We start from the raw sequence: 115,343 nt of genomic DNA, 5'->3' as shown, positions 1-115,343 counted from the left end.
GGTGACGGACGGGGACGTGCTCGTGGACATGCCGCTCCTGACATCGGGGACCTGGGTGGACCGTCTACGAGTTTAGGCGATGGCGCAGCACCCGGTCCCGACCGGCGTGCGCGGCCCGGCCGACGGCCCGTTCGAGGGGCCCCTGGCCCCGGGACCGGCGCCAGAGGACGGCGAAGCCGGTGCCCACCAGGACGTGCACGAGGAACCACAGCACCGGCTGCCCGTGGTGCAGCTCCAGGAAGAGGCCGAGCAGGTGTGCCGAGTACAGGGTGAGGGTCATGGAGCCGGCCGCGACCAGCGGCAGCAGCACGCGCTCGGCCCGGCGGGCCACGAGGAGGCACAGGCCCAGGGCGAGGGCCCCGGCGCCCACCCCGCTCAGCAGGGCGAGCGGGGTGTTGGTGTGCGGCCCGGTCACGGCCAGCCACCACCAGGTGGACGAGGGCAGGACGGGGTCCGGTCCGTACACGAGAACGTCCTGGACGTCCTCGCGGCCCAGGAACGGGCTCGCGGCGAGCAGCCGCTCGATCCCGCCCAGGGGGTGCAGCAGCAGCCAGGAGGTGACGGCGGACGCCGCCGCGAGCGCGGCCCCGCCGATCGCCAGGCCGGCCTGCGTGCGGACGGCCGAGAGGTCCAGCCGCCCCAGGGCCAGGCCGGTGAGGAGGTAGACGAGATAGGTGACCCCGGGGTAGGACCCGGTCACGAGCAGCTGGGCGAGGGTGGTGCCGGGCTCGGTGAGGGCCTCGGCGACGCCGGGGTTGTGGACGCCGAAGCCGGGCAGGACGGGGCCGAGCGAGTGCACCAGCACGGGTCCGAGCACGGCGAGGCCCGCGGCCCAGGCGAGCAGGGCGCGCGCCGGCAGGTGCAGGAAGGGCAGGGCGAGCAGGAAGAACACGCCGTAGTAGACGAGGATGTTGTACGCGGGCGGGTCGCCCGGCGACAGCTGGTTGATCAGCAGCCCCAGCACGGTGATCAGCACCGCGCGCACGAGCAGCCCGGCCCGGTCGGCGCTCCTCCGGGGTCCCTCGTGCACGCGGGTCCCGCCCGAGCCGAGGGCCAGCCCCACGCCGGCGAGGAGGGCGAACAGGGCCGCGGCGCGGCCGGAGAACAGCGTCCACTGGGCGGTGGCCTCGAAGGTCTCCGGGTCCCAGGCCGGCAGGATGTGCACGGAGACCATGCCGAGCAGGGCGAGGCCGCGGGCCGCGTCGATCCCGACCAGGCGCCGGCGGGCGCGCGGTGCGGCGGACGGCTCGGCGGACCGGGCCTCCCCGACCGGGTGGTGGGTGTGCAGCATGACGGTGGTTCCCCTCTCGTGGTGCTCCGGCGGGCCCCGGGCCCGACGGGTCCGGGCCCGGGGCCCGGTCGTGCTGCCACTCCAGCAGGCGGGGATGTGGCGCCCTTATCGGCTTCCTGTGCCGAGGCTGTGAAGCACGTCCGCGAACGGTCCGCGCGGGACCAGGGAGCGGGTCCGGCGCTACGCTGAGGACGGTCCGGGACGCCGGCGCCGCCGGCGCGGACCAGGAGGGAGCCCGTCGTGACCGAGCCCGTGCAGCGGCCGACCGCCGTGGACCTCCCGCGCCTGCGGCACCCCGGCGGCGCACCGGTGCGCGCCCTCGTCGTCGACGACGAGCCGCTGCTGGCCCAGATGGTGACCATGGGACTGTCGATGCTGGGCTGGCAGGTGCGCTCCGCCCACGACGGGGACGCCGCGGTGGCCGAGGCCCGCGCCTTCCGGCCGGACGTCCTGGTGCTGGACGTGATGCTCCCGGGGTGCTCGGGGGTGCAGGTGCTCGAACGGGTCCGCTCCTTCTCCCCGTCCGTCCCGGCCCTGTTCCTCACCGCGAAGGACAGCACCGAGGACCGCATCACCGGCCTCGCGGCCGGCGGGGACGACTACGTGACGAAGCCGTTCGACATGGAGGAGCTGCTGCTGCGGCTGCACCGCCTGGTGCAGCGCGCGGGCATCGCCCACCCGGACACCGCGGAGCTGGTCGTGGGGGACCTCGTGCTCAACGCGGACACCCGGGAGGTCCGCCGCGGCGACGACGAGATCGCGCTGACGGCCACCCAGTTCGACCTGCTGCGCTGCCTCATGGAGAACGCGCGCCGGGTGCTCAGCAAGCCGCAGCTCCTCGAGCGGGTCTGGGGCTACGACTTCGGCGGCCAGACCAACGTCGTGGAGCTCTACATCTCCTACCTGCGCAAGAAGATCGACGCCGGCCGCCCGCCCATGATCCACACCGTGCGCGGGGCCGGCTACGTGCTCAAACCCGCCGAGTGAGCGCCCGCCGAGGAAGTGTCGTCCCATGAGCAACCGTCCGACGAGCAACCGTCCGACGAGCACCCGTCCGACGAGCACCCGTCCGACGAGCACCGTGCGATGAGCGCGGGAGGAACCGCCCCGCGGCTCCTCCCGCGGGGCGCGGGGCGGGCGCTGCAGCTGCGCACGAAGCTGCTGCTGCTGGTCCTGGCGCTGCTGACCGTCGCGTGCGCCGCGGTGGGCGCCCTGGGCCTGGCGGTCCTCGACATGTCCCTGGGCGAGCAGCTGGACGGCCGGGTCCGGGACGCCTCCTTCCGCACCATCGAGTACGGGGTCCGGGCCGCCGCCGGTCCCTCGGAGGAGCTCGAGGCCATGATGGACGTGCCCGCGCAGGGCGCCGGCACCCTCAACGCCCGGATCGTCGACGGCGAGGTGGTCCGCGCCGGGCTCTTCGCGGCCGACGGGACGCGGCAGGAGCTGACCGACGCGGACCGGCAGCGGATCGGGGAGCTCGTGGCCGCGCTCGGCGCGGAGTCGGCCGAGGTCGGGGGCCGGCAGTGGGGCCCCGTGGACGTGGAACTGGACGTGGGCGGTTACCGCGTGCTGGTCGTCGACGACCCGTGGGACTGGGGGCTCGTGCTGACCGGCCTGCCGCTGGCGGACAAGGAGGACACCCTGCGCACCTTCGGGGTGAGCACCGCGGCGATCTCGACCGGCGCCATCGCCGCCACGGGGCTGGTCGGGCTCGTCGTCGTCCGGCGCACCCTGCGTCCCGTGGAGCGGCTCTCCGACGTGGCGACCCGCGTCTCGGAGCTGGACCTCGACCACGGGGAGGTGGTCCTGCCGGTGGGGGCCGTGGCGCCGGCCGCGCACCCGGACACGGAGGTGGGCCGGCTCGGCCACGCCTTCGGGCGGATGCTGGACAACGTCGCCCACGCCTTGACCGCCCGCCAGCGCAGCGAGACGCGCGTGCGCCGGTTCGTGGCCGACGCCAGCCACGAGCTGCGCACTCCCCTGGCCAGCATCCGCGGCTACGCGGAGCTGATCCGGCTCACGGAGCCGATGAGCGCGCAGGGCCGCAGCTCCTTGTCCCGGGTGGAGTCCGAGGCGGCGCGGATGACCGCGCTCGTCGAGGACCTGCTGCTGCTGGCGCGCCTGGACGAAGGCCGGGCGGTGGTCAGCGAGGACGTCGACCTGCTCGAGCTGGTGGTCGAGACCGCCAGCGACCTGCGGGTCGCGGCGCCCGGCCACGTCTGGCGCCTCGAGCTGCCCGAGGAGCCCGTGCTGGTGCGGGGCGATCCGGCCCAGCTGCGCCAGGTGCTCATCAACCTGCTCGCCAACGCCCACCAGCACACCCCCGCCGGGACGACGGTCACGGCGTCGCTCGCGACGGACGCCGGCGGCGAGGCCGTGCTGGCCGTGGCCGACGACGGCCCGGGCATCGGCGCCGACTTCCTCGAGCACATCTTCTCCCGCTTCGCCCGGGAGGACCTCTCCCGGGCCGGAGGCTCCCGCGGCGCGGGCCTGGGGCTCTCGATCGTGCAGGCCATCGTGCACGCCCACCACGGCCGGATCGACGTCGGCAGCGCCCCCGGCTGCACCCGGTTCACCGTCCGCCTCCCCCTGGCGGACCACTGAGCGGACGCGGCTTGCCCCCGCGGCTCCGGGGCCGTTTAATGAACTGGTCAGGAACCGTCGGCACGGACGGCCGTCCCCGCTCCAGTGCCAAACCGCAACGCCGCGTCCGGGGTCCGTCGCGTGCCGTGTGCTTGGGGGTTTCTCCGTGCGGTCGCGAGGGGCCGCGGAAGCCGCACCCACCTTCCGGAGGAACTCTCGTGAACGCACTGCCCACCGCCCCGTTCACTGCGTCCCTGCCCCGCATCCAGGGCGCCGACGCACCTCCGCAGACGGTCGACCAGCTGCGCATCCCCCACGACGCCGTGATCTTCGACATGGACGGCGTCGTCACCGACACCGCCGCCGTGCACGCGGCGGCCTGGAAGACCCTCTTCGACGCGATCCTGGCCGACGACCGGCTCGAACCGGCCGAGCCGGGCACCACGGTGGACCGGCGCCCCTTCGACGCCGACGCCGACTACCGCCACTACGTGGACGGGAGGCGGCGCGAGGACGGGATCCGCTCCCTGCTGGCCGCCCGGGGCGCGTGCCTGCCGGAGGGCGACGGGACCCCGGGGGCGTGGACCGTGCAGGGGCAGGCCGTGCTGAAGAACGCCTACTTCCAGGACGCCCTGCAGGTCCAGGGCGTGCGGGTCTTCGAGAAGACCGTGGCGCTCATCGAGCGGTTGCGCGCGGCCGGGGTGCCGGTGGGCCTCGTGACCGCGAGCCGCAACAGCGTCCCCGTGCTGGCGGCGGCCGGGCTGCAGGACTCCTTCGACATCATCGTGGACGGCCACTTCGCCGCCGAGCACGGGCTGCCCGGCAAGCCGGCGCCCGACACCTTCCTGACCTGCGCGAAGATGCTCGGGGTGGACCCGGTCCGGTCCGTGGTGGTGGAGGACGCCGTGTCCGGGGTGCAGGCCGCGGCCGCCGGGGGCTTCGGCATGGTGGTGGGGATCCGCCGCCACGGCGAGCGCAAGGACCTGTACCGGGCAGGGGCCACGATCGTGCTCAACGACGTCGGCGAGCTCGACCTCGGCGCCCGCCGCGACGACTCCTGGAAGCTGGTCTTCGAGGGCTTCGACCCGGCCACGGAGGCCCGGCGGGAGACCCTGCTGACGCTGGCGAACGGCTACATGGGCGTGCGCGGGTCCGCGTGCGAGTTCCCCGACAACGGCGTGCACTACCCCGGCAACTACCTGGCCGGCATCTTCAACCGGGTCGTGAGCCACCTCAACGGACGTGACATCGAGCACGAGTCCATGGTCAACGCCCCCAACTGGACCCACCTGGACCTGCGGATCTCCGGCGGCGACTGGTGGTCGGAGGGCGGGCTGCGCCCGTCCGCCGAGCGGGTCGAGCTCGACCTGCGCCGCGGCCTGCTCATCCGTTCCCTGACTCTCACCGACCTCAACGGGGACCGGGGCGAGGACGGGGCCCGGGCCCGGCTGGACATCGTCCAGCGCCGCCTCGTGTCGCTGCGCTACCGGCACCTGGGGGCGCAGGAGACCACGGTGACGGCCCGGGGGTTCTCCGGACGGCTGCACCTGCGCACGGGCATCGACCCCAGCGTGCGCAACAACGGGGTCGCGGAGTACCAGGACCTCAACGACCACCACCTCGTGGACCTCGAGTCGACGTCCCTGCCGGACGACCACGAGACCCTGCTCTCCCACGTGCGCACCACCCAGTCGAAGATCGAGATCACCACGGCCCAGCGCACCACCATCGAGGGCGGCCAGAACGTCCGGGAGCGCCGCGAGATCCGCCCCGGCGGCACCGAGTTCCGCCGCCACCAGGTCAACATCGCCGACGGCCGCCCGGTGATCATCGACTCGACCACGGCGGTGGTCACGAGCCGCGACGCGGCGATCGGCTCGCCCCGCGAGGGCGCCCTCGCGGAGCTGGACCGCAACCCCAGCGGCGTCCGGGGCCTGCTGCCCTCGCACGAGATCGAGTGGTCCCTGCTGTGGGACCGCTTCGACGTGGACGTGCGTCCGAGCCCGGAGGAGCGCACCGGGGAGCTGTCCCTGACCCAGCTGGCGCTGCGGGTGCACCTGTTCCACGTGGCCCAGACCCTGGCGCCGCACATGTCCCTGCGCGACGCCGGCGTCCCGGCGCGCGGCCTGCACGGCGAGGGCTACCGCGGGCACATCTTCTGGGACGAGCTCTACATCCTCCCGGTCGTCAACCTGCACCAGCCGCAGGTGACGCGCGCGCTGCTCTCCTACCGGTGGCGGCGGCTGGCCATGGCGAAGCACCGGGCCGCCGAGTTCGGGCTCGAGGGCGCGGCGTTCCCGTGGCAGTCCGGCTCGGACGGCCGGGAGGAGACCCCGCCGGAGCTGTTCAACCACCACTCCAACCGGTGGCTGCCGGACAACTCGTGGCGGCAGTTCCACGTGGGCCTCGCGATCGCCTACAACGCCTGGATCTACTACGAGACCACCGGCGACCTCGACTGGCTGGCGGGTCAGGGCTCGGAGCTGATCATCGGGATCACCCGCCTGTTCGCGTCCCTCACCGACTACGACCCCGCGGACGGCCGCTACCACATCGCCGGCGTGATGGGCCCGGACGAGTACCACGACGGCCCCCGGGGCCAGCACGGCGGCGGGCTGAAGGACAACGCCTACACGAACGTGCTCGCGGCCTGGTTGTTCCGGCACAGCGCCCACATCTTCCACGACATGGTGGAGCACCAGCGCGAGGAGCTCTCCGCCCGCTTCGACCTCTCGGCCGAGGAGGTCGGGACCTGGCAGCAGATGGCCGAGCGGATGTTCGTGCCGTTCAACACGGACGGCACCATCAGCCAGTTCCACGGCTACGACGACCTCGACGAGCTGGACTGGGAGTACTACCGGACCAAGTACCGCAACATCGGCCGCCTCGACCTCCTGCTGGAGAACGAGGGCGACATGACCAACAACTACAAGCTGGCCAAGCAGGCCGACACGATCATGCTGGTCTATCTCTTCGGCCCCGAAGGCCTCGTCGAGGAGCTCGGCCGGATGGGCTACGAGGTGGACCACGCCGCCATCGAGCGCACCGTCGACTTCTACATCGCGCGGTCCTCGCACGGCTCCTCGCTGTCCCGCGTGGTCAACGCCTCGGTGCTCGCCTGGCTGAACCCGGACCGTTCGTGGTCCTCGTTCCAGGACTCCCTGCTCGTGGACCTCGACGACACCCAGGGCGGGACCACGGGCGAGGGCATCCACCTGGGCGCCATGGCCGGCTCCGTCGACGTCGTGACCCGCGCCTACGCGGGGCTGCGGGTGCGCGGCGGATGGCTCGAGTTCGACCCGGCGCTGCCGAGCCAGCTGGAGACGGTCTCGTTCACCGTGCTGTACCGCGGGCAGGTGATCCGGGTCTGCATCGACCACCACGTGCTGGAGCTCCAGGGCGCCTCCCGCCGCGCGAACGACGTCACGATCCACGTGCACGGCGCGGAGTACGTGCTCAAGGGCGGCCAGACGATCCGCGTGGCCATCCAGCACCGGCACCAGCGCGCCCCGCGGCCGGCCGTCACGACGCAGGGCGCCTGAGCCCCGGGCCCACCGACGGGCCGCGGGCCCGTCGCTAGGCTGGGCGCATGACGCACTCCAGCACGCCCGGCCTCGTCCTCCCGCACGCGGGGCACGCGCCCCAGATCGACTCCTCCGCCTTCGTGGCCCCGACGGCCACGGTCGTGGGCGATGTCGAACTGGGACCGGAGTCCGGGGTCTTCTACGGCGCCGTGGTGCGCGGGGACCGCTCCCCCGTCCGGCTGGGCGCGCGGTCCAACCTGCAGGACAACGTGGTGGTCCACTCCGATCCCGGGCACTCCTGCACGATCGGGGCGGACGTGAGCGTCGGCCACGGCGCCGTAGTGCACGGGTGCACCGTGGAGGACGAGGTCCTGGTCGGGATGAACGCGACCGTCCTCAACGGCGCCGTGATCGGCACGGGCTCGCTGGTGGCCGCGGGCGCCGTCGTCCTCGAGGGCACCGTGGTGCCGCCCCGGTCCCTGGTGGCCGGGGTGCCGGCCAAGGTCCGGCGCGAGCTCACGGAGGAGGAGCAGGAGAAGGTCCGTGCCAACGCGCGGACCTACGTGCAGCTCTCCGCCGAGCACCGCCGGCTCAACGCCTGACCCACCCCCGGGGCCGTCCCCCGGGCCCAGCGACCGGTCACTGCGCCGCGAGGGTGCGCGCGTAGTCCAGGTAGGCGCCGTGGTCGAAGCCCGGCAGCAGGCACGACTGCACCACCCAGCCCTGCAGCACCGAGAGGATGGCCTGGGCGAACATCCCGGCCCACTCGCGGGCCGCGCCGGCGTCGAGTCCCAGCTCGTCGACCGCCCACCGCCCGTAGCGCTCCTCGACCCGGTCCCGCACGCGTCCCAGGTGCTCCCCGGCCAGCGCGGCCAGACCGGGATCGCTCACCGCCCCGCCCCAGGTGATGAGCAGCAGCCGGGTGCTGGCGGGGTCCGCGGCCAGCCGCTCCAGCAGGCCCACGACCCACGCCGCGGGATCGGCGCCGGGCTCGTCCTCCGCCGCCGCCAGCACCCGGTCCAGGGCCGCGCGGGCGGCCGCCGCCACGAGCTCCTGCTTGCTCGGGAAGTGGTTGTACAGCGCTCCCGCGGACAGCCCCGTGGCGGCGATGATGCGGTGCATCGAGGCCCCCTCGTAGCCGTGCTCGAGGAAGCACTCGCTGGCGGCGGCCACGATCTCGCGGCGGCGCTCGTCCTTGTACTGCTGGCTCACCCGGGGCACCGCCCCAGCCTACGCCACGAACGGTCGTTCGATCTGGGCCCGGGGCGGGCCCCCGGGCGGCGTGGCAGAATGCGCCCATGCCTGCGCAGACCCTCAGCCCGTTCGTCGCCGCATCCCTCGACGCCGCCCACCTGGACGACCCCGGCACCGCCACCGGCCGCACGCTCGGATGGGGCGTGGTCAGCACCGCCGACATCGCGGAGAAGGTGGTCCCGGACATCGCGGCGCTGCCCGACGCCCGGCTCGTGGCCCTGAGCTCGCGGGACCAGGGCCGCGCCGAGGACTTCGCCCGCCGGCACGGGGTGGAGCGGGCCTACGGCAGCACCGCCACGAGCACGGGCCTGGACCGCCTCGCGGCCGACCCGGACGTGGAGATCGTCTACGTGGCCACGCCGCACGGCTACCACCACCGGGACGTCTCCGCGCTGCTGCGGGCCGGCAAGCACGTGGTGTGCGAGAAGGCCCTCGCCATGACCGCGGCGGAGGTCCGGGACCTGCTCCGCCTCGCGCGCGAGCACGGCGTCTTCCTCATGGAGGCCGTCTGGACCCGCATGACCCCCGGGTTCCGCACCGCGATGCGCTGGATCCGGGAGGGCCGGCTCGGCCGGGTGCGCTCGGTGGAGGGATCCATCGGCACGCACCGGCCCCTGGACCCGTCCCACCGGCTGTTCCGCAGGGCCGACGGCGGCGGAGTGCTGCTCGACATGATGGTCTATCCCCTGACCTGGACCTCCGCGGTGCTGGGGGCCCCGGAGCGCTGGAGCGCCCGCGCCGAGCTCGGCGCCACGGACGTGGACCTGGACACCGCCCTGACCCTCGACTTCGGGCACGGCCGGGCCCACGTGAGCGGCACCCTGGCCTCCACGGTCCCGCACCAGGTGACGATCAGCGGCACGGACGGCTGGCTGCGCGTGGACGGGCGGATCAACTGCCCGACCACCCTGGTGCTGCAGAGCGCCGAGGGTGCCCGCACGGGCGCCGCCCCCGTCGTGGAGCACGTGGACGTGGCGGGCGCCGGGTACGTCTTCGAGATGCGGGAGGCCACGCGCTGCGTGCAGCGCGGACTGCTCGAGTCCCCGGTGATGCCGTGGGCCGACTCCCTCGAGCTCGTGGAGCTCTTCGACCGGGTGCGGGAGCGGATCGGCGTGCGCTATCCCCACGACGCCCGCTGACGCGCGGTTCGCCTTGGGCGATAAGCCTCGGACCCGTTGAAGACCACGGGACACGGGATTATCATGGTCAACAGTTGAGTTGGTTCGACTCAACTAAATGTCGAAGACATTGCTCATATGGTTGAGGAGATGATTGACGTGGCCACGATGTTCACCCCGTTCAACGATTTCGACCGACTCGCCGCCTCGCTCTTTGCCCGGCAGGGCCTGCGCGAGATGCCCATGGACCTGTACCGGGACGGCGACCAGTACATCCTCCGGGCGGACCTGCCCGGCATCGACCCCGAGAGCGTCGACGTCGACGTCGACGGCCAGCTGTTGACCATCCGGGCGGAGCGGAAGCTGCCCGAGGTGCAGGACGTCCAGTGGATCACCCGGGAGCGGCAGAGCTCCTCGTTCGTGCGCCAGCTGAACCTGGGCCAGGGCATCGACATCCAGAACATCGCCGCGAACTACGACAACGGCGTGCTCACGGTGACGATCCCCGTCTCGGCGCAGGCGAAGCCGCGCAAGATCCAGGTGGTCTCCGGCCAGGGCGAGCAGCAGGCCCTGGGCGAGGGCCGGGACGAGTCCGGTGACCGCGTGATCGGCGAGGGCGAACTCGTCAACGGCACCGGGGCCACCCAGTCCACCGAGGGCTGAGCCCGGCCCCCCGGCCCCGGGCGGGGCACCACGGTCACGGGCCCGTTCCCCGCAGGGGAACGGGCCCGCCGCTGTGCCCGGGCCGTCCGCGCCCGCCGGGCGGACAGCGGGCCGGGCACCGCCTCGGGTATCTTGGCACCAGGAAGCAACACCGCCGATCCGACGACATCCTGGGAGACAGCCCGCACATGGCCAAGATCATCTACACCCGCACCGACGAGGCGCCCCTGCTCGCCACCTACTCGTTCAAGCCGATCATCGAGGCCTACGCCTCGACCGCCGGCGTCGAGGTGGAGACCCGCGACATCTCCCTGGCCGGACGCATCGTCGCCGCCTTCAGCGACCGCCTGCCCGAGGACCAGCGGGTGGACGACGCCCTCGCCGAGCTCGGCGAGCTGGCCAAGAAGCCCGAGGCCAACATCATCAAGCTGCCCAACATCTCCGCCTCCGTCCCGCAGCTCAAGGCCGCGGTCAAGGAGCTGCAGGAGCAGGGCGTCGACCTCCCGGACTACCCGGACGAGCCGCGCTCCGAGGAGGAGCGGGAGACCCGGGCCCGCTACGACAAGATCAAGGGCTCCGCGGTCAACCCGGTGCTGCGCGAGGGCAACTCGGACCGCCGCGCCCCCGCCTCCGTGAAGAACTACGTCCGCAAGAACCCGCACCGCATGGGCGAGTGGTCCGCGGAGTCGAGGACGAACGTCGCCACGATGGGCACCGACGACTTCCGGGACAACGAGAAGTCCGTGGTCATCGCGGAGGACGACACCCTGACGATCCGGCTGGTCGGCGAGGACGGCAGCACCACGGTGCTCAAGGCGTCCGTCCCCGTGCTGGCCGGCGAGGTCGTCGACGGCACCGTGATGCGGGCCGCCGCCCTGGACGCGTTCCTCGCGGAGCAGATCGAGCGCGCCAAGCGGGAGGACGTCCTGCTCTCGGTGCACCTGAAGGCCACCATGATGAAGGTCTCCGACCCCATCATCTTCGGCCACGTCATCGAGGCCTTCTTCCCGGAGCTCTTCGCCGCCCACGGCGCAGCCCTCGAGGAGGCGGGCCTCTCCCCCGCCAACGGGCTCGCCGCCATCCTCAGTGGCCTCGACGCCTTGCCGGCCGAGGTGCGCGACGACGTGCGGGCCGCGATCGACAAGGGCCTCGCCGAGGGCCCGAAGCTCGCCATGGTGAACTCCGACAAGGGCATCACGAACCTGCACGTGCCCTCCGACGTCATCGTCGACGCGTCCATGCCGGCCATGATCCGCACCTCCGGGCACATGTGGGGCCCCGACGGCGAGGAGGCCGACACCCTCGCGGTGCTGCCGGACAGCTCCTACGCCGGGGTCTACCAGGTGGTCATCGACGACTGCCGCGCCAACGGCGCGTTCGACCCGACCACCATGGGCTCGGTGCCGAACGTGGGCCTGATGGCGATGAAGGCGGAGGAGTACGGCTCCCACGACAAGACCTTCGAGATCCCCGCCGAGGGCACCGTCCAGGTCGTCGACTCCTCCGGCGCCGTGCTGATCGAGCACGAGGTCTCTCCCGGCGACATCTGGCGCGCCTGCCAGACGAAGGACGTCGCGATCCGGGACTGGGTCAAGCTCGCCGTCACCCGCGCCCGGGCCTCCGCGACGCCGGCCGTGTTCTGGCTGGACCGCACCCGTGCCCACGACACCAACCTCATCGCCAAGGTCGAGCAGTACCTGACCGAGCACGACACCGAGGGCCTGCAGATCGAGATCATGTCTCCCGAGGAGGCCACCGCGTTCTCGATCGAGCGGATCCGCCGTGGCGAGGACACCATCTCGGTCACCGGCAACGTGCTGCGCGACTACCTCACGGACCTGTTCCCGATCCTCGAGCTGGGCACCTCCGCCAAGATGCTCTCGGTGGTCCCGCTGATCAACGGCGGCGGGCTGTTCGAGACCGGGGCGGGCGGGTCCGCGCCGAAGCACGTCCAGCAGCTGGTCGAGGAGAACCACCTGCGCTGGGACAGCCTCGGCGAGTTCCTCGCGCTGGCCGCGAGCCTCGACCACCTGGCGACCACGACCGACAACGCCCGCGCCCGGATCCTCGGCGAGACCCTCGACCGGGCCACGGGCACGTTCCTCGAGGAGAACAAGTCCCCGAGCCGGAAGGTCGGCGAGATCGACAACCGCGGCAGCCACTTCTACCTGGCCCTGTACTGGGCCCAGGAGCTGGCGCGGCAGGACCAGGACACCGAGCTGGCCCAGGCCTTCGCCTCCGTGGCGGAGCAGTTGGCCGCCCACGAGGACGGGATCAACGAGGAGCTGCTCTCCGTGCAGGGCCGGCCCGCCGACATCGGCGGCTACTACCGCCCGGACGACGCCAGGACGTCCGCGGTGATGCGGCCCTCGGAGACCTTCAACCGGGTCCTCTCCTCGCTGAGCGCCTGAGCTGAGCGCGCGGAACGGCGCGAGCACCCACGGCAGCGGCCGCACCCCCTTCCGGGAGTGCGCCCGCTGCCGTGTGCCGGGGTGGCGGATCAGTGGAAGAAGTGCCGCGCCCCGGTGAAGTACATCGTCACGCCGGCGGCCTCGGCCGCGGCCACGACCTCCTCGTCCCGGATCGACCCGCCGGGCTGGACCACGGCACGCACACCGGCGTCGAGGAGCACCTGGAGGCCGTCGGCGAACGGGAAGAACGCGTCGGAGGCCGCGACGGCGCCGCGCGCGCGCTGGGCACCGTCCTCGCCCAGGGCGTTGGCCCGCTCCACCGAGAGCTTGCAGGAGTCCACCCGGTTGACCTGTCCCATGCCGATGCCCACGGCTGCGCCCTGGTCGGCGAGCAGGATCGCGTTGGACTTCACGGCCCGCAGTGCCTTCCACCCGAAGGCGAGGTCGGCGAGCGTCCGCTCGTCCGCCGGCTCCCCCGCGGCCAGCGTCCAGCCGGCGGGGTCGTCGCCCGGTGCGTCGAGCCGGTCGGCGACCTGCAGCAGCGCGCCGCCGGAGACCTGCCGGTACTCCAGGACGTCCCGCTCGAAGCCCTCCGGCAGCTCGAGCAGGCGGATGTTCTTCTTGGCCTGCAGGATCTCCAGGGCCGCGGGCTCGAAGCCGGGGGCCACGACGACCTCGGTGAAGATGTCCTGCACGGTCTCGGCCATCGCCCGGGTCACGGTCCGGTTGGCGGCGATGACCCCTCCGTAGGCGGAGAGCGGGTCGCACGCGTGGGCCTTGCGGTGGGCGTCGGCGATCGGGTCCTCGGCACCGGGGGTGGCCACGGCGAGCCCGCACGGGTTGTTGTGCTTGACCACGGCCACGGCGGGCTCGTCGAAGTCGTAGGCGGCGCGCAGGGCGGCATCGGCGTCCACGTAGTTGTTGTAGGACATCTCCTTGCCGTGCAGCTGGTCGGCCTGGGCGATGCCGGGGGACGCGGCCTCGTCGACGTACAGGGCGCCCTTCTGGTGCGGGTTCTCGCCGTAGCGCAGGGAGGCCGAGCGCTGGAGGGCGAGCCCGGCGTAGGGCGGCCAGAAGTTGGCGTCCTCGTCGTGCTCGAACTGCTGGGCCGTCCAGGTCGCCACAGCGGTGTCGTAGGCGGCGGTGTGCGCGAACGCCGCGGCGGCCAGCCGGCGGCGCGCCCGCAGGTCGAAACCTCCGGAGGCCGCCGCCTCGACGACCGCGTCGTAGGAGGACGGGTCCACGACCACGGACACGGCCGCGTGGTTCTTCGCGGCGGCCCGGACCATGGAGGGACCGCCGATGTCGATCTGCTCGACCACCTCGTCCTGGCCCGCGCCGGAGCGCACGGTGTCCACGAACGGGTAGAGGTTCACGACCACGAGGTCGAACGGTTCGATCCCCAGCTCCCCGAGCTGGTCCATGTGGTCCTGCTTCCGGCGGTCCGCGAGGATGCCCGCGTGCACCCGCGGGTGCAGGGTCTTGACCCTGCCCTCCAGGCACTCCTGGAACCCGGTGACCTCCGCGACCTCCGTCACCGGGACACCGAGGTCGGCGATGCGCCGTGCGGTCGAGCCGGTGGACACGATCGCGACGCCGGCCCGGTGCAGCCCTGTGGCGAGGCCCTCCAGCCCGGTCTTGTCGTAGACGGACACCAGCGCCCTCTTGATGGGCACGCGGTCAAGCTGGGTGGGGCTCACGGGTTCTCCAAGCGTTCGGGTTCGTGGTTGCCGGCGGGATCCGCCGCGGACCATTTTACGGACCCTCGCCCGGGCTGCTCACCGGGCGTCGTGCAGAGCTCCGCGCCGGGCCGTCGCGCCGAGCGTGCGCACGAGCAGCTCCCGCTCGGCGGCCTTGATCCGCTCGTGGAGCTCGTCCTCGGTGTCCCCGTCCTCCACGGGCACCGCCGCCTGCGCCAGGATCGGTCCGGCATCGACGTCGGCGACGACCTCGTGGACGGTCACGCCCGTGACCTTCACCCCGTGCGCGAGGGCGTCCCGGACCGCGTGCGCCCCCGGGAAGGACGGCAGCAGCGACGGGTGGGTGTTGACGATCCGCCCCGCGAACGCCTCGACGAACTCGGCATCCACGATCCGCATGAACCCCGCGAACACGATCCGGTCGGGCTGCCGGGCAGCGACCGCCTCCTGCAGGGCACGGTTCCACCGCGTCCGGTCCGGATGGTCGCCCGGCCGGACGAGGAACGTCTCGACGCCGGCCTGCCGGGCCCGCTCCAGCCCGGTGCAGGGCTTGTCCGCGCCCACGGCGGCGATCTCGACGTCGATCCGGCCCTCCCGGACGGCGTCGAGGACCGCCTGCAGATTGGTGCCGGAGCCGGAGACCATGACCACGATGCGCATGCCTCCGAGTCTAGTCGGGCGGGCCCGGACCACTTCCCGGGGTGCCCTAGAGTGAAGGGCATGACCCCTCCCCGCCCCAGCCCCGAGGCAGCCCCCGCGGACGCACGACGCGCCGCCGCGACCCGCACGGCGGGAGGTGGGCTGGTGTGCGCGGCGGTCGCCCTGGTGCTCGTCGGTTCGGCCCTGTGGCCGACCGTGGCGGGGGTCGTGCTCGCGGCGCTCGGGATCGGGCTGGGGATCGCGGCCCTCGTGCGCTCCCGCGGGACGGGCGGGCGCCGCCTGCTGGTGGTGAGCTCGGTCGCCGCGATCGTGCTGGGCACGCTGGGCCTTCTCACCGGCGGGGCCCGTCTGGCCCTGTGGCCGGTGGCCGAGGCCTACCAGGAGTGCGTCGCCGGCACCCTCACGCTCTCCGGGGCGGCGCAGTGCCAGCAGGAGCTCGAGGACGGCGTCTGGAGCTATCTCTCCGGCAGCCCGGGAGCGTCGGCGGACGACGCCGCGGGGGCCGCGTCCACGTCGAACGCGTCGCCGTCGAACGCGTCCCCGGGCCCGGGGGCCGCCCCGGTCCGCGGCTGAGCCGCCCACGGGGCCGCGCCCTGGTGACCCTCCGTCGCGCTCGGCTCGGCCGGGTGCCGGTCGGTGCCGCTCCGGCCCGCCCCGTTCCGGTCCGCTCCGCCCGGGTCGGCTGCCTGCGGGTCGGCGGCGTTGCGGTTCCGCCCGTGCCGGCGTGCCGACCTCGGGCTCCGCCGGCCGGCCGAGCGCATCGCGCGCCGCGCCGCGGCCTCCTCCCGGCGCCGCCGGCGGGCCGCACGGCGACCGGCCGGCGTCCCGTCCTCCCCGTCCTCCGGGCCGCGGGCCGGCGCGAACGGCGGCTCGTGCTCGAGCCACGGTCCCACGACGCAGCCGACCGCGGCCCCCACGGCCACCTCGGCGCCGAACAGCAGCAGCACCGCGGGGCCGTCCGGCCCCACGTCCGTGAGCCGGCCGAGGGCCAGCGAGCCGTGCGCCAGCCAGCTCAGCAGCATGACCAGCACGCCGGCGACGGCGCCCACGAAGAGCCCGGTCAGCAGCGTGGACAGCGGGTACGTGATCCAGCGGGCGGGCAGCCGCAGCGCCATCCAGTCGTCCAGGTGGTTCTCCCCCTCCCGCAGGAACCACCAGCCGGCGAGGACGCCGGCCAGGACGGGCAGCACGACCACCACGAGCGCCCACGCGGGCAGCTCGGCGGGCGGCAGCGCGGCGAGGGCCGGCAGCAGCGGCACGGGCCCGGCCTCGGTGCCCAGCGGAGAGGCGTGCGTGCCGGAACCGATGTCGAAGCCCGCCCCCGTGGCCCAGGCCAGGGCGTAGACCGCGAGGTTGGGCAGGTAGCCGAGCTGGAGCCCGGTCAGCGCGGTGTCCCCCGGCACGCCGGTGCCGAGCCGCTGGTAGACGCCCACCACGTCGTTCCAGTTCCAGAACAGGGCGGCGGCGAGCAGCGCCGCCCCGGCCCCGACCCCCGCGACGGCCGCGACGAAGCCGGCGCGCAGCACCGCCCACACGTAGGACCCGGCCCAGCGGGAGTACTGGCTGGTGCGCTCCACCCACGCGGCGGCGTTGACGCCGATCAGCCCCGGCAGCGACCGTGAGACCCGGTACGCGCCGACGAACCCGCCCAGGGCCACGGGGACGAGCGGGAAGACGGCGGCCGCGGCCGGGCTCGCCGAGACCTCCCCGCGGCTGAACAGCATCGCTGCGCCGGCGCCGAAGGCGGAGTAGGCGGCCAGGCCGCTGAGGTACGGCTGCCAGAACTGGCCCTCCCAGCAGGCGCGCGCCAGCCGTCGCCCGGCGTGCCAGGCGAGCGCGAACGGGACGAGGGTCAGCCCGAGCGGGACGAGGTTGAGCGTCCCCGTGGTCGCGGGCAGCCCGGCACCCGGGTCCAGGGCCACCTGGAGAGGGGTGAGGTGGGCGAGCAGCCACACGTGGCCGGAGAGCACGAACCCGCCGGCCAGGCCGAGGGTGTCGAAGCCGTCGGCGAGCCACACCATGAGGACGGTCAGCAGGACCACCAGGTAGGACACCACGGCCACGGAGCCGAGTTCCAGCACGCCCTGCAGCCACAGCGGCATCGGCACGCCCTGGCGGTCGGGGCGTGCTGCGGGGGAAGAAGAGCCATGGGAGTTCATCACCGCCCATCCTCCCACGCCCGCGCGGCGCCCCGGCAGAGGCTTCACGACGGCTTCACCGGCGGGCCACGCCCTGCTTGCCGCTCGGTCGCCGGGCCCGGCCAGGCTCGGGTCCATGAGAGTCGCCGTGGTCGCCGAGCAGTTCCTCCCCCACCTCAACGGAGTCACCCACTCGGTGCTGCGGGTCGTCGAGGAGCTGGCCGCCGAGGGCCACGACGTCGTCGTCGTGGCCCCCTCCTACGACCCCGCTCCGCTCGGGCGCCTCGCGGAGGAGGTCGTCGAGGACCTCGCCGGGGTGCCGGTGCACCGGCTGCCCGCCGTTCCGCTGACCGGCTACCCCGCCGTGCGGGTGGCGGGCGGGACCGTGGCGCGGGTGCGCCGGCAGCTGGAGCACTTCCGGCCCGACGTGGTCCACGTGGCCTCCCCGTTCGTGCTGGGCCGCCGGGCGATCGTGGCGGCCCGGCAGCTCGGGGTGGCCTGCGTGGCGGTCTACCAGACGGACGTCCCCGGCTACGCGGCCAAGTACGGGGCGCCGTTCCTCGAGCAGCTCCTCTGGGGGCACGTGCGCTCCATGCACAACCTCGCGACGCTCACGCTGGCGCCGTCCACCTCGGCGGTCCGGCAGCTCACCGAGCACGGCGTGCGGGACGTGCACCTGTGGCGGCGCGGGGTGGACACCACCCGCTTCTCCCCGCGGCACCGGGACGAGCGGTGGCGGGAGGAGGTCGGCGGCGGCCGGCGGATCGTCGGCTACGTGGGCCGGATCGCGCCGGAGAAGCAGGTGGAGGACCTCTCGGCGGTCGCGGACCTGCCCGGCACGCGGCTGGTGGTCGTGGGCTCGGGGCCGGAGGAGGACGCCCTGCGCCGCCGGCTCCCGCAGGCGCACTTCACCGGCCGCCGCAGCGGCGCCGACCTGGCGCGCATCATGGCGTCCTTGGACGTGTTCGTCCATCCCGGCGAGTTCGAGACGTTCTGCCAGACGATCCAGGAGGCCATGGCCTCCGGTGTGCCGGTGGTCGCGACCGGCCGGGGCGGGCCGCTCGACCTCGTGGACCGGTCCCGCACCGGCTGGCTCTATCCCCCGGGGGACCTCGGGGCGCTGCGCGGGCACGTGGTCGATCTGCTCGGCGACGAGGCGAAACGGGCCGCGTTCGGGGCCGCGGCGCACGCGGCGGTCCAGGGCCGGACGTGGGACGTGCTCGTCGGCCAGCTGCTCGAGCACTACGAGCGGGCCGTGGCGCTCTCGGCGCCGGGCCGTCGCGACCGCCGGGCCGCCTGAGGGCTACCGCCGGGCGGGGGACGCGTCCAGCACGGACGCCCCGGTGCCGGCGTACCGCCCGGGCTCCGCGGTCAGCACGGTCAGCCCGTGCACCCTGGCCGTGGCCGCGGTGAGACCGGCGAGTGGGTCGGCCGCCGCGCTCTCGCCCAGCGCACCCCAGACCCGCGCCACGGCGGCGTCCACCGGCAGCACCCGGCCCGGGAAGCGCAGCTCGAGCTGCTCGGCCCACAGCGTCTCGTCGGGACGCTCGGCGAGCAGCTCGCCGAGCACCGTGGCCGGGAGGAACAGCCGCCGGTGACCGTGCCGGCGCAGGACCTCGGCCAGTTCGGGGCAGCGCTCCGGGGTGCGCACCCCCAGCAGCACGGAACGGTCCAGGAGGAGGTCCACGGGAAGGGGCCTCAGGCTGCCGCGGCGAGCTCCCCGCGGGCCGGAGCCAGCAGGAAGTCCACGAACTCGGTGCGGACCTGCACCACACGGGCGTAGTCCTCGATGCTCATGGCGGAGGCACTGATCGCCGGGACGTCCGGCGCCGGGTCGCTCCGGGCGGCGTCCCCGCTGGCCGGGACGCTCCGGGAGGTCTCGGGGAACGTTGCCGCTCGGGCGGCGGGGTGGCGGGGGTCGGTCATGACCGGGGTCCTTCGTGCGCTCTTGCTCGCACCGGGTACCGCTGCTGCGGCGATGCGAGCCGCTTCGTCATCCGAACCACCCGTGAACATGGGGTTGGTGCCCGGTCAAGTCGGAGCTTGCCGACCGGGTCTCTTGAAGCTCCCTCCATTCAACCACATCACCTGGCCCGCAGCGGTGCAGCACCCGGTGCCACCCTCCTGTGCGCCGGTCTTCCCCGGGGTGTCATCGCCCCGACACCTCGACGACACATCATTGCGCTGAAATGGGTCCCGATGAACCGGGAACGGCGCCGGCGACCACCCCGCGCATTACGTTTCGGTGACACAACTCACGGCCGGCTTGTCGTGGTGTCGGAGCCTCGGGGTAGCCTGAGTCTGCTTCTCGAGATGCGGCGTCCGCGTGCTCGGCCGGAGATCGACGATCCCCGGCGGGTGAGCGGAGAGGCTCCGACCCGCTGCGCGCCAACCCGATGTTCCCGGGTGGATCGGATGACGAAGCGGCGGGCAACGCCATCGGATGCCTGCAAGAACGTCAGGAGAAAACATGACCATGTCCGAAGAAAGAACGACCAGCACCACCGACCAGCACGAGGAGTGGATCGACGTGACCGTCACCACCCTCCCCGATCTGCACCTCGTCCGGCTCACGTCGACCGACGGGGACGTGCAGGAGTACCTGAGCGCCGAGGCCGACGACCTCGCCGCCGCGGCGGAGCACACGGAGGGACCCGCGCAATGGTGCGCCAAGTACCGCCAGCTCCTCGTTCCCGGAGCCCTCGCGGCGACCGGGCGGCACCCGTTCTTCAAGCTCCACCCCTCGTCCCTCCCGCTGTCGGCGTAGCCGGCGGGCAGGACACGACGGAGGGCGCAGCCCACCGGGCTGCGGCCTCCGTCGTGCGGGGCGGGAACAGCCCGAGACGCCGCACCGGAGCCGGATCGCTGCAGGGCAGGAGCACAGCAGGGCCGGAGCACGCTGGGAGGCGGTACGACGGCGGGGGTCCGGCGGTCCGGGAGCACGGGCGGATCCGCGGGACGCTCACTCGAGACCGTAGTCCCCCGCGGAGCCCCAGCCGCCGCCGGCCTCGTCGGCCGAGCCGTCGAACTCCCACTCGGAGGCCTCCACCTCGAAGGGCACGGAGACGTCCAGCTGGGCGTCGGAGATCCGGTTCACCACGAAGGGGTCCTCCGGCTCCTCCGCGGCGGGGCACGGATCGGGGACGGTCACGGTGCTTCCTCCCGGTGGTTCTGGCGGTGCTCGTCCCCGGTGCTCCGGGACCGGTAGTTCAGGACCGGCGCTTCAGGACCGGCGCGGCACGACGACAGAACCGCCGCCGGGCAGAGCCCGGCGGCGGTTCTGGAGGATCAACGGGCCGTGGCCCGCGGGGATCCTTAGGAGATGACGTTGATGTTCGCGGCCTGGGGGCCCTTGGGGCCGTCCTGGGTCTCGAACTCGACGCGGTCGTTCTCGTTCAGCGAGCGGAAGCCGTTCGAGTTGATCGCGGAGAAGTGGGCGAAGACGTCCTTGGAGCCGTCCTCGGGGGTGATGAAGCCGAAGCCCTTGTCAGCGTTGAACCACTTGACGATACCGGTAGTCATGGGAGACCTGATCCTTCATGAGATGAACGTTTCCCGACGTTCGAGAAACCAAACAGTTGTGATGCATGGAAAACGTCTTCTCAGAAAAACTGCTGCACCCGAGTGGGCCGAACTGCTTGAAAGACAAAAACGAACCTCAACAACTGCAGACCACTCTACACGAGATCCGGCACCGCACCACCCGGGCGCCGCCGGCCTCCTGCGAGGAGCCGCTCAGGCCGGCAGGGCGCCCAGCTCGATCAGCAGCACCCCGCCGACGATGAGGGCCACGCCGACCGCCGTCACCCAGGTGAAGGGCTCGCGGAACAGCAGCCGGCCGGCCAGCGCCGTCAGCGCCACCCCGCTGGCCGACCAGATGCCGTAGGCGACCCCCAGCGCCATGCCCTCGGCCAGGGCCAGACTCAGGCAGGTGAACGCGACCAGGTAGCCGGCGGCCACCGCCGCGTACCAGCGGGGGCGGCCCCGGGCGGCCATCCGCAGGGACAGGGTCCCTGCGACCTCGGTGAGGATCGCGACGGTGAGGAAGAGCCACGCCATCAGCCGGCCTCCTCCGGTCGCTGGGCAGGGCGGTGGGAGCCGATCTCCACGCAGAGCACACCGGCCACGACCAGGACGATCCCGGCCAGCACGGCCGGGCTCAGCTGCTCACCGAAGAGCACGGCCGCACCGAGCGCCGTGAGCATCACCCCCAGGGCGGCCCACACGCCGTAGGCGACCCCCACGGGCGTGCCGCGGCGCAGCACGGCGGCCAGGAGCGTGAAGGCGGCGCCGTAGCCGGTGACGACGAGCACGTACCAGGCGGGCTCGTCCAGTGCGGCCTTCAGCGACAGCGTGGCCGCCACCTCGCTGAGCACGGCGGCGAGCAGCAGCAGCCATCGGGTCACCGCTCAGTCCGCCAGCAGGGCGTCGGCCACCGCCCGGACCCGCGCCCGCTCCGCGGGGTCCGGGGCGAAGACTCCCGCGGCGTCGGCGAACCACACGCCGTCGGCGATCAGCCGCACGGCCAGCAGCCGGCTGCGGCGCTCGACGGGCAGGTCCTCGGGCAGGGTCAGCCACGGCGCCACGCGCGCGCTCCAGCGCTCCTTGAGCGTCGCCCGCAGCCGCTGGTCGGTGAGCATCACGAGATCCGTCTCGTCGACCTCGCCCGAGAGGCACCAGTCCAGGTAGGCGCGCAGGCGTTCCGCGACGGGCACCTGCTCCGGCGGGGCACAGAGGCGGGCGGCCATCTGCGCGTCCCAGCCGTCCATCACCCGGTCCACCAGGGCGAGCATCAGCGCTTCCTTCGTGGGGAAGTGGTACATCACTCCCGGCTTGGTCAGGCCCACCTGCCGTGCGGTCGACGCGAGGGAGATCGTGCCACCGCTCCGGATCAGCTCGAGGGCCCCGTCGAGAATCCGCTCACGGGATGGGGTGCTCATAAAAAAATACTTTACCAACCGGAAGGAAGGTGTCACGATGTTGCGCATGGCCGGTGTGGCGGACATCACCACACCGGCCCGACACGGGACGACGACGTCCCGCCCCGCCCGGTCTGCGCAGACCCGGGCCCAGGGGCATCCCACCCCGGATCACTCTCCACAGGAGGACCCGTCCCATGACCACTGCCGTGCACGACAGCACGTCCAAGAGTGAGGCCCTCACCGGCGCCCAACGCCCACGACCGACCGTGAACCGGATGGTGTTCGCCGGCTCGGGCGTGACCATCATCCTGTTCTCGCTGTGGGCGATCCTCGCCCCTGAGCAGGCCTCCACCGCGATCAGCACCGTGGTCGGATGGATCGCCACCAACATGGGCTGGTTCTACGTCCTGACCGCCACCGTGGTGACGGTCTTCGTGCTCGTCGTGGCGTTCTCCCGCGAGGGGACCATCAAGATGGGCCCCGACCACTCGAAGCCGCAGTACAACCTGTTCACCTGGACCGCGATGCTCTTCGCCGCCGGCATCGGCATCGACCTGCTGTTCTTCTCCGTGGCCGAGCCGGTCACCCAGTTCTACGGCCCGCCCGCGGGCGAGGGCGGGACCGCCGAGGCCACCCGTATGGCCGTGGTGTGGACGCTGTTCCACTACGGCGTCACCGGCTGGGCGATGTACGCCCTGATGGGCATGGCCTTCGGCTACTTCGCCTACCGGTGGAACATGCCCCTGAGCATCCGGTCGGCCCTCTACCCGCTGATCGGCAAGCGCGTGCAGGGGCGCATGGGGGACGCCGTGGACATCGCGGCGCTGCTGGGCACGATCTTCGGCGTGGCGACCTCGCTGGGCATCGGCGTGGTGCAGCTCAACTACGGCCTGTACCTGCTGTTCGGGATCGAGGAGGGCGTCGCCGCGCAGATCGGGCTGATCGTCGTGGCCGTGGTGATGGCGACCGCCTCGTGCGTGTCGGGCGTGGACAAGGGCATCCGCCGGCTCTCGGAGCTCAACGTCCTGATGGCCGTGGCGCTCATCATCTGGGTGCTCGCCGCCGGCCGGACCTCGTTCCTGCTCGACGCCACCGTGCAGAACCTCGGCGACTACGTGGCCGCGCTGCCCGGGATGACCCTGGACACGTTCGCCTACACCGGTGCGGCGGAGTGGATGTCGGGGTGGACCCTGTTCTTCTGGGCCTGGTGGATCGCCTGGGCGCCGTTCGTCGGGCTGTTCCTGGCGCGCATCTCCCGCGGCCGCACCCTGCGCGAGTTCGTGATCGCGACCCTGACCGTGCCGTTCCTCTTCATCCTCATCCTCGTCTCGGTCTTCGGCAACAGCGCCCTGGCGATCGTCACGGGCGGCGACGACGCCTTCGGCCAGGCCGCCATGAACACCCCCGAGCGGGCGTTCTACTCGCTGCTCGAGCAGTACCCGGGCGCGCCGCTGCTCATCGCGCTCGCGTCGCTGGCCGGGCTGCTGTTCTACGTCACCAGCGCCGACTCGGGAGCGCTCGTGATGTCGACGTTCACCTCGACCATCCAGGACCCCACCCAGGACGGGCCCAAGTGGCTGCGCATGTTCTGGGCCGCCGCCACCGGGCTGCTGACCCTGGCGATGCTGCTGGTGGGCGGGGTGCCGACCCTGCAGGCCGCCACGCTGATCATCGGCCTGCCCTTCTCGATCGTGATGTACCTGATCATGATCGGGTTCTGGAAGGCCCTGCGGGCCGAGCGCTCCCAGCGCGAGGGGCGCAGCTCCACCCGCCGTTCCGCGGCCGCCTCCCGCATCCCCGGCCCGGACAGCCACTGGCGCCGGCGGCTCTCCCGGACCGGCTCGTTCCCGGGCCCGAGGGCGGTGCGCCGCTACGAGGACGAGGTGCTCGTCCCCGCCCTCACCGAGGTCGTCGAGGAGTTCCGGGCCCACGGACGCGACGCCGAGCTCAGCAGCTCGGTGGTCGGCTACCAGGACCTCTCGGAGCACACCCTGACCGTGCGGATGGGTGAGGACCGGGACTTCTGCTACCAGATCTATCCGGTGGCCACGCCGGTGCCGGCCTTCGGCGGGTTCCGCACGAACCCGGACTCGGACCTCTACTACCGCCTCGAGGTCTTCAACGAGACCGGCTCGCAGGGCACCGACGTCATGGACTGGAGCCACGAACAGGTCATCAACGACGTCCTCGACAGCTGGGAGGCGCACCTGGCCTTCCTGAGCATCCACGCCGGCCCGTCCGTCATCCAGGACGGCGAGCAGGGCCACCCCGACTGGTCCACCGACATCCACGACGTGCCGACGGGGCAGATCCCCGCGGCGAAGGAGGCACAACCGTGAGCACCACCCTCTTCATCGACGGACAGTGGGAGGCCGCCGCCGCCGGCGGCACCCGCACCATCGTCTGCCCCGCCGACGGCACCGAGGTCGGCACCGTCGCCGAGGCCACCGCGCAGGACACCGAGCGGGCGATCGCCGCGGCCCGCCGCGCCTTCGACGACGGCCGCTGGTCGGCGGTGCCCGCCGGGCAGCGCGGGGACCTGCTGCTCGCCGTCGCCGCCCGGCTGGGTGAGCGCAAGGACGAGTTCGCCCGCGCCGAGTCCCTGGACACCGGCAAGCGCCTGGTGGAGTCCGAGATCGACATGGACGACATCGCCGCGTGCTTCACCTACTTCGGCAAGATCGCCGCCGAGCAGGCCGGGCGCATCGTGGACGCCGGGGACCCTGCCGTGGTCTCGAAGGTCGTGGCCGAGCCGGTGGGGGTGTGCGGGCTGATCACGCCCTGGAACTACCCGCTGCTGCAGGCCGCCTGGAAGATCGCCCCGGCGCTGGCGGCCGGGTGCACCTTCGTGCTCAAGCCGGCCGAGCTCACCCCGCACACCGCGATCCTGATGATGCAGGTCCTCCAGGAGGTCGGCCTGCCCGACGGGGTGGCCAACCTCGTGCTCGGCGCCGGGGCCGAGGCCGGCGCGCCGCTGTCGGCCTCCCCGGACGTGGACCTGGTCTCCTTCACCGGCGGGGTGCTGACCGGCCGGCGCATCGCGGCCGCCGCCGCGCCCACCGTGAAGAAGATCGCCCTGGAGCTGGGCGGGAAGAACCCCAACGTGGTCTTCGCCGACGCCGACTTCGACGCCGCGGTGGACAACGCGCTCAACGCCGCGTTCGTGCACTCCGGGCAGGTCTGCTCGGCCGGGGCGCGGCTGGTGGTCGAGGAGCCGATCGCCGAGCGCTTCGTCGACGAGCTCGTCCGCCGGGCCGAGCAGATCCGCCTCGGCGGACCCTTCGACGCCCACGCCGAGACCGGCGCGATCATCTCGGAGGCCCAGCGCGAGAAGGTCCACGCCTACGTGGAGTGCGCCCGCGCCCAGGGCGCGAGGATCCGCACCGGCGGCGCCTACGCCACCGGGCCCTCCGCCGACGGGCAGCTGGACCTGGCGCGGGGCTTCTTCTACCCGCCCACGGTGATCGACCGCTGCACCCGGGAGATGGACTGCGTGCACGACGAGGCCTTCGGCCCCACCGTCACGGTCGAGACGTTCCGCACCGAGGAGGAGGCCGTCGAGATCGGCAACGACACGATCTACGGCCTGGCCGGGGCGGTGTGGACCGCCGACGCCGGCCGTGCCCATCGCGTGGCCTCCCGGCTGCGCCACGGCACGATCTGGATCAACGACTACCACCCCTACCTGCCGCAGGCGGAGTGGGGCGGGATGAAGCAGTCCGGGATCGGCCGCGAGCTCGGCCCCACCGGCCTGGGCGAGTACCAGGAGCTCAAGCACGTCTACCAGAACACCGCCCCCGCCGTCACCGGCTGGTTCGCCCAGCCCTGAGCCGCGCCCGTCGTCGTTCCCGGATCCGCGGGGACGACGACGGCGTGGGCCCACGAACCCTCGTTCCACGATTCCTGCCACGATTTCCAAGGAGAGACCATGACCGTTCCCAGCACCACCCCCGCGCCCGAGACCCCGCAGCGGTTCGACTACCTCGTGGTCGGCGGCGGCTCCGCCGGTGCCGTCGTCGCCGCCCGCCTGTCCGAGGACCCGACGGTGACCGTGGGGCTGATCGAGGCCGGCCCGCACGATCAGGGCATCGACGAGGTGCTCACCCTCAGCCGCTGGATGGAGCTGCTGGAGTCCGGCTACGACTGGGACTACCCGCTCGAGGAACAGGAGAACGGCAACTCGTTCATGCGCATGGCCCGCGCCAAGGTGCTGGGCGGGTGCTCCTCGCACAACTCCTGCATCGCCTTCTGGGCTCCCGCCGAGGACATCGACGAGTGGGAGGAGGTCCACGGCGCCGAGGGCTGGAACGCCGAGACCGCCTTCCGGCTGTACCAGAAGCTCGAGACCAACGACGACGAGGGCGCCCACCACGGCCACGACGGACCCGTGCACCTCATGCAGGTCCCGGACAACGACCCCTGCGGCGTGGCACTGCTGGAGGCCTGCGAGCAGGCGGGCATCCCGCGCACGAAGTTCAACACCGGCAAGACCGTGGTCAACGGCGCCAACTTCTTCCAGATCAACCGCAGGCCCGACGGCACCCGGGCCTCCGCGTCCGTGTCCTACCTGCACCCGGCCGCCGACCGGGCCAATCTCACGATCCTGCACTCCACCCAGGCCACCCGCGTGGTCGTGGAGGACGGCCGGGCCGTGGGCGTCGAGGTCGTCGACAACGCCTTCGGCACCCCGCGCACCGTGCGCGCCCGCCGCGAGGTGGTCGTCTCCGCCGGGGCGATCGACACCCCCAAGCTGCTGATGCTCTCCGGGATCGGTCCCGCCGAGCACCTGCGCGAGGTCGGCGTGGAGGTGCTCGTGGACGCCCCCGGCGTCGGGGAGCACCTGCAGGACCACCCCGAGGGCGTGATCCAGTGGGAGGCCAAGAAGCCCATGGTCACCGAGTCCACCCAGTGGTGGGAGGCCGGGATCTTCACCCAGGTCGACCCGGACACCGACCGGCCGGACCTGATGATGCACTACGGCTCGGTCAACTTCGACATGCACACCTACCGGCAGGGCTACCCGAGCTCGGACAACGCCTTCTGCCTCACCCCCAACGTCACCCACGCCCGCTCCCGCGGCACGGTGCGGCTGCGCTCCAGGGACTTCCGCGACAAGCCGAAGGTCGATCCCCGCTACTTCACCGACCCCGAGGGCTACGACCTGCGCATCATGACCGCCGGGATCCGCAAGGCCCGCGAGATCGTGGCCCAGTCCCCGCTGGCCGAGTGGGCCGGGGAGGAGCTGTTCCCCGGCAAGGACGTGCAGACCGACGCTCAGATCGCCGACTACGTCCGCCGCACCCACAACACCGTCTACCACCCGGCCGGCTCCTGCCGGATGGGCCCGGCCGAGGACCCGATGTCCCCGCTCGACCCGCAGCTGCGGGTCAAGGGCGTGGCCGGGCTGCGCGTGGCCGACGCCTCGGTGATGCCGGAGCTGACCACGGTCAACCCCAACATCACCGTCTACATGATCGGCGAGCGAGCGGCGGAGCTGATCGCCGCCGACGCCGCTGACCGGGCGAACGCCGCTGACCGGGCGGACGCCGGCGACCGGGCAGCGGTGCCGACGGCGTAGCCGCGGACCGGACCGCGCACCGAGCGGCCGACGGCAGCGGGCCCCGGGTCGGACGACCCGGGGCCCGCTGCCGTTCCCGGCCGGGAGCGGCTCAGCTCATCAGCTTGTCGACCAGAGCCTGGGCGAACTCGGGCGTGACGTCCCCGTAGTTGAGCGAGAAGTCCTCGTCCACCTTGGCGGGCAGCAGCCCGGAGCACAGGACGGCGGCACGGGCGTAGAGCCCGGCCAGCTCCGCTCCGATGGGCACGGACAGCAGCTCCAGCTCGGGGTCGTAGGAGACGATCGGCACCCCCGCCTGCCGCGCGGCGAGGTGCTTGCCGATGCCGGAGGCCACGAACCGGGCGTGGCCGGACTCGACGTCGGCCGGGGTGCGGAACGCGTACCGGGTGCGGTGGTGGTGGTTGATCCGGTACAGCCCCGGCCGGTTCCGGTCCTCGGTGGGTTCCCACGTGGCGTCCTCGGGGACGAAGCGCTCGGCCACCCCGTTGTACTGCATCTCCGCGCGGCGCAGCTGCTCCTCGACCTCGGACAGCGGGGGCAGGGTCTCCAGCATCGCGGGCCCGGCGTCGAAGACGACGTCGCACAGCCCCGCCGGCAGCGCCTCCTGCAGCGCGCCGAGGTCCACGTCCTGCAGCAGGGTGGTCCCGTGGTCCTCCGGGGAGAGCACCACCACGGACGCCTCCTGCGCCGCGGCCGCCTCCGCGACCACGGCCTCCTTCTCCGGCGTCCAGCCGCCCGTGAGCAGCACGGAGCCGTCCACGAGCTGGGTGAGGGCGGGACCGCAGACCTGCCAGCGCCGCACGGTCCAGTGCTCGTCGCGGACGACCTCGAGGAAGCCGAGGGCCTGCAGGTGGCCCACGAACCACTCCTCGAACCGCTCGGAGTCCTCGAGCTGGCGGGCCACGATCGACAGGCTCGAGCGCTTGCCGCCGCCCAGGAAGGTGAGGGCGTCCCGGAACGGCGCCCAGGACGTCGGGTACTCCCCCTCGTCCGGGCCGATGAAGCGCAGCGCCTCCACGGACCCGGTGGAGGTCAGCGCGGAGGGCTTCGTGAGCCGGCCCGGATAGCGCTTCTGCAGCCCGCACTGGGCGCACCCCCCGAAGATCCACGGCGCCTTCGCCTTGGGCTCCATGGCCGGCAGCACGATGCGGTGCCGCCCGGTGGCCAGGCAGGAGCGCCCCTCCGGCTCGGGCAGCGCGTTGGTGCGCTCGAGCAGCAGCTGCCCCTCCGAGGAGTGCCAGCCGGGGGCCCCGGGGACCTCGTGGTCCCCGGCGGCCTCGCGCGGGGGCAGGTTGTCGAACGCGCCCTGCACGTACCGCTCGGGCAGCTCCGCCACGATGCCCGCCGTGACGGGCCACAGGGGCTCCTGCTCGACGTGCACCATCTCCCCCTCGTAGCCGAGGGAGCGCTGGGTCAGGTGGAAGGAGCAGTCGCGGAGCTTGAACTCGCGGCGCTGCCGGACCGTGCGGCCCGCCTTGAGGACCAGGGTGTAGTCGTTGGGCTTGAGGGTCCTGTCCGCCCGCGCCATCGGCGTCCCGTGCAGCGAGATCTGGAACGGCGGCACCCGCCCCTCCACGAGCTTGGCCTTCTCGAGCTTGAAGGAGTGCGGATTGCGCCACTCGCACTCCACGGTGAGCGGCGCGTCCGTGTCCGAGGTGATCGTCACCTGCGGAGGGCGCAGCGCGGACCAGCGCACCACGCTGCCGGGGATCCGCAGCCCCCCGGAGAGGGTCACGGCGGGCACCAGGCGGGGCACCAGGCCGGAGAAGTTGTCGTTCGCGGTAAGCTCCGGGTTGCCCGCGCGCAGCACCTGCACGTCGTCGAACATCACCCAGCCCTCGGCGAGGCCCTGGGTCCCGGCCTCGACGAAGCGGTAGTCCGGGGAGGCGGAGTCGTCGAGGATCCGCTTGATCTGGGCGATCCACTCGGGCTCGTCCCGGACCATGATCCGGCACGGCCAGGCCGCGGGGATGTGGTCCACGGAGATGAAGGTGTCCGAGAAGCCGTCCTTCGCGAAGATGACGACGGGGCGCGGGTTGCGCTCGAAGCGCACGTCCCCGGCGCTGAGCTGCAGGGTGCCGCCCAGCAGCGACCCCGGGTCCATCCGCGCGGTGTAGGCGGAGACCCCCAGGAAGGCGTCCCCGATGAAGGACAGGAAGACGGTGCGGGGCCCCGCCGTGGTCTCGAGCTCCACCTCCCGGCCGGAGAGGAAGCGCTTGGGCACCACGAAGCCGAGCTCGAACACGGGGTTGCCCACGTAGTCGGTGCTGTCCGTGAGGGACAGCGAGCACGACTTGACGGCGCTGCGGCCCGGCCCCCGGACGTTCGCGCGGACCTCGGCGCGGGCCTGCTCTCGGGACTGCTCCCAGACCGCGAGCTCCGCCAGGGCGATCTCGAGGCCCGGTTCGCGGGTGAGGGGGTTCGCCCAGACCTGCTTCATGGCCTTGGACGCCTTGGTCTCGGCCATGTCGAGCCAGAAGTCCAGGTAGACCCCGAGCTCGGCGGCGGACAGGCCCTGCGCGGTGGTCATCCCCAGGTCCTCGAACATGCGGTGCAGCTGACGCCGCTCCGCCTCGCCGAACATCGTCTGGGACAGCGCGAGCCCGACCGGCCGCTGGTTCACCGCGTACGCGGTGGGCAGGCCGATCTCGCCGTTGCGCAGCTCGAGCCAGTAGCGCAGCGCGTCCCAGTACGCCTCGGTGTCCTTCTTGAAGGAGGACTCGAGGGCCTTGGCGTTCTCCGGGCCGGCCTGCAGCAGCACGGCCAGCGGCAGGAAGAACGTGGAGACGGACTTGTTGCCCGTCCGTGCGGCCAGCGTCGACATGTGCCGCCCGGCGAGGGCGAACAGTGCCAGCAGGGCGACGACGGGCGGCGGCGGGATCTCCGCGATGGAGTCCAGGCTGCGGCGGGTGGCGCGGTACCACTGGCCGTTGAGCCGGTTGAACACGTCGAACACCGAACGCCGCCCGTCCTCGGTCACCAGCAGGGGCGTCACCGAGTCGGCGAGCGCCCGCAGGGTGGAGGGCCCGTCGAGGCCGCGCTCCTCGCCGATCGCGGCGAGCGTCTTGTCGTCGAGGTCGAGGTAGATCAGCTCCCCCGCCCGCTCCGGGCCGAAGAAGGCCGCGCAGACGGCATCGTTCCAGCGGAGGTAGGCGAGCTCCTCGGCACTGTCGGCAATGGCATGGTCTCCGAGGCGGAGCCCAGCAGTGTCGGGCACGAGTCCTCCGTCCGCGGCCGCACGTGGGGCCGCTGTCGTCGTTCGAGGGGTCGCATCGATTATAGGTAGGCCGCGGGACCGCTCCGCACGTGCGGTGCCCCGGCCCGATACGGTGGGACGATGCACTCCCCTCCCGGTCCCCTCGTGGACTCCCGGCGGCTCGTCGCCGCCTCCGGGCCCGCCGTCTTCCGCCGTGGCCAGGAGTACTTCCGCACCGGGCGCGTGCGCGCCCTGCGGTGGTCCCCGGGCGCCGAGGGGTCCGGCAGCCTCTCCGCCGAGGTCGAGGGCTCCGGGGCGGTCTACTCCGTCTCCGTGCACGTCGGGGCCGACGGCGCCCCGGGCCCCGCGTGGTGCAGCTGCCCGGCCGGGGGGTTCTGCAAGCACGCCGTCGCCACGGTGCTGCGCCACAACTTCGAGACGGCGGTCCGGGCCCACCAGCAGGGCGGGACCGCGGCGCCGTCGCCCCCCGCCGGCGCCGCGTCCCGGCAGGACCCTGCGTCCCCGGCGGGACCCGCGTCCGCGCGGCAGGGCGGGGCCCCCGACTGGAAGGACGCCCTGACCGAGATCCTGGGCGGGCCGGGCCCTGCGGAACCGCCCGCCGAGGAGCCCCAGGGCGTGGCCCTGGAGTTCGACCTGCGCCGGGAGCCGTACCGGTACGTGCACGGCACGGGCCGCGCCGGCTCGCCGTGGCACCTGTACGTCCGCCCGGTCCGCCGGGGGCGGCGGGGCGGGTGGATCAAGGGCGGGCTGGACTGGGAGAGCGTCACCGCCGACGCCGGCCGGTGGTCCCTGAGCCCCGCACAGGTCGACTGGTTCGACGAGCTCCGGGCGCTGAGCGCCACCCGCTCCCCCTACGCGGTGCACGACCGGCACTGGATCCGGCTCGACTCCTACGCCTCCCCCCTGCTGTGGGGCATCCTCGCCCGGGCGGAGGCCGCCGGGATCACCCTGGTCGGCCGGGAGCACGGGCTGCCCGTGCGGGTGGAGGAGCCGGGGCGTTTCCACGTGGACGTGCTGCGCGGCCCCGGCAAGGACCTCGAGCTGCGGCCCACGGTGGACAGCGGCGGCCGCCGGATCGCCCTCGGCACCGCCCGGATCATCGGCGACCCGGGGCACGGGCTGTTCTCCCCGGACGGGGACCCGCAGGACGTCGCCGACACCGAGGACCTCAACGTCTTCCCGCTGCGGCTCGTGCCCCTGGCCACCCGGCTCACCCGCGAGCAGCGGCGTTTCCTGGACACGGCGGGCGGGCTGCGGATCCCCGAGGACGAGGTCGAGGAGTTCTTCGACCGCTACTTCCCGCGGCTGCACCGCAGCATGGACGTGGACACCGGGGACGGGTCCATCGAGCTGCCGCAGGTCGCGGACCCCGAGCTGGTGCTCACCCTGGAGCACCAGGAGCTCACGATCCGCGCCCGCTGGGAGTGGGAGTACCAGAAGGGCCACGACCGGATCCTGCTGCCCTTCCGCCCCGAGGACCCGCTGGCCGACGAGCCAGTGCACCGCGAGTCGTCCTGGGAGACGGCGGTCACCGCCGCCGTCCGGCACCGCGCGCCGGGCGTGGACTTCCGCCGCTCGAGCTACGTGGCGCAGGACGCCCTGGTGCTCGTGCGCGAGTGGCTGCCCGCCCTCGAGAAGATCCCGGACCTGCGGATCGAGCACACCGGCGGCCGCCGGGCCTACCAGCAGATCGCCGACCCGCCCACCATCACCGTCAGCACCGCCGCCACGGAGCGCCGCGACTGGTTCGACCTGGGGGTCACGGTCAAGGTGGGAGAGTTCTACATCTCCTTCACCGACGTCTTCCGCGCCCTCGACCTCGGCCAAGACGTGATGCTGGCCCCGGACGGGTCCTGGTTCTCCCTGGACCGCCCCGAGTTCGACCGGCTGCGCGAGCTCATCGCCGAGGCGCGCTCGCTGCAGGAGACCCCCGAGGGACCGCTGCGCATCCACCGGCACCAGGCCGGGCTGTGGCAGGACCTCGAGGACGTCGCGACGGACACGGACCAGGCCGAGGCCTGGCGGGAGGGGGTGCGCTCCCTGCTCGAGCTCGAGTCCGTCGAGGCGCCGCCCGTCCCGGCGACCCTGCACGCCGAGCTGCGCCCGTACCAGCGCGACGGCTACTCGTGGCTGAGCGTGCTGTGGGACCACGGTCTGGGCGGGATCCTTGCCGACGACATGGGCCTGGGCAAGACCGTGCAGGCGATCGCCCTGATCTGCCGCGCCGTCGAGCGGGACCCCGGCCTCCCGCCGTTCCTGGTGGTCGCCCCGACCTCCGTGGTGCCCAACTGGACGGCGGAGATCCGGCGCTTCGCCCCGTCCCTGCCGGTCGTGGGCGTGACCGACACCCAGGCCAAGGCCGGCACCGAGCTCGCGGACTCCGCCGCGGGCGCCCGCGTGGTGGTGACCTCCTACACCCTGCTGCGCCTGGACGAGCCCGCCTACCGGGCGCTGCCCTGGGCGGGGGTGCTCCTCGACGAGGCGCAGTTCGTGAAGAACCCCCGGACCAAGGCGCACCGGGCAGCGAAGGACCTCGACGCGCCGTTCAAGCTCGCGATCACCGGCACCCCGCTCGAGAACAGCCTCGTGGAGCTGTGGGCGCTGCTGTCCCTGACCGCGCCCGGCCTGTTCCCGTCCCGGCGGAAGTTCACGGAGACCTACCAGCGCCCCATCGAGCGCGGGGAGGACGCCGCCGCCCTGGCTCGGCTGCGCCGCCGCGTCAAGCCCCTCATGCTCCGCCGCACCAAGGAGTCCGTGGACCTCGAGCTGCCCCCCAAGCTCGAGCAGACCATCGAGGTGGAGCTCTCCCCCGCGCACCGCCGCATCTACGACACGCGCCTGCAGCGGGAGCGGCAGAAGGTCCTGGGCCTGCTGCGCGACCTCGACCGCAACCGGTTCACGATCTTCCAGTCCCTGACCACCCTGCGCCTGCTCAGCCTCGACGCGTCGCTCGTGGACCCCGCGGCGGACGTCTCCTCGAGCAAACTGGACCTGCTCTTCGAGCACCTGCCCGAGATCGTGGCGGAGGGCCACCGGCCCCTGGTGTTCAGCCAGTTCACGAGCTTCCTCAAGAAGGCCGCGGCCCGCTTGGACGAGCTGCGGATCCCCTACGCCTACCTCGACGGCTCGACGACGGACCGGGCCCGGGTGCTCGAGCGGTTCACCTCCGGTGAGGTCCCCGTGTTCCTGGTGAGCCTCAAGGCCGGCGGCTTCGGTCTCAACCTCACCCAGGCGGACTACTGCTTCCTCCTGGACCCGTGGTGGAACCCCGCCACCGAGGAGCAGGCCGTGGACCGGACCCACCGCATCGGCCAGCAGAAGAAGGTCATGGTGTACCGGCTCGTGGCCCGCGACACCATCGAGGAGAAGGTGATGGAGCTCAAGGAGCGCAAGGCCAGGCTGTTCACCGCCGTGCTGGACGACGACAGGATGTTCTCGAGCGCCCTCACCGCCGAGGACATCCGGGGCCTGCTCACGCCCTGACCTGCGGCTTCGTTCGCGGCCCACGTCCCGGGCCGTCACATTCCCCCGGACGCGCGGGGACCGGCGAGTAGGCACTAGCATCGGAGGTGCGCGGTGTCGTTCGGCGGCATGGTCCCGTACGACGGCGCGGCCCCCACGACCCGGGCGCCTGCCCCGAGCCGTTCCGCCCATCCGACCGGAGGATCCTCCATGCCGCACGCCGTGGCGGGTCTCGCAGCGTTCGTGCAGCGCTACGGCTCGCTGATCCACGCGATGGCTGACCGCGGGATGACCCGCGGTCAGGTGCGGATGCGCTTCCAGCTGCTGTTCCCGGAGGAGTCCACCGCCCTGCTGGACGCGGCGATCGCGTACCTGGGGCTGAGTTTCCCGGAGGACGCCTCCGCCCCGGACATCAACGACGGCGCGGTCACCGCCGGCGTGTGGCTCGTCATGTGCCAGCACCTCGGGCTGGCCCCGGCCCCCGACTACGCCGCGCTGAACCTGAGCGCGGACCTGGTCCGCGACGTCACCGGGCTGCTCGCGGCGTCCGACGCCGACGGCTCGCTCACCCGGCGGGCCCTGGGCATGATCGGGGCGGCCCAGCAGCACTGCGCCCAGAAGTCCCTCTGCCCCCCGCTCAGCACGCACAGCTACGAGATCGCCCGGCTGGGCCTGTGCACGGAGTCCGACTTCCTGTGCGTGCTGGCCCACCACTGGCCGGTGCCGGAGCGGACCGTCTCCGAGCGCCTGGGCGACGGGCGGTGGGACGTGGCGCTCGAGCGGATCGGACTGCATGCCGGTGCCGAGCCCGCCGCCGAGCACGTCTTCACGGAGGAGGAGTACGCGACCGCCGTGACGGCGTTCCTCTCCCACTGCCGCAGCACCGGCCACCACCCGACCACGGCCCGCTACGGCCGGTGGGTCGTCGAGCAGGAGGCGGGCTGCACTCCCCGGCCCTACTTCGACGGCGTCCGCCGCTTCTTCGGCTCCTGGGAGGAGGCCATGCGCTTCGCCTCCGCCCGCCAGCCGGCCGGGGAGCCCCTGGGGGACGGCTTCGCCGACACGAGGACCTGGTCCGACCTGGCCACGCCGGAGGCCCAGGAGATGCTCGGCCGCGCCGGCATCGGCGTGGTCCAGTCCGACGCGGCCACCCCGGTGGCCGACGAGGACGTGTGGGAGGACCTGCGCCGGCTCATCTCCACGGTGCTCGCCCGGCTGCCCTGGAACGACTTCCTCGTCGTGGAGTACGAGCGCGAGGACGGCCGCTCGGAGGCGCCCGTCGCGTGGGCCGGGGTCGGCCCGCACGGCGTGGAGTGCGCCGTGCTCTCGGGCGGACAGCTCAGGCACGCGGCCTGGCCCGTGGACGCCACCTTCTTCTACGAGGACGAGTGGAACGAGCCCACGGGCTGGGACCAGCCGTGGACCACCGCCCCGCTGGGCTTCCCGGAGGCGGCGCAGAAGCTCGTCGAGGGCCTGCGCTTCGGCTGGGGCTGCGCCGACCCGTACCGCTTCCACTGGGGCGTGGGATCCTTCCCCGCGGAGACCCGTGACGAGGCCTCCGTGATCGCCCCCGACCGCCGGCAGTGGCGTTCCTCGGCGGCGCCGGACATCGTCGACTCCTGACCCACGGCGAATCCATATCCGGGCCCGGGTCAATCATGCAGGATCGATATTTAACCATGGGGAAGTGACGGCCTAGGCTGGCACGGTCCGCTGTTCCGCCACCGGGCACCGTCGCCCGGTGGCGGCACCGCGCCCTGCCGCCCGCTTCCGCCCTCCGACTCCGCCCTCCAGGAGCACTCCATGAGCCGCCACTCGCCGAGCACCGCCGCGCAGGCCGAGCGGCCGGGCCGGGGACTCCGGCGGGACTGGTCGGCCTCGGCGGCCCTCGCGGGGTTCGTGGCCGTGGTCGTCTCCTATTCGGGGCCCGTCCTCGTGGTCCTCGAGGCCGCCCGGGCGAGCGGGCTCAGCGCGGAGCTCACCTCCTCGTGGCTGTGGGCCGTCTCGGTCGGCTCCGGCATCACGTGCGCCCTCATGAGCCTGTGGACCCGCCAGCCCGTCATGGTGGCATGGTCCATCCCCGGGGCGGCGCTGCTCGTCACCTCCCTCGGCGACCACTCCTTCTCCGACGCGGTGGGCGCCTACGTCGTCACCGGCGTCCTGGGCCTGCTCCTGGGCGCGACCGGGCTGATCGGCCGCGTCCTCGCCGCGGTGCCGACACCCATCACGGCCGCCGTCCTGGCCGGTGTGCTGTTCCCCTTCTCCATCAAGGTGGCCGCGGCCGTGGTCGAGAACCCGTGGGTGGTGGGCGCACTGGTCCTCGGCTACCTCCTGGGCCGGCGCTTCCTCCCCCGCTACGCGGTCTTCGCCGCCCTGGGCCTGGCCGTGCTGACGGCCCTCCTCCGGGGGCGGATCGAACCCGTGGCCCTGGACCTGTCGCTCACGCAGCCGGTGCTGACCGCGCCCACGTTCTCGTGGGAGGCGATCGCCGGGATCAGCATCCCGCTGCTGATCGTCACCGCGGCCGGGCAGAACGCCCCGGGCCTGGCCATGATGCACACGGCTGGCTACGCCGCCCGGGACCGCCTCCTGTTCGGCGCCTCCGGCGTCGCGTCGATCGCCTTCGCGCCCTTCGGCAGCCACGCCCTGAACCTCGCCGCCGTGACCGCGGGCATCGCGACCAGCCCCGAGTCCCACCCGGACATCGGCCGGCGCTACGTGGCGGGCGTCTCCTGCGGCGCCTTCTACGTCCTCTTCGGCCTGTTCGCGGACATCGTCGTCACCGCGTTCTCGGCGGTCCCCCCGGGCATGATCACCGCCCTCGCGGGCGTGGCCCTGCTCGGCGCGCTGCAGGGGTCCTTCTCCGAGAGCATGCGGCCCGGCAGGCACCAGCCGGCGGTCATCGAGGCGGCGCTGATCACCCTGGTGGTCACGGTCTCCGGGATCGCCCCCTACGGCGTCGTCTCCCCGTTCTGGGGCATGCTCGCGGGCATCGCGGCGTACGCGATCCTGCGCCGCCCCGCGGGGCCCGGCTCCCGCTGAGCGGCCCGCACGCCTTCGGCGCACCGAACCCCGGGGCCGCCGCCGCGGGTCTACACTCGTCGGGAAACGAAGGGAAGTAGTTCCCGGGTGCCGTGCACCTGTCGGCCTGTCGCCATCCCGGTCTCGACGAGGAGTCCCGGCAGCCCACCCGCACCCGCGGGCGAACGAGACCTCCCGGACGACACCGCACCCCTGGTCGGCCCTCCGCGCGCCCCGTGCGGCCCGGGGCCGCTCCGGCCACGAGGAAGGCCCCATGACGCCCGCACCCGACGCCCCCTCCCCCCGGGGAGGCCCTGCCCGACCGGTCCGGCCGGAGCGCGGGCAGATCCGCCGCTGGCGCAAGTACCTCGCGCAGGAACGCGCCGAGGCGCGGATCTACCGCCTTCTCGCCGCCCGCAGCACCGGCCGGGAGCAGGAGATCCTGCACCAGGTCGCCGAGGCAGAGCAGCGCCACGCCGAGCACTGGGTCCGGCTGCTCGGCCCCCACGCGGAGGCCGAGGCCCGGCCGTCCCTGTACTCCCGGCTGCTGGTCTTCCTCGCCACGCACTTCGGCTCCGTCTTCGTCCTGGCCCTGATCCAGCGCGCAGAGAGCCGCTCCCCCTACGAGCGGGAGGAGGACGCGTCCGACGCCATGGCGGCCGACGAGGCGGTGCACGAGGAGATCATCCGCGCGCTCGCCACCGAGGGCCGGCACAAGCTCTCCGGCAACTTCCGGGCGGCGGTCTTCGGCGCCAACGACGGTCTCGTGTCCAACCTCGCGCTGGTCATGGGCGTGGGCGCCACCGGCACCTCCCCCGGGATGGTGCTCTTCGCGGGGATCGCCGGCCTGCTCGCGGGCGCACTGTCCATGGGGGCCGGGGAGTTCGTGTCCGTGCGCTCGCAGCGCGAACTGCTCGACGCCTCCCAGCCGACCCAGGTGACGCTGCACGTGGCACCGAACCTGGACCTCGACGCCAACGAGCTCGTGCTGATCTACCGGGCGCGGGGCATGAGCGAGGAGGCCGCCGAGCACCGCGCCGCGGAGCGGCTGGGCTTCTTCGAGTGCGACTGCGACCCCTCCCGGTCGTTCCGGGACACCGTCGAGGACGAGCCGGAGCGGCGCTCCACCGTGGCCCTGGGGACGGACCTGGGGGCCGCCGCGTCCAGCTTCTGCTTCTTCGCCTCCGGAGCGGTGATCCCGATCCTGCCGTACCTCGTGGGCCTCACCGGCGTCCCCGCGATGCTCGTCGCCCTCGTGCTGGTCGGGATCGCCCTGCTCGTCACCGGAGGCCTGGTCGGCCTGCTCTCCGGCGCCTCTCCCTGGAAGCGCGGGCTGCGCCAGCTGGCCATCGGCTACGGCGCCGCCCTGGCCACCTATCTCCTCGGCCTGCTGTTCAACACGAGCGTCGCCTGACCGGCCGCTGGGCGTCACGAACGCGAACGCGCACTGTCCTCATTTCCGGGGACAGACAGGGAGACCGAGACCGGGCACGGCGGACGGCCGCGCCGCGAACGGGCTGGTCGGGGCCTGGATCCCCGCGCTCCGGCCGCCCCGGAACCCCGCGGACCGGCCCACAGTTCCCCGGCGGCCGGGCGTCGGCCACCGGCCCCGGGAATTGCCTGGGGAAACCGGGTGCGGACGCAGTACCGGTTCGGATAAGGTTGCCATCGTGGTGAGAACCACAGCAATGGGGGAAATTGCACGGATCGGACCGATTCGGACGCACTGGGGGGTGCACCGTCTGCGGCATCCGTGTTCTGAAAGCCGCTCAGCCCACGGCTCTCCTCCGTTGAGGCGTTCAACGCCTGCCGATGGCCGCGGGTCCTCCATGGGAGGCGCATCTCTCCCCGCGCCGGGCGGACTCCTACCGCCCGTTCCCGCGGCCATCGGTCCACACCACATGCCTTCCGCACCCACCCGCGGCACGACGTCCCGGGCCCCCTCGCGCTGGGGCTAGGATCGTAGGGCCGCGCCCGCCGACACCGGACCGCGCGGCGCACCCGTCACAGCGCCGAGGAGCCCGCCCATGCCCGCCCAGGGGACCGTCGAACACGTCCTGACCGTCCACTGCCCCGAGGCCCACGGGCTCGTGAGCGCCATCACGTCCAACCTCACGCAGCAGGGCTGCGACATCTTCGACGTGAAGCACTTCTCCGACCGTTTCACCGACGAGTTCTTCATCCGCTGCCACACCGTCAGCGAGACCGGCACCGCCACCGTCGAGTCCCTGACCGAGGGCTTCGCCCCGGTCGCGGAGCAGCACGACATGCGGTTCCGGCTGGTCCCCGTGCAGCGCCGGACCCGGGTGCTCGTCATGGTCTCCCGCTTCTCCCACTGCCTCACGGACCTGCTGCACCGCACCCGGATCGGCGAGCTGCCCATCGAGATCGTGGCCGTGGTCTCCAACCACCTCGACCACAAGAGCCTCGTGGAGTGGCACGAGATCCCCTTCCACCACATCCCCGTCACGGCCGGGACCAAGCCGCAGGCCGAGGGCCGGCTGCTCGACCTCGTGGACCGCTACGACGTCGAGCTGGTCGCCCTGGCCCGCTACATGCAGGTGCTCTCCGACGAACTGACCCGCGAACTGTCGGGGCGGTGCATCAACATCCACCACTCGTTCCTGCCCTCGTTCAAGGGCGCCAAGCCCTATCACCAGGCCTACGCCCGGGGCGTGAAGATGGTGGGCGCCACCGCCCACTACGTGACGGCGGACCTCGACGAGGGCCCGATCATCGCCCAGCGCGTCATGCCCGTGGACCACGCCCACACCCCGGCGGACCTCGTGGCAGTGGGCCGGGACGCCGAGATGCAGGCCCTGTCCCGCGCGGTGAAGTGGCACGCCGAGGGGCGCGTGGTGCTCTCCGGCAACCGCACCATCGTCCTGGTCTGACCCGGCCCCCGCACCGCGGGACGGCCGGGCCCCGTCACGCGCGCGCCGGGCGCCGAGCCGTCCGTACCGAGCCGTCGGACATCCCGAGCGGCCCCACCCGCACCGCCGCGCCCGTCTCGAGCGAGCGCTGCGCGGCATCGGCCACCCGGGAGGCGGCCACGGCGTCACGGGCCGTGCAGGGGCTCGGGATCTCCCCGCGCACCACTCGTACGAAGGCCGCCATCTCGCGGCGGTAGGCCTCGGCGAAGCGCTCGTGGAAGGTGGTGTGCGGCGGCCCGGCAGGGAACCCGATCCCGGGTTCGGCGGAGCGCAGGGCCATGTGCTCGTCCATCCCCACGGCCACCGAGCCCTTCGAGCCCTGCAGCTCGAGCCGCACGTCATGGCCCGCGCCGTTGTAGCGGGTCGCGGCCACAGTGGCCACCGTGCCGTCGTCGAGGGTGAGCACGGCCAGCGCGGTGTCGACGTCGCCCACCGCGCCGATCCGCGGGTCCCCGCGGTTGGACCCGCGGGCGTACACCTCGACGACCTCGCGGCCGGTGATCCACCGCAGGACGTCGAAGTCGTGCACGGAGCAGTCCCGGAACAGCCCGCCCGACGTCGCGAGGAACTCGACGGGCGGCGGGGTCATGTCACCGGTCACGGCGCGCACGGTGTGCAGCCAGCCCAGCTCGCCCGCGGCGCAGAGCTCCCGGGCGTGGAGGTACCCGGGGTCGAAACGGCGCTGGTGACCGATCTGCACCACGCCCTGCGCGTGCTCGATCTCGTCGAGCAGGGGCAGGGCCGCCTCGACGGACAGCGCTACCGGCTTCTCGCAGAACACCGGCAGCCCCGCCGCCAGGCCCACCCGGATCAGTTCCGGGTGCGTGGCCGTGCCGGTCGCGACGACGAGGCCGTCCACGCCGTCCTCGAGCAGCGCCTGGACCGTGGGCACCGGTGCCGCACCCGTCCGGGCGGCCACGGCGGCCGCCTGCTCGGGCACGGCATCCGTGAGGCTGAGCCGGACGGCGGGCCCGCCGTCGCGGCCGCGCAGGGCGGCGAGGTGGGCGGCGTGCATGGCGCCGATGCGGCCGGCGCCGATCAGCCCGATCCGGATGGTCATGGCAGGAGCACCTCTCGTTCCGTGAAGTTGCTGCGGGACCGGCTCGGACGCGAGCCGGGGATCGGCTCGCATCCGCCGCGCACGGCCGCGCGGGGGAACTCGTCGAGCGGTTCTGCGCCTTCCCTCCGGTCGCCCGGTGATCCGCTGCTCCTCGCCGTCCGAGCCTTCCGTTCGGTGTCCATTCTCAGTGGCGCAGGTCACCTACGTCAATAGAATGTATGGACATATGTACATCCCTCCGTCCACAATGGGAGGAGATCAGCGTTCCCCCCGGAACGGCACAGCCCCTTGGAGGTCCCCCATGTCCGGCCCACTCCACCTCACGGTCGACAAGACCTCCCCCGTGCCTCTCTACCACCAGGTGGCGCAGGGACTCGAGGACGCGATCCGCAGCGGCGAGCTGCCTCCGGGAACCAAGCTGGACAACGAGATCGACCTCGCCAACCGGCTCAACCTGTCCCGCCCCACCATGCGCAAGGCCATGGACCAGCTCGTCCGCGCCGGTCTGCTGGTGCGCAAGCGCGGTGTGGGCACCCAGGTGGTGGGCCCCCAGGTCCGCCGCTCGCTCGAGCTGACCAGCCTGCACGAGGACCTCCAGCGCAGCGGAGGCAATCCCAGCACCGACGTGCTGGACTTCGCACGGGTCCCCGCCGACAGCGAGGTGGCGCTGCTGCTCGGGATCGCCCCCGGCGACGAGGTCTACCACCTCGTGCGCCTGCGCGGCACGGACGGCGCACCGCTGGCCCTCATGGAGAACTGGATCCCCTGCTCGCTGTGCGAGCTCACGCGCGAGCAGCTCGAGCAGAACGGCCTGTACTCGCTCATGCGGGGCCAGGGCGTCAACTTCCAGCTGGCCCACCAGCGGGTGGGCGCCGTCTCGGCCGACGCGTTCCAGGCTGAGCAGCTGGGCGTCGAGCCCGGTGCCGCGCTGGTCAGCATGCACCGCACGGCCATGGACGACCTCGGCCGCCCGGTGGAGACCGGCCGGCACGTGTACCGGGCCGACAAGTTCACCTTCGAGCTCACCCTCGTCCAGCGCTGAGCGCAGGACAGGCTCCGCCCGAGACCACTGCACGACGACACCGGAAGGCACACCGCCCCATGCGCACCGACAGCTCCCGCCCCGAATGGGTCCACCCCAAGGACTCCGCCGCCCAGGACGGCTGGTTCGTCTCGCTGGGCGGCCACGACTCCGTCACCGTGGTACCCGGCTGGGCCCACACGGGGCTGCGCGTGGCCGACCTCGGCCCGGGCGAGCGGATCACCCTGGACGCCGCCGAGGAGGAGCGCATCGTGGTGCCCCTCGCGGGCGCGTTCACGGCCGGGACGGGCGGCCAGAGCTACGACCTCGCCGGACGGGCGTCCGTCTTCGCCGGCCCCACCGACGTCCTGTACACCGGGATCCGCCGGGACCTGGTCCTGTCCACCGAGACCGGCGGCCGGGTGGCCGTGGCCTCGGCGCCCGCCCGCGCGGAGCACCCGACGCGGCTCGTGACCCGCGAGGAGATCCCGGTGGAGCTGCGCGGCGCGGGCAACTGCTCGCGCCAGGTGCACAACTTCGGCACGCCCGCCGCGCTCGAGGCCGACCGGTTCATCGTGTGCGAGGTGCTCACCCCCGCCGGGAACTGGTCCTCCTATCCGCCGCACAAGCACGACGAGGAGAAGGACGGGGAGACCGCCCTCGAGGAGATCTACTACTTCGAGACGCAGCTCGCCGAGGGCATGCCCGCGCCGGAGGGCGCCGGCACCGACCCCATGGGCTACCAGCGGGTCTACGCCTCGGACGACCGCCCCATCGACGTCAGCGCCGAGGTGCGCTCGGGCGATGTCGTCCTGGTGCCCTACGGCTGGCACGGGCCCGCCATGGCGACCCCCGGCTACGACCTGTACTACCTCAACGTCATGGCCGGCCCGGGCCGGGTGCGGGAGTGGCTGATCAGCGACGACCCCCACCACGGCTGGATCCGCCGGACCTGGGACGAGTCGGCGGTCGACCCGCGGCTGCCCTTCGGCCGCTGAGCGCCCTCGGCGCCGACCGATCGGGCCGGCCCCCCCCTGCGGGGCGGGCCCGGCCCGATCGGTCGAGCGGATCAGCGCAGGACGCCGACGGACGCGGCGGCCTCCTTCAGCACGCCCGCGGCGATCTCCAGGCCCTCGATGCGGCCCAGGGACATGTCCTCGTGCTCGATGTTGACGGCCATGTCCGGGTCGATCCCGTGCAGCACGGCGAGGAACTCGGCCCAGTACGCGGTGTCGTGGCCGCGGCCCAGCGCGACGAAGTCCCAGGCGGAGTCCTTCGGCCACTCGTTGACCCACTCGTCGCCCCCGAGGTGGGTGCGGTCCTCCTCGGCCGAGAGACGGCGGAAGCTGTTGTCCAGGACGCCGTGGAGCGCGGCGTTCTCCTGGTTGATGCGGACGTCCTTGGCGGCCGCCTGCAGCACGAGCGGCCCGAGTTCGCGCGCCACGGCGACCGGGTCCATCTGCTGCCAGAACAGGTGCGACGCGTCGAGCTCCACGCCCACGTGGGTGGCACCGGTCAGCTCGATGAGCCTGCGGACGTCGGCGGTGTTGAACACGACGTTCTGCGGGTGCAGCTCCAGGGCCACCTTCACCCCGTGGTCGGCGGCCAGACGGTCGGTCTCCTTCCAGAACTCGGCGACGACACCCCACTGGTAGTCGAGCACGTCGAGCGCACCGGAGTTCCAGGCGTTGACGACCCAGTTGGGCACGGTGGCTCCCGGCTCGCCGCCGGGCAGCCCGGACATGGTGACCACGCGGTCCTGGCCCAGGCGGTGGGCCAGCCGGATGGAGCGGCGGATGTCCTCGGCGTGCTTCTCGCCGATGGCACGCTTCGGGTGCAGCGGATTGCCGTTGCAGTTGAGGCCGGCGATCGAGACCCCGGTGCCGTCGAAGACGGCCAGGTAGTCGTCGCGGGCGGCGTCGCTGACGAGGATCTGGTCCATGTCGGGGACGTGGACGGCCGGCAGGAACCCTCCGGTGTTGATCTCGATGCCGGTCAGGCCGAGGTCCGCGACGACCTTCAGGGCCTCCGGGAGCGGCCGGTCGTGCAGGATCGCGTTGTAGACGCCGAGCTTCACAGGACGACCTTCTTTCCGTAGTTGGTGGCCGACTCCACAGCGGCCGCCAGGATCTCCATGTTGTGCACACCGTCGGTGAAGGAGGCGTTGCGGGGCAGCGAGGCGGACTCGTCCAGTCCGGCGACCTCCTCGAGGAAGGCCCGGGCCTGATAGCCGAAGGCGTCGTTCTGGCCGAAGCCGACGCCGGGGGCGTCCATGGCCAGGCCGCCGCCGAGGTAGGCGTGGCCGGGGCCGAGGTTGACAGTGCGGTAGCCGTTGGTGGAGTCGGGTCCCTCGTGCAGGAACAGCTCGATCTCGGCGGGGCGCAGCTGGGTGAACCGGGCCGCACCCTTCTCGCAGAACACCTCGAACGTCAGCGTGTTGGGGTGCCCGGCCGCCACTCGGGAGACCTCGAGGCTGCCGGCGCCGGCGGCGAACTCGGCCGAGAAGGCCGCGTAGTCGTCGTTCTCGACGGGCTCGTAGTCGTCGCCGACCTCGACGAGGTGGTGTCCGGTCACCGCGCCGAGCGGCAGGGGCCGCTCGGGAACGGCCGTGGCCAGCCGGCCACCGCTGACGGAGCGGACGTCCCCGCAGAGGAACTCCGCGACGTAGGACAGGTGGCTGCCGATGTCGGCCAGGGCGCCGGTGCCGGGACCCCCCTGGTAGCGCCAGCTCATGGGAGCTTTCGGGTTGCACCCGTAGTCGGTCCAGTAGCGTCCGCTGAAGTGGAGCACCCTCCCCAGGGTGCCGTCCTGGATCAGGTCGCGGATCGCGGCGATGCCGGGGCTGCGGCGGTAGGTGAAGCCGATCCGGGCGACCGTGTCCGCCTGCTCGGCGGCCCGGGCCATGGCGCGGGCGTCGTCGAGGGTGTCGCTCAGCGGCTTCTCGCACAGCACGTGCTTGCCGGCCGCCAGCAGTCCTTCGACGACCCGGCGGTGGAACCGGTTGGCGACCACGACGCTGACCACGTCGACCTCGGGGTCCTCGGCGACCGCCTCCCAGGAGCCGACGGCGCTCTCGTAGCCGTAGCGGCGGGCGACGTGGTCGCCGAGCTGCTCGTTGACGTCACCGATGGCCACGTAGCGCAGCGGCGGCAGGACGGGGTCGTAGAGCGTGGGGGCCACGCGGTAGGCGGCCGCGTGGGCCTGGCCGGCCATGCCGGCACCGATGACGGCGACGCCGATGCTGTCGGGCACTGGTCTCTCCTGACGGGTTGAGCGGTACGGGTTGAGCGGTGTGGAAGGCGCGGCGGACGGGGAACGACCGGGACCGGCCCGCTTTTGGAGCGCTCCAACGAAGCGTAGAGCCGGCTGCCGACCAGGGTCAAGCCATATGTCAGGACAATTTCTGACGGATAATGGAGCGATGAGCTCCCGTCCGGAACGCGCCCCGACCATCTACGACGTCGCCCAGGCGGCCGGCGTCTCGAAGTCGCTGGTCTCCCTGGTCCTGCGCGGGTCGCCCAGCGTGTCGGAGGCCCGCCGCACGGCGGTGCTCGAGGCCATGGCGCGGCTGGACTACCGGCCGAGCCAGGCGGCCTCCGCTCTGGCCGGGGCCACGACGCGCACGATCGGCGTGCTGATCGACGACTACCGCAACCTGTGGTTCGTGGAGCTGCTGCGCGGGCTGCAGGAGGGCCTGGCGGAGCACGGGTTCCGGATCGCCGTCGCCGACCACACGCTCAACGCCCACGTGGAGGCGAGCCCGCTGGACGGCTTCCTGTCGATGCGCGTCGACGGGCTGGTGATCGCGACCGAGCCGAGCCCGGCCATGCGCGTGCCGGAGGGGCTGCCCGTCGTCGTGGCCGGCCACCGGCAGGGCGTGGTCCCCGGAGCCGACGTCGTCGCGAACGACGATCGCCTCGGCGCGCGCCGGGCCACGGAGCACCTGATGGACCTCGGCCACCGCAGCATCGGCCACCTCACGGGCGGTGGTGGAGCGGCCCGGCTGCGGGCGGAGGGCTTCGCGGAGGCGATGTCCGCGGCCGGTCTGGCGCCGCGGACCGTTCCGGGGGACGGGGCCACCACGGAGGAGGACGGCTACGTGGCCGCGGCGCGGCTGCTGGACGAGGCGCCGGGGACCACTGCGGTCTTCGCCGCGAACGACACCATGGCGATGGGCGCTCTGGCGGCGGCCCGCGAGCGCGGGCTGCGCGTGCCGCAGGACCTCTCCGTGATCGGCTACGACGACTCCCCCATCGCCTCCACCCACCTCCTGGAGCTCACCACGGTCGACAGCCGCAACGCCCGGATCGGCGCGGTGGCCGCCGAGCGTCTCATGGCCCGGATCGGCGGGCCCGGGGATCCCCCGGGGCGTCGCCTCCTGAGCCCGGAGCTGGTCGTCCGGGGCTCCGCAGCCCCGCCCCGCCCGGGGCCCTGACGGGGGCCCCACGCGCGAACGGCAGGACCCGTCCCCCGCACGTGCGGGAAACGGGTCCTGCCGTGCCGGGCCGCCGGTGGCCCGGCACGGTGTCCGTGGCGCCGGTCGTCAGCGGGCGGCGCCGGCCGGCACGCCGGCGCCGTAGAGCTCCGGCTTGGGCTGGAGCTGCACGGGCACGATCTCCCCGCTGGCCTGCGCCCGGACGCCGGCCTCGCAGCACGCCGCCGTGGCGTAGCCGTCCCAGGCAGAGGGCCCGCCGATCTCCCCGCGGGCGGCCGCGTCGACCCAGGCCTGGATCTCGCGGTCGTAGGCCTCGACGAAGCGCTCCTCGAACCCGGGCGTCACGGACCCGCCCCAGGTGCCGGCGGTGCGGACGTAGGGCTCCTGGTCGCCGCCGATGCCGACGATGCCCGTCTCGAAGGACGCCTGGGTGGCGACCTGGTAGCCGAACTGGGCGTTGACGTAGACCTCCACCTGGGCCAGGATCCCGGACTCGGTCTCCAGGAGCACGAGCTGGGGGTCACGCTGGCCCGCGGGCGCGTTGCGGGTGGAGCGTCCGATCCGGACCTGCACGGAGGTGATCTCCTCGCCGGTGAAGAACCGCACGGCGTCGAACTCGTGGACCACCGAGTCGTTGATGATCATCTCGTTGGTGAACCCGGCCGGGGTGGTGGGGTTGCGGTGCTGGTGGTGCAGGGTCAGCAGCTCGCCGTAGGTCTTCTCCTCGATCATCCGGCGCAGGCTCAGGTAGCCGGCGTCGAAGCGGCGCATGAAGCCGACCTGGATCAGCTGACGGCCGGCGGCGACCTCCGCCTCGACCACGCGCCAGGAGGACTCCGCATCCGGGGTCAGCGGCTTCTCGCACAGGATGGGCAGGCCGTGCTCGATGACGGGCAGCAGCACCTGCTCGTGCAGGAATCCGGGGGTCGCGATCAGGACGGCGTCAGCGGCCCCCCGGTCCAGGACCTCCTGCAGGTCCGTGTACGCGACGGCGCCGGGGATGTGGGCCACGGCGGCCTCGGCGCGGGGCCTGTCGATGTCGACGACGGCGGCGACCTCGGCGCCGTTGATCCGTCGGTGGAGGCGCTCGATGTGGTCGGCGCCCATGCGTCCTGCGCCGACGACGGCGACGCGCAGCGGGGTGTTCATGGTCGGTCTCCTTCATCTGCCCCGGTGGGGCACGGGTGGTTCGGGACCGCGCTCCCGCCGGTGCGGGGCCGGCGGGAGCGCGGGAGCGGGGTGCGGGTCAGTGGTCCCCGGAGGACGGGAACGCGAAGGACGCCCCCGAGGCGTGGTGCGGCTCGGGCCAGCGCTCGGTGACGGCCTTGCCGCGGGTGTAGAAGCGCACGCCGTCGGGACCGTAGATGTGGTGGTCACCGAACAGGGAGGCCTTCCAGCCCCCGAAGGAGTGCCAGGCGACGGGCACCGGGATCGGGACGTTGACCCCGATCATGCCCACCGTCACGCGCCGCTTGAACTGGCGGGCGTAGGCCCCGGAGGACGTGAAGATCGCGGTGCCGTTGCCGTACGGGTTGGCGTTGATGATCTCGATGCCCTCCTCGAGGCTGTCCACGCGCAGCACGACGAGCACCGGCCCGAAGATCTCCTCCTCGTAGGCCTCCATGTCCTGGCGCACCTTGTCGAGGACGGTCGGGCCCACGAAGAAGCCGTTCTCGTGGTCGGCCACGATCAGATCGCGCCCGTCCACGACCACGGCCGCACCGGCCTCCTCGGCGGCGGTCACGATCCGCCGGACCCGGTCGCGCGAGGCCGGGGTGATGACCGGACCCATGTCGGAGGAGGAGTCCATGCCGTTGCCCACGGTGATGTCCTTCGCCCGCTCCGCCAGCTTGTCCACGAGCAGGTCCGCGGCCTCGCCCACGGCCACGGCCACGGACACGGCCATGCAGCGCTCCCCGGCGGAGCCGAAGGCCGCCGCCGTGAGGTTGTCGGCCGCGGAGTCCATGTCCGCGTCCGGCAGGACGATCGCGTGGTTCTTCGCGCCGCCGAGGGCCTGCACCCGCTTGCCGTGCTTGGTGGCGGTCTCGTGCACGTACTGCGCGATCGGGGTGGAGCCCACGAAGGAGATGCCGTCCACGTCCGGGTGGGTCAGCAGCCCGTCCACGGCCTCCTTGCCGCCGTGCAGGACCTGGAAGACACCGTCCGGCAGACCGGCCCGCTGCCACAGCTCGGCGATCAGCAGGGACGGCGAGGGGTCGCGCTCCGAGGGCTTGAGGATGAACGCGTTGCCGGTGGCGATGGCCACGGGGGCCATCCACAGCGGCACCATCACCGGGAAGTTGAACGGGGTGATCCCGGCCACCACGCCCAGGGGCTGGCGGAAGGAGTAGACGTCGATGCCGGTGGAGAACTGGTCGGAGAACTCCCCCTTGAGCTGCTCGGCGATGCCGCAGGCGAACTCCACGACCTCGAGGCCGCGGCCCACCTCACCCTTGGCGTCGGAGAGCACCTTGCCGTGCTCGGCGGTGATCAGGGCGGCCAGCTCGTCGGTGTGCGCGGCCACGAGCTCGCGGAACTTGAACAGCACCGCGGTGCGCTTGGCCAGGGAGACGTCTCCCCACGAGTCGGCCGCAGTGCGGGCGGCAGCGACCGTGCGCTGCAGGTCCTCGTCCGTGGCCAGGTGCAGGATGCCGGACACCTCACCGGTCGCGGGGTTGTAGATCTCCTGGGTGCGGTCCCCGGAGCCGGGCGTGCGCTCGCCGGCGATGAAGTGCTCGACGTGCTGGATCTGCTGCTGGGTCTGCTGGCTCATGCGTTCCTCCTGGACTCCCCGAGCAGCGGACGCTGCCGGGCCTTGTACTGCTGGTAGACCTCGTAGGCCTCGTGGGTGGACGACAGGGTGGCGGTGCCCGTGACGGGCACGTCCCACCAGGACTCGGAGCTGGGCGCGTCGATCAGCGGATCCGACTCGACGTGCACGAGCACGGGGCCGGAGCCCTCGGGCACCGCCTTGGCCTCGGCGACGGCCGCCTTCAGCCGGTCGATCACGCCGTCGCCGGACTCGACCCGCAGCACGCGCACGCCGAGGGACTCGGCGTTGGTGGCGAGGTCGATCGGCAGGGTCGAGCCGTCGTCGAAGCTGTGCCGCTCCTCGTCCAGGTAGCGGTACTTCGTGCCGAAGCGCTGGGACCCCAGCTGTTCCGACAGGGCGCCGATCGACGCGTACCCGTGGTTCTGGATGAGCACGACCACGAGCTTGAGGCCTTCGGCCACGGCCGTGACGAGCTCGGTGTGCATCATCAGGTACGAGCCGTCGCCGACCATGACGACGACGTCGCGCGCGTCCTCCGGAGCTCCGGTCCGCTCGGCCTCGGCGACCGCGGCCCGCTTGACGCCGAGCCCGCCGGCGATCTCGTAGCCCATGCACGAGAACGCGTACTCGACGTGGTAGCCGTAGGGGTCCTTGACCCGCCACATCTTGTGCAGGTCCCCGGGCAGGGAGCCCGCGGCGCACACGACGACGTCGCAGTCGTCCATGGCCTCGTTGACGGCCCCGATGATCTCGTTCTGGCTGGGCAGCGGCAGGTGCCGCTCGCCGAAGGCGGCGTCCACCGTGGTGTCCCAGCGCCGCTTCTCCCGCTCGACGGTCTCCGCGAGGTCCGCGCCGACCCGGTACCCGCCGAGCGCCGTCGTCAGCTCGACCAGGGTCTTGCGGGCGTCGGCGACGATCGGGACGGAGCTGCCCTGCTTGTAGGCGTCGAAGGCCGCGACGTTGACGTTGACGAAGCGCACGTCCGGGTGCTGGAAGGCGGTGCGGGACGCGGTGGTGAAGTCCTCGTACCGGGTGCCGATGCCGATCACCAGGTCGGCCTCGGCCACCACGGCGTTGGACGCGGTCGAGCCGGTCGAGCCCACGGCGCCCAGGCACAGCGGGTGGTCCCAGTCCAGCACGCCCACGCCGGCCTGGGTGTAGGCGACGGGGATGCCGGTGGCCTCGGCGAACTCGCGCAGCTGCTCGGTGGCGAAGGCGTAGTGCACCCCGCCACCGGCGATGACGACCGGCCGCTCGGCGGCGCGGATCGCTGCAACGGCCGCACGGACGTCCTCCTCCTCCGGGGCGGGGCGGCGGATCCGCCACTCCCGGGGGGCGAGGAACTCCTCGGGCACCTCGAGGGCCTCCGCCTGCACGTCCTGCGGCAGCGCGATCGTCACGGCCCCGGTCTCGGCCGGGTCCGTGAGCACGCGCATGCCGGACAGCAGCGCCGAGAAGAGCTGCTCGGGGCGGACCACGCGATCGAAGAAGCGGGAGACCGGGCGGAAGACGTCGTTGACCGTGATGTCGCCCGCGTCGGGGCGCTCGAGCTGCTGGAGCACCGGGTCCGGGGTGCGGGACGCGAACTGGTCCGAGGGGAACAGCAGCGCGGGCAGCCGGTTCGTGGTGGCCAGGGCGGCGCCGGTGACCATGTTGGTGGCTCCGGGGCCGATCGAGGTGCTCACCGCGAAGGTGGCCCGGCGCCGGGTGTGCCGGGCGTAGCCGACGGCCTGGTGCACCTGGGCCTGCTCGTTGCGGCCCTGGTAGTAGGGCATCACCGTGGGGTCCTCGGCCTGGTACTGCTTGAGCGCCTGCCCCACGCCGGCCACGTTGCCGTGGCCGAAGATGCCGAACATGCCCGGGATCGTGCGCTGGCGGTACTCCTCGCCGCCGATGCGGTCCACGGTCCACTGGTTGGCCAGGAACTCCACCAGCGCCTGGGAGACGGACAGGGTGCGGGTGCTCATCGGGCGGCTCCTTCTTCGACGGGGTGCCCCTTCAGCAGGGACGCGGCGGTGGCCACGGCGCCGGCGACGTCGCCGTCCTCGGGGTAGAGCAGGGTGCGGCCGACGGTCAGGCCCTGGACGCCGGGCAGCGCGAGGGCGGCCGCCCAGGTCGCGAAGACCTCGTCGGGCCGGCCGCTCGGGTCTCCGCCCAGCAGGACCGTGGGCAGCGTGGTGGCGGCCATGACGCGCTCCATGTCCTCGACCACGGGCAGCTTCATCCAGGTGTGCGCGGAGGTGCCGCCGAGGCCCTGGGCGATGGCCACGGACCGGATCACGGCGTCGGCCGAGAGGTCGTTGACGACGCCGGTGCCGGTGACCCGGGAGATGAACGGCTCGACCATCGCGATGAGGCCCAGGGCGGCCAGGGAGTCCACTGCCCGGGCGGTGGACTCCAGCACGGAGGTGGTGCTCGGGTCCTCGAAGCAGATCCGGGTGAGCATCTTGCCGCCGTCGGCGCCGACCCGGTTCAGCGCCTCGGCGGTGTGTCCCGTGAAGCGGTCGTCGATCTCGTTGACCAGTCCGGGCAGCCCGCCGCGGTTCATGGAGCCGAACACGAGCTTGCCCTCGAGGGCCCCGAGCAGCAGCAGGTCGTCGAGCACGTCCGGGGAGGCGAGCACGCCGTCGACCCTGGGGTCCGCCAGGGCGATCTGCAGGCGGTCGAGCATGCTGCGCCGGTCGGCCATGGCGCCGGCCTCGTCGCGCACCTTCAGGGCGCCGCGGGCCGCGTGGTCCGCGGCGACGACGAAGTTCTGCCGGCCGTGCACCGGTCCGGGGTGGCGGCGACGGGAGTCGGCGGCGCGCTGGACGGCGCGAGGGTCCTCGAGCCGGATCCGGGTCAGGTGCTCGTAGCGGCGCGGGTCCGCCGTGTCGAGCTCGAGGGGGGTTGTCGTGGTCATCGGGTGGCTCCTTCGGGTACGGCGCGGCCGCGCTCGCGCAGCAGCTGGAAGACCTCGTCGGGGGTGGGCATGGCGTCGGAGCAGGAGATCCTCGACGCCACGATCGCGCCGGAGGCGTTGGCGTAGTCGAGGACCTGTTCGAGGCCCCAGCCCTGGTTGATGCCGTGGCAGAAGGCGCCGCCGAAGGAGTCCCCGGCGCCGAGGCCGTTGACGGTCTCCACCGGGACGGGGGCCGAGACCACGCGCTCGTCGCGGGTCTTGGCCATGACCCCCTCGGGGCCGAGCTTGACCACGGCGATGCGCACGCCGGCCGCCAGGAGCCGGTCGGCCTGCTCGTCGGGGGTGCCCTCCCCCACGGCCACCGCGCACTCCTTGTCGTTGCCGATGGCGATGGTCACGTGCTGGAGCAGCTCGTGGACCTGGGCACGGGCGTCCTCCTCGGAGTCCCAGAACATGGGCCGGTAGTCGAGGTCGAGGATCGTGTGCTGGTCGCCGCGCAGCTGCTCGCGCGGCCGGGCCTCGTGGGCGGCGATGTGGGCCGAGCGGGACGGCTCCTGGCACAGGCCCGTGACGGTGGACCACAGGATCCGCGCGTCCCGCACGACCTCCGCGTCGATCTCCTCCGGCCGGATCTGCAGGTCCGGGGCGGTGGGGAAGCGCCCGTAGAAGTACAGCGGGAAGTCCTCCGGCGGCCGGATCGCGCAGAACGTGGCGGGGGTCTGCAGTCCCGGCACGGGAGTCACGAAGCGGTCGTCCACGCCGTAGCGGGTGAGCTCGCGGTGCAGGTAGGTGCCGAACGGGTCGTCGCCGGTGCGGGTGATCACCGCGGCGGACTCGCCGTGGCGGGCCGCTGCGACCGCGACGTTCGACGGCGACCCGCCGAGGTACTTGCGGAACGTGGTCACGTCCTCGAGACCGACGCCCACGTCGTCGGGGTAGATGTCGACGCTGATGCGCCCCAGGGTCACGACGTCGTAGCTCATGCCTGCACCTCTGCCTTCCGCACGGCGGCGGAGCGCTCGCGCATCTGCTCCAGCTGGTAGCGGGAGACCTCCAGGGCGTTCTCGTTCTCGGCGAAGACCGAGGAGACCATCACGGAGTCCTCGCGGTCGAGGAAGCCGTTGGTGGCGAGTCCGCCGAAGAACTCGTCCCAGTCCACGTCGCCGTCGCCGACCTTCAGGTGCTGGTGCACCCGGGCCGCGTTGCCCGGGGGGTTGGTGATGTAGCGCAGGCCGTGCGAACGGTGGTGGTCCATGGTGTCGGCGACGTGGACGACGCGCAGCCGGTCCCCCACTGCGGCCATGATCTCCAGCGGCTCGTCCTCCATGTGGAAGGTGTGCGGCGCCACGTAGGCGAAGCCGAGGTTCGGGGAGTTCACGCCCCGGATCACCCGCCAGGCGGCGAGGCCCTGTTCCACGAAGTCGTCGGGGTGCGGATCGATCGCGATGTGCACGTCCTCGCGCTCGATGAGGGGCAGCAGCTCCTCCATCGACCGGTAGAACGCCCGCTCCGACTCCTCGGCGCGCTCGGGGCGCCCCTGGAACTCGGTGTTCATCTGCTGCACACCGAGGTCCACGGTCATCCGGATGGCGCGCTTCCAGTAGCGCACGGCCGCCTCGCGAGCGTCGGGGTCCGGGGAGGACCAGCGCAGCACGGGCAGCACGGAGGCGATCTGCACCCCGGCGTCGCGGCAGGCCGCCCGCAGGTCCGCGACGAGCTGGTCGTCGGCCTTGGGGTGGTTGAAGAAGGGCAGGAAGTCGGCGTGGGGGGTCAGCTGCAGGTACTCGTAGCCGAGGTCCGCGGCGAGCTGCGGGAACTCGAGCAGGGAGTGGGTGGAGTGGAACGGTGTGGGATCGAGGGCGATCTTCATGGACGGTTCTCCGGGTCGGTGGTGCGCGGACGGGTCAGCGGACGCGGGTGCGGGAGCCGCAGCCCAGCAGGTAGGAGCGGGTGCGGGCGGCGATGGGCAGCGGGACGTCGAAGGAGGAGACGGGGTACATGTCCTGCTCGACGATGCCGAAGATCGGCCGGTCCAGCTTCTCCACCTCGGTGATGACCTCCGCGAGGTCGGGCAGGCCGGCGGGCGGCTCGACCATCACACCGGCGAGGTTGGCGGCGGCCCAGGTCAGGTTCTCGCGGCGCACGCGCTCCAGGATCACGGGGTCGATCTGCTTCAGGTGCAGGTAGCCGATCCGCTCGGGGTGCTTGCGGATGAGGTCCACGGAGGACGCACCCCCGTACTCCGCGTGGCCCGTGTCCAGGCACAGGGTGACGAGCTCCGGGTCGGTGCGGTCCAGGAAGGTTTCGATGTCGGGCTGGCCGCACACGTGGGAGTCGGCGTGGGAGTGGAACTGCTGCTGGAGGCCGAACTCCTCCCGCAGCACCTTGCCGAGCCGGTCGTGGCCCGTGCAGAGGGCGTTCCACTGCTCGGTGCTCAGGTGCTCGTTCTCGAGGGCCTGACCCGTCACGTCGTCGCGCCACATGGCCGGGATGACCACGATGTGCTCACCGCCCATGGCGGCGGTCAGCTCGGCGACCTTGCGCGCGGGCTCCCACGCCTCCTGCCACTGGCCTCCTGCCACTGGCCGGCGCCGCGGTGGAACGCCGTGAAGACCGTGCCCGCGGAGACCTTCAGGTTCCGCTGGGCGAGCTCGTCGGCGAGCCGGGCGGGGTCCGTGGGCAGGTAGCCGTACGGGCCCAGCTCGATCCAGGAGTAGCCGGCCTCGGCGACCTCGTCGAGGAACCGCTCCCACGGGGTCTGCTGGGGGTCGTCGGGGAACCAGACGCCCCACGAGTCCGGGGCGGTGCCGATCAGCACGGGGTTCTCCTGCTGTGCGTTCTGCCGCTGTGCCGCCGCGCCGGCGGTCGTGGTGGTCGCGTTCTGCTGCGCCATGGTGACCTGCTTTCTGGTGCTGGACCGGCGCCCCGGCGAAGACACCGGGCGCCCGGCCGATCAGTGGTCCGGATCACAACCAGGATACGACATCACGTCAGTTTGTAAAGACATAACGTCTAAGTACGGTCGCAGTGCTCGGCGCCGCGCCTCCGGGTGCCGCCCCGGCGACCTCCAAGGCCCCGACATCCAGCGCTCCGGGCGGCGGGATCTGCGCCGGCGCCCGCCCGACCCACGCCCGTCCGGACGGCCACCCGCGTCCTGCCGGCAAGGGGCCGTCGCAACGGCCCTTTAATTGTCCTTATGTCTTGACATGGCTCCGCCGCGGTGCGAGATTGACTGCGGAGGACGTGACGCCTGCCACCACGCCTCCCCGCCGGGCGTCCGCTCCGCACCACGGACGTCGCACGGCACGGACATCGCACCGCGCGGTCCGCGGCCGCCGCTCGACCCGTCCCCGCCCCGCCCTGCCGCCACCGGGTGCGCCGCGCCCGGTGGCGGCAACACACCACCCACCGAAAGGCTCTCCACCATGCCCCTCGTGCGCATCGACGTCACCGAGAACCGCCGCACCCCCGCACAGCTCCGCGAACTGGCCGACGTGGTCCAGGACGTCATGCTGGACACCTTCGCCGCCCCGTCCCGCGACCGCTACCAGATCGTCACCGAGCACAAGCCGGGTCAGCTCATCGCCGAGGACACCGGCCTGGGCTACACCCGCACCGACGACCTCGTGATCGTCCAGGTCACCCAGCAGGGCCGCAGCGAGGCCCAGAAGCAGGCCATGTACCGGGCCCTGGCCGACCGTCTCGAACAGCGCACCGGGCTGGATCCGCAGGACCTCATCGTCTCCGTCACCGAGAACACCCGCGAGGACTGGTCCTTCGGCCTGGGCACCGCCCAGTTCCTGACCGGAGAGCTCTGAGCCCCGGACCCCCGACCACACGGGAGGCCCCGTCCACTCGGGAAGGCCCCGCCCACGGACGTCGTGGACGGGGCCTTCCTCCGGTGCTGCGCCGACGGGGCCGGAGCCCGCCGGATCACTTGCTCTCGAAGATCTCCCGCATCAGCTGGGCGGTCTCGGACGGGGTCTTGCCGACCTTCACGCCCGCGGCCTCGAGGGCCTCCTTCTTGGCCTGTGCCGTGCCCGAGGAGCCGGAGACGATGGCGCCGGCGTGGCCCATGGTCTTGCCCTCGGGAGCGGTGAAGCCGGCGACGTATCCGACGACCGGCTTGGACACGTTCGCCTTGATGAAGTCCGCGGCGCGCTCCTCGGCGTCGCCGCCGATCTCGCCGATCATCACGATGGCCTCGGTCTCGGGGTCGGCCTCGAACGCCTCGAGGGCGTCGATGTGGGTGGTCCCGATGATCGGGTCGCCGCCGATGCCGATGGCGGTGGTGAACCCGATGTCGCGCAGCTCGTACATCATCTGGTAGGTCAGGGTGCCGGACTTGGAGACCAGCCCGATCTTGCCCTTGCCCGTGATGTTCGCCGGGGTGATCCCCACGAGCGACTCGCCCGGGGTGATGATGCCGGGGCAGTTCGGTCCGATGATGCGGGTGGTCCGCCGGCCGTCCGCGTCGGTCTTCGACTTCGCGTAGGCCCAGAACTCGGCGGAGTCCTGCACCGGGATGCCCTCGGTGATGACCACGACGAGCGGGACCTCGGCGTCGATGGCCTCGATCACGGCGTCCTTCGTGAAGGCCGGCGGCACGAAGACGATCGACACGTCCGCGCCGGTCTTCTCGACGGCCTCGGCGACGGTGCCGAAGACCGGCAGCTCGACGCTGTTGCCGTCCTTGTCCTGGTGGGCCACGGTGGTGCCGGCCTTGCGGGCGTTGACGCCACCCATGACCTGCGTGCCCGCCGCGAGCATGCGACCGGTGTGCTTGGTGCCCTCGCCGCCGGTGATGCCCTGAACGATGACCTTGGAGTCCTTGTTCAAAAAGATTGACATTGCTGTTCGTTCCTTAGAAGTGTTCGTCCGGTCGGCGGATCAGTTGGCGGCGTGGGCGAGCTCGGCGGCCTTGTCCGCGCCCTCGTCCATGGTCTCGGCGAGGGTGACGAGCGGGTGGTTGGCACCGGCGAGGATGCGCCGGCCCTCCTCGACGTTGTTGCCGTCGAGGCGGACCACGAGCGGCTTGTCCTCCTCATCCCCGAGGATCTCGAGGGCCTTCACGATGCCGTTGGCCACGGCGTCGCACGCGGTGATGCCGCCGAAGACGTTGACGAACACGGACTTCACCTGCGGGTCGTTGAGGATCACGTCCAGACCGGCGGCCATGATCTCGGCCGACGCGCCGCCGCCGATGTCCAGGAAGTTGGCCGGCTTGACGTTGCCGTGCTTCTCGCCGGCATAGGCGACGACGTCCAGGGTGGACATCACCAGGCCCGCGCCGTTGCCGATGATGCCGACCTCGCCGTCGAGCTTGACGTAGTTGAGGTCGTGCTCCTTGGCCTTCTCCTCGAGGGGGTCGGCACTGGACTTGTCCGCGAGCGCGGCGTGCTCCGCCTGGCGGAACTCGGCGTTCTCGTCGAGGGTGACCTTGCCGTCGAGCGCGATGACCTGTCCGTCGCCGGTCTTCACCAGCGGGTTGACCTCGACGAGCGTGGCGTCCTCCTTCTTGAAGACGTCCCACAGCTTGACCAGGACCGGGACCACCTTGGCCGCGGTGTCCTCGTCGAAGGCGGCCTGCTGCACGATCTCCTGGGCCTTGGCCTCGGTGATGCCCTCGGTCGGAACGACCTCGACGCGGGCGAGGGCCTCGGGCCGCTCGACGGCGAGCTGCTCGATCTCCACGCCGCCCTCGACGGAGCACATGGCCAGGTACGAGCGGTTGGCGCGGTCCAGCAGGATCGAGAAGTAGTACTCCTCGGCGATGTCGGCGCCCTGGGCGATCATCACCCGGTGGACGGTGTGGCCCTTGATGTCCATGCCGAGGATCTGCTGGGCGTACTCGTAGGCCTCGTCGGCGGTCTTGGCGACCTTGACGCCGCCGGCCTTGCCGCGGCCTCCGACCTTGACCTGCGCCTTCACAACGGTGACTCCGCCGATCTTCTCGGCTGCGGCCCTTGCTTCTTCGGGGGTGGTCGCGACGATGCCCTGGAGCACGGGGACGCCGTGCTTCTCGAACAGGTCGCGTGCCTGGTATTCGAACAGGTCCACGGGTGTATGCCCTTCTTCGTCGAAGTCGTGGTCGGCGGCGACCCGGGCAGTACGCGGGTCGTCCTCCGACCTGGTGGTGAACGGAGCACCCGCATCCTCCCGGCCGAGGCCGACGGATGCGCCCGGACCGTCCCGCGGAGCCGTTCCGGGCGCGGGACTTTCCGGTGCACTCCCTGTACGAGACTGTAGTGCATGCTGAATCGGCGGCCACAACCGGGGGCGCGCGCGTGCGGTGCGGTGTTTCTTGATTGACTGGCCCCATGAGCTCCGCCGACTTTCCCGAGAACCGGGCGTTCGCCCCCGCCGATGCCGGCTTCCTCGTCTCGATCGCGACCTTCGCGTTCGTGGCCCTCGGACTGGAGGCCGTGGTCGACGGGACGGTGCTCACCTTCACCGGGGAGGTCCCCGACGTCTATCCGCTCGGCTGGCAGGTGTTCGCCTGGTTGTGCCTCGGCGCGGCGTGGTTCGGGATCCAGCGCGGCCTCGTGGCGTGGCTGCGCCACCGGGCCGCGGACCCCGCTGCCCCATCGCCCTCGGCCCTCCCGCGCTTCCTCGCGGTCGACCACCGGCGGACCACCACCGCCCTGGTCGTGTTCGTGCTGGCCGTCCTGCTCGGGGTGATCCTGCCCGTCTTCCTCGTGGGCGAGTGGCGCGTGCAGCCGATCCAGCTCTACCTGGACCTGTACGCCCGGTACGGCGCGGGCGCATGGCTCGGCATGGTGGGCTTCGCCGCCTACCACGTGGGCCGCGCCCTGCTCCTCGCCCTGGTCCTGACATGCGTGCAGCGTGCCGTGGAGCTGCAGCGGCAGGCGCCCTGGACGCAGGCGGCCCCCGTGGGCGGGCTCGTCCTCGGGCTCCTGCTCGCCCTGCCCGGACTGATCCTCGGCGGATGGGCCTCCGTCGCCACGGCCGTGGTCTGCTGCACGCTGCTGGGAGCGGTGCACAATCTCACCGGCAGGTCGCTGCGCTGGACGGCCCCCGCAGCCGTGGCGGTGCTGCTGTTCGTCTAGGGGCACCTGCCCGGGACGGTCGCCTCTTCCGGCCACGCCGGCGGCGACGGACACGACTGCCCGCCCCGGTGCACCCGGCGCCTCCGCCACCCACGCGCCGTCCGTGCCCGGGTCCGGGTCCGGGTCCGGCCGAGAATGTTGTGGTGGTCACAAAAAAACCTGGCGCAGGGTTCCGAAGCCCCGAAGTATGTCCTAACATAATGACATCAGGTCCAGTGAGATGTGCGTCACGCACCGAGCGACCCGTCTCACCACCCCGCCAGCACCGTGAAGAGCGCACCGGCTGCGCACGAACAAAGGACATCTCGATGGCCACCTCCTCACCCCGGGAAGCAGCTGCTGCGCTGCCCCCGCTCACGTCCGGACCGCATCGCAAGCGCCTCGGCCTCATCTCCATCGTCGCCTGCTTCGGCGGCCTGCTCTTCGGCTACGACACCGGTGTGATCAACGGCGCGCTGCGCCCGATGTCGGCCGAGCTCGGCCTCACCCCGCTGACCGAGGGTGTTGTCACCAGCTCCCTCGTCTTCGCCGCCGCCGTCGGCGCCCTGTCCGGAGGCCGGATCTCGGACGCCTGGGGTCGCCGGAAGACGATCCTCCTGCTGGCCGTGCTGTTCTTCGTCGGGACGATGATCGTCGTCTTCACCCCCAGCTACGAGATCCTGGTGGCCGGGCGCATCTGCCTGGGCCTGGCCGTGGGAGGCGCCTCGGCGGTCGTGCCCGTCTTCCTCGCGGAGCTGGCCCCGTACGAGATCCGCGGGTCGATCGCGGGCCGCAACGAGGTGGCCATCGTCATCGGCCAGCTCTCGGCGTTCGTGATCAACGCGATCATCGGCAACGTCTTCAGCGACGTCACCGGCGTCTGGCGGATCATGTTCGCCATCTCCGCGCTGCCGGCCGTGGCACTGTTCATCGGCATGCTGAGGATGCCCGAGTCCCCGCGCTGGCTCGTGGAGAAGGGCCGGCACGAGGACGCCCTCGAGGTGCTCAAGACCGTGCGCTCCGAGGACCGGGCGATCGCCGAGCTCGGCGAGGTCGAGCACATCGCCGAGGAGGAGAGCGCGGAGAACCAGATCGGTCTGCGCACGATCCTGACCAACAAGCACCTGATCCGGATCATGCTGGTCGGCATCGGCCTCGGCATCGCCCAGCAGCTCACCGGCATCAACTCGATCATGTACTACGGGCAGATCGTGCTCATCGAGTCCGGTTTCAGCGCCAACGCGGCCCTGATCGCCAACATCGCCCCCGGGGTCATCGCGGTGGTCGGCGGCTTCATCGCCCTGTACCTGATGGACCGGCTCGACCGGCGCAAGACCTTCATGATCGGCCTCACCCTCACGACCACCTGCCACCTGCTCATCGGGATCTCCTCGATGCTGCTCGAGGAGGGCAACCCGCTGCGGCCCTTCGTCATCCTGGCCCTGGTGGTCGCCTTCGTCGGCTCCATGCAGACCTTCCTCAACGTCGCCGTGTGGGTGTACCTCTCCGAGGTCTTCCCGCTGCACATGCGCGGCTTCGGGATCGGCGTGTCCGTGTTCATGCTGTGGGTCGCCAACGGCATCCTCTCGCTCTACTTCCCCTCCCTGGTCGCCGCGGTCGGCATCACCGGCACGTTCTTCCTCTTCGCCGCGGTCGGCGTGCTGGCGTTGATCTTCGTCTTCACGCAGGTCCCGGAGACCCGGGGGCGCACCCTCGAGGCACTCGAGGAGGACGTCTCGACCGGCGCGATCTACCAGATCAAGGCGCCGACCTCCTAGGGCGTCGGCCGGCGGGAGATCGGCCACGGCCAGGACGCCGTGGCGCGAGAAGAGCCTCCGGGTGGGATGCGGTCCGTCGACGGACCGCATCCCACCCGGAGGCTCTTCCGTCCCGCCCGAGCCGGTCCGGCCCCGGGCGTGCGGGTCAGCCGACCTTCGTCAGCGGCGCGTAGCGCAGCAGCAGCCGCTTCTCGTCGGCCCCGAACCGCACCTTCGCCACGGTCTTGTCGCCGGCGCCCTCGACGGAGACCACGGTGCCCTTGCCGAAGGCCTTGTGGTCCACGGCGTCGCCGACGGACAGGCTGGGGATCTCCTTGTTCGGCTGAACCCGTCCCGCCGTGGTCGCCCGGGACGGCGCCATCCGTTCGAAGGCCGCGTTCGACGCCGCCGCGGCGCCCCAGTACGAGCCCCGCATCGGGTCCCGCTGCCCGGAGCCACCGCCGTGCAGCGCGGAGCCCCACGACGCCGGGGCCGAGGACCCCTCGCGCTTCCAGTCGAGGAGCTCGGCCGGGATCTCGTCGAGGAACGGGCTCGCCGGGTTGTACTGGGACTGCCCCCACATGGAGCGGAACTCGGAGCGGGTGAGGTAGAGGCGCTCGCGGGCGCGCGTGAGCCCCACATAGGCGAGGCGCCGCTCCTCCTCCATCTCCTTGTCGTCCGTGAGGGAGCGCTGGTGCGGGAACAGCCCGTGCTCCATGCCGGTCAGGAAGACCACGGGGAACTCGAGGCCCTTGGCCGTGTGCAGGGTCATGAGGGTCACCACGCCCTGGGCGCGGGCCTCGGCCACCTCCGCCGCGATCTGCTCGGCGCTCGGTCCGCCCTCGGTCCCGGCGGCGGGCCGGTTCGGGATCTGGTCGGCGTCGGCCACGAGGGAGACGTGCTCGAGGAACTCGGGCAGCCCGGCCTCGGGGTGGTCCCGTTCGAACTCCCGGACCACGGCCACGAGTTCCGCGAGGTTCTCGACCCGGGACTCGTCCTGGGGATCCTGCGACTGGCGCAGCGCGGCGAGGTACCCGGACTGCTCCAGCACGGCCTCGAGGACGCTGGCGGCCCCCGAGCCCTCGGCGACCGAGGCAAGGTCGTCCATGAGCTGGACGAAGGCCCTGACCGCGTTCAGGGAGCGGGTGGCCATGCCCGGCGCCTCGTCGGCACGGCGCAGCGCGGCCATGAAGGAGATCCGCTCGCGCTCGGCGAGGGCCGCGGCGGCACCCTCCGCGCGGTCGCCGATGCCGCGCTTGGGCTCGTTGACGATCCTGCGCACGTTGATGTCGTCGTCCGGGTTCACGATCGCGCGCAGGTAGGACAGCGCGTCCTTGATCTCCTTGCGCTCGTAGAAGCGGGTGCCGCCCACCACCTTGTAGGGCAGGCCCACGCGCATGAGGATCTCCTCGAGGGAGCGCGACTGCGCGTTGGTGCGGTAGAACACGGCGACGTCACCGGGGCGGTACCCGTCCTCGTCCTGGAGCCGGTCGATCTCCTCGGCGATGAAGCGCGCTTCCTCGTGCTCGTTCTCGGCGGCGTAGCCGGTGATCTTCTCGCCGCTGCCGGAGGCGGTCCACAGCCGCTTGTCCCGGCGGCCCTTGTTCTTGGCGATCACCGCGTTGGCGGCGGTGAGGATGTTCTGGGTGGACCGGTAGTTCTGCTCCAGCAGGATGGTGCGCGCCTGGGGGTAGTCCTGCTCGAAGTCCACGATGTTGCGGATGTCGGCCCCGCGGAACGCGTAGATCGACTGGTCGGAGTCGCCCACGACGGTCAGCTCGGCGGGCGGCACGGGGCTCGCCCCGGCCCCGGAGTCCGCCCCGGTCCCGACGAGCTCCCGGACCAGCGCGTACTGTGCGTGATTGGTGTCCTGGTACTCGTCGATGAGCACGTGCCGGTACCGCCGCCGGTAGTACTCGGCGACCTGCGGGAACGCCCGGAGCATGTGCACGGTCTGCGCGATGAGGTCGTCGAAGTCCATGGCGTTGGCCGCGCGCAGACGCTCGGTGTAGCCGCGGTAGACCTGGGCCACGGCGCTCTCGAAGGGGTCGGTCTCGGAGACCCGGGACAGGTACGTCTCGTCGTCGACCAGCTCGTTCTTCAGCGCGGAGATCCGGTGCTGGATGCTCTTGGGCGCGAAACGCTTGGGGTCGAGGTCGTGCTGCTTCGCCACGAGGGTGAGCAGCCGAAGGGAGTCGGCGGAGTCGTAGATGGAGAAGGTCGACTTCAAGCCCACGCTGGCGGCCTCCCGCCGCAGCACGCGCACACAGAAGGAGTGGAAGGTGGAGATCGACATCGACCTCGCGGAGTCCCCCACCAGCTCGACGACGCGCTCGCGCATCTCGGCGGCGGCCTTGTTCGTGAACGTGATGGCGAGGATCTCGCCCTGGTGGGCGCGCCCGGTGGCCAGCAGGTGCGCGATCCGGTGGGTCAGCACGCGGGTCTTGCCGGAGCCGGCGCCGGCCACGATCAGCAGCGGTGAGCCGGAGTGCTCCACGGCGGCCCGCTGCGGGTCGTTGAGCCCCTCCACCAGGGCGTCGGCGGAGACGGCGCCGGGCCGTGGGCGGGCGTCGGCGCCGGCTCGGGCCACGGAGGCGGAGGGCAGGAGCGGGTTGTCGAAGAGGTAGTCCATCGTGGGCCCAGTCTACCGAGGCCCGGCGACAGCCGGTCCGGCCGGTGGACGGTCCTCAGACGAAGTGCAGTTCGAGCCGGTGCCGGCCGTTGTCGTCCTCGACCCACAGCTCCGAGTCGGCGACCGTGACCCGGACGGGCCGATTCAGCTCGATGTCGTCGTCGAACTCGACGGAGCCCTCGGTGCCACCGCCGTAGACGGTGTCGAGCTCGCGGCTCGCCGGGTCGAGGTGGCGGATGGCGTCGTTGCCGGTGTCGGCGATCACGATGGAGCCGTCGTAGAGGATCTGCAGGTCCTCGGGGTGGTCCAGCTGGGCCACGTCCGCGGGTCCGTCCGCGAAGCCCGCCCCCGCCCGGCCGACCACGGTGCAGACCTGCGGGCCGCCGTCGGGCTTGTCGGTGTCGATCTCGATGCAGCGCAGGGACGAGGAGTCCCGGTCGATGAGCCACAGCGTGCCGTTGCCGTCCTCGGTGATGGACACGGTGGCGGCGAACTTGGCCTGCACCGCCTTCCCGTCCCGCCGCCCGGACTCGCCCGTGCCCGCGAACTCGTACAGCACATCGGTGTACGGGTCCCAGCGGAAGAGACGGTGCAGGGAGGGCACCGCCACGATCACGGCCGAGAGCTTGTGCGACCACACCATGTCCGCGATGGGGGCGCCGCCGAGGACGGAGCAGTCCACCGTGCGGCGCACCGTCTCGTGGTCCTTCTCGAACAGCGTCAGGACGTTGCCCTCGGTCAGCCGCATGAGCAGGCCGTCCGGGAGTCCGATGGACAGTTCCATGACCGGCACCTCCGTGTCGTCCTCGTCGAGCGCCCGGTCGTCGTCGGCCGGTCCGCCCCCCGCGCGGTCCCGAGGACCGGTGCGGGTGGCCCCAGCCTACCCCGCGGCCCCGGCGTTGGGCGGAGGGCGTGCGACCGGATCATGGGGACGGGCGACGGTCACGGGCACGGAGGGCACGCCGGCACCGCGCGCCCTCGGGGCCGGCGCGGATCCCGTCTGCACCCGGCGGACCCCGGTCGTCCAGGTGCCGCGCGGCGCCAAGCCGGTGCCGTCCCGGACGGAAGGACGCCCCGGACCGTGCGGTCCGGGGCGTCAGTGCGTGCCCTCGATTGGATTCGAACCAACGACACCGGCTTTAGGAGAGCCGTGCTCTATCCCCTGAGCTACGAGGGCGACGCGAACAGTCTAGGGGGTCCCCCGGACCCTCGCTAACCGGCCGCGTCTAGGATCGATCGCATGCCCGTCTACATCGATCCGCCGCTGTGGCCCGCCCACGGGACGCACTTCTCGCACCTGGTCTCCGACACGTCCTACGAGGAGCTGCACGAGTTCGCGGACCGCCTGGGCGTGGACCGGCGCGCCTTCGACCGGGACCACTACGACGTGCGGGAGAGCCAGTACCACGCGGCGGTCGCCGCGGGGGCGCTGCCGGTCGACGGCCGGCAGCTCACGCGCGTGCTCGTGCGCAGCGGGCTGCGCGTGCCGGCGAGGGCGCGTCCGGACCGGATCGCCCGGGTGCTGCTGCGGCGGTGGACCACCCGCTTCCCGGCGCACCCGGCGCTGGGCGAGCAGCTCGTGGACCGGTGGAGCGAGCCGCACCGGCACCACCACGGCCCCGCCCACCTGCTGGCGGTGCTCGAGGCCGTGGACGTGCTGCGGCCCGGGGCCGGCCTCGGTCCCGCCCGGTCCGAGGCCCTGGTCCTGGCCGCGTGGTTCCACGACGCGGTCTACCGCGGCCGTCCCGGGGCGGACGAGCGGGAGTCGGCGGAGCTGGCCCGCACCCTGCTGGGCGCCGCCGGCTTCTCCGAGCCGCTCGTGGCGGAGGTCCAGCGGCTCGTCCTGCTCACCCTCGGGCACCGGGTCGTGGACGAGGACACCGCCGGCGCGGTGCTCCTCGACGCCGACCTCTCGGTGCTCGGCGCGGACCCGGCCGCCTACGCCGCCTACGCCGCCGGCGTGCGGAAGGAGTACGCGCACGTGCCCGGACCCGTGTTCGCGCAGGCTCGGCTGCGCGTGCTGGAGGACCTCCGGGCCCGGCAGCCGCTGTTCCGGACCCCCGAGGCCCGGCGTCGGTGGGGGCCGGCGGCGGCCCGCAACCTCGAGGACGAGATCGGCCGGCTGCGCGCCGCCGCCGCAGAACCCTCCGCCGATCCTCCGGCGGACGCCGAGGTGCTGACCATCACCGCCGTGTGCCTGCGGGACGACGACGGGGCGCTGCTGACGGTGCGCAAGCGCGGCACGGAGCGCTTCATGCTGGTGGGCGGCAAGCTCGACCCGGGCGAGTCCGCGGCGTCGGCCGCGGTGCGGGAGACGGCGGAGGAGGTCGGCCTGCGGCTGGACACCGCTCAGCTGAGCCCGCTCGGGGTGTTCGAGGCGGCGGCCGCGAACGAGGCCGGCGCCTGGGTGCGCTGCACGGTCTTCACTGCGCCGCTCACGGGGCGGCCCGTGCCGCTGGCGGAGATCGAGGAGCTGCGCTGGCAGCCGGTCGACGAGGGCTCCCTCGGCGCGCTGCCGGCGGACCTGGCCCCGCTGCTGCGGGAGCACGTCATTCCGGCGCTGCGCCGCGCTCCCGAGGGTCCTCGGTCCGGGCCGAGGCGTACCGCCTCCGGTGGAGCAGGTTCCCGGTGACCAGGCCGAGCACGATCCCGATGCCGCCGAAGACCGACAACCACATCGCTGCGTGGCCCACGAAGGCGGCGACGACGAAGCCGGCGACGATGCCGGGCACGGCGCCGCCGATCATGCCGTAGGCCATGTAGGCGTACTCGCGGTCGAGGCTCGTGCGGGCGTTGCGGCTGAAGTCGGTGGGCATGGGGTCAGTCTATCGGCCACCGTCAGGGCGCCGTCGTGGCCGGTGGGGCGGACCCGGGACGACAGCGGGTGCGCGGTCCCTGTCTGGCCGACCAGGAACCGCGCACCCGAAGCGTTGCTCTCGCGTGCGGTCAGTGCACGCGGACGAACACGGGGCCGGAGCCCACGTTGACGCCGGAGATGGCGGTGGTGCCGCCGTTCCAGCCGCCGTGGACGGCCTTGCCGCCACCGATGTAGACCGCGATGTGGGCCGCGCCCATGCCGCCGTCGGCGTAGTAGACGAGGTCGCCGGGCTGCGCCTGGCCGGCCGAGACCTGCGTGCCGAGGCTCAGGTAGGAGGCCGGCCAGCCGTGGTGGTTGATGCCGGCGGCGCGCAGGGCGTTCGTGACGAGCGCCGTGCAGTCCTGGCCCACACCGAGCTGGCCCAGGGCGGCGGAGGAGATGGTGGCGCCCTTGCCGGAGGCCGAGCTCTGCGGGGTGACGGTGCGCTCGGCGACCGGGGCGGCCTGCACGGCCGGCTTCGGGGCCGGAGCGGCGACCGGGGCGGCGACCGGCTTCGGGGCCGGAGCGGCAACCGGGGCGGCGACCGGCTTCGGGGCCGGAGCGGCAACCGGGGCGGCGACCGGCTTCGGGGCCGGGGCGGCAACCGGGGCGGCAGCCGGGGCAGGAGCGGCAACCGGGGCAGGAGCGGACACGGCAGGCGCCGCGGGGACCGGGGCCTCGGCCTTCTTCTCGACCGCCTTCTCGACCTTCTTCTCGGACTTCTTCTCGGTCTTGGTCACCTGGGCGACCGGCTCGAGGGACACGGTGGGGGCCGCGGTCGGGGTGGCGGCAGCGACGGCGGAGAGCGGGGCGTCGGTGGAGGCGTCCTGGGACGGCGTTGCCTGCACGGAGACGGTGGTGGCGAGGGCCAGGCCGGAGAAGGCCGCAACGGCGGCCACGGTGCGGGCCTTGCCGGAGAGGAGCGAGCCGAGGCCGTTCGAGGAGGTCAGGTCACGAGGCATGAGGAGTTCAGGCGACTTTCTTTCGGAGCCGGGCCTGCCGGAAGGGCGCGGGTGGCAGCACGGATCACCCCGGGCGGTGCTCGGGGTGATCCGGTGTGCGGCAGGCGTGCGTTCCGGGATCGGGAACGACGGCCGGGCGAGCGGAGGAGGGGCGCCGTCCGGGCGGACAGCAGGGGGCGCCGGGAACCGGGAGAGCGGTTCTCGGCGTGCGGAGGGGGTGATCGGAGGCCGCCCGCGGCGATCGGGATCGTCGCGGGCGGCGGACCGGATCAGAAGGTGTAGTAGCCGTCCAGCTGCATGGCGTTGACGGAGTGGATCTGGGTGCCCTGGGCCGGGTTGAGGGCGGAGATCATCTTGCCGCCGCCGATGTAGATGCCCACGTGGCTTCCGCCGTTCTGGGAGACGAGGTCGCCGGGCTGCGGGTTGGCGGTGGGGGTGCCGGCCGCGAACTGGGCCCAGGTGGTGCGGGGCAGGTCGATGCCGTTCTGGGCGAAGACCCACTGGGTGAAGCCGGAGCAGTCCCAGGCGCCGTAGGCGGTGCCGCCGAAGACGTAGCCGGAGCCGATGCCCTGCTGGGCGGTGCCCACGATGCCGCCGGCGGCCGGGGCGATCTCGGTGGTGACGGTGGACTGCGGGGTCACGCTCGAGGTGGCGGCGGCCTGCTGCGGGGCCGGGGCCTCGTAGGCGGGAGCGGCGGGCTGCGCGGCGACCGGGGCCTGGTAGGTGTACGAGGAGTACTCGGCCAGCGAGGCGGAGGCCGGGGCCGAGTAAGCCGCACCGGTCTCGACGGGGGCCTGGGCGAAGGCCTGGGCCGGGGCGACGGAGCCGATCATCGCGGCGCCGGCAGCGGCGGCGATGGTGGTGTTGCGCACGGCGTGCGAGGTGCTCTCGGCACGGTGACGGGCAGCGTTCTGCTTGAAAAGCGACATGGTTGAGTTCCTCCCTTTGCCTACGAGGTGAGCTGTCGGATTCGGGTGGGAGACACCCGGCCGCAGAACGCACGCGCTCTGACGACTTAACCCCAAGGACCCGGATCACCGGGACCGAAATTGGTTCCCCCGCTTCTGCCAAGCAGTTTCTGTGTAAAGGCCACGGGCACCGGCAGAATTCGGCGATGTGCTCCGAGGGCGCCGATCCGACCAGTGATCGGCACGCGTTGAACAGTACATGACAGATTACGGAAGTGTCACGTTTTGATCACGACCGATAACGGCCGATCGAGGACAAGGGTATCAATACGACGCTTTTGAGACCTTGCCGCGGAAGAGTTTCCAACTGTGATGCGCTGTGCAGTGCGGTGCGAAGACCGGGAAATCCGCTTCCCACCAGGGTGGGGCCGCTCCGGGCGCCCGGGCGGAGCCGGATGGGCCGAAAGTGCCTTGTGAACGTCCCCACACCCGGAGCCGACCCCGCGCCGGATCACTTCCGGGACACGCGGCGGGCCCTGCCAGAGCCGCCCTCGGCGGCCCTCCTGGGGCGTCCCGCAGTCCCTCAGGAGGCGAGGACGCGGATGGCCGCGGCGGTGCGCAGGTCGATCTCCGCGGAACGTCCCGTGGCCGCCACCTCGATGCGCACGATCTGACCGTCCACCCGGGCTGTGACCTCCGCCCCGGTGAGCACTCCCACGTCGCTCAGCACGCCCAGGAGATCCGCGTCCGCCTGGACCACCTCCGGCAGCAGCGCAACGGTGTGCGTCCCGCCCGGGTGGTGGCGGGCGGCCTCGAGCAGGGAGGGGTGCGCGGCGGCAGGGCTCTCCTCGACGCCGAGGGCGGCCAGACCCGGGATCGGCGTGCCGTACGGCGAGTACCGGGGGCTGTGCAACAGGTCCACGAGCCGCTGCTCGACCTGCTCGCTCATGACGTGCTCCCATCGGCACGCCTCTTCGTGCACCTGGGCCAGGTCCAGGCCGATGACGTCGGCGAGCAGCCGCTCCGCCAGCCGGTGCTTGCGCATCACCTGCACGGCCCGCTCCCGTCCCGCCGGGGTGAGTAGCAGCGACCGGTCCTGGCCCACCGTCAGCAGCCCGTCCCGCTCCATCCTGGACACGGTCTGCGAGACCGTGGGCCCGGAGTGGTCGAGGCGCTCGACGATCCGCGCCCGCATCGGCGTGATCCCTTCCTCCTCGAGCTCGAGGACGGTCCGCAGGTACATCTCCGTGGTGTCGATCAGGTCGCTCATGCCTCAGTCATCCTTCGTCCGGCCCTCCGGGCCCGGGGATCCCGCCCGGTCCGCTCTTCCGGCACGAGCTTAGTGGGCGAGCCCCGCGGCGGCCCGGACGGGAGCCCACCCCGCGGGCCCCGTCGGCCGCGGGTGGGGCAGAATGGGCCGAGGCGCGGAGCGCGCGAGCGCCCTTCCGCGGCGGCCGCGCCCGCCGCGCACCGCACGCCGCCCGCCGCACGTCACCCACGAGGGAGCGCCCGTTGCCCGCACACGTCACCATCCCCCAGCACCTGCTGCCCGCCGACGGCCGGTTCGGTGCCGGTCCCTCGAAGATCCGGCCGGCCCAGGTCGAGGCCGTGTCCCGGGCCGGGGTCGCCCTGCTCGGCACCTCCCACCGCCAGGCGCCGGTACAGCAGCTCGTGGGCTCGGTGCGCGAGGGCCTCGCGCAGTTCTTCGGCCTCCCCGACGGCCACGAGGTCCTCCTGGGCCTGGGCGGGGCCACGGCCTTCTGGGACGCGGCCGCCTTCGGGCTCGTCGAGCGGCGGGCCCAGCACCTGGTGTTCGGGGAGTTCGGCGCGAAGTTCGCCCAGGCCACCGACGGCGCCCCGTTCCTGGAGGGCTCCTCGATCGTGGAGTCCGCCCCCGGCACGCGCCCGGAGGCCCGCGCGGAAGAGGGTGTGGACGTCTATGCGTGGCCGCAGAACGAGACCTCCACCGGGGTCTCCGCCGCAGTGCACCGGCCGGCCGGGATCGCCGACGACGCGCTCGTGCTGGTGGACGCCACCTCGGCCGCCGGCGGGATGGCCGCGGACGTGGCCGCGACGGACGTGTACTACTTCTCCCCGCAGAAGAACTTCGGCTCGGACGGAGGGCTGTGGCTGGGGGCCTTCTCCTCCGCGGCGATCGAGCGGATCGAGCGGATCGCCGCCTCCGGTCGGTGGATCCCCGACTTCCTGCAGCTCACCACGGCATTGCAGAACTCCCGGAAGAACCAGACCTACAACACCCCCGCCCTGGCCACGCTCGTGCTGCTCGACGAGCAGGTGCGCTGGCTCAACGACCAGGGCGGCATGACCTGGGCCGCGGCCCGCACGAAGACCTCCTCGGACCTCGTCTACGCGTGGGCGGAGGCCTCGTCCTACGCGACCCCGTTCGTGGCCCGCCCCGAGGACCGCTCCACGGTGATCACCACCGTGGACTTCGACGACGCCGTGGACGCGGCCGGAGTCGCGTCGGTCCTGCGCGCCCACGGGGTGGTCGACGTCGAGCCCTACCGCAAGCTCGGGCGCAACCAGCTGCGGATCGCCACGTTCGTCTCCATCGAGCCCGACGACGTCGCCCGGCTGCTGGCCTGCGTGGACCACGTCGTCGAGCAGCTCCGCGGACGGTCGGGGCGCTAGCCGGAGTTCTCGGCCGCCGAGCGCTCCGCGCGCAGCCGGAGCCAGACGACGAAGCCCACCAGGGTTCCGCCGAGCCCCGCTGCCACGGCGACGCCCATGCCCCAGCGCGCGCCGAGGGCGTCGGTGATCCAGCCGACGACCGGCGCCCCGATCGGGGTGCCGCCCATGAAGATGGCCGTGTAGAGGCTCATGACGCGTCCGCGCATCACCGGCGAGGTGGTGGACTGCACGTAGGCGTTGGCGGTGGTCATGATGGTCAGCGAGGAGAGTCCGCAGGGGATCAGCCACAGCGCGAACAGCAGCAGGGTGGGCGCCGTCGCCGCGCCCAGACAGCTGAGGGCGAAGACGGCGCTGCCGCCGTAGACGTAGCGCAGCCGGGCGCTGCGACGCCGGGCCGAGAGCAGGGCCCCTGCCACCGTACCGACCGCGAGGACCGAGTTGAGCAGCCCGAAGGTCTCCGAGCCCCGGCCGAACTCGGGGCCGGCCATGGCGGCCAGGAACACCGCGAAGTTCAGCCCGAAGGTGCCGATGAGGAAGATGGTGACCAGCACCGCCACGATGTCGGGGCGGCTGCCGACGTAGGCCAGTCCCTCCCGGATCTGGCCACGCCCCCGGCCGGAGCGGGGCATCCCCCGCAGCTCGTCGGTGCGGATCGCGTGGACGGCGGCGAGCATGGCGCCGAAGGTCAGCGTGTTGAGCAGGAACACCCAGCCGGAGCCGATCGAGGCCACGAGCACGCCGGCCACGGCGGGTCCGATCATCCGGGCGGTGTTGAAGGAGGTCGCGTTCAGGGCCACGGCGTTGGACAGGTAGGCGTCGTCGACCATCTCCGAGACGAAGGTCTGGCGCACGGGGGCGTCGAGCGTGGAGACGACGCCGAGGGCGAGGGCGAAGCCGTAGACGTGCCACAGCGTGGCCGCGTCGGCCAGGACCAGCGCCCCCAGCGCGGCGGCCAGCACCGCCATGGCCGTCTGGGTCCACAGCAGCAGGCGCCGCCGGTCCAGCCGGTCCGCGAGCACGCCGGCCCAGGGCGCCAGGAAGAGCTGGGGCAGGAACTGCAGGGCCGTCACCACGCCCATGGCGGTGGCGTCGTGGTCCGAGAGCTCGTCGAAGACGAGCCACGACTGGGCGGTGCGCTGCATCCACGTCCCGATGTTGGACACGAGCGCGCCCAGGAACCACAACCGGTAGTTGCGGAACCGGAAGGACCGGAACATCCCGCGCGCGGGCTCGGGGGCCTCGTCCGTCCTCGCGGTCCCCGGCGGGGAGGTCAGGACTCCTCGCCCTCCTGCGGCGGGACGGACCCGTCCTCGGGCGCGGCACGGTCACCGGGCGCCGGCTCGGCACCCTCGGTGGCGCCGGCCGCGGCGTTCTCCGCGGCCTCGTCCTCGGCCCGGTCCTGCTCCTCCTGGGCCTTCTCCTCGGGGCTCACGCGGGCGGACCACGGGACCCACTCCGGCGCCAGCAGGGCGTCCTCCCCGGGCAGCAGGCCGACCTCGCAGACCGTGACCGCCTTGCTGCGCGGGGCACGGGCCAGGCTCGCGAACCAGTTCCAGCCCCGGTACCCGGGCAGCGTGCACTCGAAGAGGTGGACGACCAGCCGGTCCTCCTCCACCGTCACCCGGTGACCGGCACCGATCTGGGAGGGCTCCGCAATCTGTTCCACCCCGGCCCGGGCGGTGGCGACGTCGGCCACGAGCAGGGGGTCCTGCTTCGGGGTCCGCCGGCGGCGGGGCGCCGGTGCCGCCGGCGCCGGGGACACGGGCTCGGCGGGCGCGTCCTGGACGATCTCCTCGGTCACTGCTGGTCTCCCTCGTGGTGGGTGCCGGCGGGTGCCGGCGGTGGGTGCTCGCGATCGGTGGGGCGGCGCGGCGGCTCAGACGTCCAGGTTGTCGGCCACCGTGCGCAGGATCGCGGCGATCTTCCGCCCGTGCGCGGAGTCCGGGTAGCGGCCCCGGTGCAGCCCGTTGGACATCTCGTCCAGGAGCTTGATGAGGTCCTCCGTGATCACCGCCATCTCCTCGGCGGGCTTCCGGACGTTCTTCGCGACCGACGGGGCCCGGTCGAGGATCCGGGCGGAGAGCGCCTGCGCGCCACGCCGCCCCTGGGCGACCCCGAACTCCATCCGCGTGCCCGGCTTCACCGTGGTGGCACCGGAGGGCAGCGCCGAGGACGGCAGGAACACCTCCTGACCGTCGTCGGCCGCCAGGAACCCGAAGCCCTTCTTCGCATCGAACCACTTGACCTTGCCGGTGGGCACGCTGTCTCCCTCGTCCTCGTGTTCGTGGAGGGGTGGCCCGTCGGTCGCTGCCGCCGGGCCACCCTGTGGAACCTCCCATTCTAGCCCTCCTGCGCGGGCGCGACCCCCGGGGCGCGGTCACCGGCACACCGATCCGCTCGGTACTCTGGAGCCATGCCTGCTTCCGACGACCGTGCGGCCGCGCCCGCGAACCGCACTGCCCGACGCCCCGGGATCGACGTCCTCGGTGTCTCCGCGGTCGTGCTCGGCCTGGTGTGCGCCGTGTGCCTCGCCCTGCTGCTCGTGCTCAAGGCCGTCGGCGCGGACCCGTGGGACGGACTCACGGTGGTCCCGTGGTTCGCGTTCCCCGTGGCGTTCCTGCTGTTCTGCGCGGTCCTCGTGCGCTCCCTGCTGCGCCGCCGCCGGGCCTGAGCCGTGCTCCCGGACGGGCTGCTCCGGGATCTCGCGTCCCGCTCCCCCGCCGAGCTGGGCGAGCTGCTCGCCGCCCGGCCCGACGCCGCGCGCCCGGGCACGGAGTCCGTCGAGGACCTCGCCGAGGCCCTGCTCTCGCGTCCGGGCCTGCGCCGGGCCCTCGACGCCCTCTCCCGGCCGGAGCTGGACGCCGTCGAGCGGGCCGTGGTGCTGGGCCCGCCGGACGGTCCGGCGGCGCGGCTGCTGACCGGCCCGCCCTGGGACCGGCTGCACCGTCTGGGCCTCGTCCACCGGGACGGTGACGCGCTGCGGCTCGTGCCCGGGCTGGCGGAGGCCCTCGGCCGCTACCCGGCGGGCCTCGGCCGGCCGCGGCCGGAGCTCGCCGCCATCGCCGCCCGGCTGCGCGGCGGGGCACCGACGGCAGCGGGCGCCGGGACCGGGCCCCGCAGCGCCGAGGAGCTCGCGCGGTGGCCCGCCCCGGCACGGGAGGTCCTCGAGCGGTTCCGTTCCCGCCCCGTGGGGGCCCTGCCCGACGCCCTGCGCCGGCTCGACCCGGCCGCCGACGCGGGCTCCCGCCCCGTCGACTGGCTCCTGGCCCACGGCGTCCTCCTCCCCGTCGACTCCCGGCACGTGGAGCTCCCGCGGGAGATCGGCCTGCTCCTGCGCGGCCCCGACCCCTGGGCCGGGACCTCCCCGGAGCCGCCCGTCGGGCCGGCCGCGCGCGTGCCCGACCGGCTGCGGGACAACGCCGCCGCGGCCGCGGTCGAGCAGCTGCTGCGCCGGACCACGGCCCTGCGCGCCGAGCTGCGGGCCCGGCCGCTGGCGACCCTTCGGGCGGGCGGCATCGGCGTGCGCGAGCTGCGCAGGCTGCGCTCGGCCCTGGGGATCGAGCACGCCGAGCTCGTCCGCCTTCTCGGCCTGGGCGAGCTGACCGGACTCGTGCGGCTGGACCCGGACACCTCTGTCTGGCGCCCGGCGCCCGCGCCCTTCGAGGACGCCGAGCGCACCGACCAGTGGTGGCACGTGGTGCGGTCGTGGCTGACCTCCGACGTCGTCCCCTCCGCGGTGGGGCTGCCCCTCGCGGACGGCACGGTCGTCGGCGTCCTCACCCGGGGCACGCACGCCCAGGAGGCGCCGGTGGTGCGCCGGGCGCTGCTCGCCGCCCACGCCGAGCTCGCCGACCGCGCGCCGGGGGGCCACGGGCCCGAGAACGTCCTGTCGCTCGCCCGCTGGCGGCGTCCGCGCCTGGCCCGAGCCCTGGACCGGTGGGGCCAGGGGATGCTGACGGAGGCCGCCGAGCTCGGACTGGTGGGTGCCGGCGCCCTCACGGAGCCCGGCCGGGCCCTCGTGGCGGACCGGCCCGAGGACGCCGTCCGCGCCGTGGCCGGGTGGCTGCCCGCGCCGTCCCGGACGGTGCTGCTGCAGAGCGACCTCACGGCGACGGCCACCGGTTACCTCGCGCCGGACGTGGCCCGGGCCCTCGACCGGATGGCGGATCCGGAGGGCCACGGACCGGTCCCGCGGCACCGCTTCAGCGAGCGCTCCCTGCACCGGGCGCTCGACGCCGGCTGGACCCCGCCCTCGATCCTGGCGTGGCTCGAGCGGCACAGCCGGGGCCCGGTGCCGCAGGCCCTGGCCTACCTGGTCGAGGAGACCGGCCGGGGGCACGGGCGGATCCGGATCACCCGGGCGGACTGGGTGCTCACCGGCGAGGAGGAGCTGCTGGAGGCCCTCGCCGCCTCCCCGGACCTCGCGGGGCGCCGATTGCGCCGGCCCGCCCCCGGCGTGCTCGTCGTCGACGCCGGTGAGCAGGTCTCCGGCCGGCGCCGGGGACCGGCCGGCCGGGAGGGCGAGCTCCGGGAGCTCGCGGCCGCCGTCCGGGCCACGGGCACGGAGCCGGCGCTCGACGTCGTCCCCGCGGAGACCGGCCCGTCGGATCCCGCCGCCGACCCGACCCTGCTGCTCGAGGTCCCCGCGCCGCGCCTGCCGGCCCCCTCCGCGGAGGAGATCCGGGACCTGGTGGACCGGCTCACCGGGCCGAACCGTGCACGGCACCTGCCCGACGACCCGTCCGATCACCCGATCGGTCACCCGTTCGACAGCGGAGGAGCCGCCCCGTGGGACCCCTGATCGTCCAGAGCGACCGGACCGTGCTGCTCGAGCTCGACCACGAGGACGCCGACGACGCGCGGCGGGAGCTCGCCGCGTTCGCCGAGCTCGAGCGGGCCCCGGAGCACGTGCACACCTACCGGATCACCCCGCTGGGGCTGTGGAACGCCCGGGCCGCCGGGCTGGACGCCGAACAGGTGCTCGACGTGCTCCTCACCCGCTCCCGCTTCCCGGTCCCCCACGCCCTGCTCCTGGACATCGACGAGACGATGTCCCGCTACGGCCGCCTGGTGCTCGAGCAGGACCCGGTGCACGGACTCGTGCTGCGCAGCCACGACGCCCCCGTGCTGGAGGAGATCGCCCGGCACCGCAAGATCGCCCCGCTGCTCGGGCCCCGCATCGACGGCGCCACCACGGTGGTGCACGCGTCCGCCCGCGGCCAGCTCAAGCAGCTGCTGCTCGCCGTGGGGTGGCCTGCCGAGGACCGCGCCGGCTACGTGGACGGCACGCCCCACCCCGTCGCCCTGACGGAGACGGACGGGCTCACGGGCGAGGCCTGGGCGCTGCGCCCGTACCAGCGCCACGCGGTGGAGAACTTCTGGGCCGGCGGCAGCGGCGTCGTCGTCCTCCCGTGCGGCGCCGGCAAGACCCTGGTGGGCGCCGGGGTGATGGCGGCGAGCTCGACCACGACGCTCGTCCTGGTCACGAGCACGGTCTCGGCGCGGCAGTGGAAGGCCGAGCTGCTGCGCCGGACCACCCTGACGGCGGGCGAGATCGGCGAGTACTCCGGGGCCGTCAAGGAGGTCCGCCCCGTGACGATCGCCACCTACCAGGTGCTGACCGCCCGCCGTGGCGGGATCCACCCGCACCTGGAGCTGCTCGACGGCCACGACTGGGGGCTGATCGTCTACGACGAGGTCCACCTGCTGCCCGCTCCGGTGTTCCGGATGACCGCCGAGCTGCAGGCGCGGCGCCGGCTGGGCCTCACGGCCACCCTGGTGCGCGAGGACCACCGCGAGGGTGAGGTGTTCTCCCTCATCGGCCCCAAGCGCTACGACGCGCCGTGGCGGGAGATCGAGGCCCAGGGGCACATCGCCCCCGCCGACTGCGTCGAGGTCCGGGTGGAGCTGCCCCTCGCCGACCGGATGGCCTACGCCGCCGCGGAGGACGCCGACCGGCACCGCCTCGCCTCGTCCTCCGCTCACAAGCTCGACGTCGTGGCCCGGCTCGTGGCACGGCACCGCGGGGAGCCCGTGCTCGTGATCGGCCAGTTCCTCGACCAGCTCGACGAGCTGGGCGCGCTGCTCGGCGCCCCGGTGCTCAAGGGCAGCACCAGCACGCCCCGGCGGGAGAAGCTCTTCGCCGCGTTCCGGGCCGGGGAGCTGCCGGTGCTCGTGGTGTCCAAGGTCGCGAACTTCTCGGTCGACCTGCCGGAGGCCTCGGTCGCGGTGCAGGTCTCCGGGGCCTTCGGCTCCCGCCAGGAGGAGGCCCAGCGCCTGGGCCGGCTGCTGCGACCCAAGCACGACGGCCGCCTGGCGACCTTCTACACCGTGGTGGCCCGCGACACCGTGGACGCCGACTACGCCGCCAAGCGCCGCCGCTTCCTCGCCGAGCAGGGCTACGCCTACCGGATCGTCGACGCCGCCGCCGTCGACGCCCCCGGAGAACTCCCCGAGGACCGGTGAGCGCCGTTCAGGCGGCGTTCAGGGTGTTCCGAGAAAATGGGTGGCGTGAAGAACGACAACCCCGAAGCAAAACTGCTCGTCGTCGACGACGAGCCCAACATCCTCGAGCTGCTGGCCACGTCCCTGCGCTTCGCCGGCTTCGAGGTGGTCACCGCCGCCAACGGACGTGACGCCCTCGCCAAGGCGGAGTCCGAGGACCCGGACCTCGCGGTGCTCGACGTCATGCTGCCGGACATGGACGGCTTCTCGGTGACCCGCAAGCTGCGCGCGTCCGGACGGCACTTCCCCATCCTCTTCCTCACGGCCAAGGACGAGACCGAGGACAAGGTCACGGGTCTGACCGTGGGCGGCGACGACTACGTCACCAAGCCCTTCAGCCTCGACGAGGTCGTCGCCCGCATCCGCGCGGTCCTGCGCCGGACGCAGCCCGCCGAGGAGGACGACTCCCGGCTGCGCGTGGACGACCTGGTCCTCGACGACGACGCGCACGAGGTGTTCCGGGGCGAGCGCGAGATCGACCTGTCCCCCACCGAGTTCAAGCTGCTGCGCTACCTGATGCTCAACCCGAACCGGGTGCTGTCCAAGGCGCAGATCCTCGACCACGTGTGGGAGTACGACTTCAACGGGGACGCCTCGATCGTGGAGTCCTACATCTCCTACCTGCGCCGGAAGATCGACAACGACCCGGAGCTGCCCCCGCTGATCCACACCAAGCGCGGCGTCGGCTACCTCCTGCGGTCCCAGCACAAGAACCACTGACCCGGTCCCGGGATGCACACCCTGTCCTCCCGGTGGCGCTCGGCATCGCTGCGCTCGCAGCTCATGGTGCTCACGGGCCTGCTCCTGGCGCTGTCCATCCTGGTGACCAGCTTCGTGGCGATCTCGGTGCTGCGCACCTCGCTCCTGAACGACATCGACCGCGGCCTGCGGGACTCCGTCCGGACGGTGTCCACGGTGCTCGTGGCCGACATGGGCGGGGCGCAGGGCGTGCAGGTGCCGCATGCCGGGTTCCTCCTGGACGCCGAGGGCGAGACGCTCGCCGAGGCGGTGCACACCCCTGACGGCGTGCTCGAGCGGCGGCCGGACCTGTCGCAGGTCGACCTCGAGCACGTGCGGGAGAACCCCTTCGAGCCGACGACCGTGGGCTCCGTGGGCGCCCCGGACCGCCGGTGGCGGGTGGTCGCGGCCGAGACGGAACGGCTGAACCTCGTGGTGGCGGTCGCCGAGCCGCTCGACGACATGAAGGCGATGCTCAGCGCGGTGACCCTGCTGACGCTGAGCTTCGGCGTGGCGACCCTGTTCGCGGCCATGGCGGTCGGCTGGATCCTGGTCACCCGGGCATTCGCGCCCCTGCACCGGGTGGAGCAGACCGCCGCCCGGATCGCGGAGGGCGACCTCTCCCAGCGCATGGAGGGCTACAACCGGCAGACGGAGATCGGTCAGCTCTCGGCGTCCCTCAACGCCATGCTCGGCCACATCGAGGACGCCTTCGACGCCCGCACCCGGTCCGAGTCCAAGCTGCGGCGGTTCGTGGCCGACGCCTCCCACGAGCTGCGCACTCCCCTGGTGACCATCCGGGGCTACTCGGAGCTCTACCGGCACGGCGCCCTGCAGAAACCCGAGGACGTGGCCGGGGCGATGTCCCGGATCGAGTCGGAGGCGCAGCGGATGACGCAGCTCGTGGAGGACCTGCTGATGCTCGCGCGCCTCGACGAGCGCCGGCCCGCCGAGAACGTCGACGTGGACCTGCTCCACCTCGCGTTCGACGCGGCCGGGGACGCCCGCGCCTCCGCCCCCGACCGGCGGATCGAGGTCGAGGGCCTGCAGGGCGGGGGCCCGGTCTCGGCGTGGGTGCACGGCGACGAGTTCCGGTTGCGCCAGGTCGTGGCGAACCTCGTCACCAACGCCCTGCGCTACACCCCGGAGGGCACCCCGATCGAGATCGCGGTGGGCGTGGAGCGCTCGGTCGACGACTCCTTCAACGCCGTCCTGCAGGTGCGCGACCACGGCCCGGGCATCCACGGCGAGGACGCGGAGCGCGTCTTCGAGCGCTTCTACCGGGCCGACTCCTCCCGCACGCGGGAGACCGGCGGCACGGGGCTGGGTCTGTCGATCGTGGCGGCGATCGTCCAGCAGCACGACGGCACCGTGCGGCTCACCGAGACCCCCGGCGGCGGGGCGACGATGACCGTGCGCGTGCCGGGCATCGAGCCCGCCGACGACGCCCCGGAGATCTGAGCGGGTCCGTCAGGACTCGTAGGTGCCCTGGTGGAAGCGCAGCTGCCAGGGCCCCAGCTCGTTGCGGGAGTCCTCCCGGACCCACAGGGAGCTGCGCAGGCTCGTGCGGTCCGCCGCCGTCAGCCGGTAGACGAGGTGCACGGCCGCGGGGCCGAGCTCGGTGGCCTCGAGCACGTGCACGTCCGCCGCACCGACCCCCGGTTCGCGGGGCAGCCGGTCGAGGACGTCCGCCCGGGACCGCCACGACCCCGAGGCCCCGACCTCGGCGAAGGCCTCGTGCAGCAGCTGGTCCAGCCGCCCTCGGTCCGCCCGGACCTCCGGGCGCAGCAGGTCCCGCTCGAGCGCCTGGACGGTCTCCCCCGCCGACCGGCCGCGGGCCAGCTCCTCCTCGTGGGCGAGCAGCTCGCTCAGCAGGTCGGGGTCGTGGCGGTCCTCGAACGCATCGGGACCCGCGGCGTCCTGCGGCCGCCCTGCCGGCTCCGGGGCCCGGTCGCCCGCGCCGTCCGAGTGCCGGGCGGCGCCGTCGAAGCCGGGTCCCTCGGGTGCCGGGCACCCGGTCTGGAACGCGGTGGCCACGGCCCGGGCGCGGGCGTCGGCCGCCTCGTTGAGCTCGTGGCCGGCGTGGCCCTTGACCCACTCGAACTGCACGTTCCGGCCCGCCATCGCAGCGTCCAGGGCCTTCATGAGCTCCACGTTGAGGACGGGTTTGCCGTCCCGCTTCTTCCAGCCCTTCTTCTTCCAGCCGGGCATCCACTTGGTGATCGAGTTGATCACGTACTGGCTGTCGCACAGCACCCGCAGGGGCTCGTCGGGCCGGTGGGCCGTGGACTCGAGCAGGTCGAGCACCGCCTTGAGCTCGCCCATGTTGTTGGTGCCGTGCGGCCAGCCGCCGGCCCGCCAGGTGTCGTCGTCGATGTACCAGGCCCACCCGGCGGGACCGGGATTGCCCAGGGCGGAGCCGTCGGCGGCAGCAGTGATCGTCATGGACCCCATCTTTTCACGGCCCCCGGAGCGCTCCGGACCGCACCGGGGCCGGGTCAGTCGCCGGGGTCCTCCGCCAGCCGCTGCTGGGCGACGTCGAGCACCCCGGGGACGCCGGAGAGCTGCACCGCGGCCGTGCGCAGGTCGGTCTTGCCCTCGAGCCGCAGCAGGAGCTCGATCTCTGCGCCCTCCGGTCCGCCGATCCGGCGGCTGGAGACGACGGAGGCGCTGAGCCGGAGCTCGTCGACGACGGCCAGCACCTCCCGCAGCACCCCGTGGCCGTCCGCGTAGCGCAGGCGCAGGCCCTGCGGCGCCATGAGGCGCGGCAGCCGGCGGGACAGGGGCGTCAGCGCCACGGCGGAGAGCAGGTGCAGGCCGGTCGCGGCGACCGCGAGGGGCACCAGCCCGGCCCCGCAGGCCATGCCGATGGCCGCGGAGAGCCAGATGCTCGCGGCCGTGGTCAGCCCGTGCACCACGTCCCGGTTGGTGAAGATCACGCCCGCGCCCAGGAAGCCGATGCCGGTGACGACCTGGGCCGCCACGCGAGAGGGATCCGGGCCGGCGTCGATGCCGGGCAGCGCCCCGAAGCCGTAGGCGGAGACCAGGGTGAAGACGGCCGAGCCCGTGCCGACGAGGGCGTGGGTCCGCAGCCCGGCGCTCTTGCGCCGCAGCCGCCGCTCCAGGCCCACGAGCGCCGTGAGCCCGAACGCGGACACCACCAGGGCCAGCTGGACCGGCACCTCGGCCCAGTCGACGAAGTCCATGGCCACTCCTCCCTGTGGTGACTCGATTGAACACCATGCTCCTCGGCCCAGCGCACGGATCCTCCGTGTGCGTCAGGAAACGACGACGGGCCGGGCGCCCCGGAAGGGGTGCCCGGCCCGTGCCGGAGACGTGGGTCGCACGCTCGACGGGTCAGCCGTCGATCACATCATGCCGCCCATGCCACCCATGCCGTCGTCGGCGCCGGCGCCGGCGCCCGCGGGCTCCGGCTTGTCCGCCACGACAGCCTCGGTGGTGAGGAACAGCCCGGCGATCGACGCCGCGTTCTGCAGCGCGGAGCGGGTGACCTTGACCGGGTCGTTGATGCCCGCGGCCATCAGGTCCTCGTACTCGCCGGTGGCGGCGTTGAGGCCGTGCCCCTGGGCCAGGCCGCGGACCTTGTCCACGACCACACCGGCCTCCAGGCCCGAGTTGATGGCGATCTGCTTGAGCGGGGCGTCGATGGCGACCTTCACGATGTTCGCGCCGGTGGCCTCGTCGCCGGTGAGCTGCAGCTTGTCGAACGCCTTCTGGCCGGCCTGGATCAGGGCCACGCCGCCGCCGGCGACGATGCCCTCCTCCACGGCGGCCTTCGCGTTGCGCACGGCGTCCTCGATGCGGTGCTTGCGCTCCTTGAGCTCGACCTCGGTGGCGGCACCCGCCTTGAGGACGGCCACGCCGCCGGCCAGCTTGGCCAGGCGCTCCTGCAGCTTCTCGCGGTCGTAGTCCGAGTCCGAGTTGTTGATCTCGGCGCGGATCTGGGCCACGCGGCCCTCGATCTCCTCGGCGGTGCCGGCGCCGTCGACGATGGTGGTCTCGTCCTTGGTGACGACGACCTTGCGGGCCTGGCCCAGCAGGTCCACGGTGGCGGTCTCGAGGGAGAGCCCGACCTCCTCGGTGATGACCTGGCCACCGGTGAGGATGGCGATGTCGGCCAGCTGCGCCTTGCGGCGGTCGCCGAAGCCGGGGGCCTTGACGGCCACGGACTTGATGGAGCCGCGCATCTTGTTGAGCACCAGCAGGGCCAGGGCCTCGCCCTCGACGTCCTCGGCGATGATCAGCAGCGGCTTGCCGGCCTGCATGACCTTCTCGAGCACGGGGACCAGGTCCTTGACCGCGGAGATCTTGGAGTTGACCACGAGGATGTAGGGATCCTCGAGGACGGCCTCCTGGCGGTCGGCGTCGGTGACGAAGTAGCCGGAGAGGTAGCCCTTGTCGAAGCGCATGCCCTCGGTCAGCTCGAGGTCCAGCCCGAAGGTGTTGGACTCCTCGACCGTGATCACGCCCTCCTTGCCGACCTTCTCCATCGCCTGGGCGATGAGGCGGCCGATCTCGGGGTCGCCGGCGGAGATCGACGCCGTGGCGGCGATCTGCTCCTCGGTCTCGACCTCCTTGGCGGAGGCCAGCAGCTCCTCGGTGACCGCGGCGACGGCCTTCTCGATGCCGCGCTTGAGGCTCAGCGGGTCGGCGCCGGCGGCCACGTTGCGCAGGCCCTCCTTGACGAGCGCCTGGGCGAGCACGGTGGCGGTGGTGGTGCCGTCGCCGGCGATGTCGTCGGTCTTCTTGGCGACCTCCTTGACGAGCTCGGCGCCGATCTTCTCGTAGGGCTCGTCGAGCTCGATCTCCTTGGCGATGGACACGCCGTCGTTGGTGATCGTGGGGGCGCCCCAGGCCTTCTCGAGGACCACGTTGCGGCCGCGCGGGCCGAGGGTGACCTTGACGGCGTCGGCCAGGGTGTTCAGACCCCGCTCGAGTCCGCGGCGTGCCTCTTCGTCGAAAGCAATCATCTTTGCCATGTGACTTCGTCCCTCCTGGACGGTAGACAAACGGTCGACCTCCACGGTGCCCGCGACGGACGGCGCGCACGACGGCGGACTCTTCCCGACGCCGCGCGGCACCTCACCGTGGTGGTTGAGGTGTCACTCCTGTGCCGGTGGCTGCCCGGGTCGGGCCGGGGACCGAGCCATTAGCAGTCCACACGACTGAGTGCTAGTCGCAATCTTGGCACTCGTCCTCGGAGAGTGCAAACCCCTGAGCGGATTACGCTCAGCCCTGCCACTCCTCGCGCAGCACGCCGTAGACCAGGCGGTCGTAGTACTCGCCGCGGACCTTGCGGGCCCGGCGGATCCGGGCCTCCTCGGTGAAGCCCAGCTTCGCCGCGACCCGGCACATGCCCACGTTGCCGCTCCACGTCTCGAGGTCGAGGCGGTGGGAGTCGGAGCGGGCGAAGAGATGGTCGATCCACAGGCGCATGGCCTCGGTGCCGTAGCCCCCGCTCCAGTGCTCCGGGGAGTACACGGTGATGCCCAGGGAGCGCAGCGGCAGCAGGTGCGTGCCGTCCCCGGGGTCCTCGGTGGGCTTCTCCGACCAGTACCAGGACACCTGCCCGATGAACCGGTCGTCGGAGGCGTCGGCGATCACCATCGTCTCGCGCGGGTCCGGCCAGTCCTCCGCCGCCACGTGCTCCCGCAGGGTGCCCAGCCAGCGCTGCGCGCCCTCGGCGGTGAAGTTGGGGTAGAACGGGCCGTCCGTGCGCTGCCACTCGTGCTCGCCGCCGCCCTCCGGCGGCATGATCCACGCCTCGTAGGCGGCGAGGTCCTCCTCGGTCCAGTCGCGGAGGCGGACTCTGCTTCCTTCGATCTGCACGGTGGTTCCTTCCGGGGCGTCGGGGGCATCGGGGGTGTCGGCGACGGGAGCGGCGTCGGGGACGAGGTCGGCTCAGGGGCCCGGGGACGTGACCCCCGGCGCCGGCACGGCCTCGCCCGGGGCGTTGAGGAACGAGAAGACCCCGACACCGAGGGTCAGCGCTCCGGCCAGGAGGATGGCGGTGAGCTCCCGGGCGGCCACCCGGACGGTCGGCCGGAGACCGCGGTGGGCGCCCTGGCGGGGCCCGTCCTCGGGCACGTCGTCGAACTCGTCGTGAGGGTACTGGCTCATCCGCGGTCTCCTCGCTGCCGGCGGAGCCGGGCCACGAGCATCGGGTCGTGCTCGAGGGCGGCGCGGGTGTCGATCAGGACGTTGAGCCGCTGATAGTAGTGGGTGGGCGAGAGGTTGAGGCGGCGGCGGATCTCCAACTCCTTGGCTCCCTGGTACTTCCACTGCAGGTTCTCGAGCGCCAGGATCGCGAGGTCCACGGCACCCAGGCCGGCCTCCTCGCCGGGCGCCTCCCCCTCAGCCGCCGGCACTGCCTCCGGCGCCGGCCCTGTGCCGGGTGCTCGTTCTGCACCGGGTGCGTCGTCCTCGGGCACGTCGTCCTCGTCGGTCACCGCGACTCGGCCCGGGGCCGCACGGTGACGGTGGTCAGCTGAGCGTCCTCGCCCGCGTCCACGACGGCGCGCACGGCCGCGGCCACGGACTCCGGGCGGATGTAGCGCTCCGCGACGTACTCGTTGCCCAGGCTCGCCTGGATGTCCCGCTGCATCTGCGTGTCGACCGGGCCGGGGTGCACGGAGCTGACCACGATCCCGTCGGCCTCGACCTCCTGTCGGAGCGAGTCGGCGAGCGCGCGCAGCGCGAACTTCGAGGCCGCGTAGACGGCGTCCCCGGCGCGGGCGGTGAACCCCGAGCCCGAGTTGAGGAAGACGACCTTGCCCCGGGCGGCCCGCAGGGCCGGGAGCAGGAGCCTCGTCAGCTCCGCGGGAACCACCACGTTGAGCTCCAGCTGCGACCGCCAGTCCGCCACGGAAGCGGCCTCCACCGTGGTGCGACCCGCCACGGCCGCCGAGTGCACGAGGACGTCGACCCGGTCCAGGTCGGCCACCACGGCAGGCAGGGCCGCGACGTCGGTCAGATCGGCGGCGCGCACGGTGACGTGCGGGAGGTCGGCGAGCTCCGCCAGCCGGCCGGCGTCGCGGCCCAGTGCCAGCACCTCGTGGTCGCGGGCGAGGTCCACCACGCACGCGCGGCCGATGCCTCCGGTGGCCCCGGTGACGACGGCGCGGGGTCGGGTCTCGGTGGAGGGATCGCTCATGCGCCCACTCTAACCAGTCCGCCGCCGGTCCCGCCCGCCCCGCACGGAACGGGCCGGGACGGTGACGCCCCGGTATCCTGGCCCGCAGCCGACCACGCGGAGGAGCCCCATGGCAGCCGACCCCCATGCCCCGGGAGATCCCGCGGCGGATCCGGACAGCGCGGAGAAGCCCTCGTCGCCGGCGCAGATCACAAGGCCCTCGTGGGGCTACATCCTGCGCCGGTCCGTCCACGAGTTCCGCCGCGACGAGTGCACGGACTCGGCGGCGGTGATGACGTTCTTCGCCGTGCTGTCCGTCTTCCCGGGGCTGCTCACGGTGGTGTCGGTGCTCGGCGTCGTCGGCCAGGCCGAGGCGACCACCAGGACCCTGCTGCGCCTGCTCGACGAGTTCGGGGCCCCCGAGGGCGCCGTGGCCGTGCTCGAGGGGCCGATCGGCGAGCTCACCGGGTTCCCGTCCGCGGGCCTGGCGCTGGTCACCGGCCTGGTCGGCGCCCTGTGGACGGCCTCCGGCTACGTGCGGGCCTTCGGCCGGTCCATGAACCGGATCTACGAGGTCGACGAGGGCCGCCCCGTCTGGAAGCTCTACCCCCTGATGATCGCGGTGACCCTGTCCCTGGTGGTCCTGGTGGTGGGCATGATGCTGCTGCTGCTGCTCTCCGGGCCGGTCGCCGAGCGCCTCGGCGGTCTGATCGGCCTGGGCGAGGCGGCCCTGCAGCTCTGGCACGCCGCCCGGATCCCGGTACTGCTGTTGCTGCTCGTCTTCATGATCGCCCTGCTCTACTACGCCACCCCCAACATCCGGCAGCCGCGGTTCCGCTGGCTCAGCATCGGTTCGGTGGTCGCCATCCTCGTCATGGCCGCGGCGACCACCGGGTTCACCTTCTACGTGTCCAACTTCAGCGACTACAACGCCACCTACGGCGCCATCGGCGGCGTCATCGTCCTGTTGCTGTGGATCTGGATCATGAACATCGTGCTGCTCGCCGGGGCCGAGCTCAACGCCGAGATCGAGCGCGGACGCCAGCTCCAGGCCGGGATCGAGGCCGAGGAGAACCTGCGGCTGCCGCCGCGGGACCTCCGGGGCGTCCGAAAGCTCCGGGCGAAGGAGCGGGAGCTGGTCGAGCAGGGCCGCGCGCTGCGCCGTCGGCGCTCCGGCCCCGACCGTCCGGCGGACGCCCCGGCCGGGGACGGCGCGACCTCGGCCTAGAGTGGTGCCCAGCACACCCGTTCCCGCATCCGCCTGCACCGCTGTACCCGCACCGACACCCGCACCGACACCCGCACCGAGGAGCACCGTGAGCGAGCCGCAACCCCTGGACAGGATCATGGCCCCCGACTGGGCGGAGGCCCTGACCCCGGTGGAACCGCAGATCCGGCAGATGGGCCGGTTCCTGCGCGAGGAGCACGCCGACGGACACCGCACGCTCCCGGAGGGTGAGGCAGTCCTGCGGGCGTTCCAGGACCCGCTCGAGCAGGTCAAGGTGCTGGTCGTCGGGCAGGACCCCTATCCCACCCCCGGCCACGCCATGGGACTGTCCTTCTCCGTGCAGCCCCACGTGCGCCCCGTACCGCGATCCCTGCAGAACATCTACAAGGAGCTGCAGGAGGACCTCGGCGTCGACCCGCCGGAGCACGGGGACCTCTCCGCGTGGTCCCGGCAGGGCGTGATGCTCCTGAACAGGGTCCTCACCGTGCGCGAGGGCGCCCCCGCCTCCCACCGCGGCAAGGGCTGGGAGGCGGTCACGGAGCGCGCCATCCGGGTCCTCGCCGCCCGCGGGACCCCGCTCGTGGCCATCCTGTGGGGCCGGGACGCCCGGAACACCGCCGCGTGGCTGGACGGCTTCCCCACGGTCGAGTCCGCGCACCCGTCCCCGCTGTCCGCGTCGCGGGGCTTCTTCGGCTCCCGGCCGTTCTCCCGCACCAACCAGCTCCTGGAGGAGCAGGGCGCCGAGCCCGTCGATTGGCGGCTGTGACCCCGGCGGCCTCCGTTAGGGTGGGCGGCATGACGACGATCTCCGGGGCCCGGCAGGCGGGCCCCCGCAAGCCGCAGCTGAACCTGACGGTGCGCTCCCGCGAGCTGCTGTCCCCGTCGATGGTCCGGGTGGTCCTGGGTCTCGACGAGCCCGAGCGCTACGCGGACATCGTCCCGCCCGAGAAGTACGTCAAGCTCGTCTTCCTCCGGCCCGGCCAGGAGCACCCCTGCCCGGAGCACCCCGGCGCGGCGGGCGCCGCCGTGCCGGGACCCGGTGCTGAGGAGCCCGGTTCGGCACCCCCGGTCCCGGAGGCCGGGGGGAACCCGGACTACTGGGAGCTCAAGGAGACCCTGCCCGGCGACCAGCAGCCCGTCACCCGCCACCTCACGATCCGCCGCTACGTGCCCGAGCGGCACGAGCTGTGGATGGACTTCGTGCTGCACGGCGACGAGGGCTTCGCCGGCCCGTGGGCGGCCGGTGCCGAGCCCGGGGACCGCATCATCGCCCTGGGCCCCGGCGGCAAGTGGACACCCGCCCCTGATGCCGCGTGGACCCTCCTCGCCGCCGACGACGCCGCGATCCCCGCCGCCCTCGCCGTTCTGGAGGCACTCCCGGCGTCCGCGCAGGGCGAGGTGCTGCTGGAGGTGGACTCGCCCTGCGACGTCCAGCCGGTGTCCGCCCCGGCCGGGATGGCGGTGCGCTGGGTGTTCCGGGCGGAGGACGGGCCCTGCGAGGACCCCGCCCTGGTCCGGGCCGTGCGCGAGGCCGGGTGGCCCGCGGACCCGCAAGGGGTCCAGGTCTTCGCCCACGGCGAGCGGGAGGTCATGAAGGCCCTGCGCGAGGAGCTGTTCACCCGCCGCCGGCTGGAGCGGGGCCAGGTCTCGCTGTCCGGCTACTGGGCGCGGGGACGCACCGAGGACGTGTTCCAGGCCGAGAAGAAGCTGCCGGTCGGCCAGATCCTCTGATCCCGGCCCGGACCCGGACCGTCGCCGCCGTCCTGCACCGGGCTGCCGTCACACCGGGTGCCGGCGAAGGAGAGGCAGTGGCACTTCCCGGCATGGCGGAGACCGACGTGGTGTCGCCCGGGCCGGTGCTGCACCGGATGACGGACGCACCACTGCGGCGTGTCCGGGCTGAGAACTGCTCGCCGTGCCATGCCGCCCTGCCGGTGAGGCGTCAGGCCTGCTCCGCGACGACGGCGTGCCTGCCTGCGGTGCCGGGCGGGCGCTGTGGTCGCGTTCCGGGATCCCGGTGCCGGCTCCGGGTTCCCGGTCCATGCCTAGGGTGTCGGACGCGGTGGGGACCATGAGACATGACCATCACCGCCGGTCGGTCGCGGAACCTGGAGGAGGTCCTCCGGGAGGACACGGACGTGGCCGAGCAGGAGTACGCCGGCGCCGTGGCGGAGCTCGTCGAGGACGCCCGTGCGGAGGCCCGGGCCGCGGGCCGCCAGCTGCGGGTGATCCACCGGATGTGGCAGCTGCAGGAACGGGCCCAGGAAGGTCGACGGGCGGTCAGGGCACGCTGGTCGGCCGAGCGCCCTAGTGATCCTGAGCACTGCGTTCCCGAACCGGGGCAGCGCACGGTGCTGGACGTGGCCGACGAGATCGGCCCGGCACTGCGGCTGCCGGCGAGCACGGCTGTGCGGCGAGTGGAGAACGCGGTCCTGCTGGCTGAGTTGCTGCCCGGCGTCCTGCGAGCCCTCGAGACCGGGGCGATCGCCCTGCGGCAGGTCGAGGTGATCGTGGACCTGTGGCGGGACCTGGCGGGCGAGGCCGGCCGGACGCCCGAGCAGTGGACACCCGGCGATGCCGTGGTCGGCGTCGTGGACGAGCTGTTGGCGAAGGCGCCGACGGCCACCGCGGCGCAGCTCCGGGCGCTGGCCCGGCGGCGGCGGGCCTGGCTGCGGGTCGGTTCCGCGGAGTCCCGTCACCGGGCGGCCCGCCGGGGACGCAGGGTGTGGATAGAACCGGAGGAGGACGGCATGGCACGGCTGTGCGCGCTCCTGGACGCCGCCACCGCCCACGCCGTCCATGCCCGTCTCGCGTCCATCGCCGCCCGTGTGGATCCGCACGTCCCGCCCTCCGACGTGCTGGACTCTGCCCGTGGCGGCCAGGGCGCCGTGGAGAGCCCCGGCCAGGACCGAGATCAGGACTGCGGGTACGGCCGCCCGCGCACGGCCGGCCAGCTGCGTGCGGACGTGCTGGCTTCGCTGCTGCTGGACGGGGAGCCCACCCGGATGCCCGAGCACCTGCGCGGAATCCGCGGACAGGTCGCGGTCACCGTGCCCGTGCTCGCTCTGCTGGAGCACCACGCCCAGACATCCGCCGGCGGGCTCCCCGGCGGCCCACCGACCGCCGGCGAAATGCCTGGCGATTCACCGAGCGGCGGCGGGATGCCCGGCGCGTCATCCAACAGTGGCAGGATGCCCGGCAAGCCACCCAACGGTGGATTGCCCAACGGTGAGCGCGCCACCGGAATGCCGGGCCAGTCACCCAACGGTGGCGGCATGTCCGGCAAGTCATCAAGTGGCGGCTCGCCCGACGGCGAGCGCGCCACCGGAATGCCGGGCTGCGCGGAGCTGGAAGGCTATGGGCCGATCCCGATGAGCGTGGCCGAACGGATCGCCGCAGGCGCCGGCTCCTGGTCGAGGGTTTTGACCCACCCGGTCACCGGCACGGTCCTGGACCACGACCGCACCACCTACGCCGTACCGGCCGACCTCAAGCGCCGGCTGCGGGCGAGGGACGGCACCTGCCGGTTCCCCGGGTGCCGGCGCCGGGCCGAGCAGTGCGACCTAGACCACACCGTGGCCTGGGTCGAGGGCGGGCCGACGGCCGCGGACAACCTCGCCCACCTGTGCCGCCACCACCACGTCCTCAAGCACCGGCACGGCCCGCTCGGACGCTGGCAGGTCCGGCACCGCCGCCCGGGGACGCCGGAGGGCGTCCTGGAATGGATCTCACCGGCAGGACGCGTCCACGTGACCTACCCGCAGCAGCATCACCATCCCGTGCTCTCACCACTGCGGATCGCCGACGGCCTGCCCGTCGACGCCCCGCCACCGGCTGGGCCACCGACGCCCGACTCGTCACCGCCCGGGAACCCGTGGACATCCCACGGCCAGATCCCCTGCGCCGTCCGTCCGCACGCCGTCCGTCCGCACGACGACCCACCGCCGTTCTGAACCGGACCGAGGATCCACCCGGTTCCGTTCCGAATCCAGGGCCCCCGGGGTCTGATCCGGTTCGAGGACTTGCCCGGTTCTGGCCCGGATCGAGGTCCACCCCGTGCAGGCCCCCATCGAGGTCCACCCCGTGCAGGCCCCCATCGAGGTCCACCCCGTGCAGGCCCTCATCGAGGGTCCGCCAGGCCCCGGCCCGGGTCGGCGAGTCAACGGCGCCGGTTGCGGCGGGAACTGGTGCCGTTGAGGTGCCCCACGAACGGGCGCATGAGGTACTTGCCGAGCACCACCCCGGAGGCGAGGGCCACGATCGAAGCCATCGCGTTGACGAGTCCCACGATCCCGGGGCCGTAGGTGTCCGTCTCCACGGTGATGGTGTACATGCCGCGGAAGATGGACAGCCCGGGCAGCAGGAACGTCATCGCGGGGATCGCCAGGACCAGTTGGGGAATGCGGTGCCGGGCCGCGAGCACGGTCGCCACGCACCCGCTCGTGACCGCCGCGAGAGCCGTGTCCAGGCGGGCACCGACACCCGCGGCCATGCCGGCGTGGTAGACCACGAGGCCGCCGAGGGCGGTGGCCACGGTCGAGAGCACGTGGCGGGGCTTGGCCTGCATCGTGACCGCGATGAGCCCGGTGGCGATCAGCATGAACACGGAATTGGTCAGCGGGCCCACCGGGTCGAAGGCGCTCTGCGAGACGTCGACCCGGGGCATGCCGGCGTAGCCGGCCACGGAGATGCCGCCGGCGATGCCGGCGACGATGCCGAGGAATGCCATGGACGTGGAGAGCAGGCGGCCGGCCGCCGTGACCGGGAAGCCGTTGATCGCGTCCTGCATGGTGGAGACCATGCGGGTGGTGGGCAGGAGCAGGATGATCCCGCCCGCGATGACCCGTGTCGGGGACAGGTCGACTCCGGCCCAGGACAGCAGCAGGGCCATCGTGGTGAGGATCCCGGACTGGGCGGCCATGGTGAAGAACTCGGGGATGCGCCAGACGCCCAGCCGGTGCGCGACGATCTGGTTGATGACCGAGGACAGCCCGGCGACGAGCGAACCCAGAACTCCTCCCCCGATGCCGACCGTGATGGTCATCGCCGCGGCGGTCGTGGCGGCCCGCACCATCCACCGCGGATAGGGCTTGGGCTTGGCGTTGATCGCCTCCAGGCGCCGCTCCGCCTCCCCGCGGGGCATCTCCCCGCCCGTGATGTCCGCGACGAGCTGGTGCGTCTCGGCCAGGCCCGCGTAGTTGTCCGTCCAGGAGCGCACCACCCGCATGACCGTGTGGCTGTTGGTGTCCGGGTCGTTGAAGACGTCCTCGCGGGTACGGGTGTCCCCGCCCTCCGGCTGGTCGTCGGCGATGTAGTTGATCGTCACCGCCTGGTTGGTGATGTCCACCTCGACGTTCTCGACCCCGTACGTGGTGCACACGGCGATGATGGCGTTCTCGACGTCGAGGGCGTCCGCCCCGTAGTGGAACATCGTCTCCGCCAGCCGCAGCGCGAAGTTGAGGGTGCGCCGTGCCTGCCGGCTGGTGGACTCCCCGAAGCGGCGCAGGTTGGCGAAGGGCGAGGCGTTGAGCCGTTCCACCACGCGCATGGGAGCGGTCGGGGCGGACTCCCCCTGCAGGATGGACCGCAGCCGGGCTCGCCCGCCGGGTCGGGCGCCCTGCGCACGGGTGGACGGGTAGGCGCCCCGCTGCATCCGGTCGGAACTCTTGCCGGGAGCCGGGAGGGGCCCGATCGTCGTCGTCTCCGGTCGGGAGACGGGGACCGTGTCGGTGCGGCGCCGTCGGCGGGCCGGCACCGACAGGGGCACGGTCTCGGCAGCCGAGAGCAGCTCCTGACGCTTCTGCGGCTCGGGAGTGTCATGGTGCCGGCGGATCAGGCTGGTGCTCAGCACAGGCAGCGGCTGCGGGGCGTCCGGCACGATGTCGGGCGCGGCGGTTCCCGCGCGGCGCCGGGCGTGGAGGGCCTGGTCCTCGGTGGGGCGGACCGTGGGCAGGCCCGCCCCGTGCCGGGCGATCGGGCGGGCCGCGCCCGTGAGCGTCGTGTCCCCGCCGGGGCCGAACGGCTCGACGACATGGACGTCGGGCTCTCCGGCCCCGTCCGACGAGGGGTAGGCGGCGAACTGGCGCAGGGGGGCGCGCTGGTCGGTCACCACGCGGCGTTCCTCCTTCCGTGGCGCGGGGGCAGGAGCCCGGAGGGCGGTCGGGTCCGGATCAGTAGAAGGGCTGGCCCGTGCGCCGCACCCACAGCTGGCGCTGGACCTTCTCGGCCACGTTGGTCCAGACGGCGTACTTGGCGGGGCTCAGGACCTGGTCGTGGACGCCCACGAAGTCGACCACGCTCTTGGTGAAGCTCGTCTTGAACAGGCCCAGCCCGTAGTACGGGTGCTCCTTGTTCTTGAGCTGGTCGCTCGGCGGGGTGCCGCAGAAGTCGTACTCGACGATCCCGTGCTCCCGCATGAGGTCCGTGATCGCGGTCCACTGGAGCAGGTGGGAGTCACCGTACTGGCGGCGCCGGGGCTTCGAGCCGCCGTCCTTGTAGGTGCCCTTGCTGCCGTAGGCGATGACGTAGGCGCCCACGGAGGGCTCGCCGTCCTCGTAGGTGAAGTACAGCCGGCCCTGACCGGCCTGCTCGAACGTCGTCCAGAACTTCGCGTAGTACTCGTAGGAGCGCAGGTTCACGTTCGCGCCCCCCTGCCCCACCGTGTCCATGAGCGCGTACATCCGGCGCATGTTCTGCTCGGTGAGCTCGACCCGTTCGACCGTGCAGCCCTCGCGCAGGGCCCGCCGGACGGCGTTGCGCCCGCGGGAGTGCAAGGACTTCAGCACGGCCTCCTCGTCCCGGTCGGTGTCGAGGACCGCGGTGGAGTCGTTGGGCTGGATGTTGAAGGACTTCTTCAGCCCGGCCCGCGCGAGCACGCCCCGGGCGTGCTCCGAGTCCAGCACGTCCGGCTCGATCTTGATCGCGAACACGTTGAGCCGCTGCTCCGCCACGAGCCGGGCGCTGGCCGCGGCGATCCCGGGGATGTCGTCGACGGAGGCGACGTCCGGGCCCTTGATCATGTACCAGAGCTTGCCGAGGGCGGGCACCGGCTTCTCGAGGACGAGGTTGTAGGACGCCTGCCCTCCGTCGGCGGGCTCGTGCACGAGGTGCAGGGGCCGCCAGCCGTGGTCCGCCTTGACGTCCGCGAAGGACGCGGACTGCAGCAGGTTGCCGCCGTGCGGGTTCGCCGTGACGTGGGTGTCCCAGTCGGCGATCTCCTGGTCGGTGGCGAAACGTGCGGTGAACTCTCGCAAGGCTCTCTCAATCGTCGAGGTCGTCGGGGGCGGCCTGCCTGGTGACCGGCGGGCCGGTACGCCGGCGGGGGCCGGCCCGGGTCAGTCTAACCGTGCGGGCCTGAGCGGCTTCTGAACCGTGCCGGTCCGGTGCCGCGCTGTGCATCCTGTGGTGCCTGCGCGGCGCTCCGGCTCCCTGCGGCGGTGGTCGAGCGGTGGTCGGTCGGCGGTCATCGGGCCTCCATCGGGGTGTGCGGGCATCCCCTCCACGGCAGTCGGCGCCCGTGCGGGACCCGTGAGACAGGTCGGAGGGCACGCGACGGCGCCCGCCCACCGTGTGGTGGACGGGCGCCGGGGCCGGACGGTGCGGTCCTACTCGGCGTCGTGATCCGTCTCGAGGATCTGCGCGAGCGCATCGAGCGCGTCCTCGGCGCCCGCGCCCTCGGCGCGGAGCACGACCTTGTCCCCCTGGCCGGCGCCGAGGGACATCAGCGACAGCACGCTCGAGGCGTCCATCGCCTCGTCCTCGGGCTCGCCCTCGGCGGCGATCGTGATGTCGAGGTCGTACTCCCCGGCCGCCTCGGCGAAGATCGCCGCGGGACGGGCGTGCAGGCCGACGGACGAGGCGATGGTGGCGATGCGTTCTGCCATGGTGGTGCTCCTTCGGGTTGCGGGGTCCGGGGTGACGGACCCCGGTGGTTGGGGTACTGGGGGACGGTGCGGTCGGGCCGTCAGAGCCCGAGCTCGGCGAGCACGCCGAGCTGAGCCCGCACGGCGGCGGCGGCCTCCTCCGCGCTGGGCTGTTCGATCGCGACCTCGGCGAGGGCCTGCGCGGTGGCCAGGTCGACGCTGCGCAGCACTGCGGCGACCGCGGCCAGTCCGCGGGGGCTCATGGACAAGGTGTGCACGCCGAGGCCCACGAGCACCACGGCGAGCGCGGGATCGGCCGCGGCCTCGCCGCAGACGCCCACGTTGCGCGGGCCCGCACCCTCGGACTCGGCCCGGCGGGCACCCTCCACGGTGTACCGGATCATGCGCAGCACGGCGGGCTGCCACGGGTTGTTGAGCTCCGCGAGCGAGCCCATCATCCGGTCCGCGGCCATCGTGTACTGAGTGAGGTCGTTGGTGCCCAGGGAGACGAACTCGACGTGGCGCAGGATCTGGTCCGCGGTGACGGCCGCGGACGGCGTCTCGACCATGACCCCGGGCACCCGCAGGCCGGCTGCCGCCGCCATCGCGGCGAAGTCCCGGGCCTCGGAGGTCGTGGCGATCATCGGCGCCATGACCCACACCTGCGCGTCCGTGGCCTTCTCCGCCAGCGCGATCGCCTCGAGCTGACGGGCCAGCACGCCCGGCACCGAGCGGTCCGTGCGGTAGCCCCGCACGCCGAGGGCGGGATTGGGCTCGGCGGTGTCCGTGAGGAAGGGCAGCGGCTTGTCCGCCCCGGCGTCGAGGGTGCGGACCACCACCTTCTTGCCGGGGAAGGCCTCGAGGATCGCGGTGTACTGCTCGACCTGCTCCTCGACGGAGGGCTCCTTGTCCCGCCCCAGGAAGCAGAACTCGGTGCGCAGCAGCCCCACGCCCTGGGCCCCGGCCGCGGCCGCCGTGCGGGCGTCCTCGGGGGTGCCCACGTTGGCCAGCAGCGGCACCTCGGTGCCGTCCGAGAGCACGCCGCGGCCGTCGAAGGCGCTGCGCGCCGCGGCGCTGCGCACCCATGCCTCCACGAGCTCCTGCTCGTCCTCCCCGGGCTCGGTGCGGATCTCGCCGGTGGCGCCGTCCACGAACACGCTCGTGCCGTCCGCGAGCGCCTCGACGCCCCGGGCGGCCACGACCGCGGGAAGCCCGAGGTTGCGGGCCAGGATGGCCGTGTGGGACTGCGGCCCGCCGCCGGAGGTGACCAGGGCCAGGACCATCTCCGGGTCCAGGGTCGCGGTGTCGGCGGGCGCGAGGTCCTCGGCGGTCAGCACGAACGGGACGTCCCGCTGCGGCACTCCCGGCATGGGCAGACCCCGGAGCTGGCACACCAGCCGCGCCCGGACGTCCTCGATGTCCGCGGCGCGCTCGGCCATGTACCCGCCCAGGGCGCGCATCTGGTCCGCGTAGTCGCTCGCGGCCTCCCACAGGGCCCGCTCGGGGGCGAGCCCCTTCCCGGTGATGAGCTTCGCGGCGTTCTTCAGCAGCGCCTTGTCCCCCGCCATGAGAGCGGTGGACTTGAGCACGTCCGCGGCGTCCTTCTCGACAGCGACCTCAGCGCGGCGCTTGAGCTCGGCCTTGACGGCGGCAGCGGCCGTCTGCAGCCGGGCCACCGCCGCCTCGGGCTCCTCGTCCTGCAGGGTCAGCCCCGCGGCCGGCTCGGAGACGGGCTCCGGCATGCTCACGAGCTCGCCGATGACGCGGCCCGCGCACACCCCCACGCCTGTCAGTGTCTGCATGGTGTTCCTCTTCCTCGAGAAAGATCTGACCGGTCGGCGCACGGACCCCGTACGGGGCCCGTGCCCCGCTCAGGCGGTGGTCGGCACAGCGGCGGCGTCCTCGCGCGAGCGGGTGGCGTCCGCCACCCGTCCGTGCGCTCCGCCCACGTGCTTGAGGGCGACGACGACGGCCGCAGTGACCACGGTACCGACAACCACCGCGAGCAGGAACATCAGCGGGTTGCCGATCACGGGCAGGATCCAGACCCCGCCGTGCGGCGCGGCAGAGGTGACGCCTGTGGCCATGCTGACCGCGCCGGCCACCGCGCCACCGATCATGGACGCGGGCAGCACGCGTAGCGGGTCCGCCGCGGCGAACGGGATCGCTCCCTCGGAGATGAAGGACGCACCCAGCAGCCAGGCGGCCTTGCCGTTCTCCTGCTCGGCCACCGTGAAGTACCGCTTGGCCACCGTCGAGGCGAGGGCCATGGCCAGCGGGGGCACCATGCCGGCGGCGATGACGGCGGCCATGATCTCCTGCGGAGCGGTGTTCGCGGCGGTCGCGGCACCGAGTCCCGCGGCGGCGAACGTGTAGGCGACCTTGTTGATCGGCCCGCCCAGGTCGGTACCCATCATGAGGCCGAGGATCGCGCCGAGCGCCAGCGCGCTGGCACCGGTCATGCCGCTGAGGACCTCGGTCAGCCACGCCATGAAGGTTGCGATCGGCCCGCCCAGGACCAGCAGCAGCAGGCCCGCGGCGAAGATCGTGGCGAGCAGCGGGATGATCACCACGGGCATCAGCGAGCCGAGCCAGCGGGGCAGGCGCGGCTGCGCCAGCCAGTAGGCGGCCAGACCGGCCAGCAGGCCGCCCACGATGCCGCCGAGGAAGCCGGCGTCCATGAAGTTCGCGACCAGTCCCGCGGCGAAGCCGGGGGCGATGCCGGGCCGGTCGGCGAGCCCGTAGGCGATGTAGCCGGCCAGGGCGGGCACGAGCAGGCTCATGGCCAGGTTGCCCATCTTGAACAGCACGGCCCCGATGTACTGTGCCAGGGTGAACTCGCCCAGGTTCCAGAGGGTCGAGCCCGTCAGGACGTCGTCGGCGACGTTGGCGATGTCCGCGCCGGCGATCATGAAGCCGAAGGCCATGAGCAGACCACCCGCGGCCACGAACGGGATCATGTAGCTGACCCCGGTCATCACGGCCTTGCGGATGCGGGTGCCCCAGCCTTCGCGGCCGCCGGAGGAGGCGGCTTCGTCGGCGGCGCCGCCGGCGGCGCCCTGCACGCGCTTGGCGTTCGGGTTCGCGGCGTTGGCGAGGGCCTCCTCGATCATGACCTTCGGCTCGTCGATGCCGCGCTTGACCGGCGAGGCGACGTAGGGCTTGCCCGCGAAGCGGGAGCGGTCGCGGACGTCGACGTCGGTCGCGAAGATCACGGCGTCGGCCGCGGCGATGGTGGCCGGGTCGAGCTTGGTGAAGCCGGCGGAGCCCTGGGTCTCGACCTGGAGGTCGACCCCCATCTCCTCGGCGGCGTAGGTCAGCCCGTCCGCGGCCATGTAGGTGTGGGCGATGCCGGTGGGGCAGGCCGTGACGGCCACGATCTTCTTGCCGGCGTGCGAGTCGGCGTCAGCCGCGGCGGGCGCGGCATCCGCAGTCTGCACGACGGGCGCCGGGGCGTCACCCGCGTCCCCGGACCGGGCGTCCACCGAGGCGGGCACCGCGGCGGCGGAGGTCGCGCCCGCGGTCCCCGCACCGGCCGCGGAGGCGCCCTCGGCGGTACCGCCGAGTCCCAGCGCGTCGTCGACGATCCGGACGATCTCCTGCTCGGACCGCGCGGCGCGCAGGGCGGCCACGAAGTCCTTCTTCATCAGCGACCGGGCGAGCTTGGCCAGCAGCTTCAGGTGCGTCTGGTCGGCGCCCTCGGGCGCCGCGATGAAGAAGACGATGTCGGCGGGGCCGTCCTTCGCGCCCCAGGGGACGCCCTGGGCGAGCCGTGCCATGACCAGCGTCGGCTCGAGCACGGCCGTGGAGCGGCAGTGCGGGATCGCGATGCCGCCGGGGATGCCGGTGGCGGTCTTGTTCTCGCGGGCGATGGCGTCCGCCAGCAGCCCGTCGAGCTGCTCCGCGCGCCCGGTTCGCTGCACCAGGGCGGCGAGCCGGCCGATGACGGTTTCCTTGTCTGCCCCCAGGTCCTGGTCGAGCGAGACCAGGTCGGGAGTGATGAGCTCGGACACGATGTCCTCCTTGAGCGGCCGGGCCGGAGGCCCGGTTGGATCGGATGAGGTGAGGTGGAGCGGTTCAGCCGGAGACGGCGCGCGCGGGGAGCTCCCGCACGCTGACCGCCTCGGGGGTGGTCTCGGAGAGGGCCGGGACCCGGGTGCCCGGCAGCGCGGCCGCCGCGGACCCGGAGGCCACGGCCTGCCGCAGGCACTCCGGCGGCGCGTCGCCGCGCTCCTGGGCGATGAGGTAGCCCGAGAGCGAGCTGTCGCCGGCGCCCACGGTGGAGCGCACGGACACGGGGGCGTGGACGGCGTGCCAGGAGCCCTCCGGGACGGTGAGCACCGCCCCGCCGGCCCCGAGGGTCGTGAGGACCGCGCCCAGGCCGCGGCCCACCAGCGCGGCGGCGGTCGCCGCCGCGAGGTCGGGATCGGCCTCGAGCCGTTCGCCGTCGACCGTCCCCACGAGCTCGGCGAGCTCCTCGCCGTTGGGCTTGATGAGGTCGGGCAGGGCGTCGTCGCCGGACATCGCGCCTGCCAGCGCCGCCCCGGAGGTGTCCACGGCGAACAGGGGCGAACGCTCCCCCAGGGCCGACCGGACACGGCGGACGATCCGGGCGTAGACGTCCTCGGGGGCACCGGGCGGCAGGGAGCCGGCCAGGACCACCCAGGAGGCGTCCGCGCCGCGGTGGACGAGGAGCTCGACGACGGCGTCGACGTGCTCGGAGCCCAGCGGTGCGCCCGGGGCGTTGATCTTGGTGGTGGTGCCGTCCGGCTCGGTGATCGTGATGTTCGAGCGGATCGGGGCGCCCACGGGGACCGTCTCGTAGGGGACGTCCGCCGCGGCGAGCTCCGCCAGCAGCGGGTCGCCCGGGTCGCCCGGCAGCACGGCCATGGTCGGGACGCCGCTCGCGCGCAGCGCCCGGGAGATGTTCACGCCCTTGCCCCCCGCGTCCTGCCGGGCGCCGTCGGCGCGCTGGACGGCGCCGCGGCGCAGCGTGGCCGGGAGCTCGACCGTGCGGTCGAGGGACGGGTTGAGGGTGACGGTGAGGATCACGCGATCACCACCTCGACGTCGGCCTCCTCGAGGGCGGCGGCCAGTTCGGGACCGGGCTCCCGGTCGGTGATGAGGGTGTCGACTTCGTCGAGCGACGCGAAGCGCATGAGGGTCTCCTGATCGTGCTTGGCGGAGTCGCAGAGGACCACGACCCGGCGGGAGGTCTGGATGATGGCGGCCTTGACGACCGCCTCGATGGGGTCCGGGGTGCTCAGCCCGAACGCGGCGTGGATCCCGTTGCAGCCCACGAACGCGAGGTCGGGGCGCAGCCGGGTGTAGTGCTCCGCGGCCCGTCCGCCGGCGGCGGCCCAGGTGAGCTTGCGGACCCGCCCGCCGACGAGCTCGAGCCCGATGCCGGAGGCGTCGGCGAGCTTGGCGGCGATGTGCAGGGCGTGGGTGATGATGAGCTGCTCCTGTCCGTCCGGCAGGGTGGAGTCGGTGCGGACGATGAGGTCGGCCAGGGCCTCGACGGTGCTGCCGGCGTCGAGCACGACGGCCCCCGCCCCGCTGGTGCGCAGCAGGTCGAACGCCGCCTGCGCGATCCGCCGCTTCTCCGGGGTGTTCAGGTGCTTGCGGGACGAGATGGTCTTCTCGTCGGACGTCGACTGGTCCGCGGAGACGGCTCCCCCGTGCACCCTGCGGAGCCTGCCCGCGGCCTCGAGGGCCGCGAGGTCGCGGCGGACCGTCTCCATGGTGACGTCGAAGCGGCGTGCCAGATCCGCACCGTTGACCCGACGAGTCGTGAGCACCAGCTCGGCGATCTCGGCCTGGCGTTCCTCTGCGAACATGGCGTGCACCTCACGGATGGGAAGGACGGACGATCATTGCGTTCCCTTGAGTTTATGTGAGTTCGTGTGGTTTTACCAGGGTTCTGGTGATCCATTTCACGAAGGGCCACATTCGGGGTCGTGCTCCGGCAGGTCGGCTCCTCCGGCTCCCGCGAGGTCGGCCGCTTCGGGGTCCACCCTCCATCACGCGGGCCCGCGACGCCCAGCGGTCCGGGGCGGCCTCCGCGAACGCGCCTCCGAACTGCTCGACGCCTTCGGAGCAGCGGCCCGGCACCGCCGACAGGACGGCCCTGGTGGACCTGGTGCCGCGCTTCCCCGAGCCCGACGCCGATATCATCCTGGTGACGGAGGACGGCCGGACCGTGGAGCAGGATGCCCACGGCGCCCTGCTCGCTGCCCGGGGCGCGTACGCCGCCCTGCACGCGAGCCGGCTCGCGGCTCCGACGATCCCCGACGACGCCCCACCCCCACCAGGCCCCTCGACGTGCAGGAGAGCACCACCCATGACACCCCGTGAGCTCTACGGACGCTTCGCCCTCGCGGAGGCGGTGACCTGGACCCTGCTGATCCTCGGCATGGTCCTGAAGTACACGGGGGTCTCGGAGGCCTTCGTGCCCGTCTTCGGCATGCTGCACGGACTCGTGTTCCTGGGCTACTGCGTGGTGACCTGCTTCGTGTGGGTGGACCAGCGGTGGTCCGCGGGGTTCGGGGTGCTGGGCCTGGCCAGCGCCGTGGTCCCGTACGCCACGATCCCCTTCGAGCGCCGCGCGGAGCGCACGGGCCGGCTCGCCGGCGGCTGGCGCCTGGCACCCGGCGGCGACCGTCCCGGCACCGTGCCGGAGCGGCTGGAGGCCTGGTCGCTCCGCAGCCCGCGGCTGGCGGTGGTGGCGGGCGTGGTCGTGGTCGCCGGTCTCGCCTCGGTGCTCCTGTACCTGGGCCCGCCCGTCCCCCGCGGCTGAGCCCGGCCCGCGCCACACCGGTTCCAGGCGGGCGCGCGCCCGGTATAGCGTGGTCGCAGGACGGCCCCGCCGACCCACGGCGGCGCCACGAGGAGGATCCACGTGACCAATTTCGCCAACGTCGAGCGCCGGCACCTCGCCGCGCTCCTGCGCCGAGTGGGCCCCGACGCCCCGACCCTGTGCGAGGGCTGGAGAACCCGTGACCTCGCCGTGCACCTCGTCCTGCGTTCGGGGCGACCGGACGTCCTGGCCGGCCAGGTGCTGCCGCGGGTGCCCGTTCTGGGCGAGCGCGCCCGCCGCGCCGAGCAGGCCGTCGCCGGCCAGCCGTGGGAAGAGCTCGTGCGGAAGGTCGAGCACCCCCCGCTGTACTCGCTCGCGCGGCTGGGACCGGTGGACAAGCGGATGAACACCGTCGAGTACTTCGTCCATCATGAGGACGTCCGCCGGGCCCAGCCCGGCTGGCACGAGCGCCCACTGCTGCACGACGAGGAGCAGGCGCTGTGGCGGTCCCTGACCCTGGCGGCCAAGGTCATGCTCAAGGACGAGGAGGACACGGTGGTGCTCATCGCCCCGTCCTACGGCGCCGTGCGCGGCGGCCGTGGCAGGACGGGAACCGTGCGCGTGCTGCGCGCCGTGCCGAGCGAGCTGCTGCTGTGGACCTTCGGCCGCCGCGAGCAGGCCAGGGTGGAGCAGACCGTCGAGTAGTCCGTGACCCGCACGGACGCCTGGAGGGGACCGCGCGGCGCGCGGTCCCCTCCTGGCGTCCTGGGCCGTCAGCGGAACAGGTCCGCCCGGACGCCCATGATGATCCGGTCGCCGGGCCGCGCGGTGCGCATGTACCGGGCGACCTCGTGCTCGTGGAGGGCGATGCACCCCGCCGTGGGCTTCTTGTTCGCGTGCAGGAAGATCGCGAAGCCGTCGCCCTGGACGATGGACGAGTCGGGCGGGCGGTTGTAGTTGATCACCACGCCGAGCCGGTAGTCCCCCGACTGCGCGAAGTACCACATGTTCTCGTCCGGCCAGGTGTAGCCGGCCGACTCGAAGTACTTGTTGTAGAGCGAGCCCAGGCGCCCGCCCCACCGGGAGTTCGGGTTGAGCTGCCGGTAGGGCAGCGCGGTGCCCGGGTTGTAGACGCCGAAGGACTCCGTGACCGAGTACGAGCCCTGCGGCGAGAACAGGTACTGCGTGTGCCCCGAGGGCACCCCGGGCCGCTTGAACCCGCTGGCGCCCACGTAGGCGGACGTCCGCCACTCCTCCACGTAGCTGCCGCCGATCCGCACGCAGTTGACGAACGTGGCCTCCGAGCGCCCGTAGCCCTCGGCGATCGTCAGGGACACGCGTGCCGCGTTGCGGGTCGGCTGCACGGAGCGCCCCGTGTTGAGGTGGTGGCACTCACCGCGGAACAGGTGCGTGCGGACCCCCGTGGCCCGGCTCCAGGTGACGAGTCCCCGCTGGAACGTCTGGTGCACGGTCCCGGTGCCGACCTCGTCGGTGACCGGATAGCCGAGCGTCCCCCGCTCGCGTCCCGTGGCGATCCACCGCTGACCGATGGCGCCGTTCGTCTTGACCGCCCGTGCCCCCCGTCCCGGGGCTCCAGTAGATCGTGTGCGCCTTCGAGAAGGACTGCCGGCACCCGCCGCCGGCCAGCCCGCATACCTCGTCGGTCGTGGGGTAGCCGTAGGCCCCGGTCTCGCGCCCGCCGAGGGCCCACTTGTGGCCGATGGCACCCCGGCTCTGCACGGTCCGCGCCCCGGTGGCGGGGCTCCAGTAGATCGTGTGCGCCTTCGAGAAGGACTGCCGGCACCCGCCGCCGGCCAGCCCGCAGACCTCGTCGGTCGTGGGGTAGCCGTAGGCCCCGGCCTCGCGCCCGCCGAGGGCCCACTTGTGGCCGATGGCACCCCGGCTCTGCACGGTCCGCGCCCCGGTGGCGGGGCTCCAGTAGATCGTGTGCGCCTTCGAGAAGGACTGCCGGCACCCGCCGCCGGCCAGCCCGCAGACCTCGTCCTCGACGGGCCAGCCCAGTGCCTCCACGCCGCCGGTGGTGATCCACCGGTGGCCGATCGCGCCCCGCAGCTGCACGAAGTGCGCGCCGTGCGCCTCGGACCACAGGACCACGCCCCGCTGGTGCGGCCACTCCCAGCCACCCTTCCAGGGACGCATTCCCGCGGTCGGCTCCCCGGTCCTCGATCCGGACCGGGCGGCAGCGGCCTCCAGGGCCTGCCGGACCTCGGCGGGCACGGCCGCGTTCTCCGCGGCGGCCGCGGCCGCGGTCTCCTCCGGGGCGGCCTGCCGTCCCTCGGCGGGCTCCGCCCCCGGAGAGGACTGCGTCGTCGGCTCGTCGCCGGCTGTGGGCTCGGCCGGGACCGCGGGTTCCGCGGCTCCGGCCGAGGTGGTGGGCTCCGCGGAGGCACCGGGCGACGCCTGGGCCTCGGGGGCCGGGGCGACCGTGAGCACGGCGCGGGCCGCGGCACCGGTGGCGTCCACCACGGCGTAGCCCACCTCCACCGGGCGCGCGTCGGCCGGCCCGTCCGGGGCGGGGGTCAGGGCGAGGACCGGGTGATCGGGGACCTCGTCCCAGCCCTCGGGCAGGGCCTCGGGCCCCGTGCCCGGGGACACCACGCGCACGGACCCGAGGTCCGTGCGCAGCTCGTCGACGAGCTCGGCGTCGGAGTCGGGGGCCGAGGGGTCCACGAGCAGGAGCCGCACCGTCGTGGGGTCCTCGAGGTGGTCGTTGGCCAGGACGTCGACGAGCGCGGTCCTGCCCGCGGGCACGGTGGACTCGTCGTCCGCCGGTGCGAGCCGCACGGTCGGCGCGACGGAACCCGCGGTGGGACCGGGCGCCGTCGTCGGCCCGGCCGAGACGCCGGGTGCGGGCGCGGACGGCGCCGCGAATGCCCCCGGGGCGCCGGTGAGGGCGACCGCGAAGCAGGCCGCGACCGCGGCGGGAAGGCGCAGAGCTGAGATCTTCATGGGGGTCCCTTGCTGGGCTTCAGTCGGTGAACTCGACGTAGTGGTCGGGGGTGGTGTTGTCGAAGACGCGGACGGCCAGGTCGGCGTCGTGCTCCGCGGAGAAGGCGACCTCGAGGGAGGCGCTGTCCCCGGGGGCGATGGTCGGGAAGGTCTCCATCGGCACGCCCAGGGAGTCGTCGAAGACGGGGGGCGCCGGCTCCTCGCCCTCGACGGCGACCGGGAAGGACCACGGCACGGCGTCGACCGGGGTGCTGCCGGTGTTGGTGAGGGTGAGCGTGAACACCTGCACCGGGGTGCCGGGGGCGGCCCGGACCGGACGGTCGCCGGTGGTGCCGGGACGAGGCCCCGCCACGACGGCCTCGAGGGAGTCGCTGAGCCGCTGGGCGGCGCCGAAGGATCCTGCGGCGTCCCGGGTGGAGGTGTCGTCGTAGGGAGCCACGTCGTTGCCCGAGGGGGCCGGCCCGCCGCGCGGCGTCTCCGGCGCGGCCCTGCCGGTCTCCGGCGACGCCGATCCGGGCGCGGGCCCGGCCGTGGCCGCCGGCGGGCTCGCGCTGGATGCCGCGGCGGTGCCGGCCGTCGGGTCCTCGGCGCAGCCCGCCAGCGCGACGACGAGCAGCGCCGCGCCGACGGGTCCGAGCCGGCGGCCGGGCGGTGGGGGGAAGGGGACTGCCATGGGGAACTCCTCGACGCGGTCCGGAGGGACCGACCGGCGCCCCGCCGCCTGCGGATGAGCGGTGGAGTGGCGCCGGTCGTTGGGGTCACGCTACACGCGCGGTTTGCTTTTGTGATCCGCATGACACCGTGTGGCGCACGGTGCCGCGGCCGTCACGGGCAGGGGCGCTTGGCGAGCTCGGCCGCCAGGGACTGAGCCGAGGGTGCGGAGGAGTTGATCCGCCAGTCCACCTCCTTGTCGAGGTGGAACCAGACGAGCCCCGTGACATCGGGCTGCTGGGCCAGGTAGTACACCAGGTGCGCGTTCCACTCGGCCTTGGAGCCGCCGGCCTCGGCGGAGGCGGTCTCGGCGATGAGGATCTCCTTGCCGGGGGCGAGGCGGCGCATCTCGGACAGACCGTAGGCGAACAGGTCCCACGGCTGCTGCCAGCTGGACCAGGTCTGGGACGTGCCCCAGTTGTAGCCGTCCAGGGCCACGACGTCGACGTAGTCGGCGCCGGGGTAGAGCCCGTCCAGGGGCGTGGACCCGTAGTAGGGCACGTTCGGGTTCCACACCCACTGCACGTTGTCGGCCCCCGCCCTGGTGAAGATGTCGTGGACGTGGCGCCAGGCCGCGACGTAGTCCCCGGCGCCGTTGCCGTTGACGCCCTCGGCCCACGGGTACCAGTTCCCGTTCATCTCGTGTCCGAAGCGCAGCATCACCGGGGACCCCCACCCGGCCAGGCGAGTGGCCCAGTCGGTGATGTGGGCGTCGTGGGCGCCGGAGGCGATCGCGTCCAGGGAGTAGGCCGGCTGGTCGGTCCCTCCTCCCCAGGCCCACGGCTCCCAGGTCAGCAGCGTGGTGGCTCCGGCCGCACGGGCCTGCTCCAGCTCGAAGTAGGGAACGGGCTGCGCGAAGTCCTTGTAGGACAGGATGATCGAGGGCTTCTCCCCGGTCAGGGACGCGACCTCGGCCAGCTCCTGGGAGGCACTGGGGCCACCAGGGGTGCCCACGCCGAAGCGCAGGGGGCACGTGCGGACCTGGGGCTCGGAAGGTGCGACGGCGACCGAGCGGACCGGTTTCTTGGCCGGGGCGAGCGTCACCGGTCCGGCCGGGAGCTGGACCAAGGGCGCCGCGTGCGCCGCGGGGACTGCTGCCAGCCCGAGGGCCACGGCGGCGGCGACCGCCGTGAGAGAGCACAGGACACGAGGGGGAACAGGAGCAGGCACGGGGAGCCTTCCGACGGGAGCGGGGCTCTCCGCCGACGGCGAGCGCGCTGGGGGTGTCTCGCACGGAGCGACGAGTATTAGCAGGCGCAAACTACCACCCGTGGGCGGCCGCTCCCCACGCCCGGACCGGTCATGTCATACGCGCTGACCGGAGGCGGGATCCCTCCGTCATGGGCGGTGGCCGGCCAGCCGCTGGCGGCCCCGGGCGGTGAGCGGATCGGCTCCCTGTGCCTGCTCGACACGAGGCCCCGCACCCTGAGCGCCGACGAGCGCACGCTGCTGCAGGAGATGGCCGGCTGGGTGGAGCGAGAACTGGCGCTGCAGAGCGAGCTGGACCGCGCCGCGCAGGTCCAGCAGGTGCTCATGCCCCGCACGGCGCCCCGCGTGGACGGCTACGAGCCGGCCGGCCGGTGCGTGTCCACCCAGGCGATCAGCGGCGACTTCTTCGCCTGGCACCTCCTCGACGACGAGCAGCTGCAGCTGCACGTGGCCGACGTGATGGGCAAGGGCATTCCCGCGGCGCTGATCGCGGCCTCGGTCCGCGCGATGCTCGTGGGCGCCAGCCAGTTCAACGACCAGCACAAGGCCTTCGCCCGGGTTGCCGTGGCGTCGCAGGAGCTGCTGGCCGAAACCGGTGCCTTCGTCACCGCGTTCTCCGCCCGCCTGGACCCGGCCACCGGGCGGGTCCAGTACGTCGACGCCGGGCACGGTCTCGCCTTCGTCTTCTCCGCGGACGGCTACCGCCGGCTGGCGCGGTCGGGGCCCCCGCTGGGCGTCTTCCCGGACGACGTGTGGGACCTGCACAGCACCGTGCTCGAGCCGGGCGAGACGCTGGTGGTGGTCAGCGACGGGTTCCTCGACTTCCTCCCCTCGCTCGAGGAGACCCTCGACCGGGCGGTCGGGGCTGAGATCCACGGCCTGCCCGTCGCGGAGCTCGTCGACCGCGCCGTCGCCTTCGCCCGCGTGCAGGGCCGCCCCGACGACGTCACCGTGGTGGCCCTGCGCCGGGCCGCACCGGACGCCGTCCGCGCCTGGGCGGGCGCACCTGGGCAGTCGCACCTGGGCAGTCGCACCTGGGCAGTCGTGCCGGAGCGGCCGCGCCGAACCTCACCGCGGGACCTCACCGCGGGACCTCACCGCGGGACGAGCCGGAAGAGGAACCTGGTCCGGACCATGGCCCACAGCAGCCCCAGGACCACGACGTAGGCGGCGGTGTTCAGCCACAGGTTGCCCTGCTGGAGAGCATCCACGTTGGCCACGGCCAGGACCAGGAACACGTGCACGACGAACACGTAGAGGGTGGCCCGGCCCAGCGGGATGAGGAACCAGCCCAGGGCGCGCCGGAACAGGGCCCAGTAGGCGCTGAGCAGGGTGTAGCCGGCGACGACCACGAGGAGCACGTTCACCAGCCGGCCGATCCCCAGGTAGGTCCGGCCGAAGTAGCTGTCGTAGACGGTGCGGAACGCGGCGTCCGGCAGCAGGGCCAACCGGACGTCGTAGGCGTTGCTGGCATAGGGACTGGACCAGGAGAACAGTGCGAAGGCGGCGGCGAGCAGCAGGGTGGCGACCAGCAGCGGCCGCCGGCGCCGGTCGGCGAACCACGTGACGACCTGCCGCCGGTAGTACCCGGCGACCATGCCGAGCACGAACAGCACCTGCCACACGAGCAGAGGGAACGAATCCTCGAACTGGGAGGGCAGCAGGCGGATCCGGTAGACCGTGCCCGCGGCGTAGAGCCCGCCGCTGACCAGCAGGACCAGCCAGGCCCGGCCGCGAGCCAGGGCGGCGAGCACGAGCGGGCTCACCAGGAGCAGGATCACGTACAGGCCCATGATGTTGAACTGCCACGGCCCGACCTGCAGCAGCAGCACGGCGGGGACCAGGTGGGCCTGGACGGGGAACTCGAAGAGTCCGTCCATGCCTGCGTAGAGGTCGTACGTGGTGCCCGCGGCCCCCGTGCCGGCGGCGCCGGTGCCCTGGTCGGTGAACGTGGTGACGGCCCCGGCGTCGAGGAAGGGCATCCAGCTGAGGGCGTAGACGAGGAGCACGACGACCAGCGCCGTGAGGTAGAGCTTCCACGCCCGTGCAGCGGTGTGGTCGACGACGGTCCCCAGATCGTTCCTCGCCCGCGGCCCGTACACCATGCCCAGCACGGCCCCGGAGAGCAGGACGAACAGCTCGGCCCCCGAGACGACGCCCACGCTCTCCTGGGTCAGCAGCTGGAACCACGAGGTGAGGCCCACGTGGTTGACGACGACGAACACGATCGCGAGTCCCCGCAGCATGTCGATCCGGTGGTCACGCGGCGCCGGCTCCGCGTAGCGCCACGCCCGCGCGGGGCGCCACCGGGGCAGCAGGCAGAGGAGGAGTCCCGCACCGAGGACGGCCGCCGCCGCGGTCCACGCGGCGGGGCCCTGCAGGACGATCCCCGGGGCGGCGGTCTCCGCGCCCGGCAGTGCCGCCTGCTCGGTCACCGGGCCCGTCACCACGGACGAGGCCCGTACTCGGTCCCGGAACTCCGTGGCGAGGCCGGGATCGGCGGTGGACCGCCAGTCGACCGCCAACACCCCGTCCGCCCGCTCCTCGACGGTCTCGTTCCACACGACCGCGCCGATCCGGTCGTAGTCCTCCGAGGAGGCCGCCGTGAGCACCTGGTCCCACCACGGGGCCTTGACCTCGAGCGCGGTCGGCCCGCCCGCGTCCGGGCTGTAGAAGGATCCCGTCTCCACCATGAGCGGCTTGTCGCGACCGGCGGCGTACGTGGCGTAGAACCCGTCCGGCTCGCCCAGCAGCGCACCGAACCCTTCCGGTCCCGGGACGGTGTTGCGGGCCGCCTCGTTGCCGGTCTCGTCGTGGTAGGCCGACAGTCCCACCCAGTCCACGACGTCGTCGCCCGGGTAGTAGGGACCGTAGGGGTCGTCGTCCTGGTCCCAGACCCCGTTGCCGTCGGTGTCCAGCGTCGCGAGGTCCACACCCCGCGGCGCCACGGACGTCGGGGCACGGAACGGGTAGTCGGTCCCGGCGGTGGGCGACCACACCATCACCGGGTTCTCGAGCCGGGCCCCCACCGCGGCCGCCACGGTCCGGAACGCCGCGGTGTAGGCCTCGGGCTGCTGACCCCACGGCACCCAGGAGGCGTTCATCTGCGGCGCGAACCGGATGAACACCGTGCCGCCGAAGCCCTCCGCGACATCGGCCAGCTGACCGGCGAGGACGGCGGCCCGGGCCTCGTCCACCCGGTCCAGCGCGATCCCGGGCCGGATGGTGAGCAGGGCGTGGGCGCCCTGCTCGGAGACCTGGGACAGGTAGTCCCGCAGATGGCCCTGCTCCAGGTCGTCCATCGGCAGAGGCACCGGCCGCCCGAAGACGGCCGCCGGCGCGCCGAGACGCTCGGCGTGCCCGGCGGCGGAGTCGGTTCCCCAGTCCAGCAGCGCGCCCAGGTACGGTGCGCCGGGCTCCGGCGTTCCGGCCGCCCGCGCCGGGCCGGACGACAGGAGGACGAGGACGAGGATCATCAGCAGTGCGGCCGCAGCGGCGGGCAGGCGCGCGCAGGATCGGCCGGTGGGTCTCACAGGGGGGCTCCGAGGGGTGGGGGGCGGGGGCAGTGCTCATTTTCGTCCTCACCGCGACCCGGGGAGGCGAACCCGGCGACGACTCGCCGGAGCGCCCCGGCGGCCGGACCGCGGACGGACGCCACCGGCGGCGCCACGGACCCGCCGTCGGCATCGTTGTCCTCGCGGCTTCCGGGTTCCCGGTCGGCCCCTTCATCGCCGCCCCATACCCTTGGAGCCAGACCCTCTGTGACAGGGAGAGGCCCCGCATCCCGGCGACTGCTCCCGGTGCGGGGCCCTTCCCAGCAGCACGTCCCCCGGGTACTACACCGGAGACGGAAGGTCACCGGCGGACGTCTGCTTCCCGCGGGGCTCGGATCGATGCGGCGATACTGCCCCCCGACCGATCGGCCGCGCGGTACCGGGCGGCGCTGAGCCTGCCCGGCGCCATCAATCAGCGGTGGTGCTGGTGGTGGTGCTTCCCGGACGACCGCTTCTTCCCATGCCTGTCGTCATCGTCATCGTCATCGTCGTCGTGGTCGTGGTCGTGGTACTTCCAACCGTTGCCGTCGTGATACCAGCTCTTGCCGTTGTCGTCCTTCTTGTGGTCGTACTTCTTGCCGTGGTGGTACTTCTTGTCGTGGTCCTTATCGTCGTCGTCCTCGTAGTCGTGCCAGTACCACACGCCCCCCTTGAGGTACCAGTACCCGTCGTCCTCGTCGTGGTCGTCGTCGCAGTGCTCGTAGTAGGCCCACCAGCTGTGGTAGACCTTCTCATTCTCCTCGCAGTAGATCTTCTGCTTGTAGCCGTGTCTCTTCTCTCCGTTGTCACCATTACCGCCCGCTACCGCCGGACCGGCGAGTGATCCGCCGAGAAGGACGGTCGCGACAGCCGTGCTGGCGAGGGTTTTCCGCAGAGTGCTCATTGTTGCTCCCGTGAAATGGGCATGGCATCAGAGTCGTCATGCATGTGAGATATCGAGGAATTAGGGCAAAAGGCCCCACCTATGAACTAGGTATGAACACCGTAGGAGTGACCTGAGACACGGTTCAAGACTCCGACCAGGGGCTTTGTCATCACAGTTCCGTCTCGCCCCAAATTAGGGACGGCAGGCCGATCACGGGGGTTCACCGGCGCCGCCACTTCACCTTTGGGACCGCGCTCGGCGCCCGGAAAAAAGCCACCGGAACCCTTGAAACAAAGGGATCCTCAGCGATCTGTTCCCGGTAGCGAACGGACGGCGCGAGGACGGCCGACGAAATCGCCTGCTCAACCCCGTTGTGGAAGTCGGTAGGAACAATTTCCACGCCGAGACCCCAGCGCAACATATGACGTCACGGACAGTCGCTACCGCAAAACCGTGGAGCCCCCTACCGGATTCGAACCGGTGACCCCCTGTTTACAAGACAGGTGCTCTGGCCAGCTGAGCTAAGGAGGCGAAGCAACTCTCGGGCCGCACGGGTGCGGGCCGAGCCGCCGGTTCCTCAGGATATCGGACGCGTCCGGAGACCCCGAAATCCCAGGGCAGCGAGCGGGTGCGCACAGCGCGACGGCGCCGCGCCCGAGGAGGGGCGCGGCGCCGTCGCGCTGTGCGGAGCGGGGACCTACCCCTTGGCCTCGACGGCCGCGTCGAGGGCCTCCTGGAAGGCCTCGTTGCCGAGGCGCTCACCGTCGATGAAGACGGTGGGGGTGCCGGAGACGCCGTTGGCGAGGGACTCCTGCGAGACCACGTTCACCATCGGCCGCCACGTGTTCTCCTCGAGCGCGCCCGCGATGTCGGCGCCGTGCGAGGAGGCGATCTCCACGAGCTGCTCGTCGTCCAGCCCACCGGTGCCCTGATGGGAGAACACCTCCTCGACGAAGGCGAGGTACTGCTCCGCCGAGACCTGGTTGCCGACCTCGTAGGCGGCGGCCGCGGCCCGGGAGGAGTACTGCGTCGGCGTCGCGCGGTCCAGGAAGTTCAGGTTGCGGTACTCGAGGGTGATGTCGCCGGAGGTCACGGCCTCTTCGAGCGCATCGGCGTTCTCGGCCTCGAAGTCGGCACAGTGCACGCACTCGAAGTCCTGGAAGATCACGACCTGCACGGGCTCGTCGTCGCCGGAGGCTTCGACGCCCGGTGGAACGGCGGACTCGTCGGGGGTCTCCGGGGCCTCGGGGACCTCGCCGAGGTCACGCTCCTCGACTTCGGACTCGCCCGTGCGGATCCCGTCGGCCGTCAGCACGGTACCGCCCCACTGGTTGGCGCTGGCCGGAACGGGCCCGGCCTCGGGGATCTGCTGGGCACGGTTCTGCGCCACGACGATGCCGATCACCGCGACGATCACCAGGACCAGGGCGAGGATGCCCAGCTGCAGGATCCGGCGGGAGCGCTTGTCCTGCCGTGCGTGCTGGTCCGCTACCTGCCGCGCCCGCTCGCGGGCGGCGTCGCGGTTCCGGGGGTCGGGCGTCGTGCTGCTGCTGGCTGCCATGGGTCCTCTTCGAAAGATCCTGGGGGGCGGATGGGGACGTGTCGTCGCCCAGATTATCGGACCCCCTCCCGGGCCGCCGACTCAGGTGATCATCAGGCAGAACCATGAGCACACTGATGAATAGACTGGAGAGAGGACGACGACGACCTACCGGAAGGACACCTCGTGAGCGAAGACCAGACCCCCACCGCCTCCACGGCCGATCTGGAGCAGGTGCCGGAGCCCCGGACGGACGTGCCGCAGGAGGCCGGCTACGACTTCGTCGTGGTCTCCAACCGGTTGCCGGTGGAGCGCGTCGTCGAGCACGGGGAGTCCTCCTGGCGCCGGTCCCCCGGCGGGCTGGTGGCCGCCCTGTCCCCGGTGATGGCCCGCAACGCCGGCGCCTGGGTGGGCTGGCACGGGGCCGCCGACGAGACGCTCGAGCGCTTCGACCACGACGTCTACCACCTCGCTCCGGTGCCGCTGTCCGCCCGGGAGGTGGAGACCTACTACGAGGGCTTCTCCAACGCGACCCTGTGGCCCCTGTACCACGACGTCATCGCGCCGCCGGAGTTCCACCGCGCATGGTGGAACAGCTACCGCGACATCAACCGCCGCTTCGCGGAGCGGACCGCCGAGGTCGCCGCCGAGAACGCCACGGTGTGGGTGCAGGACTACCAGCTGCAGCTGGTCCCCAAGATGCTGCGCGAGCTGCGGCCGGACCTCACGATCGGATTCTTCAACCACATCCCGTTCCCGCCACTGGAGATCTTCGCGCAGCTGCCCTGGCGGCGAGCCGTCCTCGACGGGCTCTCGGGCGCGGACCTCATCGGCTTCCAGCGCCCCGGTGACGCCCAGAACTTCCAGCGCTGCGTGCGGCGGTTCCTGGACGTGCCCTTCAAGAACGCCGCGGCCCGGTTCGGGGCGGGTGACGCCGCGTGGACCGTGCACGCGAAGTCCTACCCCATCTCCATCGACGCGGAGTCGATCCAGGAGCTGGCCTCCCGGCCGGAGGTCAAGGAGCGGGCCCGGGAGATCCGCCACGAGCTCGGTGACCCCGAGAACGTGTTCCTCGGCGTCGACCGCCTGGACTACACCAAGGGCATCCTGCACCGCATCAAGGCCTACGGCGAGCTGCTGGAGGACGGCCGGCTGACGGTGGGCCCGTCGGTGCTGGTCCAGGTGGCCAATCCCTCACGGGAACGCGTGGAGTCCTACGTGCAGCTGCGCGAGGACGTGGAAGGCCTCGTGGGCCACCTCAACGGCCAGCACGACACCATCTCGCACACGGCGATCCGCTACCTGCACCACGGCTACCCGTTCGAGGAGATGGTGGCGCTGTACCTCGCGACCGACGTCATGCTCGTGACCTCCCTCCGGGACGGCATGAACCTGGTGGCGAAGGAGTACGTCGCCGCCAAGGCAGACGGGTCCGGGGCCCTGGTCCTCTCGGAGTTCACCGGTGCCGCCGAGCAGCTCAAGCAGGCGCTGCTGGTCAACCCCCACGACATCGACGGGCTCAAGGACGCGATGCTGCGGGCCAAGGACATGCCCCCGGCCGAGGCGAAGAAACGGATGCGCGCGATGCGGCGACAGGTCCTGGGCAACGACGTCAACGACTGGTCCGAGGCGTTCCTGCGGGACCTCACCCGCACCCGCCCCGGAACGACCGGTGAGGAGGAGCGGTGATGGACGCTCACGACGACACCCGCGCGGAGCTCGCCGGCGCCCTCGCCCGGGCGGCGAAGGCCAAGACCCTGCTGGTCGCCCTCGACTTCGACGGCACCCTGGCCCCGTTCACGGACGACCCGGACGACAGCCGAGCGCTGCCGGAGGCCCGGTCCGCGCTCGAGGAGCTCCTGGCGCTGGACCGCACGTACGTGGCCGTCATCTCCGGCCGGCCGATGCGGTTCCTGCGCTCCGTGGTGGACCCGGCCGGCCGGATGCTCCTGTCCGGCTCCCACGGGGCGGAGCTGCTCCTCGACGCCCTGGGGGACGCGGCCGCCGACACCGCACTGCAGCTCTCCCCCGCCCAGGAGGGACTGCTGGCGCAGGCCACCGCGCTCGTGGAGGCGCAGGTCGCCCGCTATCCGGGATCCAGGCTGGAGCTCAAACCGACGGGGGCCGCCTTCCACACCCGCACGATGAAGGACCAGTCCCTGTGCGCCCAGGCGGAGCAGGAGATGGTCGAGCGCTTCGAGCAGCTCGAGGGGCTGAAGGTCACCCCGGGCCAGCACGTGGTCGAGTCCTCGGTGCACTCGGCGACGAAGGGCGAGGGCATCACCGCGTTCATGCAGGCCACCGGCGCCGACGTCACCCTGTTCGCCGGCGACGACGTGACCGACGAGAACGCGATGCGCGAGCTGGGCCCCGCCGATCTGGGCATCAAGGTGGGCACGGGACAGAGCGTGGCCGCACACCGGGTCGCTTCGCCGGAGGAGCTGGCCGCGGCGCTGGCCCGGCTGGCCGAACTACGCCGGGACGCGGTGCGGTGACCGCGGACGGCGGCGCGCCGATGGCGGCGACGTCCCGAAGCTGATTAGGATCACTGTGTCCCTCGTCACCTGAGGGGGCATCTCTTCTCCTTCGGATCGTCCGGCACGTGCCTGCCGGGAAAGAGGCCTTCACCCATGTCTTCCGTGCGCTACGCCAACGTGACCTGCCAGTACCCCGGGGCGACCCGGCCCTCGGTCACCGACCTGAACCTCGAGATCGCCGACGGGGAGT

The 115,343-nt window shown here is 72.8% G+C and carries 95 protein-coding genes, 2 tRNA genes, 1 pseudogene and 2 riboswitches (1 of these 100 running past the window's edge); of the genes and pseudogenes, 40 read left to right on the top strand and 58 right to left on the bottom strand.

Going from position 1 to position 115,343, the window contains the following annotated elements; translation table 11 throughout:
* Positions 1-30 carry the 5' portion of a serine hydroxymethyltransferase gene (gene glyA, locus ABD220_RS02765; protein WP_344119619.1) on the bottom strand. Its footprint begins 1,257 nt before the window's first position, so the window shows 30 of its 1,287 coding nt (coding positions 1-30); it begins with the start codon at positions 28-30; its stop codon lies off the left edge, out of view.
* A 34-nt stretch (positions 31-64) separates the two neighbouring features.
* The gene (locus tag ABD220_RS02760; RefSeq protein WP_344119617.1) at positions 65-1,291 is read right to left on the bottom strand and encodes a heparan-alpha-glucosaminide N-acetyltransferase domain-containing protein; all 1,227 of its coding nucleotides are present in this window, start codon (positions 1,289-1,291) and stop codon (positions 65-67) included.
* 240 nt (positions 1,292-1,531) lie between these two features.
* Between ABD220_RS02760 and ABD220_RS02755 the strand changes: the two genes are divergently transcribed.
* The 4 genes from ABD220_RS02755 (at position 1,532) to ABD220_RS02740 (ending at position 8,000) form a co-directional block, all read left to right on the top strand.
* On the top strand, positions 1,532-2,278 hold the full coding sequence (locus tag ABD220_RS02755) for a response regulator transcription factor (RefSeq protein ID WP_344119616.1): 747 nt from the start codon (positions 1,532-1,534) through the stop codon (positions 2,276-2,278).
* 99 nt (positions 2,279-2,377) lie between these two features.
* A complete protein-coding gene (locus ABD220_RS02750) occupies positions 2,378-3,895 on the top strand; it encodes a sensor histidine kinase (RefSeq protein ID WP_344119614.1) in 1,518 nt (505 codons plus the stop codon).
* 197 nt (positions 3,896-4,092) lie between these two features.
* Positions 4,093-7,416, top strand: coding sequence for a beta-phosphoglucomutase family hydrolase (locus ABD220_RS02745; protein ID WP_344119613.1), 3,324 nt, complete (start codon positions 4,093-4,095; stop codon positions 7,414-7,416).
* A 47-nt stretch (positions 7,417-7,463) separates the two neighbouring features.
* Complete coding sequence (locus tag ABD220_RS02740) at positions 7,464-8,000, top strand: gamma carbonic anhydrase family protein (RefSeq protein WP_344119611.1); 537 nt, start codon at positions 7,464-7,466, stop codon at positions 7,998-8,000.
* Between the two features lie 37 nt (positions 8,001-8,037).
* Here ABD220_RS02740 and ABD220_RS02735 read toward each other — a convergent pair whose 3' ends face one another.
* On the bottom strand, positions 8,038-8,610 hold the full coding sequence (locus ABD220_RS02735; RefSeq protein WP_344119609.1) for a TetR/AcrR family transcriptional regulator: 573 nt from the start codon (positions 8,608-8,610) through the stop codon (positions 8,038-8,040).
* An 86-nt stretch (positions 8,611-8,696) separates the two neighbouring features.
* Here ABD220_RS02735 and ABD220_RS02730 point away from each other — a divergent pair, with 86 nt between their 5' ends.
* The 3 genes from ABD220_RS02730 (at position 8,697) to ABD220_RS02720 (ending at position 12,844) form a co-directional block, all read left to right on the top strand.
* Positions 8,697-9,791: a Gfo/Idh/MocA family protein gene (locus ABD220_RS02730; RefSeq protein ID WP_344119607.1), complete on the top strand. Its 1,095-nt coding sequence runs from the start codon at positions 8,697-8,699 to the stop codon at positions 9,789-9,791.
* A 129-nt stretch (positions 9,792-9,920) separates the two neighbouring features.
* Positions 9,921-10,433, top strand: coding sequence for an Hsp20/alpha crystallin family protein (locus ABD220_RS02725; protein ID WP_425552497.1), 513 nt, complete (start codon positions 9,921-9,923; stop codon positions 10,431-10,433).
* Between the two features lie 188 nt (positions 10,434-10,621).
* Positions 10,622-12,844, top strand: coding sequence for an NADP-dependent isocitrate dehydrogenase (locus tag ABD220_RS02720; protein WP_344119605.1), 2,223 nt, complete (start codon positions 10,622-10,624; stop codon positions 12,842-12,844).
* An 89-nt stretch (positions 12,845-12,933) separates the two neighbouring features.
* Here ABD220_RS02720 and purH read toward each other — a convergent pair whose 3' ends face one another.
* Both purH and purN read right to left on the bottom strand, forming a co-directional pair.
* Positions 12,934-14,544 carry a bifunctional phosphoribosylaminoimidazolecarboxamide formyltransferase/IMP cyclohydrolase gene (gene purH, locus ABD220_RS02715; protein WP_344119603.1) on the bottom strand — a complete coding sequence of 537 codons (1,611 nt, stop codon included), beginning with the start codon at positions 14,542-14,544 and terminating at the stop codon, positions 12,934-12,936.
* A gap of 78 nt (positions 14,545-14,622) precedes the next feature.
* Positions 14,623-15,204, bottom strand: a complete 582-nt coding sequence (purN, locus tag ABD220_RS02710) for a phosphoribosylglycinamide formyltransferase (protein ID WP_344119601.1) — start codon at positions 15,202-15,204, stop codon at positions 14,623-14,625.
* 60 nt (positions 15,205-15,264) lie between these two features.
* Between purN and ABD220_RS02705 the strand changes: the two genes are divergently transcribed.
* Positions 15,265-15,777, top strand: a complete 513-nt coding sequence (locus ABD220_RS02705; RefSeq protein WP_344119599.1) for a hypothetical protein — start codon at positions 15,265-15,267, stop codon at positions 15,775-15,777.
* On the opposite strand, the gene ABD220_RS02700 is transcribed toward ABD220_RS02705, so the two are convergent.
* Positions 15,660-17,363 (bottom strand): cell division protein PerM, encoded by a 1,704-nt coding sequence (locus ABD220_RS02700; RefSeq protein WP_344119704.1) that lies wholly within the window; start codon positions 17,361-17,363, stop codon positions 15,660-15,662. The genes ABD220_RS02705 and ABD220_RS02700 overlap by 118 nt on opposite strands.
* A 115-nt stretch (positions 17,364-17,478) precedes the next feature.
* Between ABD220_RS02700 and ABD220_RS02695 the strand changes: the two genes are divergently transcribed.
* Positions 17,479-18,642 carry a glycosyltransferase family 4 protein gene (locus ABD220_RS02695; RefSeq protein ID WP_344119598.1) on the top strand — a complete coding sequence of 388 codons (1,164 nt, stop codon included), beginning with the start codon at positions 17,479-17,481 and terminating at the stop codon, positions 18,640-18,642.
* A 3-nt stretch (positions 18,643-18,645) separates the two neighbouring features.
* Here ABD220_RS02695 and ABD220_RS02690 read toward each other — a convergent pair whose 3' ends face one another.
* Together ABD220_RS02690 and ABD220_RS02685 are read right to left on the bottom strand one after the other, a co-directional pair.
* Positions 18,646-19,029 carry a PIN domain-containing protein gene (locus tag ABD220_RS02690; RefSeq protein WP_344119596.1) on the bottom strand — a complete coding sequence of 128 codons (384 nt, stop codon included), beginning with the start codon at positions 19,027-19,029 and terminating at the stop codon, positions 18,646-18,648.
* 11 nt (positions 19,030-19,040) lie between these two features.
* A complete protein-coding gene (locus tag ABD220_RS02685) occupies positions 19,041-19,268 on the bottom strand; it encodes a hypothetical protein (RefSeq protein WP_344119595.1) in 228 nt (75 codons plus the stop codon).
* Between the two features lie 13 nt (positions 19,269-19,281).
* Positions 19,282-19,407, bottom strand: a riboswitch (SAM riboswitch).
* Between the two features lie 405 nt (positions 19,408-19,812).
* Between ABD220_RS02685 and ABD220_RS02680 the strand changes: the two genes are divergently transcribed.
* Entirely contained in the window at positions 19,813-20,109 is a 297-nt protein-coding gene (locus ABD220_RS02680) for a hypothetical protein (RefSeq protein WP_344119593.1), read from the top strand.
* Positions 20,110-20,304: 195 nt separating this feature from the next.
* On the opposite strand, the gene ABD220_RS02675 is transcribed toward ABD220_RS02680, so the two are convergent.
* The 5 genes from ABD220_RS02675 to ABD220_RS02655 form a co-directional block, all read right to left on the bottom strand.
* Positions 20,305-20,493 (bottom strand): hypothetical protein, encoded by a 189-nt coding sequence (locus ABD220_RS02675; RefSeq protein WP_344119592.1) that lies wholly within the window; start codon positions 20,491-20,493, stop codon positions 20,305-20,307.
* Positions 20,494-20,657: 164 nt separating this feature from the next.
* On the bottom strand, positions 20,658-20,864 hold the full coding sequence (gene cspE / locus ABD220_RS02670) for a transcription antiterminator/RNA stability regulator CspE (RefSeq protein WP_017832155.1): 207 nt from the start codon (positions 20,862-20,864) through the stop codon (positions 20,658-20,660).
* Positions 20,865-21,077: 213 nt separating this feature from the next.
* Positions 21,078-21,401 carry a DMT family transporter gene (locus tag ABD220_RS02665; protein WP_344119582.1) on the bottom strand — a complete coding sequence of 108 codons (324 nt, stop codon included), beginning with the start codon at positions 21,399-21,401 and terminating at the stop codon, positions 21,078-21,080.
* Complete coding sequence (locus ABD220_RS02660; RefSeq protein ID WP_344119580.1) at positions 21,401-21,748, bottom strand: DMT family transporter; 348 nt, start codon at positions 21,746-21,748, stop codon at positions 21,401-21,403. The genes ABD220_RS02665 and ABD220_RS02660 overlap by 1 nt, the downstream gene beginning before the upstream one ends.
* Before the next feature lie 3 nt (positions 21,749-21,751).
* On the bottom strand, positions 21,752-22,282 hold the full coding sequence (locus ABD220_RS02655) for a TetR/AcrR family transcriptional regulator (RefSeq protein WP_344119579.1): 531 nt from the start codon (positions 22,280-22,282) through the stop codon (positions 21,752-21,754).
* A gap of 176 nt (positions 22,283-22,458) precedes the next feature.
* On the opposite strand from ABD220_RS02655, the gene betT reads away from it, so the two are divergent.
* The 3 genes from betT (at position 22,459) to ABD220_RS02640 (ending at position 27,842) form a co-directional block, all read left to right on the top strand.
* Positions 22,459-24,603, top strand: a complete 2,145-nt coding sequence (gene betT / locus ABD220_RS02650; RefSeq protein WP_344119577.1) for a choline BCCT transporter BetT — start codon at positions 22,459-22,461, stop codon at positions 24,601-24,603.
* Positions 24,600-26,093 carry an aldehyde dehydrogenase family protein gene (locus ABD220_RS02645; protein ID WP_344119575.1) on the top strand — a complete coding sequence of 498 codons (1,494 nt, stop codon included), beginning with the start codon at positions 24,600-24,602 and terminating at the stop codon, positions 26,091-26,093. Before betT ends, ABD220_RS02645 begins: the two co-directional genes overlap by 4 nt.
* 99 nt (positions 26,094-26,192) lie before the next feature.
* Positions 26,193-27,842, top strand: coding sequence for a GMC family oxidoreductase (locus ABD220_RS02640; protein WP_344119573.1), 1,650 nt, complete (start codon positions 26,193-26,195; stop codon positions 27,840-27,842).
* A gap of 91 nt (positions 27,843-27,933) precedes the next feature.
* Here ABD220_RS02640 and ABD220_RS02635 read toward each other — a convergent pair whose 3' ends face one another.
* Positions 27,934-31,059, bottom strand: coding sequence for a hypothetical protein (locus ABD220_RS02635; protein WP_344119571.1), 3,126 nt, complete (start codon positions 31,057-31,059; stop codon positions 27,934-27,936).
* Positions 31,060-31,179: 120 nt separating this feature from the next.
* On the opposite strand from ABD220_RS02635, the gene ABD220_RS02630 reads away from it, so the two are divergent.
* The 5 genes from ABD220_RS02630 (at position 31,180) to purU (ending at position 40,436) form a co-directional block, all read left to right on the top strand.
* Positions 31,180-34,542 carry a DEAD/DEAH box helicase gene (locus tag ABD220_RS02630; protein ID WP_344119568.1) on the top strand — a complete coding sequence of 1,121 codons (3,363 nt, stop codon included), beginning with the start codon at positions 31,180-31,182 and terminating at the stop codon, positions 34,540-34,542.
* Between the two features lie 189 nt (positions 34,543-34,731).
* Positions 34,732-36,144: a TY-Chap domain-containing protein gene (locus ABD220_RS02625; RefSeq protein WP_344119567.1), complete on the top strand. Its 1,413-nt coding sequence runs from the start codon at positions 34,732-34,734 to the stop codon at positions 36,142-36,144.
* Between the two features lie 180 nt (positions 36,145-36,324).
* Positions 36,325-37,563: a benzoate/H(+) symporter BenE family transporter gene (locus ABD220_RS02620; protein WP_344119566.1), complete on the top strand. Its 1,239-nt coding sequence runs from the start codon at positions 36,325-36,327 to the stop codon at positions 37,561-37,563.
* 253 nt (positions 37,564-37,816) lie between these two features.
* On the top strand, positions 37,817-38,956 hold the full coding sequence (locus ABD220_RS02615; RefSeq protein WP_344119564.1) for a VIT1/CCC1 transporter family protein: 1,140 nt from the start codon (positions 37,817-37,819) through the stop codon (positions 38,954-38,956).
* A 613-nt stretch (positions 38,957-39,569) separates the two neighbouring features.
* On the top strand, positions 39,570-40,436 hold the full coding sequence (gene purU, locus ABD220_RS02610; protein WP_344119562.1) for a formyltetrahydrofolate deformylase: 867 nt from the start codon (positions 39,570-39,572) through the stop codon (positions 40,434-40,436).
* A 34-nt stretch (positions 40,437-40,470) separates the two neighbouring features.
* On the opposite strand, the gene ABD220_RS02605 is transcribed toward purU, so the two are convergent.
* Positions 40,471-41,535 carry a Gfo/Idh/MocA family oxidoreductase gene (locus ABD220_RS02605; protein WP_344119560.1) on the bottom strand — a complete coding sequence of 355 codons (1,065 nt, stop codon included), beginning with the start codon at positions 41,533-41,535 and terminating at the stop codon, positions 40,471-40,473.
* A 301-nt stretch (positions 41,536-41,836) separates the two neighbouring features.
* Between ABD220_RS02605 and ABD220_RS02600 the strand changes: the two genes are divergently transcribed.
* A complete protein-coding gene (locus ABD220_RS02600) occupies positions 41,837-42,577 on the top strand; it encodes a GntR family transcriptional regulator (protein WP_344119559.1) in 741 nt (246 codons plus the stop codon).
* Between the two features lie 59 nt (positions 42,578-42,636).
* Positions 42,637-43,554 (top strand): 5-deoxy-glucuronate isomerase, encoded by a 918-nt coding sequence (iolB, locus tag ABD220_RS02595; RefSeq protein WP_344119558.1) that lies wholly within the window; start codon positions 42,637-42,639, stop codon positions 43,552-43,554.
* A 71-nt stretch (positions 43,555-43,625) separates the two neighbouring features.
* Here iolB and ABD220_RS02590 read toward each other — a convergent pair whose 3' ends face one another.
* Positions 43,626-44,633, bottom strand: a complete 1,008-nt coding sequence (locus ABD220_RS02590) for a sugar phosphate isomerase/epimerase family protein (RefSeq protein WP_344119556.1) — start codon at positions 44,631-44,633, stop codon at positions 43,626-43,628.
* Complete coding sequence (locus ABD220_RS02585) at positions 44,630-45,808, bottom strand: Gfo/Idh/MocA family protein (protein ID WP_344119553.1); 1,179 nt, start codon at positions 45,806-45,808, stop codon at positions 44,630-44,632. The genes ABD220_RS02590 and ABD220_RS02585 overlap by 4 nt, the downstream gene beginning before the upstream one ends.
* A 169-nt stretch (positions 45,809-45,977) precedes the next feature.
* Between ABD220_RS02585 and ABD220_RS02580 the strand changes: the two genes are divergently transcribed.
* On the top strand, positions 45,978-46,991 hold the full coding sequence (locus ABD220_RS02580) for a LacI family DNA-binding transcriptional regulator (protein WP_344119552.1): 1,014 nt from the start codon (positions 45,978-45,980) through the stop codon (positions 46,989-46,991).
* A 108-nt stretch (positions 46,992-47,099) separates the two neighbouring features.
* Here the strand turns inward: ABD220_RS02580 and ABD220_RS02575 are convergent, their stop codons facing one another.
* The 7 genes and pseudogenes from ABD220_RS02575 to ABD220_RS02545 all read right to left on the bottom strand — a co-directional run bounded on the left by ABD220_RS02575 (position 47,100) and on the right by ABD220_RS02545 (position 55,559).
* A complete protein-coding gene (locus tag ABD220_RS02575; protein ID WP_344119551.1) occupies positions 47,100-48,140 on the bottom strand; it encodes a Gfo/Idh/MocA family protein in 1,041 nt (346 codons plus the stop codon).
* A gap of 97 nt (positions 48,141-48,237) precedes the next feature.
* The gene (locus ABD220_RS02570; RefSeq protein ID WP_344119549.1) at positions 48,238-49,764 is read right to left on the bottom strand and encodes a CoA-acylating methylmalonate-semialdehyde dehydrogenase; all 1,527 of its coding nucleotides are present in this window, start codon (positions 49,762-49,764) and stop codon (positions 48,238-48,240) included.
* A complete protein-coding gene (iolD, locus tag ABD220_RS02565) occupies positions 49,761-51,731 on the bottom strand; it encodes a 3D-(3,5/4)-trihydroxycyclohexane-1,2-dione acylhydrolase (decyclizing) (RefSeq protein WP_344119548.1) in 1,971 nt (656 codons plus the stop codon). Before iolD ends, ABD220_RS02570 begins: the two co-directional genes overlap by 4 nt.
* Positions 51,728-52,666 carry a Cgl0159 family (beta/alpha)8-fold protein gene (locus tag ABD220_RS02560; protein ID WP_344119547.1) on the bottom strand — a complete coding sequence of 313 codons (939 nt, stop codon included), beginning with the start codon at positions 52,664-52,666 and terminating at the stop codon, positions 51,728-51,730. Before ABD220_RS02560 ends, iolD begins: the two co-directional genes overlap by 4 nt.
* Positions 52,663-53,649, bottom strand: coding sequence for a 5-dehydro-2-deoxygluconokinase (gene iolC / locus ABD220_RS02555; RefSeq protein WP_344119545.1), 987 nt, complete (start codon positions 53,647-53,649; stop codon positions 52,663-52,665). Before iolC ends, ABD220_RS02560 begins: the two co-directional genes overlap by 4 nt.
* Positions 53,646-54,536 carry a sugar phosphate isomerase/epimerase family protein gene (locus tag ABD220_RS02550; protein ID WP_344119544.1) on the bottom strand — a complete coding sequence of 297 codons (891 nt, stop codon included), beginning with the start codon at positions 54,534-54,536 and terminating at the stop codon, positions 53,646-53,648. Before ABD220_RS02550 ends, iolC begins: the two co-directional genes overlap by 4 nt.
* A gap of 34 nt (positions 54,537-54,570) precedes the next feature.
* Positions 54,571-55,559: pseudogene (locus ABD220_RS02545) on the bottom strand (sugar phosphate isomerase/epimerase family protein).
* A 532-nt stretch (positions 55,560-56,091) separates the two neighbouring features.
* Here ABD220_RS02545 and ABD220_RS02540 point away from each other — a divergent pair.
* Positions 56,092-56,484, top strand: a complete 393-nt coding sequence (locus ABD220_RS02540; protein WP_344119542.1) for a tautomerase family protein — start codon at positions 56,092-56,094, stop codon at positions 56,482-56,484.
* 115 nt (positions 56,485-56,599) lie between these two features.
* On the opposite strand, the gene sucD is transcribed toward ABD220_RS02540, so the two are convergent.
* A complete protein-coding gene (gene sucD, locus ABD220_RS02535; protein WP_344119540.1) occupies positions 56,600-57,517 on the bottom strand; it encodes a succinate--CoA ligase subunit alpha in 918 nt (305 codons plus the stop codon).
* 39 nt (positions 57,518-57,556) lie between these two features.
* A complete protein-coding gene (sucC, locus tag ABD220_RS02530; RefSeq protein WP_344119538.1) occupies positions 57,557-58,726 on the bottom strand; it encodes an ADP-forming succinate--CoA ligase subunit beta in 1,170 nt (389 codons plus the stop codon).
* Positions 58,727-58,986: 260 nt separating this feature from the next.
* Between sucC and ABD220_RS02525 the strand changes: the two genes are divergently transcribed.
* Positions 58,987-59,736, top strand: coding sequence for a hypothetical protein (locus tag ABD220_RS02525; protein WP_344119535.1), 750 nt, complete (start codon positions 58,987-58,989; stop codon positions 59,734-59,736).
* A 200-nt stretch (positions 59,737-59,936) separates the two neighbouring features.
* Positions 59,937-61,493, top strand: a complete 1,557-nt coding sequence (locus ABD220_RS02520; protein ID WP_425552495.1) for a sugar porter family MFS transporter — start codon at positions 59,937-59,939, stop codon at positions 61,491-61,493.
* 145 nt (positions 61,494-61,638) lie between these two features.
* Here ABD220_RS02520 and pcrA read toward each other — a convergent pair whose 3' ends face one another.
* The 3 genes from pcrA to ABD220_RS02505 form a co-directional block, all read right to left on the bottom strand.
* The gene (gene pcrA, locus ABD220_RS02515; protein ID WP_344119533.1) at positions 61,639-64,104 is read right to left on the bottom strand and encodes a DNA helicase PcrA; all 2,466 of its coding nucleotides are present in this window, start codon (positions 64,102-64,104) and stop codon (positions 61,639-61,641) included.
* 55 nt (positions 64,105-64,159) lie between these two features.
* Positions 64,160-64,888, bottom strand: a complete 729-nt coding sequence (locus ABD220_RS02510; RefSeq protein ID WP_344119532.1) for an NHL repeat-containing protein — start codon at positions 64,886-64,888, stop codon at positions 64,160-64,162.
* Between the two features lie 320 nt (positions 64,889-65,208).
* Positions 65,209-65,281 (bottom strand) — tRNA-Arg (locus ABD220_RS02505).
* A gap of 63 nt (positions 65,282-65,344) precedes the next feature.
* Here ABD220_RS02505 and ABD220_RS02500 point away from each other — a divergent pair.
* Positions 65,345-66,736, top strand: coding sequence for a DUF4031 domain-containing protein (locus ABD220_RS02500; protein ID WP_344119531.1), 1,392 nt, complete (start codon positions 65,345-65,347; stop codon positions 66,734-66,736).
* Here ABD220_RS02500 and ABD220_RS02495 read toward each other — a convergent pair.
* The 4 genes from ABD220_RS02495 to ABD220_RS02480 all read right to left on the bottom strand — a co-directional run bounded on the left by ABD220_RS02495 (position 66,654) and on the right by ABD220_RS02480 (position 70,101).
* A complete protein-coding gene (locus tag ABD220_RS02495) occupies positions 66,654-66,920 on the bottom strand; it encodes a hypothetical protein (protein WP_344119530.1) in 267 nt (88 codons plus the stop codon). The genes ABD220_RS02500 and ABD220_RS02495 overlap by 83 nt on opposite strands.
* Before the next feature lie 130 nt (positions 66,921-67,050).
* Positions 67,051-67,923 (bottom strand): NlpC/P60 family protein, encoded by an 873-nt coding sequence (locus ABD220_RS02490; RefSeq protein ID WP_344119528.1) that lies wholly within the window; start codon positions 67,921-67,923, stop codon positions 67,051-67,053.
* 269 nt (positions 67,924-68,192) lie between these two features.
* Positions 68,193-68,852 (bottom strand): C40 family peptidase, encoded by a 660-nt coding sequence (locus tag ABD220_RS02485; protein ID WP_344119526.1) that lies wholly within the window; start codon positions 68,850-68,852, stop codon positions 68,193-68,195.
* A 5-nt stretch (positions 68,853-68,857) separates the two neighbouring features.
* Positions 68,858-69,007, bottom strand: a riboswitch (cyclic di-AMP (ydaO/yuaA leader).
* Positions 69,008-69,414: 407 nt separating this feature from the next.
* Positions 69,415-70,101, bottom strand: a complete 687-nt coding sequence (locus tag ABD220_RS02480; RefSeq protein WP_344119525.1) for a metal-dependent transcriptional regulator — start codon at positions 70,099-70,101, stop codon at positions 69,415-69,417.
* 242 nt (positions 70,102-70,343) lie between these two features.
* Between ABD220_RS02480 and serC the strand changes: the two genes are divergently transcribed.
* A complete protein-coding gene (gene serC, locus ABD220_RS02475; RefSeq protein WP_344119523.1) occupies positions 70,344-71,483 on the top strand; it encodes a phosphoserine transaminase in 1,140 nt (379 codons plus the stop codon).
* On the opposite strand, the gene ABD220_RS02470 is transcribed toward serC, so the two are convergent.
* The 3 genes from ABD220_RS02470 to ABD220_RS02460 all read right to left on the bottom strand — a co-directional run bounded on the left by ABD220_RS02470 (position 71,480) and on the right by ABD220_RS02460 (position 73,743).
* Positions 71,480-72,700, bottom strand: coding sequence for an MFS transporter (locus tag ABD220_RS02470; protein ID WP_344119521.1), 1,221 nt, complete (start codon positions 72,698-72,700; stop codon positions 71,480-71,482). The genes serC and ABD220_RS02470 overlap by 4 nt on opposite strands.
* A 53-nt stretch (positions 72,701-72,753) precedes the next feature.
* Positions 72,754-73,284 (bottom strand): DUF3027 domain-containing protein, encoded by a 531-nt coding sequence (locus ABD220_RS02465; RefSeq protein ID WP_344119519.1) that lies wholly within the window; start codon positions 73,282-73,284, stop codon positions 72,754-72,756.
* 75 nt (positions 73,285-73,359) lie between these two features.
* Positions 73,360-73,743 carry a cold-shock protein gene (locus ABD220_RS02460; RefSeq protein WP_344119517.1) on the bottom strand — a complete coding sequence of 128 codons (384 nt, stop codon included), beginning with the start codon at positions 73,741-73,743 and terminating at the stop codon, positions 73,360-73,362.
* Positions 73,744-73,896: 153 nt separating this feature from the next.
* Here ABD220_RS02460 and ABD220_RS02455 point away from each other — a divergent pair, with 153 nt between their 5' ends.
* Genes ABD220_RS02455 through ABD220_RS02435 form a run of 5 tightly spaced genes read left to right on the top strand, consistent with a single transcriptional unit; the run spans position 73,897 to position 80,186 of the window.
* Positions 73,897-74,154, top strand: a complete 258-nt coding sequence (locus ABD220_RS02455; RefSeq protein ID WP_344119515.1) for a hypothetical protein — start codon at positions 73,897-73,899, stop codon at positions 74,152-74,154.
* Between the two features lie 3 nt (positions 74,155-74,157).
* The gene (locus tag ABD220_RS02450) at positions 74,158-76,284 is read left to right on the top strand and encodes a helicase-associated domain-containing protein (RefSeq protein WP_344119513.1); all 2,127 of its coding nucleotides are present in this window, start codon (positions 74,158-74,160) and stop codon (positions 76,282-76,284) included.
* The gene (locus ABD220_RS02445) at positions 76,272-77,948 is read left to right on the top strand and encodes a DNA repair helicase XPB (RefSeq protein ID WP_344119511.1); all 1,677 of its coding nucleotides are present in this window, start codon (positions 76,272-76,274) and stop codon (positions 77,946-77,948) included. Before ABD220_RS02450 ends, ABD220_RS02445 begins: the two co-directional genes overlap by 13 nt.
* A gap of 36 nt (positions 77,949-77,984) precedes the next feature.
* On the top strand, positions 77,985-78,707 hold the full coding sequence (locus tag ABD220_RS02440) for a response regulator transcription factor (protein WP_344119509.1): 723 nt from the start codon (positions 77,985-77,987) through the stop codon (positions 78,705-78,707).
* A gap of 12 nt (positions 78,708-78,719) precedes the next feature.
* Positions 78,720-80,186 (top strand): sensor histidine kinase, encoded by a 1,467-nt coding sequence (locus tag ABD220_RS02435; RefSeq protein WP_344119507.1) that lies wholly within the window; start codon positions 78,720-78,722, stop codon positions 80,184-80,186.
* Between the two features lie 9 nt (positions 80,187-80,195).
* Here the strand turns inward: ABD220_RS02435 and ABD220_RS02430 are convergent, their stop codons facing one another.
* From ABD220_RS02430 to ABD220_RS02400, 7 genes are all read right to left on the bottom strand, one after another.
* Positions 80,196-81,170, bottom strand: coding sequence for an RNase H family protein (locus ABD220_RS02430; RefSeq protein WP_344119506.1), 975 nt, complete (start codon positions 81,168-81,170; stop codon positions 80,196-80,198).
* 53 nt (positions 81,171-81,223) lie between these two features.
* Positions 81,224-81,931: an MgtC/SapB family protein gene (locus ABD220_RS02425; RefSeq protein ID WP_344119504.1), complete on the bottom strand. Its 708-nt coding sequence runs from the start codon at positions 81,929-81,931 to the stop codon at positions 81,224-81,226.
* A 162-nt stretch (positions 81,932-82,093) separates the two neighbouring features.
* The gene (gene groL / locus ABD220_RS02420; RefSeq protein WP_344119502.1) at positions 82,094-83,725 is read right to left on the bottom strand and encodes a chaperonin GroEL; all 1,632 of its coding nucleotides are present in this window, start codon (positions 83,723-83,725) and stop codon (positions 82,094-82,096) included.
* Positions 83,726-83,975: 250 nt separating this feature from the next.
* Entirely contained in the window at positions 83,976-84,575 is a 600-nt protein-coding gene (locus ABD220_RS02415) for a GNAT family N-acetyltransferase (RefSeq protein WP_344119500.1), read from the bottom strand.
* Positions 84,576-84,647: 72 nt separating this feature from the next.
* Positions 84,648-84,866, bottom strand: coding sequence for a hypothetical protein (locus tag ABD220_RS02410; RefSeq protein WP_344119498.1), 219 nt, complete (start codon positions 84,864-84,866; stop codon positions 84,648-84,650).
* Positions 84,863-85,195: a DUF3263 domain-containing protein gene (locus tag ABD220_RS02405; RefSeq protein WP_344119496.1), complete on the bottom strand. Its 333-nt coding sequence runs from the start codon at positions 85,193-85,195 to the stop codon at positions 84,863-84,865. The genes ABD220_RS02410 and ABD220_RS02405 overlap by 4 nt, the downstream gene beginning before the upstream one ends.
* Entirely contained in the window at positions 85,192-85,899 is a 708-nt protein-coding gene (locus tag ABD220_RS02400; protein WP_344119494.1) for an SDR family oxidoreductase, read from the bottom strand. Before ABD220_RS02400 ends, ABD220_RS02405 begins: the two co-directional genes overlap by 4 nt.
* A 109-nt stretch (positions 85,900-86,008) precedes the next feature.
* Here ABD220_RS02400 and ABD220_RS02395 point away from each other — a divergent pair, with 109 nt between their 5' ends.
* The 4 genes from ABD220_RS02395 to ABD220_RS02380 all read left to right on the top strand — a co-directional run bounded on the left by ABD220_RS02395 (position 86,009) and on the right by ABD220_RS02380 (position 91,059).
* Positions 86,009-87,106 (top strand): YihY/virulence factor BrkB family protein, encoded by a 1,098-nt coding sequence (locus tag ABD220_RS02395; protein WP_344119492.1) that lies wholly within the window; start codon positions 86,009-86,011, stop codon positions 87,104-87,106.
* 88 nt (positions 87,107-87,194) lie between these two features.
* Positions 87,195-87,872 carry a uracil-DNA glycosylase gene (locus ABD220_RS02390; RefSeq protein WP_344119490.1) on the top strand — a complete coding sequence of 226 codons (678 nt, stop codon included), beginning with the start codon at positions 87,195-87,197 and terminating at the stop codon, positions 87,870-87,872.
* Positions 87,873-87,901: 29 nt separating this feature from the next.
* Positions 87,902-88,837 carry a siderophore-interacting protein gene (locus ABD220_RS02385; protein WP_344119488.1) on the top strand — a complete coding sequence of 312 codons (936 nt, stop codon included), beginning with the start codon at positions 87,902-87,904 and terminating at the stop codon, positions 88,835-88,837.
* Between the two features lie 347 nt (positions 88,838-89,184).
* Complete coding sequence (locus ABD220_RS02380; protein ID WP_344119487.1) at positions 89,185-91,059, top strand: HNH endonuclease signature motif containing protein; 1,875 nt, start codon at positions 89,185-89,187, stop codon at positions 91,057-91,059.
* A 206-nt stretch (positions 91,060-91,265) separates the two neighbouring features.
* On the opposite strand, the gene ABD220_RS02375 is transcribed toward ABD220_RS02380, so the two are convergent.
* The 7 genes from ABD220_RS02375 to ABD220_RS02345 form a co-directional block, all read right to left on the bottom strand.
* Positions 91,266-93,218 carry a threonine/serine exporter family protein gene (locus tag ABD220_RS02375; RefSeq protein WP_344119485.1) on the bottom strand — a complete coding sequence of 651 codons (1,953 nt, stop codon included), beginning with the start codon at positions 93,216-93,218 and terminating at the stop codon, positions 91,266-91,268.
* Positions 93,219-93,276: 58 nt separating this feature from the next.
* Positions 93,277-94,359 carry a lipid II:glycine glycyltransferase FemX gene (locus ABD220_RS02370; protein WP_344119483.1) on the bottom strand — a complete coding sequence of 361 codons (1,083 nt, stop codon included), beginning with the start codon at positions 94,357-94,359 and terminating at the stop codon, positions 93,277-93,279.
* Between the two features lie 351 nt (positions 94,360-94,710).
* Positions 94,711-94,989 (bottom strand): HPr family phosphocarrier protein, encoded by a 279-nt coding sequence (locus ABD220_RS02365; protein ID WP_344119481.1) that lies wholly within the window; start codon positions 94,987-94,989, stop codon positions 94,711-94,713.
* Between the two features lie 80 nt (positions 94,990-95,069).
* A complete protein-coding gene (ptsP, locus tag ABD220_RS02360) occupies positions 95,070-96,770 on the bottom strand; it encodes a phosphoenolpyruvate--protein phosphotransferase (RefSeq protein WP_344119479.1) in 1,701 nt (566 codons plus the stop codon).
* Positions 96,771-96,839: 69 nt separating this feature from the next.
* Positions 96,840-98,981, bottom strand: coding sequence for a PTS fructose transporter subunit IIABC (locus tag ABD220_RS02355; RefSeq protein WP_344119478.1), 2,142 nt, complete (start codon positions 98,979-98,981; stop codon positions 96,840-96,842).
* Between the two features lie 64 nt (positions 98,982-99,045).
* Complete coding sequence (locus tag ABD220_RS02350) at positions 99,046-100,020, bottom strand: 1-phosphofructokinase family hexose kinase (protein WP_344119476.1); 975 nt, start codon at positions 100,018-100,020, stop codon at positions 99,046-99,048.
* Positions 100,017-100,808 carry a DeoR/GlpR family DNA-binding transcription regulator gene (locus ABD220_RS02345; RefSeq protein WP_344119474.1) on the bottom strand — a complete coding sequence of 264 codons (792 nt, stop codon included), beginning with the start codon at positions 100,806-100,808 and terminating at the stop codon, positions 100,017-100,019. The genes ABD220_RS02350 and ABD220_RS02345 overlap by 4 nt, the downstream gene beginning before the upstream one ends.
* Before the next feature lie 293 nt (positions 100,809-101,101).
* Between ABD220_RS02345 and ABD220_RS02340 the strand changes: the two genes are divergently transcribed.
* On the top strand, positions 101,102-101,767 hold the full coding sequence (locus ABD220_RS02340; protein ID WP_344119472.1) for a DUF3817 domain-containing protein: 666 nt from the start codon (positions 101,102-101,104) through the stop codon (positions 101,765-101,767).
* A gap of 102 nt (positions 101,768-101,869) precedes the next feature.
* Entirely contained in the window at positions 101,870-102,472 is a 603-nt protein-coding gene (locus ABD220_RS02335) for a TIGR03085 family metal-binding protein (protein ID WP_344119470.1), read from the top strand.
* Positions 102,473-102,540: 68 nt separating this feature from the next.
* Here ABD220_RS02335 and ABD220_RS02330 read toward each other — a convergent pair whose 3' ends face one another.
* The 4 genes from ABD220_RS02330 to ABD220_RS02315 all read right to left on the bottom strand — a co-directional run bounded on the left by ABD220_RS02330 (position 102,541) and on the right by ABD220_RS02315 (position 106,618).
* Positions 102,541-103,236: a L,D-transpeptidase family protein gene (locus ABD220_RS02330; RefSeq protein WP_344119468.1), complete on the bottom strand. Its 696-nt coding sequence runs from the start codon at positions 103,234-103,236 to the stop codon at positions 102,541-102,543.
* A complete protein-coding gene (locus tag ABD220_RS02325) occupies positions 103,160-104,737 on the bottom strand; it encodes a hypothetical protein (RefSeq protein WP_344119466.1) in 1,578 nt (525 codons plus the stop codon). Before ABD220_RS02325 ends, ABD220_RS02330 begins: the two co-directional genes overlap by 77 nt.
* A 19-nt stretch (positions 104,738-104,756) precedes the next feature.
* Entirely contained in the window at positions 104,757-105,410 is a 654-nt protein-coding gene (locus ABD220_RS02320) for a hypothetical protein (protein ID WP_344119464.1), read from the bottom strand.
* A gap of 152 nt (positions 105,411-105,562) precedes the next feature.
* Positions 105,563-106,618, bottom strand: coding sequence for a glycoside hydrolase family 26 protein (locus ABD220_RS02315; protein ID WP_344119462.1), 1,056 nt, complete (start codon positions 106,616-106,618; stop codon positions 105,563-105,565).
* A gap of 132 nt (positions 106,619-106,750) precedes the next feature.
* Between ABD220_RS02315 and ABD220_RS02310 the strand changes: the two genes are divergently transcribed.
* The gene (locus tag ABD220_RS02310) at positions 106,751-107,824 is read left to right on the top strand and encodes a PP2C family protein-serine/threonine phosphatase (RefSeq protein WP_344119460.1); all 1,074 of its coding nucleotides are present in this window, start codon (positions 106,751-106,753) and stop codon (positions 107,822-107,824) included.
* Here ABD220_RS02310 and opgC read toward each other — a convergent pair.
* The 4 genes from opgC to ABD220_RS02290 all read right to left on the bottom strand — a co-directional run bounded on the left by opgC (position 107,752) and on the right by ABD220_RS02290 (position 112,637).
* Positions 107,752-110,133: an OpgC domain-containing protein gene (gene opgC / locus ABD220_RS02305; protein ID WP_425552498.1), complete on the bottom strand. Its 2,382-nt coding sequence runs from the start codon at positions 110,131-110,133 to the stop codon at positions 107,752-107,754. The two genes, ABD220_RS02310 and opgC, sit on opposite strands and share 73 nt — an antisense overlap.
* 490 nt (positions 110,134-110,623) lie before the next feature.
* Positions 110,624-111,094 (bottom strand): hypothetical protein, encoded by a 471-nt coding sequence (locus tag ABD220_RS02300; RefSeq protein WP_344119456.1) that lies wholly within the window; start codon positions 111,092-111,094, stop codon positions 110,624-110,626.
* A gap of 436 nt (positions 111,095-111,530) precedes the next feature.
* Positions 111,531-111,607, bottom strand: a tRNA-Thr gene (locus ABD220_RS02295).
* 166 nt (positions 111,608-111,773) lie between these two features.
* Positions 111,774-112,637, bottom strand: coding sequence for a DsbA family protein (locus ABD220_RS02290; RefSeq protein ID WP_344119454.1), 864 nt, complete (start codon positions 112,635-112,637; stop codon positions 111,774-111,776).
* A gap of 213 nt (positions 112,638-112,850) precedes the next feature.
* Between ABD220_RS02290 and ABD220_RS02285 the strand changes: the two genes are divergently transcribed.
* Positions 112,851-114,305 (top strand): alpha,alpha-trehalose-phosphate synthase (UDP-forming), encoded by a 1,455-nt coding sequence (locus tag ABD220_RS02285; RefSeq protein WP_344119703.1) that lies wholly within the window; start codon positions 112,851-112,853, stop codon positions 114,303-114,305.
* Positions 114,305-115,111 (top strand): trehalose-phosphatase, encoded by an 807-nt coding sequence (otsB, locus tag ABD220_RS02280; protein ID WP_344119452.1) that lies wholly within the window; start codon positions 114,305-114,307, stop codon positions 115,109-115,111. Before ABD220_RS02285 ends, otsB begins: the two co-directional genes overlap by 1 nt.
* The last annotated feature ends 232 nt before the right edge of the window (positions 115,112-115,343 follow it).

The organism is Kocuria aegyptia, from assembly GCF_039530085.1.
In the GTDB taxonomy this organism is placed as follows: domain Bacteria; phylum Actinomycetota; class Actinomycetes; order Actinomycetales; family Micrococcaceae; genus Kocuria; species Kocuria aegyptia.
The sequence above is the reverse complement of the archived record's forward strand: the minus strand, read 5'-3'. Positions and strand labels throughout refer to the sequence as shown.

Coding starts and splice junctions, on each gene's coding strand:
- ABD220_RS02485 (WP_344119526.1), bottom strand. CDS start 68,852: ATGTCGCTTTTCAAGCAGAACGCTGCCCGTCACCGTGCCGAGAGCACC.
- ABD220_RS02720 (WP_344119605.1), top strand. CDS start 10,622: ATGGCCAAGATCATCTACACCCGCACCGACGAGGCGCCCCTGCTCGCC.
- ABD220_RS02520 (WP_425552495.1), top strand. CDS start 59,937: ATGACATCAGGTCCAGTGAGATGTGCGTCACGCACCGAGCGACCCGTC.
- ABD220_RS02605 (WP_344119560.1), bottom strand. CDS start 41,535: ATGACCATCCGGATCGGGCTGATCGGCGCCGGCCGCATCGGCGCCATG.
- ABD220_RS02705 (WP_344119599.1), top strand. CDS start 15,265: ATGACCCCTCCCCGCCCCAGCCCCGAGGCAGCCCCCGCGGACGCACGA.
- ABD220_RS02430 (WP_344119506.1), bottom strand. CDS start 81,170: ATGACGATCACTGCTGCCGCCGACGGCTCCGCCCTGGGCAATCCCGGT.
- ABD220_RS02695 (WP_344119598.1), top strand. CDS start 17,479: ATGAGAGTCGCCGTGGTCGCCGAGCAGTTCCTCCCCCACCTCAACGGA.
- ABD220_RS02345 (WP_344119474.1), bottom strand. CDS start 100,808: ATGTTCGCAGAGGAACGCCAGGCCGAGATCGCCGAGCTGGTGCTCACG.
- sucD (WP_344119540.1), bottom strand. CDS start 57,517: ATGTCAATCTTTTTGAACAAGGACTCCAAGGTCATCGTTCAGGGCATC.
- ABD220_RS02380 (WP_344119487.1), top strand. CDS start 89,185: ATGACCATCACCGCCGGTCGGTCGCGGAACCTGGAGGAGGTCCTCCGG.
- ABD220_RS02580 (WP_344119552.1), top strand. CDS start 45,978: ATGAGCTCCCGTCCGGAACGCGCCCCGACCATCTACGACGTCGCCCAG.
- ABD220_RS02320 (WP_344119464.1), bottom strand. CDS start 105,410: ATGGCAGTCCCCTTCCCCCCACCGCCCGGCCGCCGGCTCGGACCCGTC.
- ABD220_RS02395 (WP_344119492.1), top strand. CDS start 86,009: ATGGCAGCCGACCCCCATGCCCCGGGAGATCCCGCGGCGGATCCGGAC.
- ABD220_RS02425 (WP_344119504.1), bottom strand. CDS start 81,931: ATGGACTTCGTCGACTGGGCCGAGGTGCCGGTCCAGCTGGCCCTGGTG.
- cspE (WP_017832155.1), bottom strand. CDS start 20,864: ATGACTACCGGTATCGTCAAGTGGTTCAACGCTGACAAGGGCTTCGGC.
- ABD220_RS02410 (WP_344119498.1), bottom strand. CDS start 84,866: ATGAGCCAGTACCCTCACGACGAGTTCGACGACGTGCCCGAGGACGGG.
- ABD220_RS02740 (WP_344119611.1), top strand. CDS start 7,464: ATGACGCACTCCAGCACGCCCGGCCTCGTCCTCCCGCACGCGGGGCAC.
- purU (WP_344119562.1), top strand. CDS start 39,570: ATGCCCGCCCAGGGGACCGTCGAACACGTCCTGACCGTCCACTGCCCC.
- ABD220_RS02510 (WP_344119532.1), bottom strand. CDS start 64,888: ATGGAACTGTCCATCGGACTCCCGGACGGCCTGCTCATGCGGCTGACC.
- ABD220_RS02575 (WP_344119551.1), bottom strand. CDS start 48,140: ATGAACACCCCGCTGCGCGTCGCCGTCGTCGGCGCAGGACGCATGGGC.
- ABD220_RS02625 (WP_344119567.1), top strand. CDS start 34,732: ATGCCGCACGCCGTGGCGGGTCTCGCAGCGTTCGTGCAGCGCTACGGC.
- ABD220_RS02525 (WP_344119535.1), top strand. CDS start 58,987: ATGAGCTCCGCCGACTTTCCCGAGAACCGGGCGTTCGCCCCCGCCGAT.
- ABD220_RS02500 (WP_344119531.1), top strand. CDS start 65,345: ATGCCCGTCTACATCGATCCGCCGCTGTGGCCCGCCCACGGGACGCAC.
- ABD220_RS02300 (WP_344119456.1), bottom strand. CDS start 111,094: ATGAGCACTCTGCGGAAAACCCTCGCCAGCACGGCTGTCGCGACCGTC.
- ABD220_RS02750 (WP_344119614.1), top strand. CDS start 2,378: ATGAGCGCGGGAGGAACCGCCCCGCGGCTCCTCCCGCGGGGCGCGGGG.
- ABD220_RS02725 (WP_425552497.1), top strand. CDS start 9,921: ATGATTGACGTGGCCACGATGTTCACCCCGTTCAACGATTTCGACCGA.
- ABD220_RS02385 (WP_344119488.1), top strand. CDS start 87,902: ATGACGACGATCTCCGGGGCCCGGCAGGCGGGCCCCCGCAAGCCGCAG.
- ABD220_RS02600 (WP_344119559.1), top strand. CDS start 41,837: ATGTCCGGCCCACTCCACCTCACGGTCGACAAGACCTCCCCCGTGCCT.
- ABD220_RS02640 (WP_344119573.1), top strand. CDS start 26,193: ATGACCGTTCCCAGCACCACCCCCGCGCCCGAGACCCCGCAGCGGTTC.
- otsB (WP_344119452.1), top strand. CDS start 114,305: ATGGACGCTCACGACGACACCCGCGCGGAGCTCGCCGGCGCCCTCGCC.
- ABD220_RS02760 (WP_344119617.1), bottom strand. CDS start 1,291: ATGCTGCACACCCACCACCCGGTCGGGGAGGCCCGGTCCGCCGAGCCG.
- ptsP (WP_344119479.1), bottom strand. CDS start 96,770: ATGCAGACACTGACAGGCGTGGGGGTGTGCGCGGGCCGCGTCATCGGC.
- ABD220_RS02540 (WP_344119542.1), top strand. CDS start 56,092: ATGCCCCTCGTGCGCATCGACGTCACCGAGAACCGCCGCACCCCCGCA.
- ABD220_RS02550 (WP_344119544.1), bottom strand. CDS start 54,536: ATGAAGATCGCCCTCGATCCCACACCGTTCCACTCCACCCACTCCCTG.
- pcrA (WP_344119533.1), bottom strand. CDS start 64,104: ATGGACTACCTCTTCGACAACCCGCTCCTGCCCTCCGCCTCCGTGGCC.
- ABD220_RS02700 (WP_344119704.1), bottom strand. CDS start 17,363: ATGAACTCCCATGGCTCTTCTTCCCCCGCAGCACGCCCCGACCGCCAG.
- ABD220_RS02680 (WP_344119593.1), top strand. CDS start 19,813: ATGACCATGTCCGAAGAAAGAACGACCAGCACCACCGACCAGCACGAG.
- groL (WP_344119502.1), bottom strand. CDS start 83,725: ATGGCAAAGATGATTGCTTTCGACGAAGAGGCACGCCGCGGACTCGAG.
- ABD220_RS02470 (WP_344119521.1), bottom strand. CDS start 72,700: ATGTTCCGGTCCTTCCGGTTCCGCAACTACCGGTTGTGGTTCCTGGGC.
- ABD220_RS02630 (WP_344119568.1), top strand. CDS start 31,180: ATGCACTCCCCTCCCGGTCCCCTCGTGGACTCCCGGCGGCTCGTCGCC.
- ABD220_RS02310 (WP_344119460.1), top strand. CDS start 106,751: ATGTCATACGCGCTGACCGGAGGCGGGATCCCTCCGTCATGGGCGGTG.
- ABD220_RS02665 (WP_344119582.1), bottom strand. CDS start 21,401: ATGGCGTGGCTCTTCCTCACCGTCGCGATCCTCACCGAGGTCGCAGGG.
- ABD220_RS02495 (WP_344119530.1), bottom strand. CDS start 66,920: ATGCCCACCGACTTCAGCCGCAACGCCCGCACGAGCCTCGACCGCGAG.
- ABD220_RS02490 (WP_344119528.1), bottom strand. CDS start 67,923: ATGCCTCGTGACCTGACCTCCTCGAACGGCCTCGGCTCGCTCCTCTCC.
- iolC (WP_344119545.1), bottom strand. CDS start 53,649: ATGAGCTACGACGTCGTGACCCTGGGGCGCATCAGCGTCGACATCTAC.
- ABD220_RS02480 (WP_344119525.1), bottom strand. CDS start 70,101: ATGAGCGACCTGATCGACACCACGGAGATGTACCTGCGGACCGTCCTC.
- ABD220_RS02560 (WP_344119547.1), bottom strand. CDS start 52,666: ATGACCACGACAACCCCCCTCGAGCTCGACACGGCGGACCCGCGCCGC.
- ABD220_RS02290 (WP_344119454.1), bottom strand. CDS start 112,637: ATGGCAGCCAGCAGCAGCACGACGCCCGACCCCCGGAACCGCGACGCC.
- ABD220_RS02435 (WP_344119507.1), top strand. CDS start 78,720: ATGCACACCCTGTCCTCCCGGTGGCGCTCGGCATCGCTGCGCTCGCAG.
- ABD220_RS02400 (WP_344119494.1), bottom strand. CDS start 85,899: ATGAGCGATCCCTCCACCGAGACCCGACCCCGCGCCGTCGTCACCGGG.
- ABD220_RS02730 (WP_344119607.1), top strand. CDS start 8,697: ATGCCTGCGCAGACCCTCAGCCCGTTCGTCGCCGCATCCCTCGACGCC.
- opgC (WP_425552498.1), bottom strand. CDS start 110,133: ATGATCCTCGTCCTCGTCCTCCTGTCGTCCGGCCCGGCGCGGGCGGCC.
- iolD (WP_344119548.1), bottom strand. CDS start 51,731: ATGAGCACCCGCACCCTGTCCGTCTCCCAGGCGCTGGTGGAGTTCCTG.
- ABD220_RS02365 (WP_344119481.1), bottom strand. CDS start 94,989: ATGGCAGAACGCATCGCCACCATCGCCTCGTCCGTCGGCCTGCACGCC.
- ABD220_RS02325 (WP_344119466.1), bottom strand. CDS start 104,737: ATGAAGATCTCAGCTCTGCGCCTTCCCGCCGCGGTCGCGGCCTGCTTC.
- ABD220_RS02655 (WP_344119579.1), bottom strand. CDS start 22,282: ATGAGCACCCCATCCCGTGAGCGGATTCTCGACGGGGCCCTCGAGCTG.
- betT (WP_344119577.1), top strand. CDS start 22,459: ATGACCACTGCCGTGCACGACAGCACGTCCAAGAGTGAGGCCCTCACC.
- ABD220_RS02570 (WP_344119549.1), bottom strand. CDS start 49,764: ATGAGCCAGCAGACCCAGCAGCAGATCCAGCACGTCGAGCACTTCATC.
- ABD220_RS02455 (WP_344119515.1), top strand. CDS start 73,897: ATGCCTGCTTCCGACGACCGTGCGGCCGCGCCCGCGAACCGCACTGCC.
- ABD220_RS02620 (WP_344119566.1), top strand. CDS start 36,325: ATGAGCCGCCACTCGCCGAGCACCGCCGCGCAGGCCGAGCGGCCGGGC.
- ABD220_RS02615 (WP_344119564.1), top strand. CDS start 37,817: ATGACGCCCGCACCCGACGCCCCCTCCCCCCGGGGAGGCCCTGCCCGA.
- purN (WP_344119601.1), bottom strand. CDS start 15,204: ATGCGCATCGTGGTCATGGTCTCCGGCTCCGGCACCAATCTGCAGGCG.
- iolB (WP_344119558.1), top strand. CDS start 42,637: ATGCGCACCGACAGCTCCCGCCCCGAATGGGTCCACCCCAAGGACTCC.
- ABD220_RS02440 (WP_344119509.1), top strand. CDS start 77,985: ATGGGTGGCGTGAAGAACGACAACCCCGAAGCAAAACTGCTCGTCGTC.
- ABD220_RS02685 (WP_344119595.1), bottom strand. CDS start 19,268: ATGACCGACCCCCGCCACCCCGCCGCCCGAGCGGCAACGTTCCCCGAG.